Source organism: Actinophytocola oryzae, assembly GCF_004364325.1.
GTDB lineage: Bacteria > Actinomycetota > Actinomycetes > Mycobacteriales > Pseudonocardiaceae > Actinophytocola > Actinophytocola oryzae.
In genome coordinates, this window is record NZ_SOCP01000006.1 from 55143 (window position 1) to 170485 (window position 115343).

The following is a 115343-nucleotide window of genomic DNA, read 5'->3' on the forward strand; positions in this document are numbered from 1 at the left end:
TCGCGGAGCCCATCGCCTGCGACTCGGTCGCGAGCTTCTCCATCGCGGTCTTGATGGCCGGGATGTCGGTGCCCTTCAGCGACTCCTGCGCGTCCTTGATCGCGAGGTTGACCTTCTCCTTGATGTCGGCCGGGATCTTGTCGTCGTTCTCCTTGACGAACTTCTCCGTCTGGTAGACGAGCGTCTCGGCCTGGTTGCGGACCTCGGCCTCCTCGCGGCGCTGCTTGTCCTCCTCGGCGTGCGCCTCGGCGTCCTTGACCATGCGGTCGATGTCCTCCTTCGGCAGCGCGGAGCCGCCGGTGATGGTCATCGACTGTTCCTTGCCGGTGCCGAGGTCCTTCGCGCTGACGTGCACGATGCCGTTCGCGTCGATGTCGAAGGTGACCTCGATCTGCGGCACGCCACGCGGTGCCGGCGGGATGCCGGTGAGGTCGAAGGTGCCCAGCTTCTTGTTGTGCACCGCGATCTCGCGCTCACCCTGGAAGACCTGGATGCCGACCGTGGTCTGGCCGTCGTCCGCGGTGGAGAAGATCTCCGACCGCTTGGTCGGGATGGTCGTGTTGCGCTCGATGAGCTTGGTGAACACGCCGCCCTTGGTCTCGATACCCAGCGACAGCGGGGTGACGTCCAGCAGCAGGACGTCCTTGACCTCGCCCTTGAGCACACCGGCCTGCAGCGCCGCGCCGATGGCGACGACCTCGTCCGGGTTCACGCCCTTGTTCGGCTCCTGGCCGCCCGTCAGCTCCTTGACCAGGTCGGTCACGGCAGGCATGCGGGTCGAGCCACCCACGAGCACCACGTGGTCGATGTCGCCGACCTTGATGCTGGCGTCCTTGATCACGTTGTTGAACGGCGCGCGGGTGCGGTCGAGCAGGTCGCTGGTGATCCGCTGGAACTCGGCACGGGACAGCGTCTCGTCGAGGAACAGCGGGTTCTTGTCCGAGTCGACCGTGATGTAGGGCAGGTTGATGTTCGCGCTGTTCGAGCTGGACAGCTCGATCTTCGCCTTCTCCGCTGCCTCACGGATGCGCTGGAGCGCCATCTTGTCCTTGGTGAGGTCGATACCCGAGGACTGCTTGAACTTGTCGACCAGCCAGTCGACGATCCGCTGGTCCCAGTCGTCGCCACCGAGGTGGTTGTCACCGGAGGTCGCACGGACCTCGACCACGCCCTCGCCGATCTCCAGCAGCGACACGTCGAACGTGCCACCACCGAGGTCGAACACGAGGATGGTCTGCTCCTTCTCGCCCTTGTCCAGGCCGTAGGCGAGCGCCGCCGCGGTCGGCTCGTTCACGATCCGCAGCACGTTCAGGCCCGCGATCTGCCCGGCTTCCTTGGTGGCCTGCCGCTGTGCGTCCTCGAAGTACGCCGGGACGGTGATGACCGCGTCCGTGATGGGCTCGCCCAGGTAGGCCTCGGCGTCCCGCTTCAGCTTCATCAGCACACGGGCGCTGATCTCCTGCGGGCTGTACTTCTTGCCGTCGATCTCCGTGGTCCAGTCGGTGCCCATGTGCCGCTTGACCGAACGGACCGTACGGTCCACGTTCGTGACGGCCTGGTTCTTCGCCGGCTGGCCCGTCAGCACCTCGCCGTTCTTGGCGAAGGCGACGATGGACGGGGTCGTCCGCGAACCCTCGGAGTTGGCGATCACCGTCGGCTCACCGCCCTCGAGGACAGCGACGACGGAGTTGGTCGTCCCCAGGTCGATTCCGACCGCTCGCGCCATTTGGTTTCCTCCTGCTTTCTGCTCCTGTGTGAGTTGAGTGGCTCCCACTCAAGTCTGCCTCCGGGGTGGATCACCCGTCAAACCAGACTTGAGCCCCTGACACTCAACCTTCCTGATCCTCCCAACGAGCGGGGGGCACCACGTGTTCCCTAGACCGGCTTCAAACTGACAGTGCCGCTGTCGGCGCTGAGGCTGATCTTGGGCCCGACATCGCCGTCGCCCAGGTCGTTGGTGATGTTTTCGCCTTCGTCGGTCTGGATGTCGACCTGGTACTCGGCGTCCGGCACGGTCACGTCGATGTTGCCGCTCTCCGTGTTCGCGGTCACGTCGGCGGCGTCCGTGAGCCCGATCTCAACGTTGCCGGACTCTGCCTTCGCGACGACCGCGCCCCCGATCCCGGACAGCGTGACGTTGCCGGACTGGGCGGAGGCGTTCACCTCACCGGCCACGTCCCGGATCGTCACGTCCCCCGACTCGGCCTCGACGTTGGCACTGGCGACACCCGTCAACTCGATGTTCCCGGAGTCGAGGTGCCCGCTGACCTTGGCGCCCTTGGGCACGGTCACGTCGTAGCTCACGGAGCAGCCGGGATCGGCGCACGCCTCGAGCACAAGCGCGTCGCCGTCCAACCGGTAGGTCTTGCCCGGCATGTCGTTCCGGTAGCCGACGGTGCGCCGGACCTCGAACGAGTCGCCCACCCTGATCTTGACGTCACCGGAGTCGTTGGCGAACCGCACCTCGCTCACGGCCCTGCCGAACGACTCCTGGTCGGTGAACTGGTTGCGCGCTCCCCAGTCGCACGCAGTCAACAACAGACCCCCGGACAGGATCGTGATCCCGGCCACCACGTGCTTGATCCCCATTGCTCCGCCTCCGCTCAGCTTTCCTGTGCGGTACCGAAGCTATGAGGACCGGACCTGCCGAGACATCCGGGACGCCCCCGAGTCGACCCTGGGGCCACCCCCACCCCCACGTCCCACTGAATGGGAAAGTATTCCCAACATTCAGGAGCGGGGGGCTACGGTGCAGGTATGCGTCGCTGGTTCATCCTCGCCACCGGGCTGACCGCGCAGGCCACCACGTCGAGCTTCCTCTACGGACTCCCGTTCCTGATCCCCGCACTCCAGACGGACCACGGCCTGACCCTCACCAAGGCGAGCCTGCTGATCTCGGCGCCGCTGCTCGGCCTCCTCGGCGCGCTCATCGCGTGGGGCGCGGCGGCGGACCGCTTCGGCGAGCGGAACGTGATGGCGATCGGCCTGGCGCTGACCGGCGTGCTGGTGCTGGTGAGCCTCGCCCTACCGGGATTCGTGCTGTTCGGCGTCGGGCTGCTGCTGGCAGGCGCCTGCTCGGCGTCGGTGAACGCGGCGAGTGGCCGGGTGGTGCTGGGTTGGTTCAGCGCCCGCGAACGCGGCCTCGCGATGGGCATCCGGCAGACCGCCCAGCCCCTGGGTGTCGGCATCGCCGCGGCGACACTGCCGCCCATCGCCGCCCACTTCGGCTTCGCGACGGCGGTGGCGCTGCCTGCCGTGCTGTGCCTGCTGTCCGCGGTGCTGGTGTGGTTCGTGGTGGTGGACCCGCCACGGCCGGAACGAACGGTGTCGGCGGCGGCGTCCCCGTACACCGGCCCGGTGGGCTGGACGCTGGTCCGCCTGCACACGGCGAGCGCGATGCTGGTCGTGCCCCAGTTCGTGTCGGCGACGTTCGCGGTGACGTACCTGGTGTCGTCGCGGGGCTGGACCCCGGTGGCGGCAGGTCAGCTGGTGGCCGTGGTCCAGCTGGCGGGTGCGGCGGGCCGCATCCTGGCGGGCGTGTGGTCGGACCGGGTGGCGAGCCGCATGCGCCCGATGCGGCTCATCGCGGTGTTCGCCCTGGTCACGATGGTCCTGTGGGCCGTTGGCGACGCGCTGGACTCGTGGCTCGCGGTGGCAGCGCTGGTGGCGACCCTGGTCGTCTCGGTGACCGACAACGGCCTGGCCTTCACCGCGACGGCCGAGCTGGCGGGGCCGTTCTGGGCAGGCCGGGCACTCGGCGTGCAGAACACGGGCCAGAACGTGACCGCCATGGTCGCCGCGCCACTGTTCAGCACGCTGATCATGGCGTTCGGCTACCCGGTGGCGCTGCTGGTGGCGGCCGTGTTCCCCGCGGCGGGCACGGTCCTCACCCCGGTGGCGGGCGAGTCAGCGGCGCGTGTCGACGCGGTGGAAGTTGAGGTACGCCCGTGACGGGGTGGGGCCGCGCTGGCCCTGGTACCTCGAACCGGCCTCACGCGATCCGTAGGGATGCTCGGCCGCGCTGGTGAGCCGGAAGAGGCACAGCTGGCCGATCTTCATGCCGGGCCAGAGCGTGATCGGCAGGTTCGCGACGTTGGACAGCTCCAGGGTGATGTGGCCCTGGAAGCCGGGGTCGATGAAACCGGCGGTCGAGTGGGTGAGCAGGCCCAGGCGTCCGAGCGAGGACTTCCCCTCCAGGCGGCCGGCGAGGTCGTCGGGGAGTTCGACGCCTTCGAAGGTGGACCCGAGGACGAACTCGCCCGGGTGCAGGACGAAGGGCTCGTCGTCGGCGGTCTCGACCAGGGTCGTCAGGTCGTCCTGCTGCTGGCGGGGGTCGATGTGCGTGTACTTGGTGTTGTTGAACACCCGGAAGAACCGGTCCAGTCGGATGTCGATACTGGACGGCTGGATCATCACCTCGTCAAGGGGATCGACCTTGAGCCGGCCGGAGGCCAGCTCTTTGCGCAGATCGCCATCGCTCAACAACACCCGCCCACCCTAGCGAGAGCGCGCCATGTAAGCTCGGTCCCACTCTGCGGATGTAGTTCAATGGTAGAACATCAGCTTCCCAAGCTGAGAACGCGGGTTCGATTCCCGTCATCCGCTCCACGCACAAACCCCCAGGTCACAGCTTGTCGACTGTGGACCTGGGGGTTCGTCGTTTCTAGATCAAATACCCCTGTCGTGCTGTCTACGTGCTGTTGGCCGGTCGGCCCGAGCGCTCTAGGCGGACCAGAGCCATCGTCGTCTGACGTGGGCTTCTGTGGCTCGACACACCCCCGGTGCTGATCGATCCGCACGGACAGCCGGTCAGCGATGGCCTGATCCGCCTCGTTGCTGGCATGTTGGTAGATGAGCGCGGCCCGCATGTCGTCGTGCCCCATCCGCGTCATCGGGTCCCACGTCGACGTGCCCGCCTGCGCCCACGTGTAGCCCCCGTGACGCAGGTCATGGAAGTGCAGCCCCTTGAGCCCCATCTTCGTGACCGTGGCCGTCCACTTCACCCACTGGTTGAAGTTCGGCCGCCGGAGTGCCCCGCCGTTCTCCCCTGAGTGTAGGTCTCCTGGTGCCAAAGGATTCGTCGAGTCGACCGATGAGTGCGTATCTCTCGCGCGTCCAATAAAGATTCATCTGTCGCCGCACGGTAACAAAGTCGCTAATTATACTTCGACATCATAGCCGTCTGCTAATCCCGCTTTAGATCGATGGGCTCTTGGAAGTCCCATCCCACATTGAGCGGCTTACCGGGGCGAACTCTAGCTGCGGCCGCACTAGCTCCCTCTTGAATATAAGGAAAAACGGCCGGCAGTACGTTATCTTCAACAAATTCATCCACTTCATCTTCAGTTGCATCCACGCCGACAGAATCTCTCGAAAACCTGGCCACATGCGTCTGAAGTACACTCAATTTGTTGTCGTATATCTGTGTGATTATTCGGAAAAGAATGTCGTCATCTTCGGTACGAACCTGGAAATCCATTCGGAAAGGCTCGCCTGTTTCGTGTTCCACAGGTTCGACCGTGGCTTGATAATAGGTACACCGAACGTATTTCGGACTGACCGCCGCTCTAGGCACCTGCAATCACCGGTTCTTGGAGGATCTGCACACTCGCGGCAACATGAACTTTGACCGTGTTCCATCCGGTCGCCAAGGAGGTGCCCACAGCCGCCCTATGATGCGATACCGCCGTTTTGGACATCCTGTGAATTCGGCGAGGCAGCTTGATTGCTGCTTCTAGGTCGGCATCCTCCACGACATGCTCCACGTTTGCTCCCACCGCTAGCGCATAGCGTCGCAGTGTCGAGAGCCGCGGGTCGCCTGACATCGACTCGATGTCGGACACTACGCTCTGTGATCGACCCATTAGCTTGCCGAGATCTGCCTGACTTAGCCCCTTACGCTTACGGACCTCAATCAGCTGACGTATCCAGCCGTAATCAGCTGCGGTCAGAGCGCGCGCAAGGAGCTGCTTGGGGTCTGGATCGGTGATCCCCATGGCAGCATCGAACTCGTCCATCGCCGCTCGTCCCTTCGATATCGGCTATTACCGATACTAGCCAGGGTTGGTCTCAGCCCACCAGTTGTACCGGGTCACAGCTTCGTCTATGTCGTCGTTCTGCAGGTCAAGAGTAGTTTTTTCGCTGAACGGCAAGCCGAGCATGATCCGCTTGAGCCTCAGCCGGAGAGGCTCGCAGTAATACATGCGCCACTGCTTGCACTCGATCCTCCAGCGGAGCTCGTGGATCCCACTGGCTCTGGCCATGTCGGTCTTGACGTCGTCCGGTGGAGTCAACACCCCTAGTTCCGCAGCCTCAGCTTCGCGCGGACGGCCTCGATGAAGTCGGCTTTCGCCAGAGGCCCCTCTTCGACCTCGATCCGCGCAGCGGCCTGGTGGACCTCGCTCAGCGGGAGGTTGACGCCGTCCCGCCGGTAGAACTGCCAAGTTCCACCGCTGTCGAACGCGAACGACAAGCGCCACTCCACTACCTGACCTCCTAGACCGCTACAGAGCGTATCCAGCTCGGCTTCGCCACTGTTGCGACCCCCGGCGCCTGCGATGAGCCTTTGACCTGGAGGTACTCATCCTCGGGTGTGAAGAAGGAGATCATGGTGGAACCGTGGATGAGGGGTAGGTATAACCGAAAGTGTTGCCTTGGGTCTCATGTCGTGCGCCCCACAGGGGGTGCCTTGTTACGCGTCCCTGTCGGGGTTCAGGCGATGGTTGACGGCTTGGCTTCACCTAATACTCGACGTTGGAGCCGGACGACTTAGAGGCCTGGGCTCGTCTGTGGGTGACTTCTTGGGCGGTGGTTCGGGGACGGTCACCAGCAGTCTGTGTTGTGGACGTGGCTCAGCCGATGCCGCCCGGATGCGTGCTCACCTGGCGGACAAGCCCGTCTGCCGCCCATGTTGTGTCGCCCGCACGCAGCACGTGGACACTTCGCCGCCGACGCCGACACCATGGCTCGGGTTGAGTGGATCTTCACCCGTTTTTCCCCTTCGCTCCTCCATTCGGCCCCTGTCCGCGCGTGATCTTTTTGGTTGCATGGGGCGTACACGACTGGGGAGGGTTTGTGGGATCAGTACGTTCCAATGGCTTTCGTCCTGTTGGGGTGGATGGCGGTTACGCCGCGTTCCCGAGCGTCTGCCGGTCCGCCGGTGGGCAGCTGCGGCTCGTGTGGCGACAGGGCTCGGACCACGTCAACGCCCGGGACGGGCGCATCCACACCACCACGTCCACCGACAACGGGCGCACGTGGAGCACGGCAACCGTCGCGGTCACCGACGTCGCCGGAGTGGACCTTCGGGACCCCTGCATCTCGACCGCGGGCGGTACCACCTGGCTGACCTACTTCAAGGGCACGTCGTCCCTCGCCGCCGCTGGTTGTTTCCTGCGCATCTCCACCAACGACGGGGCCACCTGGGGCAGCGAGATCCGGATCGACAGCCTCCCCTACGCCGCCATCAGCGCACCTGTCGTCCAGGTCGGCGCGAACCTCCTCGCCACCTTCTACGGCAAGGCCTCCGGCGACACCTTCGACTCCAGCTGGCTCGCCACCTCCACCAACGGCGGCACCACCTGGACCACCACCCGCGTCGCCAACGGACAGGCCGACGGGCGGCACTACCAGGAGCCGTGGCTCGTCGCCCGCGGTACCGAGGTCTGGATGTTCTTCCGCTACGGCACCCAGTCCGCCATCGGGTCGTCGGTATCCACCAACAGCGGTACCAGCTGGTCCGCGCCTGCCCAGCTCTTCGACGACGCCTCCGGCCGACCGGCCGCGGCCTGGCTGAGCACCGGCACCATGGCCGTCGTCGCGCGGCGGATCTCCGACAAGCAGGCCATCGTGCGTAGTCGCAACTCCGCCACGGCCCAGACCGCCTGGCTGCCGCCCCGGCCGACGATGGTCCAGCCGTCCTCCGGCCCCATCGGCATGATGTACGCGCATCCGCTGGAGGTTCCCGGCGGCGTCATCTGTCCGCTCGGCATCGAGACGAGCACCAGCGTGTCCCGCATCCACGTCGGGTGGCTGGCCGACGACGGTGGCGTCTCGCCGCTCGGCGACCTCATCCCCGACGACCGGACCGCCGCCGCGACCAACGTCGACCAGCTGTTGTTCGCCGAGGGGTTCTCCCAGGCCAACGGGCCACTGCGGGCGCCGTGGGTGGTCGGTGCCGGCGGCATCCAGGCCAGCAACGGGTACGCCGTCTCGACCGCCGTCGACAACGTGCCCGATCTTGCCTGGGTCGACCTCGCCAACTCCGACACCGAGATCGAGGCCGACTTCTGGTACACCGGGCAGGCCGGGTTCGGCATCATCGCCCGAGTCGCCGGCGCGAACACCTACCTGCTCCTCACGCTGGAGACCGGCGGCACGGCCCTGCGCCTCTACCAGGTCGTCTCGGGGTCGACGTCTCTGCTGACGGCGGCCACCAACACCACGGCGCGCGCCTCGGCCTGGGCGCGGCTGCGGATGTTCGTGCGGGGCAACACCATCCAGTGTTATCTGAACGGGTGGCCCCTGCTCGGCTGGGAACTGAGTGCGGCCGACGCGATCCCGTTCGCCGGGCAGACCAGGCACGGCATCAAGCTGAACCCGGCAAGCCCCGGCGTGCACCAGTGCCGTCGGTTCGTCGCGTGGAGCTAGGGCTCCATCCGTTCTCGTATCGCGGGTAGCGCGTACTCCCGGACCATCATCAGTACCTCACGCGCCAGCGCCTGGAAAGGGCGCCCCACCTCGAGCTCCCACCACAGCTCACCGATGGGGAAGCCGCCGACCTCGACCACGTCGCCGATCGGGGCCTGCCAGCCCATCCACTGCGCCTTGGCGGCCTCGCTAGCCGGGTAGTAGGGCCGCACCCGCAGCTGCTCCGCCCACTCGTCGCGGGACATGACACCGATGTGCAGCGTGAACCGGACGGCACGCGCCGTGAACGACCGCGACTGCTCCACCGCGATCTCACCCCAGTGCCGTGGCCCCTCGATCCGGAACCGGCGGCCGACGCCGAAGAAGCCGAGCGCACGAAGGCCCGGGGCCAGGTTGGTGTCGACCATGAACCTGAACCAGTCTTGGGAATTGCGCTCGATCTCTGATTCCACAGTGCCACCTACAGTAGCGCTGTAACCCCGTGGAGTGCTAAGGGTTCGCCATCCAGAGTGGATGTTCCTCTACCGCGTCACGCGGTGGTGATGACGTCGTCCCTGTCCAGAGCAGTGCCAGCACTGGAGGACGGGATGCCACCCAGCACGAAGTCACACACGACGAACGGCGCCGCCGTCGGTGTCGCTCTCATCGACGGTGTCCCGCTCGTCCGTGAAGGTCTCTCCGCGCTCGTGCACCGCTCGCCGGGGCTGCGCTGGGTGGGCGCGGCGGAGAACCCGTCCGTCGGGATACGGCTGTGCGAACGCATGCGGCCCGACGTGGTCGTCATCGACGCCGTACTCGACCCCCGCGGGCAGCTCGGCAGGCACCTGGCCGGCGAGTTCCGCGTCATCCTCATGGTCGACGAGGCGCACCTGACGCCCCAGTACGTCGCCAACGCGGTCAGCGGCGGCATACACGGGCTCATCCGCCGCAACGCCCAGCCCGCACAGCTCATGCAGGCGATCCACACGGTGCACACCGAGGGCCGCTACCTGGACCCCGTGCTGACGGAGAGCCTCACCGCGCCCCTGACCAGGCCACGCCGGTCGAACGGCACCCACCAGCCGCTGTCGCAGCGTGAGCACGAGGTACTGCGGCTGATCGCCGACGGCCTGGAGAACCAGGCCATCGCGAACCTCCTGTTCGTGTCCGTCGAGACGGTCCGCACGCACGTGAAGAGCATCCTGCGCAAGCTCGCGTCCCGGGACCGCACGCACGCGGTCGCCGTCGCGTTCCGGTCCGGTGTCCTGACCGTCGACGAGGGTGCCGTACCGAGGTGAACGCTGGACGTGAGGCGATCCACACGTGCTCTGACCTGCGCGGAGACACCTTCTCGACCGTCGTCCTTGCCCGGCTCTACTCGCAAGTAATATCCTTATGTTACCGATGGGTAGCATTTGCGCGGAAAGCCGCGATACCAGGGGAGCCAGGAGATGGGCCACTACAAGAGCAACGTCCGCGACCTCGAGTTCAACCTGTTCGAGGTGTTCAACGTCCAGGAGCGGCTCGGTAAGGGCGTTCTCGCCGAGTCGGACGAGGACACCGCCCGCGGCGTGCTCGCCGAGCTGAACCGGCTCGCGACCGGTCCACTGGCGGACTCCTTCGTGGACGCGGACCGCAACCCGCCGACCTACGACCCGAAGACGTTCTCCGCGACGCTGCCCGAGTCGTTCAAGAAGGCCTACCACCTGATGTGGGACGGCGACTGGTGGCGGATCGGCCTGCGGGACGACCTCGGCGGTCTCGGCCTGCCGCCGACCGTCCAGTGGTCGGCCGCGGAGCTGATGCTCGGCGCCAACCCGCCGCTGTTCATGTACATGTCCGGCCCGAACATGTCCCAGGTCCTCTTCCGCAACGGCAACGACGAGCAGAAGCACTGGGCCCAGCTCATGATCGACCGCGGCTGGGGCGCCACGATGGTGCTGACCGAACCCGACGCCGGCTCCGACGTCGGCGCGGGCCGCACGAAGGCCGTCCAGCAGGAGGACGGCTCCTGGCACCTCGACGGCGTGAAGCGGTTCATCACCTCGGGTGAGCACGACCTGACCGAGAACATCATCCACCTGGTGCTGGCGCGTCCCGAGGGCGGCGGCCCCGGCACCAAGGGGCTGTCGATGTTCGTCGTCCCGAAGTTCCACTTCGACGGCGAGACCGGCGAACTCGGCGAGCGCAACGGCGCCTTCGTGACCAACATCGAGCACAAGATGGGCATCAAGGCGTCCACGACGTGCGAGCTGTCGCTCGGCCAGCACGGCACGCCCGCCAAGGGCTGGCTGGTCGGCGACGTGCACGACGGCATCGCGCAGATGTTCCAGGTCATCGAGTACGCCAGGATGATGGTCGGCACGAAGGCCATCGCGACGCTCTCGACGGGCTACCTCAACGCCCTGGAGTACGCGAAGGAGCGCGTCCAGGGCGCCGACCTGACGCAGATGCTGGACAAGACGGCCCCGCGCGTGACGATCACCTCGCACCCGGACGTGCGCCGCAGCCTGATGATGCAGAAGGCGTACGCCGAGGGCCTGCGCGCCGTGTACCTGTACACAGCGACGTTCCAGGACCAGATCTGGACCGGCGAGGGTGACGCGGAGTCGCTGAAGCTGGCGGAGCGGGTGAACGACCTGCTCCTGCCGATCGTCAAGGGCGTCGGCTCGGAGCGGGCCTACGAGCAGCTGGCCCAGTCGCTGCAGACCCTGGGTGGCTCCGGCTTCCTTCAGGACTACCCGATCGAGCAGTACATCCGCGACTCGAAGATCGACTCGCTGTACGAGGGCACGACGGCCATCCAGTCGATGGACTTCTTCTTCCGCAAGATCGTCCGCGACAAGGGCCGGGCTCTCACCCACGTGGCGGGCGAGATCACGAAGTTCATCGACGCGGAGGGCGGCAACGGACGCCTGAAGGAGGCCCGTCTGCTGCTGAAGCAGGCCCTGGAGGACGTGCAGGGCATGCTCGGCGCGCTGATCGGCTACCTGACTGCGTCGCAGAACGACCCGTCGAGTGTCTACAAGGTGGGTCAGCACACCGTCCGCCTGCTGATGTCGGTCGGCGACCTGATGATCGGCTGGCTGCTCCAGCGCCAGGCGGAGATCGCGATCGCCCGGCTCGACGAGGGTGTGACCGGCAGGGACAAGGCGTTCTACGAGGGCAAGATCGCCGTGGCGACTTTCTTCGCCCGCAACGTGCTGCCGGAGCTGTCGGCGGGCCGCAAGATCGTCGAGGCAGCGGACAACGCCCTCATGGACCTGGATGAATCGGCCTTCTGAGTGAAAATCGCCCATATGGCCGCGGCTCTCGGGCCGCGGCCATCAACGGGTAAAAATCCGATCACTCTCAAGGTGTAGCAAGCCTCGAGGGGTGGTACTGCTGGACCACCAAGCTGTTTCGTCTGAGGAGCGGTTATGTGGTCAGCCAGTGCAATCATCGGCCTGCTTATCGCGGGCATCGTCCTAGGAATTCTGGGGCGTCTCTTCGCCCCAGGTGAACAGAAGATCCCGTTCTGGTTGACCATCGTCGCCGGCATCGTCGGCGCCCTGGTCGGCAACCTGATCGCAGGCTGGGTGGGAGTCAAGGACACCCCCGGCATCGACTGGTGGCGACACATCTTCCAGATCATCGCCGCCATCATCGCCGTGACGATCGCCGCGGCTCTCTACCGGCCGAGCCGGGCGCGCGTGTAAGCCCCAACGCACAGGAAGACCGCCACACCCTCGGGGTGTGGCGGTCTTCCTGTGCGTTCGACAGGCGATCCGTCAGCCACCGGGTGGCGGCGTCCCGCACACGATCTTCGGCTGCGGGTTGTACTTCACCGTCCGGGTCTTGCGGGAGACCTCTCGGCCACTCCCGACCTCCCGGATGATCCGGGTGTCGCTGGTGGTGAACCCCGGTGCGCCGTTGCCCGCGTGACAGTTCTCGGCGGGCCCCTGCTTGGTCTGCGGCTCGGTCTGGTTCGTCCGTCCGCCGGGAACCGACTCGACCTCGAAGTGCTTCGTCCCCCACAGCTTCACCGTGATCGAGGAGGACGTCCAGATGGTCTGGATCGCCACCCCGGTGTCGGAGTCGTTGGTGAACTTCAGGTCGATGACGCTGCTGCCGTCGGGGTTCTGGAACACGGTCGCCTCACGTGCGGCCGGGTACCGGCTGATGTAGTAGCTGTGCTCCTTGTGCCCGGCGTCCTTCATGGCCGAGAAGTACGCCGCGTTGTACAGGGTCGTGGCGAACTGCGAGATCCCGCCGCCGACCTCACGCCCGGGTGCGCCGTCCTTGATGGCACCGGCCTCGACGTAGCCCTGGGCGCGGGTCCGCGGCCCGGTGTAGCCGTTGAGGCTGAAGGTCTCGCCCGGCGCCACGATCGCCCCGTTCACCTTGGCCGCGACCGTCTTGATGTTCACCCCGGAGTCCTGGGCGAAGCCACCGGTCGAGAACTCGCCGATGACCTCCTTGATCCCCAGCTTGTTCGCCGCGTCGGTGGTCACCTTGGCGGGCTTGGGCGCGTACTCGGCCTTGACCTCCCGCCCCTCCGGCTTCCTGAGCGTGTCCATCAGCGGGGTCAGCGTCTTGGCCCAGTCGACACCCTTGCCGTCGACGGACGGTTCGACCTTGGGCGCGCCACCCGAGAAGACGATCTGCGCGTCCTTGCCCTCGACCTCGGTCGACGACAGCTGCGGGCCCAGCGCCCCCACCAGCTTGTTCTGGTCCAGCGTCGCGGACAGACCACCACCGTCGGCCGGCTGGAACACCAGCGCGCCGGCGATCGCCTCGGGCTCGAGCGTGGCGTCCTTGCCCTCGCCGTGGATGACGACCGGCCCGGCCACCGCGGGCTTGGCGATGTCGTCGACGGCCTTGCGCACCCCGTCGGCGGTCGTCCTGACCTTCGTGACCGCCACCGGCAGCTTGATGCGCTGCCCGGACGCCCACCCGTCGACCACCGCCTTCTCCGCGCCCGGCACGTCGAGCTTCTGGCCGGGCTTCGGGTCCACGGCGACGGGGTTGACACCCTCGAACCGGATCCCACCCTCGGCGGGCTCCCGGTCGGTCTTCGCCCGGAGCCCCTCGATCGCGGTGTCCAGCTTCTTGTCGTCCTTCGTGCTGACCACGCCGACCTCGCGCGAGCTGAACAGCGAGGTCAACCGGGTGATCGGGTTGAGCGGCTGGTCGCCAGCCTGCGCGACCGTGGCCGCCCAGTCGATCGCGAGCCCGGCGTCGGCAGGCCTGACCTCGACGTCGACGTCGCCGGCCACGAGCTTGACGGGCTGCCCGAGCCGAGGCTCCAGCTCGTCGCGGAGGATGCGCTCCGCGTCCCCGTGCGACTCGCCGCCGACCTCGACACCGGCCACGGTGACACCACGCGGCACCTCGCCGCTGCTCAGGAAGACGTCAACGCCGTAGATGACGGCGAGCACGCCGATGACCCCGGCCGCGACCAGGCCGATCCTGCGCAAACGCTTGCTCTTGTCCTTGGCGGTCGACTCGTCGCCCACCGGCTCCGCGGGGATCCGGACGGTCGGTTCGTCCCCGGGGGTGCGCGTGATCGGGGTGAGCACGTCCGTCTGCTCGGCGTGCGACTCCGGCCATCTGTGCTCCACGACTCGCCTTCCCCTAGAGGTATAACCCTGTGCCGTGCTCGATCCGCTCGCTGGCGATGGCGTGCAGGTCGCGCTCGCGTATCACCAGGTAAGTTCGTCCCTGGACCTCGACTTCCAGCTGGTCCTCGGGGTTGAACAGCACCCGGTCGGCGACCTTGACGTTGCGCACGTTGGTGCCGACCCCGAGGACGTCCCCCCACGCGAGGCGCCTGGCCATCTGCGCGGTAGCCGGGATGACGATGCCACCGGTGCTTCGCCGTTCCCCTTCCTCGGGAGAGAGCTGCACGAGCACTCTGTCGTGCAGCATCTGGATCTCGAGTTTGAGTTCTGGCACCGAGGAATGGTAACCGTCGGCTTTGTGCCGTCCGCGTGCCGCCTCCGCCATGACGGGAAGCATTCGGCGGCGTGTTCGGTGCGGCCACTCACACGGGTGAATTCCAGCGTTTTCGCTACGTGGACGAACGACGCAACATGCGGGTGATGCCCGCGGCGACGGTGGTCGCCAGGATCCAGCCCGCCGCCACCAGCCCGGCCGTGATCCACTGGGACGCTCCCTCGAAGTGCCACCTGTTCTTGTGGCCGAAGTCGACGATGGGCACCAGTTGGTCGAGGGTGTAGAGCAGCGGGTTCCACACGAGGTGGTCGTCGGCGTTGGCCTCGACCGGTCTCGGCTGCAGCGAGAACCAGACCGAGCCGCCGACGAGCAGCGCGACGAGCCACAGCAGGGCACGCATCGGCCGGTAGCCGTAGCCGACCATCGAACGCTGCAGCCAGCTCCACAGCCGCACGGGGAAACCCAGGATCCGGTACCCGTCGGCGAGGGCCGAGTACCGCCACCGCTGCTTGTCGATGAGCACCGTGGCGGCGTGCTCCTCGTTGCCGCTGTTGCGCAGCATGGCGGCGAGCTGGTCGTACGGGCCCGGCCGGTAGATGTCGCCCATGGCGTTGCGCAGCAGCTTGAGCCGGTGGGCGACCTGCTCGTCGTCGTCCAGCTCGATGGGCTCGGCGAGCGCGTCGTAGCGGAAGTCGTGGAGCGAGATGTGTCCGGTGGCGTCCCAGAACTTGTCGTTGTCGGCCAGGGTCGCGCAGCGGGCGTGTCGGAGGTTGACCTGCCCGCGCGGCGGGGACGCCACGTCGACCCGCAGCTCCTGGGTGATCAGCCCGTACGCGTTGATCGCGGTCTCACTGAGCCGCGACCCCAGCTCGGCGCCCTGGAAGTTGGTCTGGCGGCCGATCTCGGCGCGCCGGATCCGGATCTCGCCCTGCGCGGAGAACGCCTGCCGCTCACCCCGCGCGCACACGAGGTCCCGGCCGATCTGGGCGACCCGCAGGTCCACCGACGGCTTCCGCGACTGGTCGCGCCGGTACCGGCCGGGGTTGACCAGGCGGCTGAACCGCAGGTCGAAGTTGGCGCCGATGCTCGCCTCGGGCAGCAGGATCGAGCCGAACACGACCACGCCGCGGGCGTCGAGGTTGCCGCCGGTGGTGAACCGCCTGCCCTCGACCACGTCCCCGTTGCGGTTGCTGAGGACCGAGCCGTCGAGCACGACGCTGCCGTGGGCACTGACGTCGACGAGCCGCACCTGCCCGGCGATCCGGGTGTCACGGGCGTCGATGCCGCCGCCGACCTCGGTGCCGTCCAGGTGCAGCGCGCGGTGTTCGTACGGGCCGGGCAGTGTGGCGCCGGTCCGCTCCTCGAACGGCTCCGTCCCGTCCGACAGGTCGATGGTCGCGCCGGACAGGCGAAGCGACCCGCCGATGTGGGCGTTGACGATCCGCAGCGTCCCCGTGCTGACCAGGTCCTTGTCCAGGTCGACGTTGCCGGACACCTGCATCCGGTCGGCGATCAACGTCGCGCGGGGGTCGAAGAACCGCTGGTTACCGCCGTCGTTGTAGTCCTCCGCCGCGGGCCGCAGCAGCGCGCCACGCAGTGAGAAGTCGCTGTCGATCTTCGCGCTCGGCAGGTAGAGCCGCCCGGTGGACTGGAACCGGCGCTCGCTGGTGGGGATGCACTGGAGGTTGCCGCCCACGTGCAGGCCGTTCCCGTCCAGGGCGTACCCCTCGGGGCTGTCCAGCAGCGCGCCGGCCAGGTTGATGTTGCCGCCGGTACGCAGGCCGGGGATGCGCATCTGACCGCGCACCTCGAGGTTGGCGGCGAGCAGGGCGCCCGCGAGCTGCAACCGGTCGGCGTGCAGCGCGTAGCCGCCGACATTGGTCAACCGGGCACGGGTGAGGTCCAGCGACCCGCTGACCTCGGCGTCGGTGAGGTCGACCTTGCCCTCCACCCTGGTGCCGCCGACGAGCCGCAGGTCGTTGTCGCTGTAGAGGTTCCGACCCTCGATGCCGGGCAGCCAGCACGTGTCGAACTCACAGCCGGCGATCTTGGCCTGCCGCAGGTCCGGCGGCTCCTCGAACCGGCAGCGCACGAACTCCAGGAGGTGCAGGAACTCGACGGCACGCAGGTCGAGCACCCCGACGATGTACCTGTCCGAGAACCGGAGCACCGGGGGCGTGGTCGGCCGCCGCCGACCCCATCCGCCGGGCAGCCCCAGCCCCGCGGACCCCGGTTCGAAGGCGAAGACCTGACGTACGACCTCGTCCGCACGCACCCGCGCCCAGTCGGGTGGCTGCGGATCGAAGGGATCCAGCCTGCGCCCAAGCGGTTCTTCCGTCATCAGGAGCCCCCCGCACAAGACAAAGGAAACGCCGGACAGTGCGACGCCTGCCGCTCGTCCCCGGTTCCCATGGCACAACAACACCATGATCAGCGTCGCACCCCGGTGAGGGGACCGTTCCCACCAGCGCCGGGTTCGTGGTCAGAGGCTGCCGAAGTAGCGGACCGCCGCCTTGTAGCCCCCGCCCTTGCTCAGGGCCACCATCAGCGCCATGCGGGCCTTCTGGGCGCTCAGGCCTGCCGCGCTGATGGCGCCCATGCGTTCGACCAGGCCGATCTCGGTGGTGTGCGCGCGTGAGGCGACGACCACCGGGATGTCCATGCTCGTCAGCTCCGTGATCGTGCCGAACAGCTCGACCGGCACGTTGCCCCCGCCGGTGCCTTCCAGCACCACACCGAGGGCGCCGAGGTCGGTCACCGTGGTGAGCAGGGAGGGAGGCATGTCCGGGTAGGTCTTCAGCAGCGCGATGTCCGTCTCGGGCTCGCCGTCCGGATGGGGCGGGCGGGGCGGGGGCGCCGACGTGAGCCGGACCTTGCCGTCCACCATGCGGCCCAGCAGGGGGTGCGGGGTCGACGAGAAGCCGCCGTTGCGCAGGGCCGCCCAGCGGGACGCGTGCAGCTCGTCGCCCAGGCACACCACCGCGCCGGCGCCGCGCAGAGCAGGGTCGGCCGCCGCGGTGAGGGACGCGGTGAGGTTCGCCGGACCGTCCGGAGCGGCGTCGCCAAGCGAGCGCAGGGCGCCGGTGAACACGATGCCGCCGCGTGCGGGGCCTGCCAGGAGGTCGGCCAGGAACGCCGTCTCCTCCAGCGTGTCGACGCCGTGGGTGACCACGACGCCGGTGAACTCGTCCTCGGCCAGTGCCTTGCGGACGCGGCGGGCGAGCGCGAGCTGGGTGGACACCGACGTGTCCCAGGACGGCTCGGCCAGCACGTCCTCCACCACCACCCGCTCCGGTGGCGGGTCGGCCAGCTCGAGCAGCTCGCGCCCGGTGGCGACGCTCGCCGCTCTCTGGGCGATGAGGTCGCCCGTCGCGATCAGCAGCAGGGTCACCACACGACTATCCACCCGTTCACCCGGCGCGTGCCACCGAACCGCGATCGCTACGAGAGAACCTTGCCGAGGAACGCCTTCGTCCGTTCGTGCTGCGGGTTCGGGATGACCTCGCGCGGGTCGCCCTGCTCGACGACCACACCGCCGTCCATGAACACCAGGGTGTCGCCGACCTCACGGGCGAAGCCCATCTCGTGGGTGACGACCACCATCGTCATGCCGTCCTCGGCGAGCCTGCGCATGACCGTCAGCACCTCGCCGACGAGCTCGGGGTCGAGGGCGGAGGTGGGCTCGTCGAACAGCATCAGCTTCGGGTCCATCGCGAGGGCCCTGGCGATCGCCACCCGCTGCTGCTGGCCACCGGACAGCTCACGGGGATAGGCCGTGGCCTTGTCCGCGAGGCCGACGCTGTCGAGCAACGTCAGCGCACGCTCGCGGGCCGCCGACCTGGCCACGCCCCTGACCTGGATCGGCGCCTCCATCACGTTCTCGCACACGGTCATGTGCGGGAACAGGTTGAAGCGCTGGAAGACCATCCCGATCTCGCGGCGCTTCGCGGCGACCTCGTTCTCGCGCAGCTCGTAGAGCTTGTCGCCCTTCTGGCGATACCCGACCAGCTCGCCGTCGACCCAGAGCTTGCCCGCGGTGAGCTTCTCGAGGTGGTTGATGCACCTCAGGAACGTCGACTTGCCGGAGCCGGACGGGCCGATCACGCACATGACCTCGCCCGGCATGACCTGGAGGTCGATGCCCTTGAGGACCTCGAGGCGTCCGAAGTACTTGTGGACGCCCTCGGACCTGACCATCGGCGTGATGCCACTCGGTTCAGTCATGCCAGCCCCGATTTCGGCCGGCCCAGCCCGAAGAACCCGGCCTTGCGGGCGGGGACGGACCCTCGGGAGAACCGGCGCTCGATGAAGTACTGGGCGATCGACAGCAGGGAGGTCAGGACCAGGTACCAGATGCTCGCCACGACGAGGAGCGGCACCTGCTGGAGGTTGCCGCCGTAGATGAGCTGCACCTGGGTGAACAGGTCGCCGACCGCGATCACACTCGCGAGCGAGGTGGTCTTGAGCATCGAGATGGTCTCGTTGCCGGTCGGCGGGATGATCACCCGCATGGCCTGTGGCAGCACGATCCGGCGCAGGATCTTGAGCCTGGTCATGCCGAGTGCCTCGGCCGCCTCGGTCTGTCCCTCGTCCACCGACAGGATCCCGGCGCGCACGATCTCCGACATGTACGCGGCCTCGTTCAGCCCGAACCCGAGCACCGCGCCCGCGAAGATCGGGATGAGCAGGTTCGAGTCGAAGTACACGAACTCCGGGCCGAACGGGATGCCCAGCGAGAGCGTCGGGTACAGGATCGCGATGAAGGACCAGAAGATGACCTGGACCAGCACGGGAGTGCCCCGGAAGAACCAGGCGTAGAGCCAGGCGATCGTGGAGACGATCGGGTTGGGCGACAACCGCATGATCGCGATCACGATGCCCAGCACCACGCCGATGACCATCGCGAGCAGCGTCAGCTCGATGGTCACCCACAGCCCCGACAACACCCGAGAGGAGAACAGGAACTGCCAGACGACGTCCCAGCGCCAGGCCGGGTTGGTCACCAGGCTGTTGACCAGCATCGCGGCGAGGACGAGCAGCACCGCGGCCATCACCCAACGGCCGGGGTGCCGCACCGGAACCGCCACGATCTGCTCGGGCGGTTTCCGGTCCTCCTGCTCGACGGTTTCGGGGGTGGACATGCTCAGTAGATGGCCCCGTTGACCTTCGCCTCGGTGATGGCGCCGTCGGCGACACCCCAGTTGTCGAGGATCTTCTTGTAGGTGCCGTCGTCGATCAGCTTCTGGACGGCGGCCTGCACCGCGTCCTTGAAGGTGCCGCCGGTCTTCGGGACCGCGATGCCGTACGGCGCGGTGTCGGTGTCGTCACCGGCCTTCTCGAAGGCGTTGCCGGTCTTCTTCACCGCGTAGTCGACTACCGGGCTGTCCGCCATGTACGCGTCGATCCGGTTCGCCTGCAGTGCCGCGTTGACGTCGGTCTGCTTCGGGAAGCCCTGCGCGACCGGTGCGTCCTTGCCGGCTTCCTTGCACGCCTTGACGACCGAGCCCTCGACGTCCTCCTGGTTGAGCTGGTCGAGCTGGGTGGTGCCGTTCTCGGCGCCCACCTTCTTGCCGCAGAGGTCCTCGATCGAGTTGATGTTCTTCGGGTTGCACTTGCGGACCATCGTCGAGGTGCCTGCCTCGAGGTAGGTCACGAAGTCGACCGTCTGCTCGCGCTCCTTGGTGTCGGTGAACGACGACATCCCGAGCTCGTAGCGGTTGGCCTGGATGCCGGCCAGGATGCCGTCGAACGAGGCGTTGACGAACTCGACCTCGGTGCCGAGCACCTTGCCGATCGCCTTGCCGAGGTCGACGTCCATGCCGACGATCTCGTCGGAGCCCTCGAGCGTGTACTCGTTGGGGGCGTAGGAGGCGTCCGTCGCGATGACGATCTTGCCGTCGGCCTTGATGGCGTCCGGCACCTGCGCGCCGAGCGCGCTGTCCGCCGCCGCGTCGACCGCCAGCGGCTTCGGGTCGGGGAGGTCGGACGGATCACCCGGCGTGCACTGGCTCCCGCCACCGGCGCTGTCGTCGCCGGACGGCTTCTCGGTCGTGGCTCCACAGCCTGCCGCGAGCAACGTCGCGGCGGCGCACAGCACAGTGAGCACGGACAAGCGGGTACGGGACACGTCGTCACTCCTCGAGCCTCAGTCGTGGTCTGAGTCCAGCGAATCCTGCCATTTGGGATGCGCTGAGCACAGGCTCCGCATGTTACGGACGTGTCACCATGCGCGGGGCCATCCAGTGATCAATGCCGCCACCAGGGCCGTCCACCCGGTCTGGTGTGTCGCGCCGAGGCCCTCACCTGTGTCTCCGTCGAAGAACTCACTGAACGTGACATGTTCGGACCACAGCGGAGAGTCACTGGACTCGATGCGCTTGCCGTTCGCGGGCCGCCTGCCGTCCCCGTTCGGCAGGAACAGGCCCGCGAGCCGCTCGGCCAGCTCGCCCGCGGCCTGGCCGAGGGGCATGACCCGGCCAGAGCCGGTCGGCAGCTCCACGGTGAACCGGCCGTGGTGGAAGGCGTCGATCTTGTGGAGCGCCTGCACGAGCAGCGCGTTGGTCGGGAACCAGACCGGGCCGCGCCAGTTGGAGTTGCCGCCGAACATCGGCGTGTGTGACTCGCCGGGTTCGTAGCGTAGCCAGTGCTGCTGCCCGGCGACCTCCACGACCAGGCCGTCGCGGTGTGCTGCCGACAGCGAGCGGATCCCGTGCGGCGAGAGGAACTCCGCCTCGTCGAGCATGCGGGCGAGCACGCGCCGCAGCTTGTCCTCGTCGAGCAGCGACAGCAGTGCGCCCCGGTCGCCTGCACCCCAGGTGATGAACTGGCCGAACTCGGGCTGGTGGTGCAGCAGGTAGTTGAGCCGCGCCGCGAAGTGCGGCAGCTCGACGAACACCCACGGCTCCAGCTCCGCGGACGCGAGCACCGGGATCAGGCCCACCATCGACCGCACGCGTACCGGCACGGACTCGACCGAGCCGTCGCCGTGCGTGCGTGAGACGAGGTCGTAGCAGAACCCGTCCTGCTCGTCCCAGATCCCGCGTGACGCGGACCCGAACCGCGCCGACACCTGCGCGATGGACAGGAAGTGCTCGACGAACTTCGTCGCGACGTCCTCGTAGGCCTCGTCGTGGCGTGCCAGCTCGAGTGCGATGCGCATGAGGTGCAGTGCGTAGGTCGCCATCCACGAGGTGGCGTCGGACTGCTCGAACCGCCAGTCCTCCGGCAGCCGCTCGGACCGGTTGACCGGGCCGATGTTGTCCATGCCGAGGAAGCCGCCCTCGAACAGGTAGTTGCCCTCGGGGTCCTTGCGGTTGACCCACCACGAGAAGTTGAGCAGCAGCTTGTGGAACACCCGCGCGAGGAACACCCGGTCGCCGGAGCCACGCCGGTGCCGCTCGGCGAAGTACACCTGCAGCGCGGCCCACGCGTGCACCGGCGGGTTGACGTCGCCGAACTCCCATTCGTACGCGGGCAGCTGTCCGTCCGGGTGCATCATCCACTCACGACACATGAGCAGCAGCTGGTCCTTGGCGAACGCGGGATCGACCATCGCGAACGGGATCATGTGGAAGGCGAGGTCCCACGCCGCGAACCAGGGGTACTCCCACTCGTCCGGCATGGACAGCACGTCGGCGACGTCGAGGTGTCGCCAGTGGACGTTGCGACCACCCGGCCTCGTCCGCTCGTTCGGCGCGGGCGGGTTGGCCGGGTCGCCCTCGAGCCAGTGCCGCAGGCGGAAGCGGTAGATCTGCTTGGTCCACATGAGACCGGCGAGCGCCCTGCGCACGACCGAGCGCTCCTGCTGGTCCTTGTTGGGGATCACGCTGGCGTAGAAGTCGTCGGCTTCCTTGCGGCGCTGGGCGACGGTGTTGCGGAAGGTGCGCCCGAACGCGCGTCCGTGCCCGTTCCCGGCGATGAGCCGCAGCTTGACCGTCACCTCCTCGCCGGGTGCGACGGACGGGAAGTGGTACCAGGCCGCGGCCTTCGTGCCGGGCTGCGAGGCGGCGCCCTTCCCGACGACCTGGCACGAGTCGTCGATCCCGCGCACGACGTGGTCGTCGATCCCGGCCTTGTTGTAGCGGCTGGGGTTTCTGCCGCGGCCGAACAGGGCCATCTCGTCGGTCTCGTTGTCGGTGACGAGCATCGTCGGGTTCCCACTGGCCTGAAGGGTGTAGCGCCCGATCCTGGAGTGCTCGGCGACGACGCGTGTCCAGCCCTGTGTCGTGGAGGCGATGAGCGCGGGGCGGCGGGCGTCCCTGCCCCACGACCAGGTGTTGCGGAACCACAGCTGTGGCAACAGATGCAGGGGTCTGGCCTCCGGGCCGCGGTTGGTGGCGGTGATCTCGACGCAGATGTCGTTCGCGGCCGCCTTGGCGTAGGTGACCTCGACGTCGAAGAAGCGGTCGTCCGCGAGCACCCCGGTGTCGGCGAGCTCCGGCTCCCGCTCGTCGCGGCGGCTCTCGGCGGCCTGTGCGCGCAGCTCCCGGTAGGGGAAGGCGGCCTGCGGGTAGCGGTAGAGGACCTTCATCCAGGAGTGCGTCGGCGTGCCGTCGAGCACCCACCAGTGTTCCTTGACGTCCTCGCCGTGGTTGCCCTCGCCGTTGGTGAGCCCGAAGTACCGCTCCTTCAGGATCTCGTCCTGCCCGTTCCACATCGCGACGGCGAAGTTCAGGAAGCCGTGCCGGTCGCAGATGCCGGCGATCCCGTCCTCACCCCAGCGGTAGGCGCGCGACCGCGCGTGCTCGAACGTGAAGTAGTCCCAGGCGTCTCCGTACGGAGAGTAGTCTTCGCGGACGGTGCCCCACTGCCGGGCGGCGAGGTAGGGACCCCAGAACCGCCACGGTGAGTTCATGGCGTCGGATTCGGCCAACCGATCGTGTTCAGCTGTGCGGCTGGAGCCCATGCCCCAATCATGCCGGTTGCCGGAAGCGGGCACCTCGGGTGCGGGTATGTCGTATTCTCGACTACCGAGCGCGTTCGTAAGATCACTGCCGGCAGGGGGAGCACCGGATGGGCGGCGAGCTGAACCAGGGGTCCGGCCCCCGGAGCCTGAGCGAGATCGCGGACAGCGGAGCGGGTGCGGGCGGCAGCTTCGTCTACGACGAGGCGACCCTGCGGGCGCTGGTCCAGAAGTGGGTCGAGCTGGCGGACCACTACAACGGCTCCCTGCGGCGGACCGGACTCGGCGCGGTGGCACCTCCCGGCAACGACTTCGCCAGCGAGGCGATGGCCGGCTCGGCGAACACGTCGGGCACGGCCTACCTCCGGTATCTGACCGAGAACTACTGGCTCTGTATCAAGCAGGCCCAGCTCCTGCAGGACACGTTGGACGACTACCTGGGCCAGGAACACCACAGCGTGATCGCGTTCACCAGGTCGGTGGACGAGCGACCAGACGAACCGGCCGCACAGCCGGGAATCTGAGCGCGCCGACCGCGCCCCAGGTCAGTGGCGACGACGAATACGAGGACTGATGAGAGCCGGGCGTGCCGTGGAGATCTCCGTGTCTCCACTGTTCAGTCTTCTGCAGAAGGAGAACCTCGGGGAGCCGCACACGATCTTCGCCGGTGGCGAGCGCTACTTCTCGCCCCGGTTCTCCCGGGTCGCGGCCGAGGTGTTCCGGCGGGAGCTGGCCGAGGCCGGGCTCGGGAACGAGGCGGACTACCTCGACTTCGTCGACATGGTGGGTGTCGTCCAGCGGGCCACCACCGAGTTCTACGGCTGGGTCACCGGGGTCGACGAGCACTACGGGATCCTCGTCGCCTCCCACGGACGGCATGCCGTCAGCCTCAGGCGGTCCGGTGACAGCGTCTCCTTCGAGCGGTGTGACGCCGAGCGGACCCTCGACACCCTCGTGGCGAACCTCCCCGACGTTCCCGCCGGTCAGGGGGACGCCATCTCGGTCAGCCACGCCGATTTCCATGCCGGGTCGCGGGCTCCGGGGAGTGTCATGCGGCGGTCGTCAGCCGCGCGGCCGGAGGCGGCTCGGCGCCTGGACGCCCTCCTCGACGTTCGGCGCCGTTTCGTCACCAAGATCTACGCCGCCAAGAAGGACGACCAGGGGGTGCGGACGCGGTCCAGCCGCTGGGTCACCGTCCTCGACCTCGTCGACGGGCGGTGGGTGCTGTCCGTCGGCCAGTCGCGGCAGGAGAGGTGGATCCGCGTCGCACCCGGCACCCCGCGACTGATCAGCGACAGGCTGTCGGAGCTAGCGCGCACGGTACGTTGACGCCACGAACACCATCGCGAGCGCCGCGTACAGCCACATCGCCGCGGGCAGCCCGGCCTTGCCGGCCAGCAGCCCCGTGATCAGCGGGGCCGTCACTCCCAGCTGGGCCACCGCCTCCGCCACCGCCGACGTCGTGCCGACCTGGCCGGGGCGAAGAGTCATGTACCTCGCCTGCAGGATGATCCACGCCAGGTTCACCGCGGCGCCCACCAGCGCCATCGCGACCGCAGCCGTCACCGCACCCGGGAACACCACCAGCAGGAACACGCCTGCCGCCAGCACCAGCGCGCACGTGCGCAGGCTCACCCGCCTGCCCCCGGTCCGGCTCGCCCACGCCGCCGCGGCCACACCGCCCGCCATACCCGCCCCGGTCGCCACCGTCACCACCACCGGGGACAGGTCGTGGCCCGTGGTCAGGAACGCCATCGCGAAGCCGATGAACGTGTCGTCGAACGCCACGATCACGGCGACCAGCAGGCCCGCCACGAGCACGCGCCGGTCCTTCGCCACCTCCAGCAACGCGTTCAGCGCGCTCTTCTCCTCGTCCGGCGGTGACGGGTGCGGGAGTGGGCGGGTCGCCAGCAACACGCCGTACGCGACCATCGCCACCCCCGCCGCCCAGAAGGCCGCCCGCCAGCCGAGGCCGGACCACAGCGCGGCGGCCAGCAGCAGCGGGCCGGCCAGGTCGCCGACCGCACCCAGCAGGTTCGCCCTGGCCAGCGCCGGTTCCGCGTTGTCGCCCGCGACCTCCACCAGCGAGACCTCGGCCGCCTGGACCAGCAGGTCGCCGAGCGTGCCCATGACGCACACCGCCACGAGCAGCGTCCAGAAGTCGCCTGCCATGGCGAAGAGGCACAGGCCCACGCCGTAGCCGGTGCCGCCCAGTGCGGCGAGCAGCCTGCGGTTCGCGCGGTCGACCAACACGCCGAACGGTGTGGTGAGCAGGCCGACAGCCGGGTACAGGAACAGCAGGAAACCGGCCTGGGCGTACGTCAGGTGGACGTCCGTACGGATGGACTCCACCGACGCGTACGGCAGGTACGCCACCGTCTCGTCGAAGAAGCGGACGAGCAGCAGCGACGCCACCAGGGTCGCCGGGACGTGTGGTGCTAGGTCAGATCAATGTCGGAACCATGCGCGCATGGTCGCGATAGTAGCCCGAAGTGGCACCGGTCACGACCGGTTTCCGAGCCCCGTCCCCGCCGGGGTTCAGGCCTGGTGGGCCTCCGCGTGGGCGTTCAGGATCAGGGCCACCGACTCCGTCACCCGCTTCGCCTGCGGGATGTGCAGCCACTCGTCCGGGACGTGGGGGTTGCTGTCCGAGGACAGTGCGCCCGTCACCACGAACTGGGCGTTCGGGTACGCCTCGCCGAGGGAGCCCATGAACGGGATCGAGCCGCCGAGCCCCAGCGGCACGCACTGGTTGCCGCCGAAGACCTCGGTGCTCACGACGTCCAGCGCCTTCTGCAGCCAGTCGGCCGTCGACGGGGCGTTCCAACCCGGGCCGGTCTCCTCGCGGGACAGGGTCACCTTCGCCCCGTAGGGCACGTCCGTGGTCAGTGCCCGCTTCACCGCGGCCAGCGCCGCGTGCGCGTCCACCAGCGGCGGCAGCCGGAAGCTCAGCGTCAGCGTGGTGAACGGGCGCAGGACGTTGCCCGCGTCCTCCGGGAGCGGCAGTCCGGCGGCGCCGATGACCGACAGCGTGGGCCGCCACGCGTTGTTGACCATCAGCTCGTAGTCGCTGTCCGCCGCCGCCGACATGCCCTCCACCAGCGGGAACGCGTTCGCCGCAGCGCCGGGGGCCACGTCGGCCAGCGCCTTCATCTCGCCTGCCCGGTCGGCGGGGAGGTCGCCGTGCAGTTCGGGAAGCAGGATCTCGCCGCTGCGGGAGTCCTCGATCCGGTCCAGCAGCTGTCGGAAGATCCGGAACGAGCTGGGCACCACGCCGCTCGCTGTGCCGGAGTGCTGGCCGGACTCGAGGACCGTGACCGTCGCCGTCACCGAGCAGAGGCCACGCAGGGACGTCGTCAGCCACAGGCGCTCGTAGTCCTGGCCACCTGCGTCAAGGCACACCACCAGCGAGATGTCACCCAGCCTCGCCCGGTACGCCTCCAGGTACGCGTCCAGGTCCGGGCTGCCCGACTCCTCCGAGGTCTCCAGCAGTACCAGGCACCGCGCGTGCCTGCCCCCGGTCGCGCGTACCGCCTCGATCGCCGACGTCGCCGCGTAGCCGGAGTAGCCGTCGTCGGCCGCGCCGCGCCCGTACAGCCGGTGGCCGCGGATCACCGGGATCCACGGGTCGAGGCCCTCCGACCAGCCGCCCACGGGAGGCTGTTTGTCCAGGTGGCCGTACAGCAGCACCGTGCCACCGTCCGACGGCATGTCCTCCGACGCCGGGACGTCCATCAGGACGACCGGGGTCAGCCCGGGCAGGCGCAGGATCTCGACCGTCGCGCCGGGGATCTCGCGGGCGGACAGCCACGCGCGCAGGTGCTCGGCCGCCCTGTCGAGATGGCCGGTGACCGGCCAGTTCGGGTCGAACAGCTTCGACACGGCCGGGATCCTCACCAGGTCGGACAGGCTCGGCAGGATGTCCGAGTCCCAGGTCCCGTTCACGGTTGTACGCAGCGCAGCGGTGTCCACCCCCGCGATATTGCCTTACCAGGCGGGTCGCAGCACGCAAGGCCGGTCTCCAGCCCGCGGCGGGGGGTCCTCGACCGAACGCGACTAGCATGAAGAGTGACGCAGATCACTCTACTGATGGTCTGTGTGGCCGAACGGCCCCGTGGCCGGTCTCGGGGGCGCCGCACCGGCCCGACGCGAGTCCGGCGGCCGGCGGCTCTGAGCTGCCGTGTTCACAGCGCGCCAGGAGGTGGTCACACTCGTCCCCGTGAACACCCTAATGTCGGTTGTCCAACGGTTTCCGCAGCTCAGCGGGGTACCAAACGGCGAATGCCGACGTTCGGACCTCACCGGGGCGGGCTCCCACATGCCAGGATGGACCTCGAAACCGTCAGCGCCAGCGGCGGAAAAGAACCACCCCACCCGGGCTGGTGACCGTCGCGGGCGCGGCCGCGCGCGGCCGCCACAAGCGAACGCCCGGCGTCGACATCAATAGGAGAGCGCATGTCGTCCCCAGAACAGTGGACGCACCCGGAACCCGGGGTCGCGCCGGCCGCCACCGCGGCCTCGCCGACCGCAGAGCAGGTGATCGCGGGCTTGCGAGCGACAAGTGAGGGTGGCCCGGAGCTGGTACAGCTCCTGACCCCCGAGGGTGAGCGGGTCAACGACGCGGAGTGGGATCCGTACGTGGCCGACGTCACCGACGAGGACCTGCGGAACCTCTACCGCGACATGGTCCTCACCCGCCGCGTCGACCGTGAGGCCAACGCACTGCAGCGCCAGGGCCAGCTCGGCATCTGGGTGCCGCTGCTCGGCCAGGAGGCCGCCCAGGTCGGCTCGGGCAGAGCGATGAAACCGCAGGACATGGCGTTCCCGAGCTACCGGGAGCATGGCGTCGCGTGGACCCGCGGCGTGCACCCGACCGAGCTGCTGGGGATCTTCCGCGGCACGGACCACGGCTCGTGGGATCCCATCGAGAAGCGCTTCCACCTGTACACGATCGTCATCGGCAACCAGGTGCTGAACGCGGCAGGCTACGCCATGGGCCAGCGCTTCGAGGGCAAGGTCGGCGACGACGACGGCGAGGCCACGATCGTCTACTTCGGCGACGGCGCCACCTCGCAGGGCGACGTGCACGAGGGCTTCGTGTGGGCGTCGGTGTACGACGCGCCGCTCGTGTTCTTCTGCCAGAACAACCAGTGGGCCATCTCCGAACCCACCGAGCGCCAGTCCCGGCTGCCGCTCTACCAACGCGCCCGCGGCTACGGCTTCCCCGGCATCCGCGTGGACGGCAACGACGTGCTCGCGACCCTCGCGGTCTCCCGCTGGGCACTCGACCAGTGCCGCCACGGCAACGGCCCGGTCCTGATCGAGGCGTTCACCTACCGCATGGACGCACACACCACCACGGACGACCCGACCCGCTACCGGCTCTCCGACGAGCTGGAGGCGTGGAAGCTCAAGGACCCGATCGAGCGGGTGCGCGTGCACCTGGTCCGCCACGAGCACGCCGACCACGCCTTCTTCGACGAGGTCCAGGCCGAGTCCGACGCCCTCGCGGCGGAGCTTCGGGAGTTCTGCGTCAACATGCCGACGCCGGGCCCCGATCGCATGTTCTCCCAGGTCTATGCGGAGGCGAGCCCCGTGCTGGACAAGCAGCGCGACAACTTCCTCGAGTACGCGTCCGGATTCGAGGGTGAGCACTGATGGCGGCACCAGTCATGGACAAGTCCGAGCAGAAGGCCAGTACGCAGACCATCACGCTTGGCAAGGCCCTCAACATGGGTCTTCGTGCGGCGATGGAGGCGGACCCCAAGGTCATCATCATGGGTGAGGACGTCGGCAAGCTCGGCGGCGTCTTCCGCATCACCGACGGGCTGCAGAAGGACTTCGGCGAGCAGCGCGTGCTGGACACGCCGCTGGCCGAGTCCGGCATCATCGGCACGGCCGTCGGCCTCGCGATCCGCGGTTTCCGGCCGGTCTGCGAGATCCAGTTCGACGGGTTCGTCTTCCCCGCGTTCGACCAGATCGTGTCGCAGGTGGCGAAGCTGCGGTACCGCAGCCAGGGCAAGATCAACCTGCCGCTCGTGATCCGCATCCCGTTCGGCGGCGGCATCGGTGCGGTCGAGCACCACTCGGAGTCGCCGGAGTCCTACTTCGCGCACACCGCGGGCCTCAAGGTCGTCTCGTGCTCGAACCCGGTCGACGCCTACTGGATGATCCAGCAGGCCATCCAGTGCGACGACCCGGTGGTGTTCTTCGAGCCGAAGCGGCGCTACTACGAGAAGGCGGAGCTGGACTTCGACGCGTCGCCCGCGCCGCTGTTCTCCTCGCGGGTGCTGCGCAGGGGCACGCACGCGACGGTCGTGGCCTACGGGCCGACGGTCAAGACCTGCCTGGAGTCCGCCGCTGCCGCGGCCGAGGAGGGCAAGGAGCTCGAGGTCATCGACCTGCGTGGGCTGTCCCCGATGGATCTCGGGCCGGTCTTCGAGTCGGTGCGGCGCACCGGGCACCTGGTCGTCGCCGCCGAGTCGCCGTCCGAGGCGTCGCTGTCCTCGGAGATCGCGGCGCGTGTCCAGGAGGAGTGCTTCTACTCGCTGGAGGCACCTGTCCTGCGGGTGACCGGGTTCGACACGCCCTACCCGCCGTCGAAGCTCGAGGAGGAGTTCCTCCCCGACCTCGACCGGGTGCTCCACGCCGTCGACCGCTCGCTTGGCTGGTGAGGCATGCCTGATCTCAAGGTGTTCCCGCTGCCCGACACGGCGGAAGGCCTGGTCGACGCCGAGATCCTCGCGTGGCACATCAAGCCGGGCGACGAGGTCGCGGTCAACCAGATCATCGTCGAGATCGAGACGGCGAAGGCGGCGGTCGAGCTGCCGTGCCCGTGGGCGGGCGTGGTGACCGAGCTGCACGCGCAGCCAGGTGAGACCGTCAACGTCGGCCAGCCGATCGTCACGATCGACATCGACCCTGGTGGCGCCGCGGCTCCTGTCGCGGCGGCCCCCGCCGAGACCAACGGGCAGGCCATGCTCGTCGGCTACGGCCCGAAGGCCACGACCACCAAGCGCCGGGCCCGCAAGGACGCAGCGGCGGCGGCCACGGTCGCGCCCGTGACCGCGCCGCCCGTCGAGCCGGAGCCGGTCACCGTGCCGGACACGCCGGCGGCCTTGCTCGAGCCCGCCGGACTGGTGCCGCTGGCGAAACCGCCGGTCCGCAAGCTGGCCAAGGACCTCGGCGTGGACCTGCGGTCGCTGGCCAGGCCCGGCGAGGTGGTCACGCGCGAGGACGTGCAACGGGCTGCGGAGGCCACGACGGCTCCTGTCGTGACCACGGGTGGGCGCGAGCGGCGGGTCCCGGTCAAGGGCGTGCGGAAGATGACCGCGCAGGCCATGGTCGAGAGCGCGTTCACCGCTCCGCACGTGACCGAGTTCCTGACCGTCGACGTCACGCCGATGATGGAGCTGCGGGCCAGGCTCAAGAGCCATCCCGCGTTCCGCGACGTCAAGATCACGCCGCTGACGTTCGCCGCGAAGGCCGTGTGCCTCGCGGTGCGGCGGACCCCGGACGTGAACGCGACGTGGGCGGGCGAGGAGATCGTCTACAAGGACTACGTGCACCTCGGCATCGCGGCCGCCACGCCGCGCGGCCTCGTGGTGCCGAAGGTCCGCGACGCCGACGGGATGTCGCTCCGCGAGCTGGCCCTGGCACTGGAACAGCTCACGGTCACCGCGCGGGACGGGAAGACCAGCCCGGCGGACATGCTGAACGGCACCATCACGATCACGAACGTCGGCGTCTTCGGCGTCGACACCGGCACGCCGATCATCAACCCCGGCGAGTCCGCGATCCTGGCGCTCGGCGCGATCAAGGACATGCCGTGGGTCGTCGACGGCGAGATCAGGGTGCGGAAGGTGTGCCAGCTGTCGCTGAGCTTCGACCACCGGGTCGTCGACGGGCAGCAGGGCTCGCAGTTCCTCGCGGACGTCGGTGCCGTCCTGGCCGACCCCGCCATGGCGATCACGTTCTGACCGCGTGCGTAGGTGGGTGGCGCCGCCACCCACCTACGGTCGCGGCAGGTCGAAGTAGTTGATGAGGCCTGCCGCGAACGCGATGTCGCCCCTGACCTTCACCCTGCCGCGCATGAAGAGCATGGCCACGTTGACGCCGCCGGTCACCACGCGCAGGAAGTCGGCGGGCGCGAGCGTCAGTGTCACTCGCGGGTCGGCGGTCGGCTCGGTGCCGGAGCGGCACGTGCCGTTCTCGATCACGGTCTCGAAGCGGTCGTAGTCCTCGACGGCGCCGGTGAAGCGCCAGTGCACGACCGCATCGACCTTCGCGGCGCGCTTCGGGTCGAGGTGCTCGGTCATGCGGCGGAAGATCTCACCGAGTACCACGTGCCGCAGGTGTGGGTGTGCCATCAGGCTGTCGAGCTGCGCGGTCGAGGCGCGGGAGACGAACCAGACGAACGTCTCGGTGCGCATGGCGGCCAGGTTGACACCGGTGCCTGCGCGGCCGAGCATGTCCATCACGTCGATGAGCTGCACGAACTGCGGCTCGTCGAGCAGCTCCGGGTCCACGGCTCTGGCGAACGCGTCGATGTCGACCGTACTGTTGACCACCGGGCCACTCGCCGTCGAGACTCCCGGTTTGCGCCTGATTCGCATACGACCCCTTACCTACTGACGGGTAACGCTACGTTCGAGTCGGTACGCTGGCAAGGATTGCCCGGACGTTGGAGGATCGGTGACCGTTGAAGACCGGCGGCGGGTCAAGCGGCTCCCGCGCGATGTTCGTGAGCGCCAGATCCTCGACGCCGCGGTGACGGTCTTCTCCGAACGCGGCTACCACGACGCGTCGATGGACGAGATCTCCGACGTGGCAGGCGTGTCCAAGCCGATGATCTACGCCTACCTCGGGTCCAAGGAGGACCTGTTCGCCGCGTGCATCCACCGCGAGGCAACACGTCTGCTGGAGGCCGTGGCCGCCGGGGTACGCACGGAGCTGCGCCCGGACATGCAGCTGTGGCACGGACTCGCGGCGTTCTTCGAGTACGTCGGCACGCACCGCGAGAGCTGGCAGGTCATCCACCGCCAGTCGATCTCGCAGGGCGGTCCGTACTCGGAGGAGCTGCTGACCATGCGCAGGCAGGCGATCAGCCTGGTGGACGCGCTGCTGGTGCGGGTGGCCACGTCCGAGGGCCTCGACGACAACGCCACGGAGTCGCTCGCCGCGGCACTGGTCGGTGCGGCGGAGTCCCTCGCGGACTGGTGGCTGGACAACCCGGACGTCCCGAGCCGTGTGGTGGCCTCGCGCCTGATGAACCTGGTGTGGATGGGTTTCGGCGGCCTGGTCGAGGGCGCGTCCTGGCACCCCAGCTAGGAGATCTCGCCGGTCAGGTGCGGCTTGCCGGACTTCGCGTCGAAGAGGTCGAAGCGTCGGCCGCCGTCCGTGTCCGCCGCGGCGAACCCAACCCTGGCCGGTAGCAGCACGGGCAGCTTGAACGCCACGTCGACGGTGTAGGCGTCGGGCAGCCGTCCCTCGAAGGCCGCGAGGCAGCGGGCCTTGGTCCACATGCCGTGCGCGATGGCCCTGGGGAACCCGAACATCCTGGCGGTCAGCCTGTAGAGGTGGATGGGGTTGCGGTCACCGGACACCTCGCCGTAGCGCCGCCCGGTGTCGTCGGGGACGCGCCAGACCGCCGTTGGCTCAGGTGGCCCGGCGTGCCCGGACTTCTCCCCGCCGCCGGACCCGCCGCCCCGCCGCAGGTAGGTGGACACGTCGGTCCACACGACCTCGCCGTCGACGTACGCCTCGCTGACCACGTCGAACTGACGGCCCCTCGGGTGGTCCCGCAGGTTCTCCAGGCGCACGCGCAGGTCGAGCTTCTCGTCGATGCGCAACGGCCGGACCGTCGTGATCCGGTTGGCCACGTGCACCGATCCCACCAACGGGAACGGGAAGTCCGAACCGGACATCAGCTTGATCTGCAACGGAAACGTGAGCACGTGCGGGTAGGTGGCCGGCAGCTCGTCGGTGAGCCGGAACCCGCAGACCCTGTCGTACGCGGCGAGATGCGTGGGATCGGTGGTGACGCCGGAGAGGGTGTAGACGGTGTCGGGCAGCTCACCGCCCTTGCGGCGAAACCCCGTGAGCACGGCCTTCGGGTAGAGCACCCGCAGGCTGGGCGGTGCGGACAGCTCGACCATCACGCCCCCAGCAGACTCTGGCCGCACACCCGCACGACGTTCCCGTTGACCGCACCGGACGCCGGACTGGCATACCAGGCAATGGTTTCCGCGACGTCGACCGGCAGCCCGCCCTGTGCGAGGCTGCTCATCCGCCGCCCGGCCTCCCGGACGAACAGTGGCACGGCGGCGGTCATCTTCGTCTCGATGAACCCCGGCGCGACCGCGTTGATCGTGGCGCCACGCGCGGCGAGCACGGGTGCGTAGGCGTCGACCATCCCGATCACACCGGCCTTGCTGGTGGCGTAGTTGGTCTGCCCGTTGTTCCCGGCGATGCCCGCGATGGAGGAGACGCCGACGATCCTTCCGTTGGCCCGCAGGACATCCGCGTCGAGCAGCGCGTCGTTGACGGCGAGCTGGCTCGACAGGTTGACCGCGATGACCGAGTCCCAGGCGCCGTCGGACATGTTGGCGAGCCGCTTGTCCCTGGTGATTCCGGCGTTGTGGACGACGATGTCGACGCCACCGTGTCGCTCGGTGAAATAACGCACCAGCTCGGCCGGCGCGTCCTGCGCGGTGATGTCGAGCTGGAGCGAGGATCCCCTGACCCTGTTGGCGACCTCGGAGAGTTCGGCGCCCTGCGCGGGGATGTCGAGTGCGACGACGTGCGCCCCGTCCCTGGCGAGTACCTCGGCGATCGAGGCACCGATGCCGCGGGAGGCGCCGGTGACGAGCGCGACCTTGCCCCGCAGTGGCTTGTCCCAGTCCTCCGGCTCGACGCTCTGGCCACCGAGCGTGCCGATGCGGATGACCTGGGCGTCGACGAAGGCCGACTTGGCGGACAACAGGAACCGCAACGTGGACTCGGCAGCGGCCTCGAACCCCGGCGCGACGTAGACGAGCTGGGCGGTCGCACCCCGGGTCAGCTCCTTGCCGACCGACCGGGTGAAACCTTCGAGTGCACGCTGGGCGATGGCGGCGCGGCTGTCGCCCTCCGGCGGCGTGCCGAGCACGACGACCCGTCCACAGGTGCCGATCCTGCGCATGACCGGGTGGAAGAAGTCGTACAGCTCCCGCAGTTTCGCGGGCTCGTCGATCCCGGTGGCGTCGAACACCAGCGCCCCGTAACGCTCTCCGTCGGCGACCTCGGCACCGAGGGCCTTCAGCACCGAGGCGACGGTGTCCCCGAGCCGGCCGTTCCCGCCGACGAGGGCAGGACCGTCGATCGCGGTCTGGTCGGGTGAGAACCGCCGCAGGGGCACGGGATTGGGCAGACCGAGCCTGCGCACGATCTGCCTGCCGACGCCGGACCGGGCAAACTGCTGGTAACGGTCGGTCATGCTCTCCGCTCCCATGTGTGTTCAGAGCCGCACTCGACCCGTAGCCTACTCGTGAGTAGGTTAGGATTGCCACTCGGGAGGAAGGTGATCGAGACATGGCTCGCAGGGTGGCGATCGTCGGCGGCAACCGCATCCCGTTCGCCAGGTCGAACAAGACCTACGCGACGGCGTCGAACCAGGACATGTTCACCGCGGCACTGGACGGCCTGGTGAGCCGTTTCGGCCTGCAGGACGAGCGGCTTGGCGAGGTGGCCGCCGGCGCGGTCCTGAAACACAGCAGGGACTTCAACCTGACGAGGGAAAGCGTGCTCGGCAGCAGGCTGTCCCCGGAGACTCCCGCGTACGACCTCCAGCAGGCGTGCGGCACGGGTCTGCAGGCCGTGATCCAGGTGGCGAACAAGATCGCGCTGGGGCAGATCGAGGCGGGTGTGGCGGGTGGCGTGGACACCACGAGCGACGCGCCGCTCGGCGTGAACGAGGACCTGCGTCAGATCTTCCTGGAGCTGAACAGGGCGAAGTCCCTCGGCGCACGCCTTCGGGCACTGGCCAGGATCCGCCCGACGCAGATAGTCCCGGACATCCCGAGGAACGCGGAGCCGCGCACGGGTTTGTCCATGGGCGAGCACGCCGCGATCACCGCCAGGGAGTGGGGCGTCACCCGCGAGGCGCAGGACGAGCTGGCCGCGGCCTCCCACCAGAAACTGGCCGCTGCCTACGAACGCGGCTTCTTCGGCGACCTGCTGACCCCGTACCTGGGCCTGACCCGGGACGCGAACCTGCGCGCGGACTCGACGGCGGACAAGCTGTCGAAGTTGAAGCCGGTGTTCGGCGGCAAGGACGGCACGATGACCGCGGGCAACTCCACCCCGCTGACGGACGGCGCCTCGACCGTGCTGCTGGCGTCGGAAGAGTGGGCCAGGGAACGAAGTCTGCCGGTGCTGGCGTACTTGACGCACACGGAGACGGCGGCGGTCGACTACGTCCACGGGCGGGAGGGCCTGCTCATGGCCCCGGCCTACGCGGTCCCGAGGATGTTGGCGCGGGCCGGCCTGTCCCTGCAGGACTTCGACTTCTACGAGATCCACGAGGCCTTCGCCTCTCAGGTGCTGGCAACCCTCGCGGCGTGGGAGGACTCGGACTTCGCCAAGTCCCGCCTCGGCCTGGACGAACCGTTGGGCGCCATAGACCGGAGCAAGCTCAACGTGAACGGGTCGTCGCTGGCGGCGGGCCACCCGTTCGCCGCAACGGGAGCAAGGATCGTGGCCACACTGGCCAAGCTGCTCCACGAGAAGGGCGAGGGCAGGGGCCTGATCTCAATCTGCGCCGCAGGCGGTCAGGGTGTGACCGCCGTCCTCGAAGCAGCCTGACCAGGCACAAACCCCAAACCCCAAACCCCCAAGCCACACCCCTGACGACAAACCCCCTGACGACAAACCCCTGACGACAAACCCCTGACGACAATCCCCCACGTCGAAACCGCAACAGACGGCAACGTGGGGGGCATGGGGGGCTCGGCCCCCCAACATGATGACGAAGGGGTGGCTGCGAAGGCGCGAAGCGCCGAGCAGCCATGTGGAAACCCCGTAGTGCTGCCAGGTCGGGGGTCCGCCAGCACTACGGGGTCAACCGGAACATCGGTGGGGGGTCCACCGGTGTTACACGGCGTAGAAAAAAGTTTTTGGGTTAGCGGATCGAGGCCTGACGCTGCGACATGATCAGCAGCTCCTCACGCATGGCCGGAGTCGCGGCGCTCGCGATCGCACGGTTCACCGCCCGGCGGTTGCGGGACTCGACGCGGCGGGCGCGGAGCTTGGCGGCGATGTTCATCAGTGTTCAACACTCCCTCTTGGCACTTCGCTGGATCTCCAGCTACTGACTATTATGCTCCTTCCAACGCGAGATGACACCCGTTTATTCGGTGAAGCGGGACACATGCCAGTGAATCATCGGCGAACAAGGCGCCACGCCGGACGTACTTGGAACTGCGGAACGGTCGATGCACGAGTATCCGGCTCTCTAGCAAGATCGCTAGAGAGCCGGATACAAGGTGAGCGAGGGGTGGCTAGTCGTCCATCGTCAGCAGGTAGCGGCCGAAGTGCGGGACCGTGAAGGCGATCCGACCGCGCTCCGCCGAGTAGATGAGGCCCTTCTTGATGAGGCTGTCCCGGGCCGGGGACAGGGACGACGGCTTGCGTCCCAGGTGCGACGCGATGTCCGCCGTGGCGGCACCTTCGTCGGACTTGCCCTTGGTCAGCTCGGCCATCGCACGCAGGTACTCACGCTCGGCCGGGGTGGCGCGTTCGTAGCGGGAGCCGAAGAAACCCACCGCCAGCTCGGCCTCCGCCTCCGGTGCGGCCACGCCGACGTCCTCCGCGGTGATCGGGTCGGACGGGGCCGCGTCCCAGGCCGCCTTGCCGTACGCCTGGATGAAGTACGGGTAGCCGCCCGCCGCGTCGAACAAGGCGTCCAGGGCCTCGTCGGTGATGTTCGCGTCCTCGCGGGAAACCGGGGCGACGACGGCCTGGTCGGCGTCCGCCCGGTCGAGACGGTCGATGCGCACGTACCGGAAAAGCCGTTCGGAGTAGGACTTCGAGGCCGACAACACCGCGGGCAGATGCGGCAGACCCGCCCCAACCACCACGAACGGCGCGCCCGACTGGGACAGCTCGTGGCATGCCGCGCACAGGGCGGAGATGTCGTCGGCCATGACGTCCTGCATCTCGTCGATCAGCAGTGCCACGCCGGTGCCGACGTCGCCCGCCAACTCCGCGACGTCGGTGAACAGCTCCACCAGGTCGATCTCGATGTCGCCAGAGTCGGCGCGCCCCTGCGTCGGTGGCACGTCGATACCCGGCTGCCAGCGGTCGCGTAACTTCGAGTCGCTCGGGCTCGCCCGCAGGGCGAAGGCCTTCAACACCCCGAGGACCTGCTCCACGCGGTCCGGCGCACGATGCCGCACGGCCAGGTCCCGCACCGCGCGGTGCAGTGCGGCGGAAAGCGGTCTGCGCAGCCCCGCGTCGGGGCGGGCCTCGATCTTGCCCGCACCCCAGCCGCGGCGAACGGCCATCGAGCGCAGCTCACCGAGCAGCACCGTCTTGCCGACACCACGCAGGCCCGTCAGCACGAGACTGCGTTCCGGACGGCCTCGGGCCACCCGTTCCAGCACGACGTCGAACGCCGCGATCTCCTTCTCCCGCCCGGCAAGCTCGGGCGGACGCTGTCCAGCGCCAGGGGCGAACGGGTTGCGAACCGGGTCCACGATCGCAAGGTATCCGGCTTTCTAGCAAGAACCCGATATTGACCCAGATTCGCCTACGGCGTGTCGGACGCCGGACAAGATCCGTTTGCTGGGTTGTGTCTTCTTGATCTAGCCACCACAGTTCGAAGCATGGGTGTTGTCTCCGTTGAGCCAACCGAACTGTTCGTCGGGTCGGTAGCGGCTCCGCTCCAGGTTGTCCGGGTCTCGTGGGACGCGACCACGACCACACGCGTGCACGTCGAGGGCCGGGGGTTATCGACACCGGTGCCCGCGGAGGGCGCCGGCTACGCCGAGATCGGGGTGGACACGCACGGCGCCGCACCCGGCACGACCCTCCCGGCCCGCGTGGTCATCGACGGTGCCGCGACCGACTTCGACCTGACCGTCGCCGAGCCCGGCTGGACGATGCACCTGGTCTCCCACTTCCACTACGACCCCGTCTGGTGGAACACCCAGGCCGCCTACACGGTCGCGTGGGACGAGCTGGACTTTCCCGACTCACACCGTGGCGCCCGCCAGCTCGCCGGGTTCGATCTGGTCCGCGCGCACCTCGACCTCGCGCTCGCCGAGCCCGACTACCGGTTCGTGCTCGCCGAGGTCGACTACCTCAAGCCCTACTGGGACACCTACCCGCAGGACCGCGCGGTGCTCCGGCGCCTCATGGACGAGGGCCGCGTCGAGGTCATGGGCGGTACGTACAACGAGCCGAACACGAACCTCACCGACCCGGAGACGACGATCCGGAACTTCGTACACGGCATGGGTTTCCAGCGTGACGTGTTCGGCGCGCGACCCGCGACCACCTGGCAGCTCGACGCTTTCGGCCACGACCCGGCCTTCCCCGGGCTCGCCGCCGACGCGGGTCTCACCTCCAGCTCGTGGGCGCGTGGGCCCTTCCACCAGTGGGGGCCGATGGAGAAGTCCCCTTCCGGCAAGGGTGATCCGACCCGCATGCAGTTCCCCAGCGAGTTCGAGTGGATCTCGCCGTCTGGCCGGGGGCTGTTCACCTCGTACATGACCGACCACTACGGCTCCGGCTGGGCCATGGACTCCGCGCCGACGCTCGACGCGGCAGGCGAGGCGGCCTACCAGATCTTCGTCGAGCTGAAGAAGGTCAGCATCGCCAGGCACGTCCTGCTGCCGGTCGGCGGGGACTACACGCCACCCAACAAGTGGATCACCGACCTGCACACGGACTGGGCGAACCGGTACGTGTGGCCGCGCTTCGTCTGCTCGCTGCCACGGGACTTCTTCGCGGGCGTGCGCGCCGAGCTCGCCGAACGCGGGCAGGAGCCGACGCCGCAGACCCGGGACATGAACCCGATCTACACCGGCAAGGACGTCTCCTACATCGACACCAAGCAGGCCCAGCGGGCAGCCGAGGCTGCGGCGCTGGAGGCGGAGCCGTTCGCCGCGTTCGCCACGATCCTCGCCGGTGCCGAGTACCCGGACGCCGCGCTCGCGAAGGCGTGGGTGCAGCTCGCGTACGGCGCGCACCACGACGCCATCACGGGTTCCGAGTCCGACCAGGTCTACCTCGACCTGATCACGAGCTGGCGGGACGCGCACGACCTCGCGGTCGGCATCCGCGAGAACTCGTTGGCAGTGCTGTCGAAGCTCGTCGCGCTGCCGGCGGGCGACGGGAAGCCGGTCGTCGTCTGGAACCCGCTCAACCACGAGCGCACCGACACGGTCGTCGTGCGGCTCGCGACGGCGGGCGTGACCGTCACCGACGACACCGGCGCCGAGCTGCCCGCACTCGTCGAGAACGGGACCGTGACGTTCCTCGCCGAGGCCGTGCCACCGTTGGGGTGGCGGGTGTTCCGGCTGGCCGGGTCCACTCGCGACGACCAGGGCTGGGTGGCGGTCGGCGGCGAGACCGCGGCGAGCGACCGGTTCCGGGTGACCGTCGACCCGGCACGCGGCGGCGGGGTGCGCAGCCTCGTCGAGCTGACGACCGAGCAGGAGCTGATCACGCCCGGCGCGGTCGGCAACGAGCTGGCGCTGTACGAGGAGTACGCCGACCACCCGACGTTCGGCGAGGGCCCGTGGCACCTGCTGCCGAAGGGGCCCGCGGTCACCTCGGGCGGCGCCGCGGCGACGGTGTCCGTCGAGAGGTCACCGGTCGGCGAGCGCGTCACGTCGGCGGGCCGGGTCGGATCGGTCCGCTACACGCAGACGATCACGCTGTGGCGGGGAGTGGACCGGGTCGACTGCACCACGACGGTCGACGAGTTCACCGGGTCCGACCAGCTGCTGCGAGTGCGGTGGCCGTGTGCGATACCCGGGGCGCTCCCGGTGAGCGAGGTCGGGAACGCCGTGGTGGGTAGGGGTTTCGGGCTCATCGACGTCGACTCGGCGCAGCACCCGTGGACACTCGACAACCCCGCGCACACGTGGTTCGGGCTGTCCGCCGCGGCGTCGCTGCGGCTGGCGGACGGCGCACTGCGGCCGATGGGCGTCGCGGAGATCATCGTGCCGAGCGAGGAGGAGGCCGCGCCGCTCGCCCGCGAGCTGGCGATCGCGTTGGCACGCAACGGGGTGACGTCGACCGTGAGCAGCGCGGCTGGCACGCGGTACGGCGACCTCGGCGTCGACTCGAACCTGCCGGACGTGCGCATCGCGCTGGGTGGCGCCGAGGTCAACTCGTTCACGGCCGAGGTGGTGGAGCGGTCCGGTGTCAGCGGCGAGGGCGTGTTCTGGGTGCCGCCGGAGAAGCCGCTCGACGAGGTGTGGCAGCCGAGCGCGGACCTGCGGGACGCGCGAGCACTCGGCGTGCTGGTCGTGCCGGTGTCGCACATCGGGTCGGTGGTGGCGGATCTGGCGGACCACGTGATCGAGGTCGACGGTGGGGTGCCGGGTCAGGACGCGTACGCGGAGCGGACGGTCGCGCTGCTCAACCGGGGCCTGCCGGGCTTCGCGGTCGACGCGGCAGGGACGCTGCACGCGTCGCTGATGCGGTCGTGCACCGGCTGGCCGTCGGGCGTGTGGATCGACGAGCCGAGGCGGACGGCGCCGGACGGGTCGAACTTCCAGCTGCAGCACTGGACCCACGAGTTCCGGTACGCGGTCGCGGCAGGTGACGGGGACTGGCGGGCGGCGGAGATAGCGGACAACAGCGCGGAGTTCAGCCGTCCGCTGCATGCCGTGGTGACGTCGGAAGGTGGTACGCGGGGACTTCCGGCGAGTGGGTCGCTGCTGCGGGCCGAGCCTGCCAACCGAGTGCGGCTCGCAGCGGTGAAGGCGGCGGGCAACCCGTTGCCCCGCGGTTCGGCGGCACCGGCCGACCCGCGTGAGAGCCTCGCCGTGCGCGTGGTCGCCTACACGGGTGCGCCCACGACGGCGGCGCTCTCCTCGGACGTGGTGACGCTGTCGGACGTGACCTCGGCGAACCTGCTGGAGGAACCGGGTTCCCCGCTCGATGGCCCGATCTCGGTGGCGGGCTGCGACGCGGTGACGGTACTCGCGCGACCGTCGGTCGACTGGTCCACTGTGGATGGTGTGGCGCTCGGGCCGGTCGAGGAGCCCGTGCAGCCGCTGTTCGCGAAGTACTGGCTGCACAACAGGGGCCCCGCGCCGTTGGGTGGCCTGCCGGTGGCGGTGCACGTGACGGGGACCGACCCGCTGACGGTGTCGGTGGCCTCGGACGCGACTGACGTCGATCTGCACGGTTTCGTCAGGGTGGCGGTGCCGGACGGGTGGACGGCCGCGCCTGCGGAGGTGCCGTTCGGGTTGCCCCCTGGCGGGCATCTGACCAGCGAGATCACGGTGACCCGGCCTTCGGGTGTCGCCGATGGCCGGTATCCGGTGCGGGTGTCGGCGGAGCTGGCCGGGGAGGTGCCTGCGAGCTGGCGGCAGGTCGTGGAGGACGTGGCGGTGCTGACGGTCGGGCACGTGCCGGAGCGGGAGCCGCTGATCCGCCTGTCCGGTGAACCGGAGCCGGTTCGGTTGGCGCGCGGGGGAAGTGGGCGGCTCGCGGTGCGGGTGGCGTCGTCGGCGGGGGCGCCGATCGCGTTGGAGGCGGCTGTGGTGAGCCCGTGGGGCACGTGGGATCTCGTGGGGCCCCGTCTGGTCGGGGGCTCGGTGCCAGCGTTCGGCGAGGTGGAGCTGGCCTTCGACGTGCGGGTGCCGGAGTGGGCGGCGCCCGGCCGGTGGTGGGCGCTGGTGCGGGTGGCGGGCGCGGGCCGGCTGCTGTACTCACCGGCGGTGTCACTGGAGGTCCTGCCGTGACGGCCGTGTCCCGGATCGCCGCGCCCCACGGCGTCCGCGAGCGAGCCGGTGGGGAACGACCACAGGAGGAGCTGCCATGACGGTGGTCGCCCGGGTGGCCGGGACGCCCATCGACGTTGCCGATGTGGATGGGCGTGAGGCCGCGCTGCGGGCGGGGCCGGTGGCGCCGACCCTGCCTCGGGAACGCACGGGTGAGGGGCGACAGCTGCGGCGGTGGCTCGTGCAGGTGCTCGTCGCGGAGCGGTTGGTTGCCATCGAGGCCGCGGCGCGCGGGCTTGGGCCGGGGCCCGAGTTGGCGTCGATCGCGCCGGATCGTGCGGCGATGCTCGGGTTGGGGAGTGTCGCGGCGGACCTGTTGGCTCGGGATCCTCTCGCTCGGGCGGTGTTCGTCGCGGTCACGGACGAGGTCGCGGTGAGCGACGCGGCCGTGGAGCGGTTCTACCTCGACAACCCGGAGCGGTTTCGGGTGCCGGAGGAGCGGGTGGTGTGGGACGGGACCACGCGGTGGGTGCTGCGGCGCGGTGAGCGGGTCGGCCCGGTCGAGGACGCCGTGTTCGCGGCCGCCGCCGGGGAGACCGTCGGGCCGGTGTGGGATCCGCTTGGGACGCACACGTTCGTGGTCGAGGACGTGCGGCCTGGTCGGGTTCGGTCGCTGGAGGAGGCTCGGGAGGAGATCGAGGCGTTCCTGCTGGCGCCTGCTCGGCGGCGGGCGTTCACGGCCTGGCTGGATCGTGGGATGGCGGCTCGGGTGGAGCTGGCGCCGGGGTACGAGCATCCCGGCGATCCGGGGCAGCCGGACAACACGCATCGCCATTGATCTTGTTTTGGGCGGCCGTCGGCCCCCCGATCACCAGTCTAGGACTTGGCACCGACAGTTTCTGGCCGCGAGAGTCGAGCTGTCCACAATGGGCTGGTCGGGAGCTTGCCCCATCTACCTCGGGAAGACTCATGTTGGCTGTGGACATCGGTGGGACCAAGATCGCCTGCGGGATCGTCGACTCGGACGGGCGGTTGCTTCGGCATGCCACTCGGCCCACCGGGTCCGAGCCCTTCGCCTCCCTTCGGGCGGTGGTGGCGGAACTGGAGGTCGGTGCCGTCGACGGGGTGGGGATCGGGTGTGCCGGGCCGATCGACACCGTCGCCGGGACCGTCTCGCCCATCAACATTCCTTCCTGGCGAGACTTTCCGCTCGTCGCTCGGGTACAGGAGCTTGTCGGCGCGCCCGTCTCGCTCGCCGGGGACGCCGTCTGTGTCGCGCTCGGCGAGCACTGGGTCGGTGCCGGCCAGGGCTCCCGGGCCATGCTCGGGATGGTCGTGTCCACCGGCATCGGCGGTGGGCTCGTTCTCGACGGGCGGCCCTTCGCCGGGCTCACCGGTAATGCCGGGCACGTCGGACACGTCGTGGTCGAGCCGGACGGGGACCCCTGCACCTGCGGCGGACACGGGTGTGCGGAGACCGTCGCCAGTGGACCGCACCTCGTGCGGTGGGCCCGGACTCGGGGCTGGGCCGGGGAGGACGCCAGGGCTCTCGCCGCCTCCGCGCTCGCCGGGGACGCCATTGCCGCCGAGGCGTTTCGGCGTTCGGGGCGTGCGGTCGGGCTCGCGATCGTGGCGACCGCCGCCGTCTGCGATCTCGACCTGGCGGTCGTCGGCGGCGGTGTGGCCCAGACCGGGGACCTGCTCTTCGACCCCGTGCGGGCCACGCTCGCCCGGCATGCCGGGCTCTCCTACCTCCGGCACCTGCGGGTCGAGCCGGCCAGGCTCGGGACCACCGCCGGGCTGTACGGTGCCGCCCGCCTGGCCTATTCTTTGATCTAGTCAATGAATTGTTTCACGGGAAACGAAGGTGTTCATGATCGCCGAGGTCCCAGCCGAGCGGATCGCCGCAGTTCGGGCGTTCAACCGTAGTTACACCTCCTTCCTCGACGCCCTCAACGAACATCATCTTCACACGCCTTATTCGTTGACTGAAGCAAGGGTCCTGTATGAGCTGAGCCAGCGGGACGAAACCGAGGTCGCGGCACTGCGGCAGGCGACGGGTCTCGACGCCGGTTACCTCAGCCGCCTGCTCACCCGCTTCGAGGGCAGCGGTCTCGTACACAGGGACCGGTCCGGCTCCGACGCGCGCCGCCAGGTCATCCGGCTGACCACCGAGGGGCGCGAGGCCTTCCGCGTGCTCGACACCAGGACCGTCGGGCACATCCACGCCCTGCTCGCGGACCTCGGTGACGACGAACAACTACGCCTGCTCGACGCCATGGACACCATCCGCAGGCGCATCGACCGGCCCACCGGGCGGCCGGACGTGACCCTTCGACACCCCGAACCCGGCGACTTCGGCTGGGTGATCGAGCGCAACGGCGCCCTCTACGCGGCCGAGCACGGCTTCGACTCCTCCTACGAGGCGCTCGTCGCCCACATCGTCGCCGACTACCTCGACGCCCACGACCCCGAGTGCGAACGCGCGTGGGTCGCGGAACTGCACGGCGAGCGGGTCGGCGCCGTCTTCTGCGTCCGCGAGGACGACACCACCGCCAGGCTCCGGCTCCTGCACGTGGAGCCGACCGCCAGAGGCGCCGGGGTCGGCACGGTCCTCGTCGATGAATGTGTCCAGTACGCACAGGCCGCCGGGTACCGCGCGATGGAGCTGTGGACCGTCTCCGTGCTGACCCCGGCCCGCCGCATCTACCAGCGCGCCGGGTTCGAGCTGGTAGAGGAGGACGCCGGCCCACGCTTCGGCCGCGAGCTGACCGGCCAGACCTGGCGGCTCGACCTCGGCAGAGGTCAGCGCGGCAGGCGGCCCATCAGGTAGAACTCGTCGTTCGGCCGCAGTGCGGTCAGGTGCGCGATCCGGTTCGACAACGCGAAGAGCGCGGTGATCGCGCCGACGTCCCAGATCTCGTCGTCGGTCAGGCCGGCGTCCCGGGCGTCCTGGAGGTCGGCCTCGCCGAACGTCGCTGGCTCGACGGCCAGCGCGAGCGCCAGGTCGACGATCGCGCGCTGCCGCTCGTCCAGCTCGACGGTCCACGGGTTGGTGGCCACCCGGTCCGCGATCTGCGCGTCCCTCGCCCGGACACGCAGGATGGCACCGTGCGCGACCACGCAGTACGTGCAGCTGTTCGCGCCGGAGGTCGCCACGACGACCAGCTCACGCTCCGCCTTCGTCAGCGCGCCGTCCCGTTCCATGACCGCGTCGTGGTAGTCGAGGAACGCACGCAGCTCGGCGGGCCGGTGGCCCAGTGCCCTGAACACGTTGGGCACGAAGCCCGACCTGTCGGCGATCTCGGTGACCCGGACGCGCAGGTCCTCCGGTAGCTCGGACGGTTCCCGCGTGGGAAACCTGCTGATCTTGTCGGCCATGTGGCCAACACTAGGCCGACCAGGTGTCCCGAACCTTTCGTGACGGTGCACCGGTTCACGCGCCCACGGTCGGTGTCACGGACCTCTGTGGACAAATGCGGATGGCTGGCGGGTGACATCGGCGTGTCGCGAGAGTGTCGTCGGCGTCAGGGCTGGTCACAGGCTGGGGAGCGAAAAAACGACCTGTGCACAGGTTTGTCCACAGGTTGTGGATAACCGAACGGGGACCACCTGACCAGGTGGTCCCCGTTCGGCTGAGAGGTCGCTGAGAGGTCTACTCAGCCGAAAGCCGTGTCTTCAACGCGTCCAGCTCGGCACGCAGCAGCGTCGGCAGTTTCGCGCCCATCTTGTCGAACCACTCGTCGATCAGCGGCAGCTCCGCGCGCCACTCGTCGGCGTCGAACTTCAGCGCGGCCTCGATCTCCTCCTTCGAGACGTCCAGACCGGAGAGGTCCAGGTCGTCTGCGGTGGGCACGTACCCGATCGGTGTCTCCACCGCGGCGGCCTTGCCCTCGAGGCGCTCGATCGCCCACTTCAGCACGCGTGAGTTCTCACCGAAGCCCGGCCACAGGAACTTCTTGTTCTCGTCCCGGCGGAACCAGTTCACGTAGAAGATCTTGGGCAGCTTGTCCGCGTCGGCCCGCTTGCCCGTGTCGATCCAGTGCTGGAAGTAGTCACCGGCGTGGTAGCCGATGAACGGCAGCATCGCCATCGGGTCGCGGCGCACGACGCCGACCTTGCCCTTCGCGGCGGCGGTGGTCTCCGACGACAGCGTGGCACCCATGAACGTGCCGTGCTGCCAGTCACGCGACTCCGTCACCAGCGGGATCGTGTCCGCGCGGCGCCCACCGAAGAAGATCGCCGAGATCGGCACGCCCTGCGGGTCGTCCCACTCCGGCGCGAGGATCGGGCACTGCGCCATCGGCGTGCAGTACCGCGAGTTCGGGTGCGAGGACGGCTCGTCGGAGTCCGGCGTCCAGTCCTGCTTCTTCCACGAGGTCAGGTGCGCGGGCGGCTCGCCCATGCCCTCCCACCAGATGTCGCCGTCGTCGGTCAGGGCGACGTTCGTGAAGATCGAGTTGCCCTTCTCGATGGTGCGCATGGCGTTCGGGTTGGTGTGGTAGTCGGTGCCCGGCGCGACGCCGAAGAAGCCCGCCTCCGGGTTCACCGCGTACAGGCGGCCGTCCTTGCCGAACCGCATCCACGCGATGTCGTCGCCGAGGGTCTCGACCTTCCAGCCCGGGATGGTCGGCTCGAGCATCGCCAGGTTGGTCTTGCCGCACGCGCTCGGGAACGCGGCAGCGATGTAGTAGACCTTCTTCTCCGGCGAGATGAGCTTGAGGATCAGCATGTGCTCGGCGAGCCAGCCCTCGTCGCGGCCCTGCACCGAGGCGATCCGCAGCGAGTAGCACTTCTTGCCCAGCAGCGCGTTGCCGCCGTAGCCCGAGCCGTAGCTCCAGATCTCGCGGGTCTCCGGGAACTGCGAGATGTACTTCTCCTCGTTGCACGGCCACGGCACGTCGTCCTCGCCCGGCTCCAGCGGCGCGCCGAGGCTGTGCAGTGCCGGCACGTAGTCACGCTCGGTGCCGTCGGGGGCGGTGAACGCCTCGAGGGCCTTGGTGCCCATGCGGGTCATGATCTTCATGGAGGCCACGACGTAGGCAGAGTCGGTGATCTGCAGGCCCAGCATCGGCTTCTCGGCGGTGAGCGGGCCCATGCAGAACGGGATCACGTACATCGTCCGGCCACGCATCGACCCTCGGTACAGGTCGAGCATGGTCGTCTTCATCTCCGCGGGGTCCATCCAGTTGTTGGTCGGCCCCGCGTCCTCCGGGTCGACCGAGCAGATGAAGGTGCGCTGCTCGACCCGCGCGACGTCGTCGGGATCGGAGGCGGCCCAGAACGAGTTGGGTTTCTGCTTCAGCCGGGTGAGCGTGCCCGCCTCGACGAGCTGGTCGGTCAGTCGCGTCCACTCCTCGTCGGACCCGTCGACCCACACCACCTCTTCCGGGGTGGTCAGCTCCGCGACCTCCCGCACCCAGGAAAGAAGCCGCTCGTGCGTCGTCGGTGCGTTGTCCACACCCGGGATTGCCACTGCCGTCATCTCGCTTCATCTCCTGTACTGGACGCCGCCGAATGACTTAAGGACGCCGTTGTCCGCTTAACGGACGTCGACGTCCTTCACGACCAAACGGCGAAGCACCCGTCCGGTACTCGGACGGGACCTCGCTGGGGATGCTTTGAGGTTAACCGCGTGGCCTCGGCGTAAACGGCATCCGAGGTGTCGCCTGGCCCACAAGACCGATTTAGGTATCGATTCAGCACTCTTACGTACGTATGGTCTAGCGCACACAAAAGATCCCGGCAGGCCAGCGGCCTGCCGGGATCGTTCAGTTTGGGTTAAGTGCGCGAGTGGTTCAGCGCTCGGCCCAGACGGCGTCCGAGGAGGACGACGAGGAGCCGTCGGCGTCGGGGGTGTAGTTGCCCTGCGAGTCGATGTGGCCCTCCTCGGTGGTGGTCCACTCGTCGTCGCCGGTGTGCGCGGCGACCGTCACGTCGCCGTCGGACTCGATGATCACGGCCTGGTCCGCCTCGCCGTCACCGTCGGTGTCGGTGAACGCGTAGGTGGTGCCCTCTTCGTCGGTCACGACCGCGGTGTCGTTGGTGCCGTCACCGTCGGTGTCGTACGTGGCCGGACCCGCGTCCACGTCCTCACCAGGCAGATCGACGTTGATGTCCTCGCCACCGCTGCCCGTGGGGGTGGTGTCGGTCGAGTCGTCGGTGTCGGTGCTGTCGGTGCCGGACCCATCGGCATCGTCAGCTCCGTCACCGGTCGGCGTCGGCAGGCTGTCCACGTCCTCGGCGGTCCACTCGCCGGTCGACTCGTCGTACTCGGCGCCGGCGACGACGTTGCCGTCCGAGTCGTACTCGACCGCGACGTCCGCGGTGCCGTCACCGTCCGTGTCCGCGAACGCGAGGTAGCCGTCCTCGGTCTCGACGACGGCCACGTCGTTCTGGCCGTCGCCGTCGAAGTCGGCGTTCTCCTCGGCGTGGTACTCCTCGCCGTCGATCTCGACCGTCAGGTCGTCATCGCCCGTGCTGGAGCCGGTCGAGTCGTCGCCGTAGTCGGTCGAGTCGTCAGTGGTGTCTGTGGTGTCGTCGGTCGAGGTGTCGTCCACGTACACGGGGAACCCCCTTATAAGCTCTTCTTCAGTGTGCGGCAGGTATGACTGACGGTGAGCCCCCGCGGTTCCCGCGCACCGGAGGAAGTTTCCGCTAGGCCCGGTCACGGACCGATCTGATGCTCGCCAGCAGCTTCTCGGCCCGGTCCCGCCCGGCGGTCACGTCGGTCAGGCGCTTGTTCACCGCGTTGAGACGCTTCGTACGTTCGGCGGTGTCCAGGCGCAGTGCCTTGTCTACCTCACGAAGCTCTTCTTCGATACCCGCAATTCTCTTGCCGAGCGCCTCGTCGAGCGACAGCGCGAGCTGCTGCTCGGCCGCGATGAGCTGCTCGGCGACCAGCTGGTCCACAGTGGAGCGGGCGTCCGCGATGGCCTCGCCGAGCCACTGCTTCATGTGTGTCTTGTCCGCGGAGTGCTTGCGGGTCTTGGACAGCCACCAGCCGGCACCCAGCGCGATGGCGATCGTCGGCACCAGCAGGATCGGCCCCGCGATCAGCCCGGCCAGCGGCGCCACGGCGAGCTTGCCCGCGCTGAACCCGCCGGTCACACCCATGAAGACGAGCAGCTGGTCCTCGGTGGTCGGCGGTCGCCGCTCGGCCTGGCGCACCACGATCGGTGAGCCCGCCTTCGCGAACTGTGCGCGGATCACCGTCAGCTCGTCCGGCGTGAACAGCTCGCCGAGGACGATCTCGGCCACCTGGTTCAGCCGCCACGCCACGGCCTGGCCGATCCGCCCGGACACCATCTGCAACGCGGCGTCCACCTGCGTCGGCATCCCACGCAGCTGGTCCTTGTCCGCGGCGTCGATGGCCTGGCGGAACCAGGACTGGACGTCACGCATCTGCCTGGCGATCTCGTGGTTGTTCTCCACGCGGGTGCGCTGGATCTCGGTGCGCATGCGCACCTGCCAGCCCTTGGTGGACGAACGGCGCTCGCCGGTCAGCTCCTCCTTGCGGGCGCGGAGCTTCTCCGCCTCGTCCTCGCCGGTGGACAGGGCCCGCTTCTCGGTCTCCAGCCGGATCTGCAGCTCGACCAGCGCGGTCGCCAGCGCCCGCATGGTGTTGGCCTCGCCGAGCATGGCCGCCCGGCCGCCGATCATGCCCGTCAGCGCGGTCCGCAGCTCGTCGACCCCGGACCGGTCACGCAGCATGGCCGCGGCCTCCGGGTTGGGTGCCTTCGCGGCCATCTCGTACATCCGGGCCGACACCGGGTGGAACGTCGCGCCGGCGAAGCGTGGCGCGTGCTCGGCGAGCAGCGCCTGGTCGGCCTCGAGCACCTGGCGCCAGCCTCGGTACTGGTCCACCTTGGACAGCGCGAACACCACGGTCTCGACGCTCTCGCCGACGGTGGCGAGGAAGTTCAGCTCACCGGCGGTGAAGGGCGCGGACGCGTCGACAACGAACAGCAGCGCGGTCGCGGCCTCGGCGGCCTCCTTGGCCAGCTCGCCGTGCATCGAGTCGAGCCCGCCGACACCGGGGGTGTCCACGAGAGACACCTTCTCCAGGAAGTCCGCCGGGCCGTCGATCTCCACGTACCGGGGTGGCAGCTGGCCGTTCGGCAGCTCGTGGGCCGCGGAGACCCAGTTGATCAGCTCCGCCAGGTCGACCGGGACCGGCGTGACCTGGCCGGGGTAGCAGGCGCGGGCGCTCCACTCCTCGGCGTGGCCGAAGATGAGGTAGGTCGCGGTGGCCACCTCGGCGTCGACGGGGGAAAGCCCCGGCTGGCCGATGAGCGCGTTCACGAGCGAGCTCTTGCCCCGGTTGGTCTCCCCGACGACGACGGCCGACGGCGTGGCCCTGCGCTTGGCACGCACCTCCTCGACCCAGCGGGCCGAGTCCGGGTTGACGTCCTTGAGCAGGGTCAGCAACTTCTCCCGGGTCGCCTTGACCTGCTGGGGCAACGACGGCTTCTGCTGAGCGGGGGCCGTCACGACTGCCCCTTGCTGTACACCGTCACGATCGGTGCCCTGAGAACCTCGCCCCGGTCGCTGAAGCCCACCACCTCGGTCTCGGCGACCACGCCGTCGAGCGACTCGTCGGTGGTGGCCACCGTGCCGCCCGCCTCGTGGTGGGCCGGGTCGAAGCGGGCGCCGTCCGGTCGGATGGCCGCCACGCCGACACCGGCGAGGCCCTCCTCGAGACGCTCGACCACGCCGGGGCTCTTGGCCCGGTCCAGCGCGTACAAACACAGCTGCACCAACGACTTCCGCTCGGCCAAGGCCTGGTCGAAGGCCACGGCCGCCGCGGTCGGCTGGGGCGCGTCCGGCTCGGCGAAGTCACCCCCGGAGACCAGCCCGTCCGCCGCGATGCCTGCCTGGGGGCCGACCTGGCGCGGCGGCTGCTGTTGCTGTTCCGCGGCCCTGACCGCGTCTGCGATCACCCGGGCCTTCACCTCGATGGTCGACTCGTCCGGCTCTTCCGAGTCCCGGCGCTTGAACCACGATGCCATGTCCCTCACCCCGCCTGTTCGCGAAGCTGTTGCCAGATAAGGAAGTACGCGCGGTGCACGACGTGTGCGACGCGGCTCTGCGCGGGGGTCGCGCCGAAGGACGCGAACGACCGCCACCACCCCGCCCGTTCGAGTGCGTAGGCGGACAGCTCCCTCGGCGGTCTGCCCTTCATGCCGAGCTGTTCACCGATGTCGGCACTGCTGCCCACCCGCAGCACCTCCTCCGCGAGGTCCTCCGGCATCGCGACGGCGCCGGACGTCACGAGCGTGAGCGCCTCCAGCAGCCGCAGCTGGTGTGCCTCCGGCTTGGCCAGCAGGACCTCGATCGCGTCGTGCACCCGCTGACGCTCACCGGGATCCCCCGACGCGTGGGCGAGCGCGGTGACCGAGGCGAGCGCGGCGGCCGCCTTGATGCCGTCCGCCCTGGCGCGGAACACCGCGTCGAGCCTGCCCCGGACACCCGCGAGCCCCGAGGCGTTGAGCAGGCTCCTGCGCAGGGCCCCCGCGGTCAGCTCCGGGTCGCGGCGCAGGGCGTCGACGGCCGTGCGGATGCCGTACAGGTCGAGCTTCTCCAGCAGGCGGTTCCTGGTGGCCTCGGTGACCTCGCAGTCCCAGGTCGTGAAGATGTCCGCGGACATCAACATGGTCTCCCAGGTGCCCTCGTCCAGCTTGGACAGTGAGCGGAGCGCGTCGGCGTCCGCCGAGGTGAAGTTGCCCGACTCGGCGGACTCGGCGAGCAGGCCGATGACCGGGATGACGTCCGCGACGCGGGGCTTGAGCGTGGCGGCCTGCTTCTCGGCGAGCATGCTGGCGGCCTTCCACACGTCGCCGCCGGAGCCCGCGACCGACTCCGGCGCGATGGTGTCCGCCTTGTTGAGCACGGCGATGGCGTTGACCGGGCCCGCCTCGCGGCTCGCGGTGGCGGCGGTGAACGCGGCGAGCGCCTGTTGGTCGTCGGCGCGGACACCCTGGGTCACGACGTAGAGGACGGCCTCCGCGCCCGCGACCGCGTTGCGGGACGTGTCGTCCAGCTCGTCGCCGCCCTCGTCCTCGTCGCCGTCCTCGCTCTCGGACCTGCGGTGCTTGGCCGCGCCGAGCAGCTTCTCGGTGCGCTTGACCGAGGCGTCGTCCAGCGAGCCGAGGCCGGGCGTGTCGATGACAGTGAGGTCGCGCAGGACGGCGTTGGTCAGGTACGCCTCGAGGTGGGAGACCTTGTCGAAGTCGACCTCGAGGTCGTTGGGGATCATGCCATCCGCGGAGAACGGGAGGACCTGCTTGCGGCCGTCCTCGAACACGATCTCGACGCGGTCGACCGTGCCGTACTGGAAGCGGGTGACGAGCCGGGTGCACTCACCGACGTCCGTCGGCGCGACCCTGCGCCCGATGAGCGCGTTGACCAGCGTGGACTTGCCCGACTTGATGCGCCCGGCGACCGCGACCTGCAGTGGCGCGGACAGCCTGCGCAGCACCTCGCGGAACCCGGCGGCCGTGCGCGCGGAGACCTGCGGTTGCAGCCGCGTGCACAGGTTGGCCACCGCGGCCGACAACGGACCGGCCGGATGCTGCTCGGTAGCCGTCGTCATGTCACCCCCGTCTCACATCTCCATGCACGGACGATCGTGCCATGGCGGCCCGACACCATGGGGCAGGTCCCGCAGACCGGGGTCAGCCGGTGGGACTACGGGTGATCAGACCCTGGCTTGACGACGTTGTGTCGCTTTGGTCCTTACTCTTGGTTCCGTGCGGCGGTTCAGCCTGTGGATGAAGGCGCACCCCATGGTGGGGGACACGCTGCTCGCTGCCCTCATCGCGTCGTTCGACGTACTGATCTTCGTCGCGAGGGTGGTGACCGATCCGAGCGTCGAGCCGAGGCCGGAGCCCTGGTACGTGACCCTGCCGCTGGTCGTCGGGGTGGTCACGCCGATCGTGTTCCGGCGCAGGTACCCGATCGTCTCGGCCTATCTGGTACTCGGCGTCGGCATCGTGCACTCGCTGCTGGAGATCGGCCTCGCGAGCGCGATCACGTCGTGCGTCGCGCTGTACACGCTGGTCGCCTACGTGAGCAGGCGCGCGGCCCTGCTGTACGTCGCGGTCAACGTGGTGATCACGCTCGTGCAGACACCGTGGCAGTACCCGCACGACTGGGTCGTCACGCTCATCTTCGTGATCCTCGCGACCGGCTTCTCCTGGGCGCTCGGCGAGTTCAACGGCGCGAGACGTGCCTACAACGCCGAGGTCGAGCGGCGCCTCCGGCTGCTGGAGACCGAGCGCGACCAGCAGGCGCGGATCGCCGTCGCCGAGGAGCGCGCCAGGATCGCCCGTGAGCTGCACGACGTCGTCGCCCACGCGGTCAGCGTCATGGTCGTCCAGGCCGACGGGGCGGCCTACGCCGTGCACAGCCAGCCGGAGCTGGCCGAGCGGGCCGTCAAGACCATCTCGAGCACGGGGCGTGAGGCACTGACCGAGCTGCGCAGGCTCCTCGGGGTCCTGCGCAGTGACCAGGCCTCCAGCGAGCGGACGCCGCAGCCGGGCACGCAGTCGCTGTCCGACCTGGCCGCGCGGGTGCGGACCGTGGGGCTGCCGGTCCAGCTCGACATCGTCGGCAACGTCGACGACCTGCCCGCGGGGGTGGGGCTCGGCATCTACCGGATCGTCCAGGAGGCGCTCACCAACTCGCTCAAGCACGCGGGTCACGGCAGCTCGGCGACCGTGCGGGTGGAGCGGACCGGCGACCGCGTCGACCTGTCCATCGTCGACAACGGCTACCGCGTCGCCGGGACGCTCGTCGGGGTGTCCGGCGGCAACGGGCTGATCGGCATGCGCGAGCGCGCACTCGTCTTCGGCGGGACGCTGGAGGCCGGGCCGCGTCCGAGCGGCGGCTGGCAGGTCCGGGCGAGTCTGCCGTTCGGGAACACGTGAGGCACTAGTTTGGGCTACGTGATCAGGGTGGTGGTGGTCGACGACCAGGAGCTCATGCGCGTCGGCTTCCGGATGGTGCTCGGCGCGCAGGAGGACATGGAGATCGTCGGCGAGGCGGGCAACGGCGAGGAGGCCGTCATCCTCGCGGAGGACCTCCGGCCAGATGTCGTGCTCATGGACGTGCGCATGCCGGTGCTCGACGGCGTCGAGGCCACCAAGCTGATCACCGAGCGTGGCCTCGCGAAGGTGCTGGTCATGACCACGTTCGACCTCGACGAGTACGCGCTGTCCGCGCTGCGCAACGGCGCCAGCGGGTTCCTGCTCAAGGACACGCCGTCGGTGCAGCTCGTCGCCGCGCTGCGTTCCGTGGCCAGCGGGGACGCCGTCGTCTCACCGAGCGTCACGCGGCGGCTGCTCGACCGGTTCCTCGGCTCGGCGGGCGGTGAGCTGCGCGACGCGTCGCTGCTGGAGGTGCTGACCGAGCGCGAGCGGGAGGTCCTCCTGCTGATGGCGCAGGGTCTGTCCAACACCGAGATCGCGCGCAAGCTCTTCCTCTCCGAGGCGACCGTCAAGACACACGTCGGCCGCATCCTCGCCAAGCTGGACCTGCGGGACCGCGTCCAGGCGGTCGTGCTCGCGTACGAGACGGGCCTGGTCCGGCCCGGAGAGGTCTGAGTCCGCTCTCAGCTCCATCTCAGGGTCCATAAGTCAGGGTTCCCTCAGGGTGGTTACGGATATCCCCAGCCTTTTGGCTGATGGACGCTACTCCCAGAAGTTGACCTGAGTTGGGGACCTCAGGTGGACGTGCGGAGGGCTCCGGTACCGCCACTATTCAACTTCGACGGGGACACGCAGACATCACAGGGAGAAGACATGATTGAGGCAGTCGGCCTCAGCAAGCGGTACGGAAAGACGTTAGCTGTCGATAATCTGACGTTCACCGTCCAACCGGGCAAGGTCACCGGATTCCTGGGCCCGAACGGGGCGGGCAAGTCCACCACGATGCGGATGATCCTCGGGCTGGACTCGCCGTCCGGCGGTCACGTCGACATCGACGGCCAGCGCTACCGGCAGCTGCACCAGCCGCTGCGCAAGGTCGGCGCGCTGCTCGACGCGAAGTGGGTGCACCCCAACCGCTCGGCGCGGGCACACCTGCGCTGGCTCGCCAAGTCCAACAAGCTGCCTGCCAAGCGGGTCGACGAGGTGCTCGACCTGGTCGGTCTCACCGACGTGGCGAACCGCCGCGCAGGCGGGTTCTCACTCGGCATGAGCCAGCGGCTCGGCATCGCCGCGGCACTGCTCGGCGACCCGGAGATCCTGCTGTTCGACGAGCCGGTGAACGGTCTCGACCCGGAGGGCATCCTCTGGATCCGCCGGTTCATGCACCGCCTGGCCGACGAGGGCCGCACGGTGTTCGTGTCGAGCCACCTGCTGTCGGAGATGGCGCTCACCGCCTCGGAGCTGGTCGTCATCGGCCGGGGCAGGCTCATCGCGCAGTGCAGCACCGAGGAGTTCGTCGCGCAGGCGACCGAGAGCACGGTCCGGGTGCGCAGCCCGCAGCTCGCGCTGCTGCGCTCGGCCATCGGCCAGCAGGGCGCCACCGTGCGGGACGAGGGCGACAGCCTGGTCGTGTCCGGTATGGACATCGCGGACATCGGCGAGCTCGCCGCGGCGAAGGGGGTGCCTCTGCACGAGCTGAGCCCGCAGCGCGGCTCGCTCGAGGAGGCGTTCATCCAGCTGACGGGCGACTCCGTGGAGTACCACGCCGCGTCCTCCGACAACGCCGTGCCCGCCGACCTCCTGACCGCCGGGAAGTGAAGAAATGACTCTGCTAGCCGTTGAACGGATCAAGCTCTTCACCACGCGTTCGCCGCTGTGGTGCACCATCGCGGCCATCGCCGTGGTCGTCGGCTTCGCCGCGCTCATCGCGGGCGTCGACACCGACAACGCGCCCACCATCGCGTCCACGCAGTTCGGCGCCAACTTCGGCCTGATGATCGTGATGGTGATGGCCGCGCTGGCGATCACCACCGAGTACCGGTTCGGCACGATCCGGGCCACGTTCCAGGCCATTCCCAACCGGACCGGCACACTGCTGGCCAAGACGCTGGTCGTCGCCGTCTTCGCGGGCCTGATCGGCGAGGTCGTCGCGTTCGGCTCGGTGGCCATCGCCAAGCTGATCAAGCCCTCGGCCGACCTGGCCATCAACAGCTCCTTCGAGTGGCGGGCCGTGGCGGGCGTCGGTGTGGTCTACGCGCTGGCCGCCGTGGTCGCGATCGCGGTGGGCACGCTGATCAGGCACTCCGCCGGTGCCGTGTCGCTGCTGCTGATCTACACCCTGCTCGTCGAGAGCCTGGTCGCGCTGATCCCGAACGTCGGTCTCGACATCCAGAAGTGGATGCCGTTCCAGATGGCCAACATGTTCCTCGCGGGGGACCCGGACGCCACGAACCTCACGGTCAACGGCGAGGGGCCGCCCGCGGCCACCGCGGGACTCGGCCCGTGGGGCGCGCTCGCCTACTTCGCCGGGTTCGCGGTGCTCATGCTGATCATCGCGGTCACCACCGCCAACAAGCGGGACGCGTAGCCCTCGGGGGAGCTGCTACCGCGTCCTCGGGGGAAGGGCCCGGGTCACCATTCGGGGGGTGGCTCGGGTCCTTTTGTCATGTGTCCAGGAATTCGGCGGATTGTTCCATTCGGGTGAACAATCCGCCCACACTTCGCAAACAGGTAACGAGATACGCGGTTTCCCCGATGTCGCACATGGGTCGGGGTAAGGTGTTGTACACCACACATCACGGTTAAGACCACGTAAAGCCGCCGTGATTCGTCCCACAGCGGGCGGACATACGGATCGAGTTGGGGTCAGATCGTATTAGGCAACAGCAGTCCCAAACCGCGCCCTAACTTCATACAGGGGTGTCCTTGGAGGTGGACTTGTGACGGTGGTTGACACCGGCCCAACTACTGATGCCGCTGACGCGGCTGAGGAGCGAAGGCGCTCGTCATACCAACCGTCCCAGGCACTGCGTGTCGAGCCGCTGATCGGGCTCGAGTGGTCACAAGCCATCGAGCAGTGGGGCGGCGAGAACGCCACCACTCCGGCGGAGACCAGGCGGTCCTGGGTGCACCGAGCCCCTGAACAGCAGGTCCTCACCCTCTACCGCGCCATCGTCGAGTCCGACCCCGGCGCACCCGCGCCCTGGTGGTTGCGTGCGCTCGCCGACGGCAAGCTGACCTCCCGCCTCGAGGGCTTCACCGTCGAGGACCGCGTCTCCAAGCTCCTGACCTCCCGTCCCGGCTGGGTGTACGTGCCGTGGACCAACGACGGCGACTCCGGTTTCTGGGAGTACGTGCCCTCCGAACGCAAGCTCGCCGAGCCAGGCGTACCGACCAGCCTCATGCTGACCGACCGCCACCCCGGCTGGATCGACGTGGTCCGTGTGCACGCGGGCGACACGACCCCCGACCCCGTGGCCGTGGCCGGCCTCCCGGACCTGCGTGCCAACCTGGCGAGAGTGGAATCGCTCGCCCCCTAGAGTTCTCCCCCGTGGAGGCACCTCGGCGGACTGTTGTCAGCTTCGTTAACCGCGGCGGTCGGATGACCGTCGGCCAGACGCGTGCGTGGGAGCGGCTCTGGCCCTCGCTCGGGCAGGATGTCCGGGAGCTGCCGGAGGGGCCGGTGGACCTCGGCGCGTGGTTCGGGCGGTCGGCACCCGTGACGCTGGAGATCGGTCCCGGCATGGGTGAGACCACCGCGCAGCTCGCCGAGGCCGAGCCGGACGTGAACTACCTGGCCGTCGACGTCTACCCGCCGGGGCTCGCGCAGCTCATGATGCGCGCGGAGGAGGCGGGGCTCACCAACCTGCGGCTCATGCGCGGGGACGCGGTCGTCCTGCTGGAGGAGCACCTGCCGGAGGCGTCGCTGGGTGCGGTCCGGATCTACTACCCGGACCCCTGGCCGAAGAAGAAGCACCACAAACGGCGCCTGGTGCAGCCCTCGCTGGTGTCGGTCGTGGCAGCCCGGCTCGTGCCAGGCGGGACACTGCACCTGGCGACGGACTGGGAGCACTACGCCGAGCACATGCTGGAGGTGTGTTCCGCCGAGCCGCTGTTGCGCAACCGCCATGACGGGTGGGCACCCCGGCCGCCGTGGCGGCCGCTGACCAAGTTCGAGAGCCGCGCCGAGGAGGAGGGCCGGGTCAGCCGGGATCTCATCTTCGAAAGGATCTGACCCCATCGAGTGATTGCAGCGGCGATATAGCCCCGTTCGGGAGCCACCGACAGTAGTTCTCGGCCGCCACGGGCCACACCCCCGGGTAATCCAGTGTTTCTCGACCGGGGCCGATACCCACAGTTGTGACCGCACTGCGCGACGAACCGCACAGCCCGGCACCGCGACCACGCCTACGCGACCAGTCGGTCCACGGTGAGGCGGAGGAGTTCATCCGCGCCTTCCACCACGCGAGGCCGAAGGCGGGGCACGTGGAGACCCGGCTCGCGAAGGTGCGCGACGAGCTCACGGCACTCGGCACGTACCGGCACACGCCCGCGGAACTGGCCTACGGTGCCCGCCTCGCGTTGCGGGACAGTGGCTGGTGCCCCGCCGACGTGCCGTGGCGCGGGTTGCTGGTGCGTGACCTCAGGCAGATCCGCAACAGCGTCGACGTCGCCGCGCAGTGCGTGCAGCACCTGCGGATGTCGACCAACGGGGGCGCCGTCCGGCCGATGGTGAGCGTGTTCGCGCCGGACACGCCGTGGCGGCCCGGTCCGCGCATCCGCAACGACCAGCTGGTGCGCTACGCCGGGTACACCGAACCGGCCCGCGTGCTCGGCGACCGGCGGTACGTGGACTTCACGACCGCGGTCTGCAGGCTGGGCTGGCGACCACCGGCCGGACGCACGGCGTTCGACAAGCTCCCCCTGGTCGTCCAGACACCGCACGAAGGCATCAGTCTCTTCCCGCTGCCGAAGGCAGTCGTCCGCGAGGTGGCGCTGGAGCACCCCGAGCTGCCGTGGCTCGCGACGCTCGGCCTGCGGTGGCACGCGGTGCCGGTGATCAGCAACCGGGGGCTGCGCATCGGCGGTGTCACCTACCCCGCGGCGCCGTACAACGGCGTGTACATCTGCCAGGCCATCGGCGAGGACGTGTTCGCGGAGGACTCCGCGTACGGGCTGGCCCGCGTGGTCGCCGACCGGCTCGGCCTGGACACGACGTCGGACCGCACGCTGTGGCGCGACCGCGTGGTGGTGGAGCTGAACCGGGCGGTGCTGCACTCCTACGACGCGGCCGACGTGACGATGAAGCACTCGGTGACCGGCTTCCTCCCTGCCGGCACCGGTGGTTCGCGGCCCTCGTTCACCTCCTGGGACGAACCGCCCCTGTAGTCCGTGGCGGACACCCCGCCCGCCTTTGGCAGGATCTCCGCATGCTGCGACTGCGTGCCCCGATCGTCCTGCCCTGCGATCCCGAGTGCGGGGTCCTGCGTGACGCGGTGGTGGACATCGACGCGGCCGGGCGGCTCGGCTACGTCGGGCCCGCGGACGGCGCGCCGGAGTCCGACGGCGAGGTCCGGCAGCTACCGGGGATCCTCCTGCCCGGCATGATCAACACGCATGCGCACAGCCCCATGACCGTGCTGCGCGGCATGGGTGGCGACCTGCCGCTCATCCGGTGGCTGCGGGAGATCATCTGGCCTGCCGAGGCGAAGCTGACGTCGCGGGACATCGAGACCGGCATGCTGCTCGGATCCGTCGAGATGCTGCGCAACGGGATCACGACCAGCGTCGAGCAGTACTTCCAGCCGGAGCACCTGATCCGCGCGGTGCTCGCGACCGGCGGCAGGGTGGTGCTCGGGCCGGCCATCGTCGACACGCCCGACCACGACTGGCGCGCCCAGCTCGACGAGATCAGCACCCGCATCGACGTCGACGGCCTGCGCCCGCACGACCGCGTCGAGCTGGCGTACGGCCCGCACTCCGCCTACACGCTCTCCCCCGAGGCGCTGACGACCGTCGCGGAGGCGGCCAGGTCGCGAGAGGCGTTGCTGCTGCTGCACGTGGCGGAGTCGGTCGGCGAGGACACCGTCCAGCGCGAGGAGTACGGCTCGGTGCCGAGACTCCTCGCCTCGATCGGACTGCTCGACGGGCGCATGCTGGCCGCGCACTCGGTCCACCTGTCCGATGAGGACATCGCGTTGTTCGCCGAGCACGACGTCGCGGTCGCGCACTGCCCTGGCTCGAACGCGAAGCTGGCGTCCGGCATCGCGCGCCTCACGGACCTGCGTGCGGCCGGTGTCCGTGTCGGCATCGGCACGGACGGCCCGGCCAGCAACGACGACCTGGACCTGTGGGAGGAGATGCGCCTGACCGCGCTGCTCGCCCGTCTGTCCACGATGGACTCCTCGGCGCTGAAGGCGGCCGACGTCCTGCTGCTGGCGACCCGCGGCGGCGCCGCCGCGATCGGCCGCGACGACCTCGGCGCGCTGGAAACCGGGCGGTGGGCGGACATCGTGCACGTCGACGTGTCGTCGGAGGCGTTCACCGGCGGCCTGGCCGTGTCCGACGAGCACCTGCTGGCCAACCTCGTGTGGGCGTCCGGCGCGCGGGACGTGCGGGACGTGTGGGTGGGTGGCGAGCAGGTGGTCGCCGACCGCGAGCCCGTGAAGGTGGACCGCGACGAGGTCCAGGCCGCCGCGGGCGCGGTGACGAGCCGGATCCGCGTCTAGCGGTCGGGTTGGCGGATCACGATCTCGTGGACGTGCGCGTCACGGGGTGTCTCGACCGCGGCCCTGACGATGTTCGCGACCGACTCGGGCCGCATGTACCGCTCCGGGGTGTAGTCGCCGCCCTCGAACTCACGGACCCCGCGCTGCATGTCGGTCGCCGTGCGGCCGGGGTGCACCGACGTCACGCGCAGCCCGTTCGGCTCCTCCTCGGCCCGCAGCACGTCCGAGAACGCGCGTAGCCCGAACTTGCTTGCCGCGTAGGCACCCCAGCGCGGGTTCGCCCTGATGCCGGAGCCGGAGTTGACCAGCACGACGTGCCCTCCGGCCGCGCGGAGAGCCGGGAGCAGCAGCCGGGTCAGCTCCGCGACGGCGACGACGTTCAGCTCGTACGAGTCGCGCCAGTCGGCCGGGGTGAGGTCGCCGAGCACGCCGAGGCGGGAGATGCCCGCCGAGTGGACGAGCACGTCGAGCCGGTCGACGTCCGCGACCGCCGCGGCCACGGCCGGGTAGTCCGTCAGCTCCACCGCCAGCGGGCGGGCCGAGGGCAGCGCGGCGGCCACCGACGAGAGCGCCTCCTCGTCGCGGCCGCCGAGCAGCAGGTCGTGGGTGGCACCCAGTGCCTCGGCGACGGCCTTGCCGATACCCCGGGACGCACCGGTGATCAGGGCCAAAGGTCGATCAGTCATGGCCCCAACGATACGAAGTGGCCCTTCTTCCACCGGGGTGACCAGGTATCCGCAGGCTCAGGTGATCGCGTTCTCCAGCACGTTGCCCGCCGAGTCCCTGGCGGTGTACCCGAGCCCGGCGTAGGTCTCGGGGAACTCGGCCAGGTAGTAGGCGGCACCCGGGGTCCTGGTCACCTGACGGACCTCGACCGGCCGCCCGTAGGCCTCACGCACCTCCAGGTCCGTGACCTGCGGCGCCGTGACGAACAGCATCAGTTTCGGCAGAGGCCCGCCGTAGAGCACATCGCCCAGGACGGGGCGGGTGAGCACGAGTGACCCTGGTGGCTGCGGAGTGGGCCAGGACGGCACGATGCCGCAGTACCCGGCCACGGGATTCTCGTCACTGGGCAACGCGTCGAGGCAGTAGTGCTCGCCGTCGGCCTGTGCCGTCACCGTCAGGACGGCCTTCTTCTCGACGCCGTGATCGGTGAACCGCCCCAGCTCGACCTCGCCCGTCGGCGGGCCGCTCTCCTGAACACGGGTGGTCGTCGGGCCGGGCGGGCTCGCGACCCGGCCACTCCGCCCGGTCAGTGCCAGCGGCACCGCGATGCCGACGACCACCACGGCGACCACGGCCGCGACCACGAGCAGCGGCCGGTGGCCCCCACGTTCGGTGAGCCGTCGATCGAGCATGGCGCGGGCGTGCCTGGTCGGCGGCAGCGTGTCGGCGCGGTCGTGGAGCGTCGTCCGCAGGCGGTCCTCGAGGTCGTTCATCGGGCGTCCTCCCCGGCCAGCGCGTCACGCATCGCGGCCATGGCGTGGTTGGTGGTGGCCTTCACGGTGCCGACCGCGATGCCGAGCGTGTCGGCGATCGCCTGCTGGTCGAGGTCGAGCCAGTAGCGGAGCACCAGCACCTGGCGCTGCCGCCTGGTCAGCGTCGCGAGCGCGTCCCACACCGCCTGGTTGGCCAGCGCCAGCGACTCGGCCGACGCGGCGTCCGTGCCACGCTCACGCGGTGCGCGGCGCACGATGCGCAGGTGCCGCAGCCGGGAGTGCGACAGGTTCACGACCGTCCTGCGCAGGTAGGCAGGCGCCTTGTCCGCACCGGCCAGCGCCGCCCACCGGTCGTGCAGGCGGACGAACGCCTCCTGCGCGATGTTCTCCGGGTCGTCCGCGCCGAGCAGGAAGGCCAGCCGCTTCATCGGCTCGAAACACCTGTCGAACAACGCGTCGAACCCCGCACGGTCGGTGCGGGGTCCTGGCTCGGTTGCCGTGTTCACACCCCCTTGACGCCTTCGGGGGCCGAAAGGGTTAGAAGCCGATTTCCTCCCGGATCAGCACCACGGTCCCACGGGTGGGGTCGTACTCACGCTCCATCACCAGCAGCTTGCCGATGAACGACTGGTGGCCGAACTGGAGCAGGCGGTCGTACTCCCTCGGGTAGGTGTAGGTGCGGACCCTGCGGAACGCGGTCTCGAGGTCCGGCACGACCTTCTGCCCGCCCACGACCCAGATCGCCTTCTCCGCACCTGCCGCGTACGGGGCGAACTGCGAACCGCTCGCCGAGGCGACGACCATGACCCCGTCCTCGGTCACGGCGTGCACACTGCCGACGACGACGTCCGGGGCGGCACCCATGGTGATCTGCGTGCGGATGTCCTTCGGGTCGACGTCCGCGAGCCTGGCGCGCACCGAGACGAAGTCCCCGCCGTCGTCGATGTCGGCGAGCAGCCCGGAATGGCGCAGCGTCTCGCTGTTGGCGGTGAAGATCGCCTTGTCGCGAGGGAGCAGGTCGCGGACGAGTGCGCGGGCGTCGGCGACCGTGTCGACGACGTGGCTGGTGTAGCCCCGCTCACGCAGGCCCTTCGCCGCGCGGCTGAGCGCCTCGTCGTCGGCGACGGCGGCGAACGACTCGTCGACCGGGAGCGCTTCGGTGGTCATGGTTCCCCTTCAGCAGTCAGTTCCGATTGGTAACTGACCCCATCGTGAGGAACTATGGTGACGTCCGAAAGATTGCACCTTTTCCTGCGTCAGTGAGGTGGGGGTAACCGTGCAGGTGGACGACGCGCGACAGGCGCGGATGTGTTACGCGCGACAGGTGCTCGACCGTATCGCCGACAAGTGGTCGCTCTCGGTCGTCCACCAGCTCAGCACGACCCCGGTGATGCGGTTCACCGAGCTGCAGCGCGGCATCGACGGCATCAGTCAGCGCATGCTCACCTCGACCGTGCGTGCGCTGGAGCGCGACGGCCTGGTCGAGCGCACGGTCCACCCGGTCGTGCCGCCGAGGGTCGACTACCGCCTGACACCGCTCGGCACGACGTTGATGAGCACGGTGTGCTCCCTCATGACGTGGGCCGTCGAGCACGCCGACGACATCGACCAGGCCCGCGCGGCCTACGACGAGAAGGCCGCGCGGGACCAGGTCGGCTAGCGCTCCACCTCGCCCGCGATGAACTTCTCCACCGCGTCGTAGGCCTCGGAGTCGGAGTACTGCTCGGGCGGCGACTTCATGAAGTACGAGGACGCCGACAGGATCGGGCCGCCGATGCCCCGGTCGAGCGCGATCTTGGCGGCCCGGACGGCGTCGATGATCACGCCGGCCGAGTTGGGCGAGTCCCAGACCTCGAGCTTGTACTCGAGGCTCAGCGGCACGTCGCCGAACGCCTTGCCCTCGAGCCGCACGTAGGCGAACTTGCGGTCGTCGAGCCAGGGCACGTGGTCGGACGGTCCGATGTGGACGTCCGCCTTGGCCATCTCGTGCGGGATCTGCGAGGTGACCGCCTGCGTCTTGGAGATCTTCTTGGACTGGAGGCGCTTGCGCTCCAGCATGTTCATGAAGTCCATGTTGCCGCCGAAGTTGAGCTGGTAGGTGCGCAGCAGCTCGACTCCCCGGTCCTCGAAGAGCTTGGCGAGCACGCGGTGCGTGATGGTGGCGCCGACCTGGGACTTGATGTCGTCGCCGACGATCGGCACGCCCGCCTCGGTGAACTTGGCGGCCCACACCGGGTCGGACGCGATGAACACCGGCAGCGCGTTGACGAACGCGACACCGGCGTCGATGGCGGCCTGCGCGTAGAAGCGGTCGGCGTCCTCCGAGCCGACCGGCAGGTACGACACCAGCACGTCGACCTCGGCCTCGCGCAGGGCGGCGACCATGTCGACGGGCTTCTCGTCCGACTCGGTGATGATCTCCCGGTAGTAGTCGCCGAGACCGTCGAAGGTGTGGCCGCGCTGGACCGTGACCCCCAGCGGTGGCACGTCGCAGATCTTGATCGTGTTGTTCTCGCTCGCGACGATCGCCTCGGACAGGTCGCGGCCGACCTTCTTGGCGTCGACGTCGAACGCGGCGACGAACTCCACGTCCCGGACGTGGTAGTCGCCGAACTGCACGTGCATCAGACCGGGTACGCGGGTCTCCGGGTCGGCGTCACGGTAGTAGTGCACGCCCTGCACCAGCGACGCGGCACAGTTGCCGACGCCGATGATGGCCACCCGGACACTGCGACGCTGTTCGCCCATGCCGGTACTCCCTCTTCCTGTCTGCCCCGGCCGGTCCCGGCCGTGGCGATGTCCGACGCAGATCCGCACTGACCTGCCGGCGTCTACTCGACGCCGTCCTGCCGTTCCTTCTGCTCCCGCTGTTCGGTCGCGATCAGCTCGTTGAGCCAGCGAACCTCCCGCTCGCTGTGCTCGAGGCCGAGCCGGTGCAGCTCGCGGGTGTAGCGGTCGATCTGCTCACCCGCCCGCGCCATGGAGGAGCGCAGTCCTTCCCGCCGCTCCTCCACCCGCCGCCGCCGTCCTTCGAGGATGCGCATCCTGACCTCGGCGGGCGTGCGGGAGAAGAACGCCATGTGAACGCCGAACCCCTCGTCGTCGTAGGCCTGGGGGCCCACGTCGGCGAGCATCTCGGCGAAACGCTCCTTGCCGTCGGCGGAGAGCTTGTACACGCGCTTGGCGCGTTTGCCCCACGTGCCGCGGGCGGTGGGTTCCTGCTGGTCGTCCTCGACGATCAGCCCTGCCTTCAGCAGGCGGCGCAGCGTCGGGTACAGCGATCCGTACGAGAACGCCCGCAGCGTGCCCAGCATGTCGAAAAGGCGTTTGCGCAGCTCGTAGCCGTGCATGGGGGCCTCGTGCAGCAGACCGAGAATGGCGAACTCGAGCATCGCTCACCCCTTTCCGCACACTCTGACCTACTCGGCCACTATATCGCGCCGATACATCAGGGTCGCATTTCAAGCGCGACACGGCACACGGACGTGGCAGTGATCACGATCGGCGAGTTGCCTGGTCGGACCAGCCGGCACGACGATCAGGCGCAGGTCAGCGCCGTGCCGGAGCCGGGGACATCACTTCTTCGACCCAGAGTGGCGACGAACCCGCGCGCCGGGCGCCAATCAGCAGGTGGCCGTGATAACGGCGCCGCGTAGGCTGTCACCCGTGCGTACACAGAGGCAGGTGGTCGACTACGCGTTGCAGCGCAAGGCGCTGCTCGCGGAGGTGCACTCCGGCCGTGTGGGCACCATGGACGTCTGCGACGCCAACCCGTACCTGCTCAGGGCCGCCAAGTTCCACGGTGTGCCCAGCGACGTGACCTGTCCCGTCTGCCGCAAGGAGCCACTGACGAGAGTGGCCTGGGTATACGGTGACGAGCTCAAGCACGCGTCGGGCTCGGCGCGGGCGCCGGAGGAGCTGGCACGGATGGCCACGCACGTCTCCGAGTTCACTGTCTACGTCGTCGAGGTTTGCCGCACCTGTGGATGGAACCACCTGGTGCAGTCATACGTCCTGGGGACGGGCGGACTAGACACCCACAAGCCACGGAGGAGGACAGCGGCGGAGTGATGTCCACCGTTTTGCCTGCTCCGGAGCTGATGACCACCACACGACGGACGCGGACGTGTCCGTTGCTCTGGGAGGCCTGTTCAACGTGAGCGACCATCGCAACCACCGGCATCGCGCGAGCGAACCGGCGTGGCCGACTGGTGAGGACCCGAAACCCGGCGCGCCCGCGCCGAACGAGGAGCGCACCGGTTTCTGGAGTCCTCTCTGGGAGGACGACGATGACGACGCGCAGGCGGCCCGGCCCGGCAACGGGCACGGTCCGCGCGCCAAGTCGAACGGACACGCCCGTGCCGAGTCGGGCGGGCACGCCCGCGCGGACTCGGGCGGCCACGCCCGTCAGGAGTCGAACGGACACTCGCGCGCCGAGTCGGGCGGGCACGCCCGGGCAGGCGGCGACCACCGCTGGCCGGACGCCGAGCCGCCCGCCGCGCCCCGGCGCGCCGAGCCACCTGTCCAGCCACGGCCGTCCCCACCCCGCCGTGGTGGCCCCACGCCCGTGTGGCCGAGTGGGGAGGAGGCGCCTGCCCGCCGCCCCGGCGGCCCGCCTGCCCCGCCGCCGCCCGGTCCGGGTGGCCGTCCGCCCGCAGGCCCCGCGACGCGGGTGGTCCGGCCGCGTCCTGCGGGCCCGCCACGCCCCGGCGCGCCAGGCAGACCGGGTGTCGACCCGGACGGCCCGACGGAGCTGATGAAGCCGCCGCAGCGCGGCGGGGGGCCCGAGCCGCAGCTGCTCACGCACCGCGAGCCCGACTACGACGAGGACGTCAACGACGATCCCGACCTCTACGACGAGGCCGACGACAGCGCCCCTCTGACCCCGGACGACCGCGCGTGGCGGCGCAAGAAGGTCTGGAAGCGGGTCCGGCGCGGGGGCTATGTGCTCACCGCGCTGATGATCATCGGTCCGATCGTGGCGTTCTTCGTCTCGTACCAGATGGTCGAGGTGCCGAACGCGCAGACCGTCTCCGCCTCGCAGCAGCAGGTCGTCACGCTGAAGTACGGCGACAACCAGATGCTGTCGCAGATCGTCCCGGCCGACGGCACCCGCACCTTCGTGAAGTACGACCAGATCCCCGAGACGGTCAAGCACGCCGTGTTCGCGGCCGAGGACGCCGACTTCATGACCAACCCGGGCTTCGACCTCGGTGGTGTGCTCCGCGCGGGCTGGAACCAGGTCGGTGGCGGCGCGGGTGGTGGCTCGACGATCACCCAGCAGTACATCAAGAAGGCCACCGGCGACGACGAGGCGTCGGGCCTCGGCGGTTACACGCGTAAGTTCACCGAGGTCGTCAAGGCCTACAAGATGAACAACACGTACTCCAAGCCGCAGATCCTCGAGGCGTACCTCAACACGATCTACTTCGGGCGCAGCGCGAACGGCATCGTGGCCGCGGCCAAGGCGTACTACGGCAAGGAGCTGAAGGACCTCACGCCGTCCGAGGCGGCCCTGCTCGGCGGCATGATCCAGAGCCCCGGCCGGTACAAGGACGAGGAGTACAAGCACCGGCGCTGGGACTTCGTCATGAACCAGATGGTTCAGAAGGGCTGGGTGTCGGCCGCCGAGCGCGCGTCCGCCCAGTACCCGGCGCAGATCCCGGTGGAGCAGGCGAGGCCGTCGGCGATCGAGGGCCCCGGTGCGCACATCCAGGCCTACGTGCTCGACGAGATCTTCGAGGAGACCGGCCTGGACGTCAGCGACCTGAAGCGCAAGGGCTACACGATCGTGACCACGATCGACAAGAAGGCCCAGGACGCGGCCCAGGCCGCCATCACGAAGGTCATGACGGGCCAGGACCCCAACATCCACCCTGGCATGGTCGTGGTCAACCCGACCAACGGCGAGATCATGGCTTACTACGGCGGCGAGAACGGCACCGGCACCGACTGGGCGATGGCCAAGCAGGAGCCCGGCTCGTCGTTCAAGCCGTTCGACCTGGTCGCCCTGCTCGAGCAGGGCAAGGGGCTCGGCGAGACGTACGACGGCACCTCGGGGCGCCAGTTCGTCCCCGGTGGCCCGAAGATCCGCAACTCGGGCGGCGACTCGTCGTGCGGCAAGGAGTGCACCGTCGCGCTGGCGATGAAGAAGTCCGTCAACACGGTGTTCTACGACATCGCGCTGAACACGGTCGGCGTGAAGGCGGTCGCCAACGCAGCGCACCAGGCGGGTGTGCAGTCCCAGCTCGGCGGCCCGGACGGCAACCAGCTGGACGCGAACATCTCCATCGGTGGCGGTAACACGCAGGTCACCACCGTCGACATGGCCTCGGCGTACGCCACCTTCGCCGCGAACGGGATCTACCGCAAGCCGCACATGGTGAAGCAGATCCTCACGCCGGAAGGCAAGGTCTTCTGGGAGGCGGACCGGTCGATGACCACCGGCCAGCCCGCCTTCGACAAGACCGACTCGGCCAACAACGCGAAGATCGCCCGCAACGTGACCGAGTCACTGCTCCCGATCCCGAAGTCCTCGAACATCCCGTGCGCCGACGGCAGGAAGTGTGCGGGCAAGACGGGCACGCACCAGTACGGCGAGACCGAGGACAACGCCAAGGCGTGGATGGTGGGCTACACCCCCTCCGTCTCCGCCGCGGTGTCGATGGGTGCCGAGGTCGACGGCAAGCAGATGCCGCTCAAGAACAACAAGGGCAAGATCGTCTACGGCTCCGGGCTGCCGGGTCAGATCTGGCAGGAGTTCATGAACTCCTTCCTGAAGGGCACGGAGAAGCAGAACTTTCCGACGTTCATCCCCATCGGCAAGAAGGTCGACGAGAACGACGGGGATGACGACAAGAAGAAGAACGACAAGGGGTCGTCGAGCACCCAGCAGACGCAGAACAGCCAGACCGACAACCCCGGGCCGGGTGGCGGCCACCACAACGACCCGTCCACCGACCAGTCCACGCCGGGCAACGGCGGTCCCAGCGGGCCGGGCAACGGCACCGACCCGCCCGAGACGGGTGATCCCGGTGACGGGATCGTGCTGCCGGGACTCGGCGGCGGAGGTAGAGGTCATCGCTGACCGGTTCGTATGACAGAGGCCCCCGAGCGGGGCCTCTGTCCGTTTCCGGGGTTCGCCACGTGAGGTGGGGCGCCGGAGGATGATCGGCGCCCCGTAGCATCGGCGCGTGACCGAGCCCGCTCCGGACGCCGAGTCGAACCCCGAGTCGGACACCGAGTCCCCGGCCGACACCCGTGCCGGGTCCGTCAGCGACACCGCGACGCTCGGGCCGGAAGAGCGGGTCATCCCGACGTGGACCGAGCCGCTGGCCCGCTCCGCCAGTGCGCCGGTCGGCGGCCCGCTCGGCGTGCACGCGGCGATCGGCAGGCACTGGTTCTGGACGCCGCTGCGAGTGGCGCTGATGATCGCGATCATCGGCCTGGCCGTCAGCTGGTTCGGCAAGGCGGCGTGCGTCCAGCAGTTCTACAACGAGGACGCCAAGCAGCTGGAGCTGGACTGGCGGTCGAACCGCCCGTTCACGGCCATGTGCTACTCGGACATCATCCCGCTGTACTCGGCCGAGCAGCTGGACAAGGGCGGGTTCCCGTACAAGACCAGCTGGTTCGACGACGAGGGCAAGCCGACGCAGCACGAGCGCTGGATGGAGTACCCGGTGCTGACCGGCCTCTTCCAGTGGGTGAACGCGAAGCTGACCGACGGCTGGCTGAGGATCGCCGCCGACGGCTGGTTGCCGACCGGGCTCGCCGTGACGGTGTTCTTCGACATCTCGGCGTTCTGGCTCGCACTGGCGTGGCTGGTGACGATCTGGGCGGTGACCAGGACCGCGCGGCGCCGTCCGTGGGACGCCGCGCTCATCGCCGCCTCCCCACTGGTCCTGGTGCACGCCTTCACCAACTTCGACACCCTCGCGACCGCGTGCGCGGCCACCGCGCTGCTGGCATGGGCCCGAAAACGTCCGGTGCTGGCCGGTGTCCTGCTCGGCATCGGCGGCGCGGCGAAGCTGTACCCGCTGTTCCTGCTGGGTGCGCTGCTCGTGCTGTGTCTTCGTGCCGGCCGCATGCGTGCGTTCTACTCGACGGCGGGTGCGGCGCTGCTGACCTGGGCCGTGGTGAACCTGCCCATCGCGCTGCTGTACCCACGCGGGTGGTGGGAGTTCTTCTACCGCAACAGCCTGCGCGGCGCGGATCCCGACTCCCTCTACAACGTGGTCAGCCAGTTCACGGGCTGGCAGGGCTTCGACGGTCCGCTGGCGTTCGACCAGACACCGACGTGGCTGAACGCGGTGAGCGCCGTGCTGTTCCTGGCGTGCTGCGCGGGCATCGCGTTCGTGGCACTGCACGCCCCCGTGCGACCCAGGGTCGCGCAGCTCGGCTTCCTGATCGTCGCGGCATTCCTCGTGACGAACAAGGTCTGGAGTCCGCAGTACTCGCTGTGGCTGGTGCCACTGGCGATCCTCGCGGTGCCGAGGTGGCGCATCCTGCTCGGCTGGATGGCGCTGGACGCGCTCGTGTGGGCGCCTCGGATGATGTTCTACCTCGGCGACGACAAGAAGGGCCTGCCGATCGACTGGTTCCTGTCGTTCGTCGTGCTCCGCGACCTCGCCGTGGTCGGCCTGTGCGCCCTGATCATCTACGAGATCTACCACCCGACGAGAGACCTGGTCCGCCTCGGCGGCGAGGACGACCCGGCAGGCGGCTTCCTGGACGGCGCGCCGGACCGCTACGTACTCAAGGTCAACCGGCGCCTGGTCGAGGAGCCCGTCGCCTGAGCTGTGGACAACTTCCCCGGAAGTTGTGGATACGTGGCGTGTTCTGTGGACAACCCGGTGTCAGCGGGACTTCACACCGTCAGGCGGTCCCGGAAGGTTTCCCTCGTCGTCAGGAACGCGAAGAACAGGCCGATGAGCAACGCGGCCCTGCCCCAGACCCCCACCATGACCGCCTGGGCCGACAGCCCGTCGAAGATCCCGCCGTGCTTGCCGTAGAAGATCTCGTAGTACCAGCGGAAGATGCCGATCCCCATCGCGAGGTCGGCCGCCAGGTACGCCACGATCCAACCCCACCGCACCCGCAGCAGGACGAACATCGGGATCAGCCACAGCGTGTACTGCGGTGAGTGGACCTTGTGCAGCAGCAGGAACCCGCACAGCATCGCCGCGGACACCGGCACCCAGGGATAGGTGCCCTCCTTCTGGTACCGCACCCAGCCGACCGCGCACGCGGCGACGAACGAGAGCAGCATCAGCAGCGGCGACAGCACGCCGATCAGCTCCTGTACCGGCACGTTGTCCGGGTCGGAGTCCGGCCGGAACCCCCAGAACCAGATCGAGTTCGTGGTGATGTCGGCCTTGCGCAGCAGCTGGAACGTGAACGAGGCGCGCCAGCCCTCGAAGCCGGCAACCATGAACGGCACGTTCACCGCGACGGCCGTGCCGAGCGCGACCCCGGCCACGCGCAGCGCGCCGCGCCAGTCGGGCCCTCGCCTGCCGCCGAACTCGGCGCCGTCCCTGCCTCCCGTCAGCACGTACAGCATCAACGGCAACGCGAAGATCGCCGGGTAGACCTTGAACGCGAAACCCAGCCCCAGCAGTACCGCCGCGACCGTCGCCCTGGTCAGCAGCGGTCTTTCGGCGCCGCGCGACCCCCAGCCGTGGTGCACGACGTAGAACGCCGCCGTCGCGCACAGCACCACCGGGAGCTCCCAGTTGTGGAACGCGTACAGGATCAACGGCGTGCCGATGGCCCACAGCAGCGCCCGCCAGCCGGACATGCGGCCGAGCAGCCACGCGGTGGCGAGGCCGAACGGGGCGAGCAGCAGCGCCGAGTACAACAGGAAGTCCGCGTCGGTGTGCGCGAACAGCGCCGACGCCCAGATGAACACGCCGGTCAGCACCGGGTACTCGACGACGCCGCCGACCGGCTGGCCGTCGTCGGTCAGTTTGCCGTGCACGTACGGGAACACGTGCCGGTCGATGTCCCTGCCGATCCAGAGGGTCTGGATGTCCGAGTAGCAGACGTCCCGGTAGCGGCGCTCGTCGAAGTCCGGCTGGCTGCGGCCCCACTTGTCGAACTGGGGGCCGGTGCACCGGTCCTTGTTGACGAACCCCAGGACGAGCGTGATCCCGCACAGCACGGTCAGCACGATCAGACCGAGCGAGGTGAGGCGGACGCCGACGCCCGGCCGGCCAGGCGTGCCGGTGTCGCCGTCCCCCTGGGCGCCCACCTCCTCGGGCACGTCCTCTCCTGACCTCGGTTGCGACTCGGGTGCCGCCGCCGCACCGGCAGGCACGATGCTCACCGTCCCGTTGCCTCACGCAGGAACGCGATGTCGTCGGCCTGCCCGTCCGCCGGCGTCTCCACCACGACGGGCGCCCCTGCCTCGGCCACCACCGCGGCGAGCTGCTCGGCGTCGATCATGCCAGTCGCGATGTTGTCGTGCCTGTCCCTCGACGACCCGAACTCGTCACGCGAGCTGTTCAGGTGCACGAGGTCGATGCGGCCGGTAATGCCCTTCACCCGTTCGACGATGCCCACCAGGTCCTCGCCCGCGGCGAACGCGTGGCAGGTGTCCAGGCAGAACCCCGCGTCGAACTCGCCGACCGCGTCCCACAGGCGGGCCAGCATGTCGAACCTGCGGGCCATGGCGTTGTCGCCGCCCGCGGTGTTCTCGATCAGGATCGGCAGCGGGAAGCCACCCGCCTCGGCCTGCCTCGAGAAGAACTTGCGCCAGTTCTCGAGGCCCGCCGCCGGGTCCTCGCCCTGGGTGACGTGGCCGCCGTGCACGATCAGGCCCTTCGCCCCCGACTTGGCCGCCGACTCCGCGTACTGGGTGACCGTCTTGCGGGACGGGATCCGGATACGGTTGTTCGTCGACGCGATGTTCACCGGGTACGGCGAGTGGACGAACACGTCGATGCCCGCCTCGCGCAGCGCGTCGGCCTGCGGGTGTGGCTGCTGGGCCTTCCAGCTCTGCGGGTCACCGAGGAAGAACTGCACGACGTCCGCGTTCCGCTCACGCGCGGCGCCGAGTGGGTCGTCGCTGTGGATGTGGGCGCCGATGCTCATGGCCCGCGAGCGTAGTCGGCCGGGCCGGGGTGAGGATGGAGTGTCCGGTGAACCTCCCTGGTTGCGCCGGATGGCCGAATCCGTACGCACTCGGCGACCAATCGCCCTGGTCACCGTCACCAACCCGGGTTAACGTCGTTGAATAGTGTGTTACCGCCGAGTAAGGGGGAGGCAGATGCGCCGGCGTGTGAAGAGCTTCGTCTCAGCGGTCGCCCTTGTCTTCGGCGTGTCCGCGATGACCCTCCTCGCAGGCGGCGGCTCCGCCAGCGCGGCCGAGCCGATCGTCGTCGGCGACTGCGCGGCCAGCGTCCAGGGCGTTCCCGGCCAGCCGGTGTCACTCGCGCCGGGCGCCGTGCTCGGCGTCGTGACCGACATCGTGCGTGCCGTTCCCATCCTGGGTCCTCCGATCGCTGGTGAGGCGAACAAGGCCATCGCCGCGCTGCCTCCCATCCCGATCGGCGCGGTCCCCATCGGCACCGGCTACATCACCGGCGGCACGATCGCGACCGCCGTCAACGCACAGCTCGCGAAGATCCCGGTGCTCGGCGGCGTGCTGAGCCTGATCGTCGGCACCGTGCAGACGACGTTGACGAACCTCTGCGGCGTGACCGTGACCGGCGTGAACGCGGCGGCCGCACCCGTGCAGGACGGCGCGGGCGCCGTGGCCGACTCCTCGGAGGAGGCCGTCGGACGCGTCCTGCCGGGGGTTCCTGGCGGCGGGGGCACGGGCGGCACACCCGGCACCAACCCGGGGACGAACCCGGGCACCGGGCCGAGCGGTGGCGGTGGCACGCCGGCACCCAACCAGCCGGTCACCGGCGGCCTCTCCGACCTCGGCCTGCAGCTCTACCAGCCGGGTCTGTGGGACTTCGGCCGCTCGCCGATGGCCGACTACTCGAACATCCCGTTCGCGCGGGCCGGCATGTGGGCGCCCTCACCCGGTGTCCGCTACGGCGGCGGCGTGCCCGGGTACTCGCCGGAGTTCGGCGTCGTCGGCGACACGCTTCCCGACGACGGCGTGTCCGTGGCGGGTGCCGCCGAGGCGTTGCGCCCGCCCGAGAACCAGCGCGTGGAGTTCCCCGTGCTGCTCGCCGTGCTGGCACTGTCCGGCGTGACCGCGTCGCTGGTCCGCACGTGGGTGCTGCGCAGGGCACCTCAGGTCACCATGTAGCCTGATCGGCGCAAGACCCCTCCTGCCACGGAGAGTCCGTGGCCGCAGAGTCCACAGGAGGTGAGTGGTCTTCATGCGTCATTACGAGGTAATGGTCATCCTCGACCCCACTCTCGACGAGCGCACCGTCCAGCCGACGCTGGACAGCTTCCTCAACGTGATCCGTACCTCCGGCGGCAACGTCGAGAAGGTAGAGGTCTGGGGCAAGCGTCGCCTCTCGTTCGAGATCAAGAAGCACACCGAGGGCATCTACGCCGTGCTCGATGTGAACTCCGAGCCAGACGCGGTCAAGGAGCTCGACCGCCAGCTGGGGCTCCAGGAGACCGTGCTGCGGACCAAGGTCCTGCGGCGCGACTCCGTTGGTGCCTGACACCTGGAGGTAACGACATGGCAGGCGACACGGTCATCACCGTCATCGGCAACCTGACCGCCGACCCCGAGCTGCGGTTCACGCAGTCCGGCGCCGCGGTGGCCAACTTCACGATCGCGTCCACGCCCCGCACCCTCGACCGGGCCTCCGGCGAGTGGAAGGACGGCGAGGCCCTCTTCCTGCGGTGCAACATCTGGCGGCAGGCGGCCGAGAACGTGGCGGAGTCCCTCACCAGGGGCGCGCGCGTGATCGTGTCCGGCCGGCTCAAGCAGCGGTCCTTCGAGACCCGTGAGGGCGAGAAGCGGACCGTCGTGGAGCTGGAGGTCGACGAGATCGGCCCCTCGCTGCGGTACGCCACCGCGAAGATCAACAAGGTGGCTCGCGGGAGCGGCGGCGGTGGAGGCGGTGGCTACGGCGGCGGTAACGGCGGCGGCGGCGCCCCGGCCGACGACCCGTGGGGCTCGGCCCCGCCTGCCGGCTCCGGCGGCGGGTTCTCCGACGAGCCACCCTTCTGATCAACGAAGCTTCGGGATATTTGAGGAGTAAGACCAGTGGCCAAGCCACCCATTCGCAAGCCCAAGAAGAAGGTTTGCGTGTTCTGCAAGGCGGAGAAGAAGGCGAAGTCGAAGTCCGACCTTCAGGACATCGACTACAAGGACACCACGCTGCTGCGGAAGTACATCTCCGACCGCGGCAAGATCCGTGCCCGCCGGGTCACCGGCAACTGCAGCCAGCACCAGCGTGACGTCGCCATCGCGGTGAAGAACGCGCGTGAGATGGCTCTGCTGCCCTACACCTCGACCGCGCGCTGATCTGAGGAGTCACGATGAAGCTCATCCTCACCGCTGATGTGACGGGCCTCGGTGGGCCCGGCGACATCGTCGAGGTCAAGGACGGCTACGGCCGCAACTACCTGCTGCCCAACAAGCTCGCGATCGCCGCTTCGAAGGGCGCCGAGAAGCAGGTGCAGACCATCCGTCGCGCACAGCAGGCCCGCGCCATCCGCGGCCTCGACCACGCGAACGAGGTCAAGGCGGCCATCGAGAAGGTGGCCCCGGTGAAGCTGAAGGCCAAGGCGGCGGCCGGTTCCGGCAAGCTGTTCGGCTCGGTCACCACGGCCGACGTCGTGTCGGCCGTCAAGGCGGCAGGCGGCCCGGTGCTGGACAAGCGGGCGATCGAGATGCCGGGTCACATCAAGACCGTCGGCAAGCACTCGGTCAACGTCCGGCTGCACCCGGACGTCACCGTCGCGGTCAAGCTCGAGGTCACGGCCAGCTGACCGTCTTCCCGCGATGATAGACGGAGAGTAACTGTTTTCGCGTCAGCCCCGTGTCGGGTCAACGAACCCGGCCGGGGCTGACCGGTCTTACCTGGCCCTGGTCGCGCGACACGCCGAAGACGTGTCACCTGCCGACACGCCGGTCGAATCCAGGTTCGTTCTTCCACAACCTGCACACAGCCCCTGATCTGGGGTTTCTTTGGCGACGGCGCGATCTGTCCCCAGGTTATCCACATGTGCGCCGACGGCCTGTGACTGGGTGCCGCAAGCTGTCCACAGATCTGTCCACCGGGGTGTTTGCGCGGACCCGTCCGGCGCTCTAGGTTCCGCTTGGTTCGCTCGCTCTGCGTGCACGCACCCGAGCGCTTGCTGTCGCCGCCACGGGTGCTTATCGTTGAGGTTCGAACATATGTTCGGGGAACAGAGGGGGCAGTTCGGTGGCTCTGACCGATGACCGTGCGTCCACAGCGGGTCCGGATGGCGGCAACGGATTCGACCGGCAGCCCCCACAGGACCTGACCGCGGAACAGAGCGTCCTCGGCGGCATGATGCTGTCGAAGGACGCGATCGCGGACGTGGTCGAGGTGCTGCGCCCCGGCGACTTCTACCGGCCGGCGCACCAGCTGGTCTACGACTGCGTCCTGGACCTGTACAGCCGAGGCGAACCGGCCGACGCGGTGACCGTGGCCGCGGAGCTGGACCGCAGGGGCGAGCTGCGCAGGGTGGGCGGCGCACCGTACCTGCACACCCTGATCGCGACGGTGCCGACGGCCGCGAACGCCAGCTTCTACGCGGAGATCGTCGCGGAGAAGGCAACGCTGCGCCGCCTGGTGGAGGCCGGTACGCGGATCGTGCAGATGGGTTACGCGGGCGCCGAGGGCGCGGACATCAACGAGATCGTCGACCGCGCCCAGTCGTCGATCTACGAAGTCACCGAACGCCGCATGAGCGAGGACTACGTGGCCCTGGAGGAGCTCCTCCAGCCCACGATGGACGAGATCGACGCGATCGCCTCCCGAGGCGGCACGTCACTGGGTGTCCCCACGGGCTTCGCCGACTTCGAGGCAGTCACCAACGGCCTGCACCCCGGCCAGATGATCATCATCGCGGCCCGGCCGGGCATTGGTAAGTCGACCCTGGGACTGGACTTCGCCAGGTCGTGCTCCATCGCGCACCGGATGACCAGTGTCATCTTCTCCCTGGAGATGAGCAGGACCGAGATCGTGATGCGCATGCTCTCGGCGGAGGCGAAGATCCGCCTGCAGGACATGCGCGGCGGCCGGATGACCGACGACGACTGGACCCGCCTCGCGCGCCGGATGAGCGAGGTCAGCGAGGCTCCCCTGTTCGTTGACGACTCCCCGAACATGACGATGATGGAGATCCGCGCGAAGGCGAGGCGGCTCAAGCAGCGCCACGACCTGAAGCTGATCGTGGTCGACTACATGCAGCTGATGACGTCCGGTAAGCGTGTGGAGTCCCGCCAGCAGGAAGTCTCGGAGTTCTCCCGGCAGCTCAAGCTGCTGGCGAAGGAGCTCGAAGTCCCGGTGATCGCGATCAGCCAGCTGAACCGTGGTCCGGAACAACGCACCGACAAGCGCCCGATGCTGGCCGACCTCCGCGAGTCCGGCTCCCTGGAGCAGGACGCCGACATGGTCATCCTCATCCACCGCCCGGACGCCTTCGAACGCGACGACCCCCGAGCGGGCGAGGCCGACCTGATCCTGGCCAAGCACCGTGCCGGCCCCACCGCCACGGTGACCGTCGCCCACCAGCTCCACTACAGCCGCTTCGCGGACCTGGCCCAGGCCTGACTTCTTCCCGCCGGGTCGCCTACCGTGGGGGCATGGCTGATCGGCGCGCCTCGGTCGGGCGTGTGCAGGCGTACCTCGGCAGATGTGGTGCCGCCGAGGTCATCGCCAACCGGGAGCGGTTCGGGGGTGTGACGCTCCAGGGGCTGCACGGGTTGGGGGTCGCCGCGCGGTTGGCGCGGATCGGGGAGCTGCGTGGCGTCGATCTCGACCCGGCGGCCTACCTCGCGCGGGGGCGGGTCAAGGCGCCGGTCGTCGAGGGGCAGCTCGGGTTCGACCTCGATCTCCCGGTCTTCGACTGGGTCACCGCGCAGGCCGAGCTGGGGTTGCCGGTGGTGCGCACCGCCGGTCCGCGCCTGCGGGTGGGGGATCTCGACGGGCTCAGGGCCGAGCTGCACCGGGACTACGCCGTGCCCGTGTCCGTGACGCTCGTGCTGGACGGCGGGTGGCTCGGGTCCCGGCACAGCGGGGTTCTCGCCGAGCAGTTGCGGGCGGCCGACCGGGACGTGTCCCTCGTGCTCGGCGCGCCCTTCGACCCCGTCGACTCCTCCTACAAGGTGCAGGGGTTGCAGCGGGTCCTTCGCTGGAGTGCCCGTACCGGGCGGCGGCTGGAGCTGCTCAGGACCGGACCGATCGGGATTCCCGCCGTCGCGGCCGGCGCCAAGGTCGCCGCCATCGGGTTGTCCAGCTCCACGCGGCATCTCGGCGGTCCCGTCGCCAGGCGGGCGGACGGCGCGAAGCCCAAGCGGAGCCCGCAGGTCTTCGTGCCCAAGCTGCTCCACTGGCAGCGCGGCGTGGATCTTCGCGGTACCGAGGTGACCCGCTGCGGTTGCCCCGCCTGCGCCAGGGCCGGCAACGGATTGCAGCGGTTCGGCGTCTCGTTCGACTCCTCGGTGCCCGCCGCGGTCAGGAACGCCGCCCAGGAGCACGACTCACACGCACTCGCCGACGTGGTGCGGTCCTTCACAGGGGCGACCGATCCCAGGGACCAGCTCTCCAGGATGCGGCGCGACGCGCAGGAGTTGGCCGACGCCATCGGTATGCCGGTGCCGAAGTGGCTCGCCAACTGGGAGTGAGTGCGGACAGGGAAAGGGCCCGGGGAGCGTGCTCCCCGGGCCCACACTGTCACTCGGTCAGCCGACCGGGTTGCTCGTGAAGAGGTTCGCCAGCGCGGCGCGGGTCGAGTCGAGTGTCGAGACCTCGCCTCGGGGGTTCGACCTGTGGCCGATGGGCAGGTTGGCAGCGACCGGGATCGCGTCGACCGCGGGGATGGCCGGCAGCAGTGTCGTGACCTCGGCGGGTAGCACGGGGAAGGCGTTCGTCACGTCGGTGGAGTTGCCGTACGAGGCGTGACTGGGCAGCGACCGCTCCTGGCGACCGAGACCCACGGTGCCCGAGCTGATGAGCGGCAGCGACGACACGAGCTGGCTCAGGTTCGGCGTGGGCAGCGGCAGATCGCGCTGCCCACCCAGACCACCCGAGTTGACCAACGGCAGCGACGACACCAGCTCACCCAGGTCCGGCGTGTGCACGGGCAGGTCACGCTGCCCACCCAGACCACCCGAGTTGACCAACGGCAGCGACGACACCAGCTCACCCAGGTCCGGCGTGTGCACGGGCAGGTCACGCTGCCCACCCAGACCACCCGAGTTGACCAACGGCAGCGACGACACCAGCTCACCCAGGTCCGGCGTGTGCACGGGCAGGTCACGCTGCCCGCCCACTCCACTCGAGTTGACCAGCGGCAGCGACGACACCACCTGTCCCACGTTCGGCGTGGTCACCGGCACACCCTGTGGCCCGGTCACCTGTGACACGACACCGAACACGTTGGCAGGCAGCCCTGCGCCTCCGAAGAGCGGGAGTGCGGCCGACGTCCGGCTGGGCTTGGGCGCCAGGACCTGCTTGTTCACGATGCCCGACACGTCCTGGACCGCGGTCTGGACGAGCGGACGCGCCACGCTGCCCGGGAAGCCCGAGAGCACACCGCCGAACCCACCGCGCGCGGGCATGTCGGACACGGAGCGCGCGCCCGGCGTGATCGTCGGGATCGTGGTCGGGGCGAGGATGCCGGTGTTCGGCAGGTTGATGTTCGACTCGCCCTCGACGGGCTGGGCGACGGTGTTCGTGAACGACTGCGTCATGGACTGCGCGAGCAGCGCGCCGGGCACGTCGAACAGCGCGCTGTCGGTGAGGGCGTGTGTCGACGGGAGCAGGGCGGTCAGCGAGTCGGCGCTGGTGCCGTTCGTGAGGGGCGCGGGCAACGTGGTGGCGACCGGCTGGGTGACCGGGCCGACCGGAACGTCGACCAGGGTGCCGGAGAACGCGCCCGAGTCGCCGAGGAGGTCATCTCCTCGGCCGACGACGCCGTCCGCGCGACCGCTCATGATGCCGCCCACCTTCGAGTCGAGTGCGTCGACCGCGGCCTGCTTGACGTCGGTGAGCCCGCCGACACCACTGTCGAAGAACTCGAACGGCTGCGCGACCGGGGTCTGCGAGACCTTGTGCGCGGTCTTCGTCAACATCGAGGTGGCGTTGCCGACGGTGGCGAGCGGGTCAGCGAACAGGGAGTCCAGGCCGATCGACGTGCCGTTCATGGTGGCGCCGGTCAGCAGACCGTCGCCGCGTGAGCCGAAGTCACCCGAGGTGGCGGCGCCGAACGCGTCGTTGGCCAGCCGGGTTGCGTCGGTGGGGTCGCCTGCGACGGTCAGCTGGTGGCCGTTGGCCGACAGGTAGTGGTTGTTGTCGTCGTCCCTGGCGGTGTTGCCGTCGACCGCGATGCCGTTGCCGGAGAAGTCGATCGGCGCTGCCTGGTCACGGGCGTCCGAGGTGGTCGGCGCGGTCAGGTCGGATGGGGTCAACATGGCGTCCTCGAGGACGGTCTGGCTGTCGGCCACCGTGCCGGCGGCGCTCTGGCCGAAGTGGACGGGGACGGGGACGGCTCCATCGAGCGTGGACGGCGGTGCGTCCGGGTTGACGTCCTCGTCGGCAGAGGCGATGCCGGTACCCAGCATCAACAAACCACCGGTAACTAGCGCGGTGCGGAGACCTCGCTTGGCCCAGGTTTGCATCGTCAGATGCTCCTTTCGGTAATCCCATTTGGGGGTTTGGCGGGTGGCCGGACGCGAGAAGGCGCGCGCGTCGGGGCATCGGCCACCCAGGTTTCGGTGGCGGGGGAGAGCCCGCGGGGGCGAAAGGCGCGACACCGCGAAGAAAGATCGACACGGTGCTTGGACCGCACGGCACTCGGTGAGTGCCGATGGCGGTCGCGCCGGTCAGTGATCAGTCAGGAACGACGCCCGGCTGGGCGTGGGGGCGGCCGGAGATGGCCGAGTCAGCCGTCGTGGCGGTGCCATCGGCGGCGAGGTCCACGTACCGGTCCTGGCGGGACACGGCCGTGAACAGGTGCGAGTCGCCGCCGTTGGCGGACGAGCTGAAGTTGCCCATGGTGGGCACACCGGCAGGGGCGAACGGCAGGGGAGCCGGCCAGTCCGGCATGCCGGGGGCGGTCGACTCGGCCGGTGCGGGGGACCCGCGCCTGCTCATGCCGTACGCGAGGGAGCGGTCCTTGGCCTTGTTCGGCACGAGTGAGTCGACCGCGACGCCGGGCGCGACCTGGGTCGCGCCCGGCGCGGGTGCCGGTGCCGTCGGGAGATCGGACCGGCCGAGGCCGTCGAGCGGGGTCATGTGCCGCTCGTCGTCGACGCACAGGGACGTCTCGCACGACGGCAGGTTCAGGAGACTCTGGCCGGCCTGCGTGTCGAGGCTTTCGGCCGCGCCCTCGACCGTGTCGCCGAGGCCGCCGAGCACGTTCGCCGGTGTGGACAGCGGGTCCTGCAGCTGCTCCACCACCGCCTCGGACGTGTTCCGCAGCGGCTCGGTGACCGGCGCGGTGAGCACTCCCACCACGCCCGGCACGTCGGTCGCGGGGACCTCGGTGTCGGCGGACGCGGTGGTCGAGGACAGGCACCAGGCGAGCGCGGTACCGGCGGCCATGCCGCCGAGCACCGTCAACGACCGGCAGACCAGGCGCCGCGCGAACGCGGCGGCGGTCTGCGGCACGTTGCTGCTCGCCTGAGTCACTGGACCTCGCTGGGTAGGGGGTGGGCCGTGATGAACACCGAGCGATCGAACGATCACACTCGGTCCGGTCCGGTCGTGCAGCGAGACACTTTCATCCCCGACCCCCGCGACGCACCCCGGAAGCGGACAGTCCGCCCGATCGAGTGACCAACACAGCGTGCAACCAGCGGTCACGAGGGGTAGTCACCACCGCATATGGGACAGATGGGCTCCCCAATTGTCCGAGTCGATGGATACCGTCTGTACGTGACCACGAAACCCGACGACAACGCCTCGCCGACCCCCGGAAGACGCCGCCGTCCCGCACCCGACGACGTGACCAACCTGGTGCCGACCGGCCTGCGGGTCAGTGCCGCGCTCGCGTGGCGGTTCATGGTGGTCATCGCCGCGCTGTACGTGGTGATGTGGCTCGCGGGCTACTTCTCGCACATCATGGTGCCGATCGCGATCGCGCTGCTGCTCGCCGCGCTGATGGCGCCCGGTGTCGAGCGGCTGGTGAAGTGGGGGGTGCCCCGGGGCATCTCGGCGCTGCTGGTGATGATCGCCGGCATCGCCGTGGTCGGCGGCCTGCTCACGTTCGTGATCATCCAGTTCATCGACGGTCTGCCCGACCTGCAGAAACAGGTGTCGGACTCCCTCGCCCAGATCCAGGACTGGCTCAACGACGGGCCGTTGCACATCGACGAGGGCCAGATCAAGGACTTCGTCAACAACATCATCGACACCATCCAGGAGAACCAGTCCGCGATCACCCAGGGCGCGATCACCACCGCGACCACGATCGGCGAGATCCTGACCGGCCTGCTGCTGACCGTGTTCGTGCTGATCTTCTTCCTGTACGACGGCGCGGGCATCTGGCGGTTCGTGACCCGCGGCGTGCCGGAGCGGGTGCGCGAGCGGGTGGACGTGGCCGGGCGGCGCGGGTTCGGCGCACTGGTGAGCTACGTGCGGGCGACCGCCGCGGTGGCGCTGGTCGACGCGGTCGGCATCGGCGTCGGGCTCGCGATCGTGGGGGTGCCGCTGGTGATCCCGCTCTCCGCGCTGGTGTTCCTCTCGGCGTTCGTGCCGATCATCGGTGCGGTGCTCGCGGGCACGGTCGCGGTGTTGATCACACTCGTGGCCAACGGGTTCATCCAGGCGCTGATCGTGCTGGCGATCGTGATCGCCGTGATGCAGCTCGAGGGCCACGTGCTGCAGCCGTGGCTGCTGGGTCGCGCCGTGCGGCTGCACCCGCTGGCCGTGGTCCTCGCCATCGCGGCCGGGTTGATCGCGGCGGGCATCGCGGGTGCGCTGCTCTCGGTGCCGCTGCTCGCGGTGCTGAACGCCGGGATCAAGTCGCTGGTGCACGACGACGACGTCGAGCCGGGACAGATCGACGTCATGCACCAGAGCGACAAGAGCATCGACGACGGCGAGCCGGACACGAAGGCGACCTGGGAAACACCGTGATCGTCAGGCCGGCGGAGGACCCGACGCTCCCGCTGTGGCGGGCGGCGGTGATCCTGCGGGTCCTGACCCTGCTGTTCGCGCTCGGCGTGATCTTCAACCACCGCGAGGAGTACGCCCGGCCGGGGCTCGGGTTCGCCATGGCCGGCGTGATGGTCGCCTGGACAGCCGCGATCACCTATCGGTACCTGCGCCCGACCGGGCGGAACCTGCTCGCGTTCTCGGTGGTCGACCTGGTGGTCTGCTGCGGTGTGATGACGTCGTCGTGGTGGGTCCTCACCTCGGCGCAGCTGCACGACCCGACGGTGCCGCTGGTCCCGACCGTGTGGGTCACCGGCGTGGTCGCGGCCGGCGCGATCCGGGGTGGCGCGGTCGGTGGCAGTGTCTTCGGCGGCGTGGTCGCCGCGTTCAACTACGGGGTGCGTGGCTACGTCGACACCGACCTGACCCGCGACCTGCTGCTGCTCGTCGGCATCGGGTTCGTGCTCGGCCTGGCCGCGACCTCGCTGCGCCGAGCCGCCGCGGCGCTCGCCGAGGCGCTGCGGGTCGAGGCGGCGACCGCCGAGCGCGAACGGTTGGCCAGGTCCATCCACGACAGCGTGCTCCAGGTGCTCGCCAGGGTCCGCAGGCGAGGTGCCGAGCTGGGCGGCGAGGCCGAGGAGCTGGCGAAGCTCGCCGGTGCGCAGGAGGTCGCGCTGCGGGCGCTGGTGTCGAGCGCGCCCGCGGCGAGCGAGGACGGCATGGCGGACCTCGCCGCACGGCTGAAGGTCCTGGAGACCGACCGGGTCTCGGTGTCCGCGCCCGCCACACCGGTACTCGTGCCCGCCGTGATGGCGACGGAGCTAACGGCGGCGGTGCGGGAGACGCTCACCAATGTGGAGAAGCACGCTGGGGACGGCGCGAAGGCGTGGGTGCTGCTGGAGGACCTGGGGCCGGAGATCGTGGTCAGCGTCCGCGACGACGGCGTCGGCATCCCGGCAGGCCGGGTCGCCGAGGCCGAGCGGGAGGGACGGATGGGTGTCGCGAAGTCGCTGACCGGCCGGATCGCGGACCTCGGCGGGACCGTCTCCCTGGAGACCGCCCCCGGTGAGGGGACCGAGTGGGAGCTACGGGTGAACCGATGATCTCCGTGATGGTCGTGGACGACCACCCCATCTGGCGGGACGGGGTGGCCAGGGACCTGTCCGAGCGCGGCTTCGACGTGCGGGCGACCGCGGCCGACGCACACGCCGCGATGCGGATCGCACGCACCGTGCGGCCGGACGTCGTGTTGATGGACCTCAACCTCGGCGGGGCCTCCGGCGTGACGGCGACCGGCAACATCACCACCGAGCTGCCCGAGACGCGGGTGCTCGTGCTGTCGGCGTCCGGCGAGCACGCCGACGTCCTCGAGGCGGTGAAGGCGGGCGCGTCCGGGTACCTGCTCAAGTCCTCGTCGGTCGAGGAGCTGGTGAACGCGGTGACCAGGACCGCGGCCGGCGACGCCGTGTTCACCCCGGGGCTCGCGGGCCTGGTGCTCGGTGAGTACCGGCGGATGGCCGCGGAGCCCGAGCCCAGGGACCTGCCGAGGCTCACCGACCGGGAGACCGACGTGCTCCGGCTCGTCGCGAAGGGCATGACCGCGCGGCAGATCGCGAAGAGGCTCGTGCTCTCGCACCGGACGGTCGAGAACCACGTGCAGTCGACGTTGCGCAAGCTGCAGCTGCACAACCGGGTCGAGCTGGCCCGATACGCCATCGAGCACGGCCTCGACGCCGAACCGGATAGCCAACCGCAATAAGCTGGCTGTCATGCATGACCCGCGTGTTCTCCTCGACCCGGCGACCGACGCGGTGCGCAAGCTGGCGCGCCGCGGCTTCAACCTCGACCTGCCCGCGCTGGACAAGCTGTTCTCCCAGCGCACGGCGTTGGTCGGGCAGGCCGACGAGTCCCGCGCGGAGTCCAACCGGCTGGCCAGGGAGGTCGGCGCGGCGGCCAAGCGCGGCGAGGACGTGACGGAGCCGCGCGAGCGGGCCAAGTCGGTCAAGGCGCGGGTCCAGGAGCTGGAGGAGCAGCACCGGCAGGTGTCGGCCGAGCTGGAGGAGTTCCTGCTCGGCGTCCCGAACCTGCCGAGCGACGAGCTGCCGGACGGCAACAGCGACGAGGACGCGGAGCTGGTCCGCACCTGGGGCGAGCCGCCCGCCTTCGACTTCGACCCCGCCGACCACGTGTCGATCGGCGAGCGGCTTGGCATCTTCGACTTCCAGCGCGCCACCAAGCTGTCCGGCCCCCGGTTCAGCGTGACGCGCGGCGCTGGTGCCCGGCTGGAGCGCGCGATCGCCGCGTTCCTGATCGAGCTGCACACCGAGCAGCACGGCTACACCGAGTTCAACGTGCCCGTGATCGTCAACCGGCAGACCATGACCGGCACCGGGCAGCTGCCGAAGTTCGAGAGCGACCTGTTCCGCACCGGTGTCGCCGAGCGGGAGCTGTTCCTGATCCCGACGGCCGAGGTGCCGCTGACCAACCTGCACGCGGGCGAGATCCTCGCCACCGAGGACCTCCCGTTCGCCTACACCGCCAACACGGCGTGCTTCCGCTCGGAGGCAGGCTCGTACGGCAAGGACACGAAGGGCCTGATCCGGCTGCACCAGTTCCAGAAGGTGGAGCTGGTCCGGTTCTGCACCCCGGAGCGGGCGGACGCCGAGTTCGAGCTGCTGCTGTCCCACGCTGAGAACGCCCTCAAGGAGCTGGGCCTGGCCTACCGGGTCGTGAAGCTCGCGGCGGGCGACATCGGCTTCTCGGCCGAGCGCACCTACGACATCGAGGTGTGGCTGCCCGGCCAGCAGCGCTACCGGGAGATCTCGAGCGTGTCCGACTTCGGCACGTTCCAGGCCCGCCGCGCCGGCATCCGTACCAAGGCCAAGGACGGCACCCGAGGGCTCGCCAACACCCTGAACGGCTCCGGGCTGCCGATCGGCAGGACGATGGTGGCGATCCTGGAGCAGAACCAGCAGGAGGACGGCTCGGTCGTGCTGCCGCCCGCGCTGGTTCCGTATGCCCGCTTCAAGCGCATCAACCCGGACGGCACACTGGGAGAGTGAGCATGCTTATGGCCGAACAACCGGCACCTGTTGACCCACGCGAGCTGCGTGTCTCCGACGCGGAACGGTCCCATGTGGTCAACCTGCTGCAGAAGGCGATCGGCCATGGGCTGCTGTCCCTGGACGAGTTCACCGAGCGCACGGACGTGGCGCTGGCCGCCAAGACCCGGGGCGAGCTGAACACCGTGCTCGTCGACCTGCCGGGGCTGACGCACAAGGACCCCACCGCGCCCGCCCACACGCCGCCGGTGGAGCTGCGCGCCAACATGTCGACGATCAACCGGCAGGGCAGTTGGCGGGTGCCCCGCGAGCTGATCATCCGCAACCGGCTCGGCTCGACCAAGCTGGACTTCTCCGAGGCCGAGATCAGCCACGCGGAGGTCCGGATCACGTTGGACGTGAGCGGGGGCTCGGTGAAGATGCTGTTACCGGCGGGGTCCTCTGTCGACACCAACGACGTACAGGTCGTGGCAGGCAGCGTGAAGGACCGCGTCGGCGGGACGAACGGGCGGCCGAGGTTCATCATCACGGGGAGGATCACGGCCGGGTCGCTCAAGATCCGACGGGCTGGTTACGTCCGGATCGGCAACCTCGTGATCCGCTCGCCGTGGAAGATGGGCATGGCATCGGACTAGGACCCAGCCCTCGGATCCTTGGTGTGAGGTCCGCGTCCGCCCAACAGGTACCTCAGGGGAACGTGGCGGCACTCAGCCACAATCCACCTCGATGCCCGCGGCTGCGTCGGGACGTGAACAACACACAGAATTCGGGGAGGCGGTCTGGTGAAGGCTCTGGTCAAGGCGGTTCAGGGTCCAGGGCTCGAGCTCACCGAGGTGCCTCGGCCGGCACCCGGACCGGGTGACGTGCTGGCGCGGGTGCTGCGTACCGGTATCTGCGGCACCGACCTGCACATCGACGCCTGGGACGAGTGGGCGGCGAACACGATCAAGGCGCCGCTGGTGGTCGGGCACGAGTTCGTCGGCGAGGTCGTCGAGGTCGGCGCCGCGGTCACGAAGGTGAAGCCGGGTGACCTCGTCAGCGGCGAGGGTCACCTGATCTGCGGGATGTGCCGCAACTGCCGGGCAGGCAGGCGCCACCTGTGTGCGAACACCATCGGGCTCGGCGTGCACACGGACGGCGCGTTCGCCGAGTACGCCGTGCTGCCCGAGCAGAACGCGTGGGTGCACAACTACCCGGTCGACCTGGACGTGGCCGCGATCTTCGACCCGTTCGGCAACGCGGTCCACACGGCGCTGCAGTTCCCCGTGCTCGGCGAGGACGTGCTGATCACCGGCGCCGGCCCGATCGGGCTGATGGCCGCGGCGGTCGCCAGGCACGCCGGGGCACGCCATGTGGTGATCACCGACGTGAGCGAGGCGCGGCTGGAGCTGGCCCACAAGATGGGCGTGAACCTCGCGCTGGACGTCTCCGGCACGAGGATCTCGGACGTCTACGGCCAGCTGCGCATGACCGAGGGCTTCGACATCGGCATGGAGATGTCCGGGCAGCCGTCGGCCCTGCGCGACATGATCGCGAACATGACCCACGGCGGCCGGATCGCGATGCTGGGCCTGCCCGCGTCGGAGATCCCCATCGACTGGTCGAACGTCGTGCTCAAGATGCTGACGATCAAGGGCATCTACGGCCGTGAGATGTTCGAGACCTGGTACGCGATGTCGGTCCTGCTGCAGGCGGGGCTGGACATCTCGCCGGTGATCACCCACCGGTTCCACCACACCGACCACGCCGAGGCGTTCGCCATCGCACGCGAGGGCCGCTGCGGCAAGGTCATCTTGGACTGGACAGAGGGGATGGCCTGAATGTTCGGCGCGATGCGGGACAACCTGCGCATGGAGATCGAGGAGATCCGCGCGGCGGGCCTGTACAAGGCGGAGCGGGTCATCTCGACCCCGCAGAACGCCTCGGTCCGGGTCGGCGCCGGCGAGGACGTCCTGAACTTCTGCGCCAACAACTACCTCGGTCTCGCCGACCACCCCGTCCTGATCGCCGCGGCCAAGGAGGCGCTGGACGAGTGGGGCTTCGGCATGGCGTCGGTGCGGTTCATCTGCGGGACGCAGGAGCCGCACAAGGCCCTGGAGTCGAGGCTGTCGGAGTTCCTCGGCACCGAGGACACGATCCTGTACGGCTCGTGCTTCGACGCGAACGCGGGCCTGTTCGAGACCCTGCTCGGCCCGGACGACGCGGTGATCTCCGACGAGCTGAACCACGCGTCGGTGATCGACGGCATCCGGCTGTGCAAGGCCTCGCGGCTGCGCTACCGGAACCGCGACATGGCGGACCTGGAGCGGCAGCTGAAGGAGGCGGCGGGTGCCCGCTACCGCCTGATCGCGACCGACGGCGTGTTCTCCATGGACGGCTACCTGGCGCCGCTTGACGAGATCTGCGCGCTGGCCGACCGCCACGACGCACTGGTGATGGTCGACGACTCACACGCCGTGGGCTTCGTCGGCCCGACCGGCCGAGGCACGCCGGAGCTGTTCGGCGTGACCGACCGGGTGGACGTCGTGACCGGCACGCTCGGCAAGGCACTCGGCGGCGCGAGCGGCGGCTACACGTCCGGGCGCGCGGAGATCGTCGAGCTGCTTCGGCAGCGGTCGCGGCCGTACCTGTTCTCGAACTCGGTCGCGCCGTCGATCGTCGGCGCAGCGCTGGCCGGGCTGGAGCTGCTGTCGTCGTCGAGCGAGCTCCTGTCCCGCCTGCGGGCGAACACGGCGCTGTTCCGTTCGAGGATGACCGAGGCGGGCTTCGACCTGCTGCCAGGCGAGCACCCGATCATCCCGGTCATGATCGGCGACGCCGCGCAGGCGGGCAGGCTGGCGGACCTGCTGCTGGAGCGGGGCGTGTACGTGATCGGCTTCTCGTACCCGGTCGTGCCGCACGGCAAGGCCCGCATCCGGACCCAGATGTCGGCGGCGCACTCCACGGCGGACGTCGAGCGCGCGGTGGCGGCGTTCGTGGACGCCCGCGCCGCGATGTGAGCTTCGTCGCGTCATAACCGATGCGGTCCGGCGTTCCTGAGACATGTCAGCTGGGGGTCCGGAGTGGTTATCGGTCACGATGGTGGACGTCGTCCAGTGGGACGAGGCCGGCCCGCACCGCGCGAGGTGCCAGGTCGGTCTGGTGCGCATGCCGGACACGGGTGAGGTCCAGCTGGCCAGCCAGGTGGTGGGCAGTCAGCTCTACGTCTTCCCGCCCCACTCGGCCGCCAGGATGATCGGTGCCCTGCGTGAGGGTCTCGGTTCGCTGTGAGTGATCATCTGAATACGACATTGGGGATTTCGTGCGCAACTGCTAACGATTAGTTAGCAGTGCGCAACGAAGGTGCCACAATGTTCGCGCGCGCCGCTGGCGTCGGTCGCGTAGCCCCCCGAGCGATCGAAGCCAGCGGCGCGGTCCGTCCGTGCTGTCCTAGACGACCACGTTCACCAGGCGACCGGGCACCACGATCACCTTTCTCGGCTCGTTGCCGCCGGTCAGCGCCACCACCTTCTCGTCGGCCAGTGCGGCTGCCCTGACCTCCTCCTTGCTGGCGTCCGTCGCGACGGTGATCCGGGCGCGGACCTTGCCGTTGACCTGGATCGGGTACTCGAACGTGTCCTCGACCAGGTACTTCTCGTCCGCCACCGGGAACGGGCCGTGGGCCAGGGACTCCTCGTGGCCCAGGCGCGACCACAGCTCCTCGGCGACGTGCGGGCACAGCGGCCCCACCATCAGGACCATGGCCTCCACCACCGACCGGGGCGCGGGCTTCGCGCCGTACGCCTTCGTCACGTGGTTGTTCAGCTCGATCAGCTTCGCGCCCGCCGTGTTGAAGCGCATGTTCGCGTAGTCGGCGTGCACGCCGGCGATCGCCTTGTTCAGTGCGCGCAGGGTCGTCTCGTCCGGGTCCTCGTCGCTGACCAGGACCGCGCCGGAGGCCTCGTCCACCACGTTGCGCCACAGGCGCTGCAGGAACCGCTGCGCGCCGACGACGTCCTTGGTCGCCCACGGGCGGGACACGTCCATCGGGCCCATGGACATCTCGTAGAACCGGAACGTGTCGGCGCCGTACTGCTCGCACATCTCGTCCGGCGTGACGACGTTCTTCAGGCTCTTGCCCATCTTCCCGTACTCCTGGCGGACCTCCTGGTCCTCCCAGAAGAACCTGCCCTCCCGCTCGACGACCTCCTCGGCCGGGACGTACACCCCGCGCGGGTCGACGTAGGCGTAGGCCTGGATGTAGCCCTGGTTGAACAGCCGCCGGTAGGGCTCCTTCGCCGAGACGTGGCCCAGGTCGAACAGCACCTTCTGCCAGAACCGCGAGTACAGCAGGTGCAGCACCGCGTGCTCGATGCCGCCGATGTACAGGTCCACCCCGCCCGGGTCCTGCGCGCCGTGGATCTCCGGGCGCGGGCCCAGCCAGTAGCGTTCGTTCTCGGGCTCGCAGATGCGCTCGGCGTTGGTCGGGTCCACGTACCGCAGCTGGTACCAGCTCGAACCCGCCCACTGCGGCATCACGTTCGCGTCGCGGCGGTAGCGCTTGACACCGTCACCCAGGTCCAGGTCGACGTCGATCCACTCGGTGGCACGCAGCAGCGGCGGCGACGGCTCCGAGTCGGCGTCCTCCGGGTCGAACGTCCTCGGTGAGTAGTCGTCGACCTCGGGCAGCTCGACCGGCAGCAGGTGCTCCGGGATCGCGTGCGGCAGACCATCCTCGTCGAACACGATCGGAAACGGTTCACCCCAGTAGCGCTGCCGTGCGAACAGCCAGTCACGCAGCTTGTACTGCAGCCTGCCCTCGCCGTGGCCGTTCTGCTCCAGCCAGGTGATGATCGTCTTCTTGGCCTCGGCGACGTCCATGCCGTCCAGGAACGCAGAGTTCATGGCCGGTCCGTCGCCGGTGAACGCCTCGCCGTCGAACCCCTCGGTCGGCCGGACCGTGCGGATGATGTCCAGGCCGAACACCTTCGCGAAGTCCCAGTCGCGCTGGTCCTGGCCGGGCACCGCCATGATCGCGCCGGTGCCGTACCCCATCAGGACGTAGTCGGCGATGAACACCGGGATCTTCGCGCCGTTGGCGGGGTTCGTCGCGTGCACGCCGACGAAGACACCCGTCTTCACCTTGTTCTCCTGGCGGTCCAGCTCGGACTTGCGCGACGCGGCCAGCCGGTAGGCGGCGACGGCGTCCTTCGGCGTCGCGTGCCCGCCGGTCCAGGAGTCGTCGACGCCCGCGGGCCACGCGTCGGGCACCAGCCGGTCGACCAGGTGGTGTTCCGGCGCCAGCACCATGTACGTCGCGCCGAACACGGTGTCCGGACGAGTCGTGAACACCTCGATGGCGTCGTCGGCGACCGGGAACCGGATGTGCGCGCCGGAGGAGCGGCCGATCCAGTTGCGCTGCATGGTCTTGACCTGGTCGGACCACTCCAGCAGGTCCAGGTCGTCGACCAGGCGGTCGGCGTAGGCGGTGATCCGCATCATCCACTGGCGCAGGTTCTTGCGGAACACGGGGAAGTTCCCGCGCTCGCTGCGCCCGTCGGCGGTGACCTCCTCGTTGGCCACGACCGTGCCCAGGCCGGGACACCAGTTGACCGGCGCCTCGGACAGGTACACCAGGCGGTACGAGTCGATGATCCTGCGCTGCTCGACATGGCTCAGGTCCGCCCACGCCCTGCCGTCGGCCGTGGCGCGCTCGCCGCTCGCGAACTGCGCCTCCAGCTCGCTGATCGGCCGGGCCCTGTCCTGCGCCTCGTCGTACCAGGAGTTGAAGATCTGCAGGAAGATCCACTGGGTCCAGCGGTAGTAGGTCAGGTCGGTCGTGCTGATCCGGCGCCGCTCGTCATGCCCCAGCCCCAGCCTGCGGATCTGCGTCAGGTACCTGGAGATGTTCTCCTCGGTGGTCTTGCGCGGGTGCTGGCCAGTGCGCACCGCGTACTGCTCGGCGGGCAGGCCGAACGCGTCGAAGCCCATGGTGTGCAGCACGTTGCGCCCGGTCATCCGGTGGTACCTGGCGAAGACGTCCGTGCCGATGAAGCCCAGCGGGTGCCCGACGTGCAGCCCAGCGCCGGACGGGTACGGGAACATGTCCTGGACGAACAGCTTGTCGTCGGGCACGTCTCCCTTCAGCGGCCCGGCCGGGTTCGGCGCCTCGAACGTCCCGCGCTCGTGCCACCGTTCCTGCCAGCGCGCCTCGATGGTGTTGGCCAGCGCGGCCGTGTAGCGATGTGTCGGCACTGCGTCCGTGGCCTCGTCACTCATCGCTGGTCCCTCCCTGGTTGCTCTGCTCCGAACACAAAAAACCCCTCTGCCCGATGGCACGAGGGGTTGCCGCACTGACCTCCTGGTCGGTGGGTCAGCGCGGCCGGCTAAGGAGCAGGCGTCCGGCGCTCATATCACCAGTCTATCGCGTACGCCAATGCCGTTTTCACCCCGCCGGACGCGCCAGGTGGCGGTCGACGAGCGGCTGCTCGCGTTCCTGGCCGAGGTCGACCCCAACGGGTGACCTACCATCGGTCCGTGTCTGTCATCGCGCTCGTGGTGCTCGTCGTCGGACTGTTCGTCGCCGCGGTCGGCGTGCTCGGCTTCCTCGAGCGGTTGCCGCGCAACCGGTTCGGTGGGGTGCGGACGCCCGCGACCCTCCGCGACGACGAGACGTTCCGGGTCGGGAACAAGGTCGCGGGCCTGCCCATCGCCGTCGGTGGCGTGGTCGGGATCCTCGGTGGCGTGGCCGGGCTCGCGATGACGGGTGTCGCCGCGGTCGTCGTCGTCGTGATCGCCCTCGTCGGGACCGTCGGCATCGCCGCCGCAGGCGGGGTGCTGGGGCACCGGGCCGCCGAGGCGGTGCCCGAGCCGGCGCCGGAGCTGCCTGCCGGGTGTGCGGGCTGTCAGTGCGGCGGGTGCGGCATCACCAGGTCAGTTGGTGCGAACGTCGCCGGGGTGGGTGGCGAGTAGCGCCAGCGGCATTCCCTGGCGCCTCAGCACCCGACCCCACAGGTCGCGGTCGGCGGGCGCGAGGACGTCGCTCGGCAGTGCCGGGACCACGATCCAGTCGCCGCGCTCTATCTCCCCGGCCACCTGGCCGACGTCCCAGCCCGCGTAGCCCGCGAACACACGCAGGCCGCGGAACTTGGGCACCAGCGCCTCGGGGTCCGCGTCGAGGTCCACCAGCGCCACCGGTCCCCGGACGCCGATCAGGCCCTTGACGCCCGCGGCCTCCTCGCCGGTGCGCATGGCGGCCAGGCACAGCGCCGTCTTCTGGTCGACCGGTCCGCCCACGAACACCGAGCCGGGATTGGACACGTGCGGACCCCAGTTGGGCAGCACGTCGTCCACCGGCACCTCGCTCGGGCGGTTGAGCACAACACCAAGTGTCCCCTCGCCGCGGTGGTCGATGACGAACACGACCGTGCGGCGGAAGTTGGCGTCGGTGAGGCTGGGCGCCGCCACGAGCAGCGTGCCCGGCTCGACAGCCGCGTCGGGAGCGTCGGATCGCACGGTCACATGATCCCATCCGTCGATGCTGAATCCAGCAGCACTTGGCCACTTGGGGAACAATCCTCCACGCCCCCTCGTTGCAGGGGGTGGCCGGACACCATTGTGTCCCCCGGGCTCAACCAGAATCGCCTTCGTGGAATACCGCTCGGCTGGAGCCACGTCGTGCCAACCGCCGTGAGGCGACCTGGTGGACGGCCTCACTCGGGGCGAGCTGCGTTCGCGTTCCGCGAACCAGCTCGCTCCGAGGTTCTCCTGGGGGTGCAACCCCCGGACCCCGCCCGGCGGGCTTCGCCCCCGGACCCCCGACCCGCATCGGTCCAGGTAACTGGTCACCCGCCGTTTCGGGATCTTTACCTCGTTCGCCGTAGGCTGATCCTTCGTGAGCGAGACGGCGGAGCGACCTCCGCAGGCGGCACAGGACTCCCATCACAGCCGGATCGGGGCCAGGAAGCTCCTTGCCTTCGAGGGGTTCCGCCGTTTGCTGTTCAGCCGGTTCTCCTCACAGTGGGGTGACGGACTCTTCCAGACCGGCCTCGCCGGGGCCGTCGTCTTCAACCCGGAACGCGCCGTGTCGCCGCCGGAGATCGCCGCCGGGTTCGTCGTGCTCCTCCTGCCCTACTCGATCATCGGGCCCTTCGCGGGCGCCCTGCTCGACCGCTGGGACCGGCGCCGGGTGCTCGTCGCGGCCAACATCCTGCGCGGGATCCTGATCCTGATCTCGGCCGCCGCCGTGGCCACCGGGGTGGGCGGGTTCCCGATCCTGCTCCTCGCCCTCGTCGTCATCGGGATCAGCCGGTTCGTCGGCGCCGGGCTCTCCGCCTCGCTGCCACACGTCGTGCCCGTGCCCAACCTCGTGGAGGCCAACGCGCTGTCGGTCACGCTCGGCGCGGTCATCTCCGTGATCGGCGGCGGCTGCGCGGTCGGGCTCCGCGCGGTGTTCGGCGACGACAACGTCGGCTCCGGGCTCACCACCGCCGTCGCCGTCATCGGGTCGGGGCTCGCGGCCTGGCTCGCCGGGCGCTTCGCACGCGGCGCGCTCGGACCGGACAAGGTGGTCGAACCGGCCACCGCGCTCGCCGCCGTGGCCAACGGGCTCTTCGACGGCGGGCGCGTCGCCGCCCGCACCCCGAGCGTCGCCGCCGGGTTCTGCGCACTCCTCGCCCACCGGGCCTCGTTCGGCATCTCACTGCTGCTGACCGTCATCCTGATGCGCTACAGCTTCGAGGACTGGGGGCCCGTCAAGGCCGGCCTGCCCGGCCTCGGCGTCGTGCTCGGCGCGGGCGGGCTCGGCATCTTCGTCGCGGGCCTCACCACCGCACGGCTCGTGACCGGTCTCGGCCGCAAGCGGACCGTCTTCTTCGCGCTCGGCGCCGCCGCGCTCAGCCAGTTCGGGCTCGGCCTGCCGATGACGCTGCCGACCACGCTGCTCGCCGCGTTCCTCATCGCCTACACCGGCCAGGTCGTGAAACTCTGCGTCGACGCGGCCGTGCAGCGCGACATCGGCGACGAGACCCGAGGCCGGGTGTTCGCCCTCTACGACATGCTGTTCAACATCACGCAAGCGCTTGCGGTGGCCATCGCGGCGACCGTGATCCCGGCCAACGGCGAGTCGGTCGGCCTGATCATCGCGGCGACCCTCATCTACCTGGCCGGGATCACCGGCTTGGAGGTGGTCAGTCGCCGGTCGGCGTGATGCCCTCGTTCTCGGCCCACTTGCGCAGCTCGGCGATCGCGTCGTCGTGCTCCAGCGGGCCACGGTCCAGCCGCAGCTCCTTCAGGTAACGCCACGCCCTGCCGACCAGCGGGCCGGGCGGCAGCCCGAGCAGACGCATGATCTCGTTGCCGTCCAGGTCGGGCCGCACCCGCGCCAGGTCCTCCTCGGCGGCGATCCGCGAGATCCGCGTCTCGAGGTCGTCGTACGTCCGCTGGAGAGCCGCCGCCTTGCGCCGGTTGCGGGTCGTGCAGTCGGCACGCACCAACTTGTGCAGCCTCGGGAGCAGGGGACCGGCGTCCGTCACGTACCGCCGCACCGCCGAGTCCGTCCACTCGCCCTTGCCGTAGCCGTGGAAGCGCAGGTGGAGGTACACGAGCTGGGCGACCTCCTCGATGACGTCCTTCGAGTACCGCAACGCGCGCAAACGTTTGCGGACCATCTTGGCGCCCACGACCTCGTGGTGGTGGAAGCTCACCCCGCCACCCTCGACGAACCGGCGCGTCGCCGGCTTGCCGATGTCGTGCAGCAACGCCGCGAGCCGCAGCACGAGGTCCGGCTCGGTGTCCGGCTCCTCCAGGTCGACCGCCTGGTCCAGCACCACCAGCGAGTGCTGGTAGACGTCCTTGTGCTGGTGGTGCTCGTCGATCTCCAGCCGCATGGCGGGCACCTCGGGCAACACGATCTCCGCGAGCCCCGTGTCGACCATCAGCTCCAGACCCCGCCTGGGGAACCTCCCGCACAGCAGCTTGGACAGCTCGACCTGGACCCGCTCCGCGGTGATCCGCTCCAGCTGACCCGCCATGTCCCCGATCGCGTCGAGCACGCGTGGCGCGACGTCGAACCCGAGCTGGCTCACGAACCGGACCGCGCGCATCATCCGCAGCGGGTCGTCGTTGAACGACTCCTGCGGCGTCGCCGGCGTGTCCAGGATCCGCTTCCGCAGCGCCGCCCTGCCGTCGTGCGGGTCGACCAGCTTCCTCGTCGCCAGGTCGATGGCCATGGCATTGACGGTGAAGTCCCGCCGGACCAGGTCCTCCTCGATGGAGGATCCGAACCGGACCTCGGGGTTGCGGCTCATGCGGTCGTAGGCGTCAGTCCGGAACGTGGTGATCTCCACGGTCGCACCGCGTTTCGAGGCACCCATGGTGCCGAACGCGATGCCCGTGTCCCAGATGGCGTCCGCCCATCCGGTCAGGAGCTCCCGCACCCGCTCGGGCCGCGCGTCGGTCGCGAAGTCGAAGTCGTTGCCCAGTCTGCCCAGCAGGGCGTCCCGGACCGTGCCGCCGACGAGGTACAGCTGGTGGCCCGCCTGGGCGAAGCGGGAGCCGAGCTCTTCGGCCACGGGGAAGCGCACCTGCTCCTCCGTTTCGCGGTTGCGGGCGTCGATGGTCTGGAGTTCGGACACGATGAACCAGCGTAACTGCCCTGATCGGGCAACCCGGACGCCATACCGGCATTACGATCGCGAACATGCCCCAGTCGTCCGGGAGGTCGCGTGGCGCCCGAGCCGGACGCCGCGGCAGGCGGCGCGGGCGGAAGATGGCCGCGGTCGACGAGACCTCCGCCGGTGGCGTGGTGATCAACGTCGCCCAGGACAAGGTCGTGCTGATCGGCAGGCTGGACCGACGCGGACGGCTCCTGTGGTCACTGCCGAAAGGGCACATCGAGGCGGGTGAGACCCCCGAGATGACCGCCGTTCGGGAGGTCGGGGAAGAGACCGGCATCGTCGGCGAGATAATTCGACCGCTCGGCACCATCGACTACTGGTTCGTCGCGGAGCGCCGCAGGATCCACAAGACCGTGCACCACTTCCTGATGGTGGAGCGCGGCGGCGACCTCTCGGACGAGGACGTCGAGGTGACCGAGGTCGGCTGGGTGGCACTCGACGAGCTGGAGGACCGGCTCGCCTACGCCGACGAGCGTCGCCTGGTCCGCAAGGCGCTCGAGCTGCTCGAGGTGACCACGAACAAGCAGGACCTGCCGGTAGAGGCTGACGGAGGCTGACCGACGATGACCTGGGGCTGGCGGCTGGGTGGGACCCTTGTGGTGTCCGGACTGCTCGCACTGTCCGCGCCCGTGGCGACCGCCGCGCAGCCCATCGGGCAGCCCGTGCCGCCGGTCGGCGACACGCAGTCGTCGATGTCCCTCCAGGTCACGAGCCTGACGCCGAGGATCGTCACCGCGGGCACGGGGACCGTCACGGTCGAGGGCAAGGTCACCAACACCGGTGACCGGCGGATCGACCAGATCCGCGTGCGCCTCCAGCGCGGCGACGCCATGGACTCGGACAAGGCGCTGCGGGACATCCAGGGCCAGAACACCGACGTCGCCATCGGCGGCTTCCAGAACATCGGCAAGACGCTGGAGCCGGGGGACAGCACGGAGGTGTCGGTCAGCATCGCCGTCACCGGCGACCGGGGCACCCTGCGGATCACCGAGCCGGGCGTCTACCCGCTGCTCGTCAACGTGAACGGCCGGCCGGACTTCAGCTCGCAGGCCCGCCTCGCCGCCGTGTCCGTCCCGCTGCCGGTGATGTCCGTGCCGGGTGGCTCGGCGGCGAGCCCCAAGCCAGGTCCGCCGGAGGTCTCGCTCCTGTGGCCGCTGCTCGACGAGCGACCCCGCCAGCTGCCCTCCTCGGACGGCACGACCACGCTGCTCGCCGACGACGACCTCGCCGACTCCCTCGCCGTCGGTGGCAGGCTGTTCAACCTGGTCAACGCCGTGCGGACGGCGACGGCGACCGACACCGAGCTGCTGCGGTCGATCTGCTTCGTGATCGACCCGGACCTGCTGGCGACCGTGGTCGGGATGACCAGGCCCTACCAGGTCCAGGTGGCGAACGGCCCGGCCACCGCGGGCAGGGGGGAGCAGGCGGCGACCGACTGGCTGGAGCGGGTCCGCGAGCTGGCCAGGGGCCACTGCGTGGTCGCCGTCCCGTACGCGGACGCCGACCTGGTCGCGCTCTCCCGCGCGGGTGCGGTCGACCTGGCCCAGCTCGCGCTCGCCGGCGCGTCGATCGTGAACGAGCAGCTCGGCGTCCAGCCGATGAAGAACGTCTACTGGCCCGCGGGCGGTTCCTTCGACCAGCGCACGCTCCTCGACCTCGCCAACGTCGGCTCGGCGACCGTGCTGGCCGACCCGGCCCACCTCCAGCGGGTCGAGGGCCGCGCGCCGTACACGGTCAACGGCTCCCCGACCGCAAACCCGATCCGCGCCCTGCCGGTCGACTCGCTCATCTCGGACGCGCTCGCGACCGGCACACCCGCGCCGGACACGGACGCCACTGGCGGCTCGGTGCAGAACGGGCTCGCCGCGCTCGCCTACCGCGCCGCGTTCGACCGCCGCGACGGCGGCCAGGTGCTGATCGCGCCGCCGAGGCGCTGGCTCGCCTCCAGCACCGAGCTCGACCAGTTCCTCGCGCTGACCAGGCAGCTGATCGACGACGGCTTCGTCACCGCGCTGCCGCTCGAGCAGCTCGTCGCCGCGCCGGACGGCGGCACCGTCGAGACCCTCGCGTTCACCCCGCAGGACAGTGCGCAGGAGATCCCGACGCAGGTCACCGCCGAGGTGATGCGGATCAACGCGACCAAGCGGGACCTGCTCGACGCGATGGCCGACGACAACACCAACAGCGTCGATCCCGCCGACCTGCTCACGCCCATCCAGTACGGCCTGCTGCGCGCGGTGTCGACGGCCTGGCGCGGCCACGTCCAGGAGGCGACCGAGACGGTCGGCTTCATGGAGGGCCGGCTCGACGGGCTGCGCGACGTGGTCGTGGTGAACGACCCGGCCCGGCCGCTGTCGCTCGCCTCCGGCGACAGCCCCATCCCGATCCGCGTCTACAACGGGCTGCCGGTCACGATCGTGGTCCGCGTCAACATGAGCCCCGTGCTGGGGCTGCGCACGGAGGCGATCCAGGACATCCGGATCCCACCGCTGTCCTCGACGCAGCGCTACATTCCGGCCGAGGTCAGCAGGTCGGGCCGCTTCAGCGTGGACATCCGGCTGACCACGCCGGGGGGCACCCCGCTCGGCAAGACGGTCCGGCTGGAGCTCAACTCGACCTCGTACGGCATCATCAGCGTTGCCGTGACCGGTACCGCCGGCGCGGTGCTCGTGCTGCTCGTCGGCTTCCGGATCTTCCGGCGGGTCAGGGCGGCGCGGGCGGGCGAGGCGGCGGGAACGGGGTCGGGTGAGGAGATCGTTGAGCCGTAGCGGTACTACCCAGCATCTGCCTGGGCCACGACAATCACGGACCGTGGACGGCCCATCGCAGCAGAAGCCGCCGTCGCTCGCCAAGGCGAGCGGCTCGATGGCGATCGCGACGCTCGTCAGCCGGATCACGGGCTTCCTGTGGAAGATCCAGCTGGCCTGGGTGGCGGGCCTGACGGTCGTCAACGACTCGTTCACGGTGGCCAACACGCTGCCGAACATCGTCTACGAGCTGCTGCTCGGCGGCGTGCTCGCAAGCGTTGTCGTGCCGCTGCTGGTCCGCGCGCAGGACGACCCGGACGGCGGCAGGGAGTACACGAACCGGCTGCTGACCGTGGGCATGACCATGCTGGCGGCAGGCACGGTCGTGGCGGTCGCGCTGGCGCCGCTGTTCACCCGGCTGTACATGGACGACTCGACCGGCCAGGCCAACTCCGAGCTGGCCACCGCGTTCGCCTACCTGCTCCTGCCGGAGATCGTGTTCTACGGCCTGTTCGCGTTGCTGTCCGCGGTCCTGCAGGCCAAGCACGTGTTCGGCCCGACGGCGTGGGCGCCGGTGATCAACAACGTGGTGATCATGCTCACGATCGGCGCCTACGCGGTCGTGCCCGGCGAGATCTCGCTCAACCCGGTCCGCATGGGCGACACCAAGCTGCTGGTCCTCGGCATCGGCGTCACGCTCGGGATTGCCGTGCAGGCGCTCGTGCTCCTGCCCGCGCTCCGGCGCACCGGGTTCCGGTTCCGCTGGACCTGGGGGCTCGACTCCCGGCTCAGGGAGTTCGGCGGGCTCGCGCTGTGGATCCTCGGCTACGTCGGGATCAGCCAGATCGGCATGGTGATCACGACCAGGGTGCTGACCGCGGGGGCGTCCGGCGGCGCCTCGATCTACTCGAACGCGTGGCTGCTGTTCCAGCTGCCGTACGGAGTCATCGGCGTGTCGCTGCTGACCGCGATCATGCCGAGGCTCTCGCGGGCCGCGGCGGACGGCGACACCGGCAAGCTGATCGACGACCTGTCGCTCGGCAGCAGGCTGTCCACGGTCATGCTCGTGCCGATCAGCGCCATCCTGACGATCGCGGGGTCGGCCACCGGCGTCGCGTTGTTCAGCCACGGCAACGCGGGGGTGGCCGACGCGGAGCGGCTCGGCACGGCACTCGCGTTCTCGGCGTTCGGGATCCTGCCGTACGCACTGGTCATGCTGCAGCTGCGGGTGTTCTACGCGATGAAGGACGCGCGGACGCCGACGCTGATCATGGTCGTGATGACGGCGGTCAAGATCCCGCTGATGTACCTCGCCGCCGCGCGCCTGAACCCGGAGGACGTGGTGATCGGCGTGATGCTGGTCAACGCGCTCTCGTTCGTGGTCGGCGCGGTGCTCGGGCAGATGTGGCTGTGGGTCCGGCTCGGCAGGCTGCAGAGCATGCGGGTGGTCAAGGTGATCTTCCAGACGGTCGTGGCGGGCGCGCTCGGCGTCGCCGCCGCGGTCGGCGCCACCTACCTGCTGCACGCCGTCGTGTCGGACGGCGTCGGGCCGAAGATCACCGCCTGGCTCGACCTGATCACGCAGGGTCTCGTGACGACGGTGGTCGCGTTCGGCCTGCTCGCGGTGTTCCGCGTGCCCGAGCTGCAGCCCGCCGTCGCGCGAATCACGCGCCTGGTCCGTCGTGGGTAGCAGGCAACGACAGGACTAACCGGCCCGAGTCACGTAGGCTCACTGACACCGGCAAGTATCGAAGTGACCGCCTGGGGGGCTGTGGGCGCTGGGGCGGGGAGAGAGCAGTGGTCACCAGACGAACCGAGTCAATGACCGGCGAGCTGAGCCCCGGTGGCGAGTCCGGCGGGGATGGTTTTCTGCTGCCCGGCGCCGTGATCGGCGACGGCCGGTACCGCCTGCTCGCCCAGTTCGGCCACGACCTCAGGGCTGACGCACACCTGTGGCGCGCCCGCGACGGGCAGCTGCGCCGTGACGTCGCGCTCACCGTGCTCCTCGGCGAGGCGGACAACGGCCCCAAGGCCCAGGCGGCCAGGCGCACGCTCGAACGCGCGGCCCACGCGGCCGGGTTCGCCCATCCAGCGATGGCGCGGGTCCTCGACGTGCTGAGCCTCGGCAACGGCGTGGCACCCGGCGAGGGCCTGCTCGGCATCATCGTCGCGGACTGGTCCGTCGGCACCGACCTGGTCGACATCATCGCCGAGCACCCGCTGCCCCCCGCCAACGCGGCCAGGCTGCTCGAACCACTCGCGTCCGCCGTCGAGCGCGCCCACCACGCCGGCCTCGTGCTCGGCGTCGACCACCCGCAGCGCATCCGGGTCACCCCGGACGGCCTGCTCCGCCTCGCGTTCCCCGGCCCGCTGCCGGGGGCCGTGCCGCGTGACGACGTCAAGGGCCTCGGCGCGATCCTGTACCTGCTGCTGACCGGCCGCTGGCCGCTGCCGGGCGGTCCCGAGAGCATCCCCACCGCGCCGGTCACGCCGGACGGCACGATCGTGCCGCCGAACGTGCTGTCCGGCTACATCCCGGACAGCCTGTCCACGGTCGCGATCCGCAGCCTCGAGGACACCCAGATCGGCGGCATCCACACCAGCGCCACGCTGCTCGCGGTGCTCGAGCAGGCGGTGGAGTCCGCCGAGCAGACCGAGTTCCTCGGCCCGGTCTCGCGGCCGGTCGACGAGGACACCGAGGCGGTGTGGACGACACGCCCGCCGGTCCGGGACCACAACCGCAGGCGCAAGCTGGCCATCGGCGTCACCGCCCTGGCCATCGCCGTGGTCGGCATCCTGGCCTGGCTCGGCACGATGCTCATCGACTTCTTCGGCGACGACGGCGGCAGTGCGGCCGACACCGTGGTCGTCGAGCAGCCGACGGGGTCCAACGGTGAGACCCCGCCGCCGTCACCCAAGCCTGCGGGCCCGATCAAGCCGGCCTCGATCGAGGTCTTCAACGTCGGTGGCACCCCGGACAACCCCCGCCGTGCGGGCATGGCCACGGACGACGACCCGGGCACGGAGTGGAAGACCGACACCTACAAGCAGCAGTTCCCCACGCTGAAGCCGGGGGTGGGCCTGATCGCGTCGTACACGGAGGCCGTCCGGTTCGCGTCCGTGGTGATCGACTCGCCGAGCCCGAACACCGTCGTGCAGATCCGCAGCGCGTCGTCGCCGAAGCCGGAGCTGGACGACACGAAGGTGATCGGGGAGGCCACGCTGCAGGGCGGCAGGACCGAGATCAAGCTGGCCAACGCGGAGCCGACCCAGTACCTGCTGGTCTGGATCACCAAGCTGGGTGACGGCAACGTGACCGCCATCGGCGACCTCCAGTTCATCCGCGCGGAGTGACCGTGCCGGGAGTGTCGGCGGCCACACCGCGAATGGGTGAAAGCGCGACCGATATCCTCATCCCGTGACCACCGCTGCCAGCTCGGACGCCGACCTCATCGCGGCACACGCCGCGGGGGACCCGCGTGCCTTCGGGGAGTTGGTCCGCCGGCACCGGGATCGGATGTGGGCGGTCGCCCTGCGCACGCTCCGAGATCCGGAGGAGGCCTCCGACGCGTTACAGGAGGCCTTCATCTCCGCGTTCCGAGCGGCGAGCTCGTTCCGGGCCGAGTCGCAGGTGACGACCTGGCTGCACCGGATCGTGGTGAACGCGTGCCTCGACCGGGTGCGCCGCAGGCAGGCCAGGCCGACCGTGCCGCTACCGGAGACCGGACCGGGTGAGCCTGCCGCCCCGCGTGACTCGATGTCGGAGCGGGAGACCAGGCTCGTCGTGCAGAAGGCGCTCCACCAGCTCTCCGAGGACCAACGGGTGCCGATCGTGCTGGTCGACGTCGAGGGTTACTCGGTGGCCGAGACCGCCAAGATGCTCGGTATCGCGGAAGGCACCGTGAAGAGCAGGTGCGCACGTGGTCGGGCGAAGCTGGCCAAAGTTCTCGGCCATCTTCGGAACCCCGATGCAGATGCGAACGTCCCAGATGGCGCAGTTGACAGGCGGGATGTGCCGGTACGGCGCCACGGGGAGGGACGATGACGGACAGCACCAGAGGGCCGGGGGCAGCACCCCGGCAGCCGTGGTCTGTCGACGTGCTCGCCGACCTGCACGCGGGGGCTCTGGACGCCAGGCAGTCCGCGGCCCTGTGGGCGCAGGTCAACCACGACCCCGACGCGCAGGCCGTGCTCGCCGCGCTGGACGGCGTCAAACGCGACCTCGACCTGCTTGGTGACGCGCCCGTCGAGCCCATGCCTGCGCACTTCGCGGCCCAGCTCGACGCCGCGATCGCCGCGGAGGCGGCCAAGACCCGACCGACGTCGGCGCCACCCGGCGCGGCGCCCGTGGTCGACATGGCCGACGCCCGACGCAGGCGCAACCGCAGGATGGGATGGGCCGCGGGGGTGCTGACCATCGCGGCGGCCGCCGTCGCGGTCACGTTCGTCGCCCTGCCGGGGGACCAGACCAGCGGCACGCCGCAGGCCGGCAACGCGAACACCCAGGTCCAGCCGAACGACGAGCCGCCGGTGAACGGCGAACCCTCGATCTCGGACCTGCAGGGGCACGAGGACTACGGCCCGCTCGACACCGAGGACGGGCTCAAGTCCTGCCTCTCCGACCACGGCATCGAGAAGCCGCAGGTCATGGGCGCGCGTGAGGTGGCGCTGGACGGCACCGACGGTGTCGCCGCCCTGCTCGCGGGCGGCCAGGACGGCCACCGGTTCCGGCTCGTGATCGTCGACCCGGACTGCACGAAGATCGTGTCGGACACCTCGCTCGGCTGAGCGGACAGGTACCTGACCGCGTGCGGGACTCGCCTCCCGCACGCGGTCTTTTAGTGTGTCGGTGGCGTGTGACCGGTCACTCCGCCCGGGTGGAACAACCGGCACCTACGATCGTGTTACAGGAATGCGCACTGGCGAGCGCTCTGCTTCGGAGGTCAGATGTCCGGGAACGTCAAGGACGTGATCATCGTCGGGTCCGGCCCGGCGGGTTACACAGCTGCCGTGTACGCGGCTCGTGCCCAGCTGGCACCGCTGGTGTTCGAAGGGACGCAGTTCGGTGGCGCGCTGATGACGACCACCGAGGTGGAGAACTACCCGGGCTTCCGCGACGGCATCATGGGGCCCGACCTCATGGAGCAGATGCGGGCGCAGGCCGAGCGGTTCGGCGCCGACCTCCGCGCGGAGGACGTCGAGTCGGTCGAGCTCGACGGCCCGGTCAAGTACGTCACCTCGAACGGCACGCGGTACGCGGCGAAGTCGGTCATCCTCGCGATGGGTGCCGCGGCCCGCTACCTGCACGTGCCGGGTGAGCAGGAGCTGCTCGGGCACGGCGTGTCCGCGTGTGCCACCTGTGACGGGTTCTTCTTCCGCGACCAGAACATCGCCGTGGTGGGTGGCGGCGACTCCGCGATGGAGGAGGCCACCTTCCTGACGAAGTTCGCCAGGTCGGTGACGATCGTCCACCGACGCCAGGAGTTCAGGGCGTCGCGGATCATGCTGGAGCGCGCGAAGGCGAACGAGAAGATCCGCTGGCAGCTCGACTCCGAGGTCCTGGAGGTCCTCGGGGAGGGCAACGTCTCCGGCATGCGGCTGCGGAGCACGGTGACCGGCGAGGAGTCCACGCTGGACGTGACCGGCGTGTTCATGGCCATCGGGCACGACCCGCGCAGTGAGCTCGTCAAGGGTCAGGTCGAGCTGGACGACGACGGGTACGTCCGGGTGAAGCCGCAGTCCACGTACACGAACCTCGACGGCGTGTTCGCCGCGGGGGACCTGGTCGACCGGACCTACCGGCAGGCCATCACGGCCGCCGGGTCGGGCTGTTCGGCCGCGATCGACGCCGAGCGCTGGCTCGCGGAGCACGGTGAGGCCAAGGCCCAGGTGGCACCGGAACTGGTCGGCGGCGGGTACGCCCCGACTGACAACTGAAGGAGAGAACATGGCCGGAAACACCGTGGAAGTGACGGACGCGTCGTTCAACGAGGCTGTCCTCAACAGCGACAAGCCGGTGCTGGTGGACTTCTGGGCGACCTGGTGCGGGCCGTGCCGGATGGTCGCGCCGGTGCTCGAGGAGCTGGCGGCAGAACACAAGGACAAGATCACGGTCGCGAAGCTGGACGTGGACGCGAACCCCACGACCGCGCGTGACTACCAGGTCCTGTCCATCCCCACGCTGATGGTCTTCAAGGGCGGCGAGAAGGTCAAGGAGATCGTCGGGGCACGCCCGAAGGCGGCGCTGGTCAACGACCTGGCCGACTTTCTGTCCTGACACGAAACCGTTATGCGGCGCACACCGTCTGGTGGGTGTGCGCCGCTTGGCGTATAGAGAGTTACTACACCGGCGCTGGCGTGACCCTGCGCGCCGACTGGAGGACGGCAGGGCACAATAGTGGACTAGCAGCCCTGCTGCGACAGGTATGGCAAATTTGCGCCGACTCGGGTCGGTGCCCGACCCGAGCGAGGGGTGCATGCGGGTACTCCGCCGCGGTGACACCGGACCGGCTGTAGCCGAGATCCGTGCGATACTCGCAGGGCTTGGCCTGCTTCAGGTTGACCCGTCCGCCCCAGCGGCGACGGCGGTGTACGACGCGATCGTCGAGCACGCCGTGAGCACCTTCCAGCAGCAGCGCGGGCTGATCACCGACGGTTTCGTCGGCCCCGCCACCTATCGCGCGTTGAAGGACGCCACCTACCAGCTGGGCGCCCGGCCGTTGGCGTACCTGGTGTCGTCGCCGATCAGCGGGGACGACGTGCTGACTCTGCAGGACCGCCTGCTGGAGCTCGGTTACGACGCGGGCCGCCCCAACGGCGTGTTCGGCGCGCAGACCGAGGCCGCACTGCGGACGTTCCAGCGGGACTACGGCATGACCGTGGACGGCATCTGCGGTGCCGAGACCGTGCGGGCACTGCGCCAGCTGTCGCCGAGGGCCCGAGGCGGCTCGCCCGTGCTGCTGCGTGAGCAGGAGCGGGTCCGCAAGGCCGGGCCCCGGTTGCGGGGCAAGCGGATCATCATCGACCCCGGCCACGGCGGCGAGGACACAGGTGTGTCGGTGGCCGGCGTCAACGAGGCCGACCTGGTGTGGGACCTGGCCCGCCGGCTGGAAGGCCGGATGGTCGCGACCGGCATGCAGGCGTTGCTGTCCCGCGGCCCGAACCAGTGCCCGTCCGAGGCCGACCGTGCCCACTTCGCCAACGACGTCGGCGGCGACCTGTTCCTGTCGCTGCACTCCGACGCGAACCGTTCGCAGCTGGCCCAGGGCGTGGCGAGCTTCCACTTCGGCACGATCACCGGCAACACGTCGACCATCGGGGAGACGCTGGCCGGGTTCATCCAGCGTGAGCTGGTGGTGCGGACCGGCATGCGGGACTGCCGCGCGCACCGCAAGACGTGGGACACCCTGCGCCTGACCAAGTGCCCGGCCGTCCGGGTGGAGATCGGGTACCTGACCAACCAGGACGACCGCCGTCGCCTGTCCGACCCGGCGTTCCGCGACGTGGTGGCCGAGGGCATCGTCGTGGCCGTCAAGCGGCTGTACCTGCTCGGCCAGAACGACCAGCCGACCGGCACCTTCACCTTCGAGGACGTGCTGCGCCACGAGCTGGCCAAGGCCGAGTAAAGATCAATGTTTCACATGAAACAGCCCCCGTGGACCAGGTCCTCGGGGGCTGTTTCGGTCTAGGTGTTCATCCGCTGGAGAGCGGGACTCGCCGTCGACACCGAAACGGTGCCCAGGAGCCTCTCCAGGGCGGCCTCGACGTCTTCCTTCCATCCCAGCGCCGAGCGGAGCTCCAGGCGCAGACGGGGCCAGCGAGGGTGCGGCCTGACGGTCTTGAAGCCGACGCTCAGCAGGAAGTCCGACGGGACGACGCAGGAGACCTCCTCGTCCGGCTTCGCGTCACCGAACGACTCGATGGCCTTCACGCCGCGTCGGGTGAGATCCTTGGCCACCGCCTGGACCAGCATCCGGCCCAGTCCGCCCTGACGGAACTCGGGCAGGACGTAGAAGCCGGTCAGTAGAACGGCGTCCGGGCTGGGGGGCGAAGTGGGGAACGCCGAGGCGCGGGGGACGGCCGTCGGTGGGGCGTACAGCACGAACCCGACCGGTAGCTTGTCGCTGTAGACGATGCGTCCGCAGGAGCCCCACTCGAGCATGACACTGGAGACCCAGGCCTCCTTCTCCAGCTCCGCGGTGCCGAACTCTTCCGCCTGCTCCTTCAGGTGCGGCGCGAGCTCCCAGTACACACACGACCGGCTGTGCTTGGGGAGATCCTCGAGGTTGTCCAGCGTGACGCCAACGACGCGTCGCGACACCTGACCTCCCACCCTGGGCTCCGCGTGAGCCCCTCCCACGTGTGCATCGCCAGGATAAGCCCGGTATCGCCAGGCCGGAACCAGCAAGGGTGAATATCGACCCGGTTACACTCATTCGACTGAGCCAACCGCCACGGAGCGCGCATGTCCCTCGAACCAGCAGGAAGCCGCAGCCTGGACCCCCACCTGCGCCGGTACGCAGCTCGAGCGGCCGGGATGACCGCCTCCGAGGTACGAGCTCTCTTCGCCGTCGCCAGCCGACCCGAGGTGGTCTCCCTGGCAGGCGGCATGCCGAACCTCACGGCGTTGCCGCTGGACACGCTGTCCGCGCAGGTCGCGGACCTGATCACCAAGGACGGACTGGTCGCACTGCAGTACGGCTCCGCCCACGGGCTGCCGGAGCTGCGGGACCAGATCTGCGAGGTGATGGCGCTGGAGCAGATTCGCGCCCACCCGGACGACGTGGTGGTCACCGTCGGCTCGCAGATGGGCCTCGACATGGTGACGCGGATCTTCTGTGATCCTGGTGACGTCGTCATCGCGGAGGGGCCGTCCTACGTCGGTGCGCTCGGCACGTTCGGCGCCTACCAGGCCGATGTCGTGCACGTCGCGATGGACGAGGACGGCCTGGTGCCCGAGGCGTTGCGCGAGGCGCTGGCCACGGCCGAGTCGGCGGGGCGGCGGGTCAAGTTCCTGTACACGATCCCGAACTTCCACAACCCGGCCGGTGTGACGCTGGCCGTGTCCAGGCGCGCGGAGATCCTGGAGATCTGCCGGTCGCACCAGGTGCTGGTGGTCGAGGACAACCCGTACGGCCTGCTCGGCTTCGACGGGCAGACCTATCCGGCGCTGCGGTCGATGGACCCGGACAACGTGGTGTACCTGGGCTCGTTCTCGAAGACGTTCGCCGCGGGCCTTCGGGTCGGCTGGGTGCTGGCACCGCACGCGGTGCGGGAGAAGCTGATGCTGGCCGCGGAGTCGGCCACGCTGTGCCCGCCGACGCTGAACCAGATGATCGTGTCGCGCTACCTCGCGACGCACGACTGGAAGGGCCAGATCAAGTCGTTCCAGTCGGCGTACCGCGACAGACGCGACGCGCTGGTGTCCGGGCTGGAGCAGCACATGCCGGCAGGCTGCTCGTGGACCGTGCCGAAGGGCGGGTTCTTCGTCTGGATGACCGTGCCGGAGGGCGTGGACACGAAGGCGATGCTGCCGAGGGCGGTCACCGCGCGAGTGGCGTACGTGTCCGGCACCGGCTTCTACGCCGACGGCTTCGGCAGCAGGCAGATGCGCCTGTCCTTCTGCTACCCGACGCCGGAGCGCATCTCGGAAGGCGTCCGTCGGCTTGCCGCGGTACTCGCCGCCGAGCTCGACCTCGCGAACACGTTCGGGCCCATCAGCGGGCGGCGTGCGGGTACGGGACCACAGGTTCCCGGCCCGGACATCGCCTAGCGCCAAGAGTCAGTCGTCTGTCCACTGTGCACGGTCGCGGTGGCTGCTGTCCTTCTGTCGAGGAGTGTCCGGTGTCCGATCTCTCCGTGGTGGTGCTCTCCGGTGGTCTCTCGCACGAGCGGGAGGTCTCGCTGCGGTCGGGTCGCAGGCTCTCCGCCGCGTTGCGCTCGGTGGGCCTGACGCTCGACGAGTGGGACGTCGACTCGGCGCTGCTCGACCGGCTGCGCACGCACCGGCCGGACGCGGTCGTGGTGGCACTGCACGGTGTCGAGGGTGAGGGCGGCTCGGTCCAGACGGTGCTGGAGATGTTGGACGTGCCGTACGTGGGCTCCGACTCCCACGCGTGCCGCCGGGCGTGGGACAAGCCGACCGCCAAGACGGAGCTGGCGCGTGCCGGGCTCGCGACGCCGGACTGGGTGGTGCTGCCGCACAGCACGTTCCGGGAGCTGGGTGCCAAGCTCGTGCTCGACGCGATGGTCGAGCGGCTCGGGCTGCCGATGATGCTGAAGCCGGACCAGGGTGGGTCGGCGCTGGGTGCTCAGGTCGTGTGGGACGCGGCGGACCTGCCCGCCGCGATGGTCGGCTGCCTGGCGTACGGGGAGACCGTCCTGGCCGAGCGATACGTCGCCGGGGTCGAGGTGGCGGTCGCGGTCGTCGAGGGCGCCGACGGTCCCGTCGCACTGCCCGCGGTGGAGATCTCCCCGGAGTCCGGGATCTACGACTACACCGCCCGCTACACCGCGGGGCTCACGAACTTCCACCGGCCGGCACGGCTCGACCCGGCCGCAGCGACCGCGGTGGCGGACCTGGCCGTCGAGGCGCATCGGTTGCTCGGGCTGCGGGACGTGTCCCGAACCGACGCGATCGTCGCGCCGGACGGGACCGTCTACTTCCTCGAGGTGAACTCGTCGCCGGGACTGACCGAGACCTCGCTCCTGCCGATGGCGGCAGAGGTCGCGGGGCGCTCTCTTGGCGACATTTACACCGGTCTGATCGAGCGAGCGGTCACTCGCTCTCGGTGATCAGATGCTCTACTCAGAGCCATCGTCACCGTGACATAAAGGGCTAGGGTGATCCCTCATCGGTCTCACGAGTCCGATTTGCCCCATTTTTACCCATCAATTCGACAATACGTTCGAGATCGTCCACTGAGCCGAACTCGACCACGATCTTGCCTTTTCGCTTGCCCAACTCGACCTTCACACGGGTGTCGAAGGCATGTGAGAGGCGGTCGGCGACGTCCTGGAGGCCCGGCGCCTGGATCGGCCTGCGCTGCGGAGCGGTCTTCTGCTTGGCAGGAGCCTGTCCCTTGAGGAGCACGACCGCCTCTTCGGTGGCTCGCACCGACAGTCCTTCGGCAACGATGCGGGCGGCCAGCTCCTCCTGCTGCCCGGCATCCTCGAGACTGAGCAACGCGCGAGCGTGCCCGGACGACAGGACGCCGGCCGCGACGCGACGCTGTACCGCGATGGGGAGCTTGAGCAGTCGGATCGTGTTCGTGATGACCGGCCGGCTGCGTCCGATGCGGGACGCGAGCTCGTCGTGGGTGACCGCGAACTCCTCGAGCAGCTGCTGGTAGGCCGCCGCCTCCTCCAACGGGTTCAGCTGCACGCGGTGGATGTTCTCCAGCAGTGCGTCCCGCAGCATGGCCTCGTCGGCCGTCTGCCGGACGATCGCGGGGATCCTGCCCAGCTCGGCGCGTTGGGCGGCGCGGAGCCGCCGTTCGCCCATGACAAGCTCGTAGGAGTTCGGCCCCATCTCGCGGACCACGATGGGCTGCATGAGCCCGAACTCGCGGATGGAGTGTTCCAGCTCGGCGAGCGCGTCCTCGTCGAAGACCTGACGGGGCTGCTTCGGGTTGGTCCTGATGTCGTCGATCGGGATTTCTTTGTAGACGGCCCCGTCGACCGTGCCACTGGGTTCGGCCGGTGCGGCCGGACCCGCGGGCCTGGGCCGAGAGGCGGCAGTCGGCAGTTTCAACGGGCCACTGCCGACCCCCTCCGCCGGCCCCTGCGGGATCAGTGCCGCGAGCCCTCGCCCGAGACCACCCTTGCGCTCACTCATGTTGTTGCTCTACTCCCCGCTGAACCCGCGCTCAGCCATTTCCCGTGCCGCGTCCAGGTAACTCATCGACCCCCGGGAACCCGGGTCGTACGCGAGCACCGTCTGCCCGTAACCGGGCGCCTCGGACACCTTCACACTCCTGGGGATCACAGTACGCAGGACCGTGTCACCGAAGTGCTTGCGGACCTCCGCTGTAACCTGATCGGCGAGCTTGGTACGCCCGTCGTACATCGTCAGGAGGATCGTCGACACGAGCAGGTTCGGGTTGAGGTGGTTCTGCACCAGTTCGATGTTCCTGAGCAACTGGGAGAGACCTTCCAGTGCGTAGTACTCGCACTGGATCGGGATCAGTACCTCCTCCGCGGCGACCATCGCGTTGACGGTCAGCAGGCCGAGTGAGGGCGGGCAGTCGATGAAGACGTAGTCCGGGTTCAGCTCGTCCAGCGCACCCGTGGGCAGCGCCTCCTTGAGCCGGGACTCGCGACCCTGCATCGACACCAGCTCGATCTCCGCACCGGCGAGGTCGATCGTCGCAGGCACGCAGTAGAGATTGGGGGACTGGTCGCTGACCGCCGCCGCATCGCTCAGCGACACCTCACCGATCAACACCTCGTAGATGGACGGCACGCCCACGCGGTGGTCGACGCCGAGCGCGGTGCTGGCGTTGCCCTGGGGGTCCAGGTCGACGACGAGCACCTTCAACCCGTGCATGGCGAGTGCCGCGGCGAGGTTCACCGCGCTGGTCGTCTTGCCGACGCCGCCCTTCTGGTTCGCGACCGTCATCACCCGACGCTTGGGCGGCCTGGGCAGACTGTCCTTGGGATGCAGCATGCGCGTCGCACGCTCGGCCTCCTCCGCGATCGGCGTCCAGCCGGACACCGCCACGGCGGCTTCCACGTTGTCGTGCATGGCGTCGCTCGGGGACTCAACGTCATGGCGTCCGGTCATCGGTGGCTGCACCTCGCCTCAGAATCGTGCTGTTTCACGTGAAACAATCCTCGCTCCATCATGACGCGCAGAGCTTACGGTCGCTGCGCATGCTTACCCGCGCGTCGCGGATTTCGTCCTCGGTCATGCCGCTCCGGCCTCTTCGGCTCGAGACGTGTCACCACGACGATGGTCGTCGGAACCGCGAGCAGGTCGGCACCGCGCTGTTCGACCACCGGTTGCGAACCACCCGCACGGGCAACCGCTGAGCCGTCGCGCTCGACTTCCTCGTCGGCGCTCTCACCCTTGAGCGCGACCAACCGGCCACCCTCCCGGAGCAGAGGAGCACTCCACGCCCAGAGCCGAGCAAGCGGGGCGACCGCCCGTGCGATGACTACATCGGCGCCCGCGAGCTGTCGCTTGATGGCCGGCTCTTCCGCGCGGCCCCGAACCACACTTGCGGACAGCGAGAGAGTATCGACGACTTCGGTCAGCCACGCCACCCGGCGAGCCATTGGCTCCAGAAGTGTGACCTCCAGATCAGGTCGGGCGATGATGAGAGGTACTCCGGGTAACCCCGCACCCGATCCGAGGTCCACCACTCGGGCGCCCTCGGGTAGGGCCGACGCGATCACGGCCGAGTTGAGGATGTGCCGATCCCAGAGGCGATCGACCTCGCGCGGTCCGATCAAACCCCGTTCAACGCCGACGGCGGCGAGCAGTTCAGTGAACCGCACCGCCGCCGTCAGGTTGTCACCAAAAACAGTTGTCGCGATCTGTGGGGGATGTTTCACGTGAAACGTGGACCCCTCACGACTTGGGGAAGACCACGACACGACGCCGCGGGTCCTCGCCCTCGCTCTCGCTGTGGACGCCCTCGACAGCGGCCACCGCGTCGTGGACGACCTTGCGCTCGAACGGGGTCATCGGCTGGAGGCGGATCTTCTCGCCGTCCGCCAGCACCCGCTCCGCGGTCGCACGACCGAGGTCGGCCAGCTCCTCGCGACGGTCCGCACGCCACCCGGCGATGTCGAGCATGAGCCGGCTACGCGTGCCGGTCTCCTGCTGTACCGCGAGCCGGGTCAGCTCCTGCAGCGCCTCGAGCACGTTGCCGCGAGGACCGACGAGCTTCTCCAGGTCCTCACCGCCGTCGATGCTCACCACGGCACGACCCGCCTCGACGTCGAGGTCGATGTCCCCGTCGTAGTCCACGAGGTCGAGGAGCCGCTCCAGGTAGTCCCCAGCGACATCCCCCTCACGGACGAGGAGGTCCTCGCCCGACGAGGCGTGCTCCGCCTCGCCGTTCTGACTGCCCCCATCAGTGAGCTGTTCCTCGGCGTCGGTCCCGACTCCGTCGGGACCCGACTCCTGCACCGTCTCCGGCACGACTTCTCCTCTCCAGGTCCGGATCAGCCGCGTCAGCGATTCTTCCGGCCTGAGTTCTTCTTGCGGGAACGGTCTGAGCTCAGACCGGAAACAGTGGAGTCGCCCGTGGCACCGTTGTCGGTGCCCGACGACTTCGCCGCGCCGTTCGCCTTCGGACGAGCGGTGCCCGCGGCCTTCGCGTTGGGTGCGGGCTTCGCACCGGGCTGCGTCTTCCTGGCGGTGCCGGCGGCCTTGGCGTTCGGAGCGGGCTTCACGCCCGGCTGCGGCTTGGTGCCCGGGGCGGGAGCGACCGGCTTCTTGCGGGCCTGCTCCGGCTTGGCACCCGGCTTCGGCGCGAGGTTGCTGCGCTTCTCGAGCGCCTCGTTCTTCTTGGCCTCTTCCTCGCTGTCGATCCGCTTGTAGACCAGACGCTGCTGCATCAGGGTCCAGAAGTTGTTCGCCAGCCAGTAGAAGAGGAGGCCGATCGGGAAGAAGAAGCCGAACAGCAGCACACCCAGCGGGAAGATGTACATCGTCAGCTTGTTCATGATCGCGGTCTGCCCGGTCGCCGACTCGGGGTTCTGCCGCGTGACCGAGTGACGCGCGGTCAGGTGGGTCAGGATGCTGGCGAGGATCATCAGCGGGATCGACACGAGGATGACCGAGGTGCGGTCGGCGTGGAGCTGGTCGAGTGCCGCCTGCGGCTGGGTGATGAAGTTCGACAGCCGAGCACCGAAGAGGTTCGCGTCGACGTAGGACTGCACGCCCTGCGCGTCGAAGCCGTAGTTCTCGGTGTGGCCCGGCACGAACGAGCGCAGCACGTGGAACAGACCGATGAAGACCGGGATCTGCAGCAGCATCGGCAGGCAGCCGCCCACCGGGTTGAACCCGTGCTCCTTCTGGAGCTTCTGCATCTCCTGCGCCTGGCGCTGCCGGTCGTTCGCGTACTTCTTCTGGATCTTCTTCATCTC

The 115343-nt window shown here is 69.3% G+C and carries 104 protein-coding genes and 1 tRNA gene (2 of these 105 cut by a window edge); 57 read left to right on the forward strand and 48 right to left on the reverse strand.

Annotated features, from left to right (window positions below; genetic code table 11):
- Together dnaK and CLV71_RS18060 are read right to left on the reverse strand one after the other, a co-directional pair.
- Positions 1-1726: the 5' portion of a molecular chaperone DnaK gene (dnaK, locus tag CLV71_RS18055; protein WP_133903971.1), read on the reverse strand. The gene continues 131 nt to the left of window position 1, outside the view; 1726 of the gene's 1857 nt are visible here — the first part of the coding sequence; the start codon lies at positions 1724-1726; the stop codon falls past the left edge of the window.
- Between the two features lie 149 nt (positions 1727-1875).
- Entirely contained in the window at positions 1876-2589 is a 714-nt protein-coding gene (locus CLV71_RS18060) for a DUF4097 family beta strand repeat-containing protein (protein WP_133903972.1), read from the reverse strand.
- A gap of 168 nt (positions 2590-2757) precedes the next feature.
- On the opposite strand from CLV71_RS18060, the gene CLV71_RS18065 reads away from it, so the two are divergent.
- On the forward strand, positions 2758-3951 hold the full coding sequence (locus tag CLV71_RS18065; protein WP_243866547.1) for an MFS transporter: 1194 nt from the start codon (positions 2758-2760) through the stop codon (positions 3949-3951).
- Here the strand turns inward: CLV71_RS18065 and dcd are convergent.
- Positions 3907-4488 carry a dCTP deaminase gene (gene dcd, locus CLV71_RS18070; RefSeq protein ID WP_133903974.1) on the reverse strand — a complete coding sequence of 194 codons (582 nt, stop codon included), beginning with the start codon at positions 4486-4488 and terminating at the stop codon, positions 3907-3909. The genes CLV71_RS18065 and dcd overlap by 45 nt on opposite strands.
- Positions 4489-4534: 46 nt before the next feature.
- Between dcd and CLV71_RS18075 the strand changes: the two genes are divergently transcribed.
- Positions 4535-4608: transfer RNA gene (locus CLV71_RS18075), tRNA-Gly, on the forward strand.
- A gap of 577 nt (positions 4609-5185) precedes the next feature.
- Here the strand turns inward: CLV71_RS18075 and CLV71_RS18085 are convergent.
- The 4 genes from CLV71_RS18085 to CLV71_RS47715 form a co-directional block, all read right to left on the reverse strand.
- Positions 5186-5479 (reverse strand): hypothetical protein, encoded by a 294-nt coding sequence (locus tag CLV71_RS18085; RefSeq protein ID WP_133903975.1) that lies wholly within the window; start codon positions 5477-5479, stop codon positions 5186-5188.
- An 88-nt stretch (positions 5480-5567) separates the two neighbouring features.
- Positions 5568-6017, reverse strand: coding sequence for a helix-turn-helix transcriptional regulator (locus tag CLV71_RS18090; RefSeq protein WP_133903976.1), 450 nt, complete (start codon positions 6015-6017; stop codon positions 5568-5570).
- Between the two features lie 36 nt (positions 6018-6053).
- Positions 6054-6296: a hypothetical protein gene (locus CLV71_RS18095; protein WP_133903977.1), complete on the reverse strand. Its 243-nt coding sequence runs from the start codon at positions 6294-6296 to the stop codon at positions 6054-6056.
- 2 nt (positions 6297-6298) lie between these two features.
- Positions 6299-6472, reverse strand: coding sequence for a hypothetical protein (locus tag CLV71_RS47715; RefSeq protein ID WP_166664149.1), 174 nt, complete (start codon positions 6470-6472; stop codon positions 6299-6301).
- Positions 6473-7113: 641 nt separating this feature from the next.
- On the opposite strand from CLV71_RS47715, the gene CLV71_RS18100 reads away from it, so the two are divergent.
- Positions 7114-8649: an exo-alpha-sialidase gene (locus tag CLV71_RS18100; protein WP_166664150.1), complete on the forward strand. Its 1536-nt coding sequence runs from the start codon at positions 7114-7116 to the stop codon at positions 8647-8649.
- On the opposite strand, the gene CLV71_RS18105 is transcribed toward CLV71_RS18100, so the two are convergent.
- Positions 8646-9056 carry a DUF4304 domain-containing protein gene (locus CLV71_RS18105; RefSeq protein WP_133903979.1) on the reverse strand — a complete coding sequence of 137 codons (411 nt, stop codon included), beginning with the start codon at positions 9054-9056 and terminating at the stop codon, positions 8646-8648. The genes CLV71_RS18100 and CLV71_RS18105 overlap by 4 nt on opposite strands.
- Before the next feature lie 180 nt (positions 9057-9236).
- Between CLV71_RS18105 and CLV71_RS18110 the strand changes: the two genes are divergently transcribed.
- From CLV71_RS18110 to CLV71_RS18120, 3 genes are all read left to right on the forward strand, one after another.
- Positions 9237-9926 carry a LuxR C-terminal-related transcriptional regulator gene (locus tag CLV71_RS18110; RefSeq protein ID WP_133903980.1) on the forward strand — a complete coding sequence of 230 codons (690 nt, stop codon included), beginning with the start codon at positions 9237-9239 and terminating at the stop codon, positions 9924-9926.
- 153 nt (positions 9927-10079) lie between these two features.
- Positions 10080-11912 carry an acyl-CoA dehydrogenase gene (locus CLV71_RS18115; RefSeq protein ID WP_133903981.1) on the forward strand — a complete coding sequence of 611 codons (1833 nt, stop codon included), beginning with the start codon at positions 10080-10082 and terminating at the stop codon, positions 11910-11912.
- A 135-nt stretch (positions 11913-12047) separates the two neighbouring features.
- Entirely contained in the window at positions 12048-12326 is a 279-nt protein-coding gene (locus CLV71_RS18120; protein WP_133903982.1) for a GlsB/YeaQ/YmgE family stress response membrane protein, read from the forward strand.
- Between the two features lie 72 nt (positions 12327-12398).
- Here the strand turns inward: CLV71_RS18120 and CLV71_RS18125 are convergent, their stop codons facing one another.
- From CLV71_RS18125 to CLV71_RS18160, 8 genes are all read right to left on the reverse strand, one after another.
- Positions 12399-14231 carry a VanW family protein gene (locus tag CLV71_RS18125; RefSeq protein ID WP_133903983.1) on the reverse strand — a complete coding sequence of 611 codons (1833 nt, stop codon included), beginning with the start codon at positions 14229-14231 and terminating at the stop codon, positions 12399-12401.
- A gap of 13 nt (positions 14232-14244) precedes the next feature.
- Positions 14245-14538, reverse strand: a complete 294-nt coding sequence (locus tag CLV71_RS18130) for a GroES family chaperonin (protein ID WP_243866591.1) — start codon at positions 14536-14538, stop codon at positions 14245-14247.
- Positions 14539-14680: 142 nt separating this feature from the next.
- The gene (locus CLV71_RS18135) at positions 14681-16906 is read right to left on the reverse strand and encodes a hypothetical protein (protein WP_133903985.1); all 2226 of its coding nucleotides are present in this window, start codon (positions 16904-16906) and stop codon (positions 14681-14683) included.
- 141 nt (positions 16907-17047) lie between these two features.
- Positions 17048-17956, reverse strand: a complete 909-nt coding sequence (locus CLV71_RS18140; protein ID WP_243866548.1) for an asparaginase domain-containing protein — start codon at positions 17954-17956, stop codon at positions 17048-17050.
- A gap of 50 nt (positions 17957-18006) precedes the next feature.
- On the reverse strand, positions 18007-18771 hold the full coding sequence (locus tag CLV71_RS18145; protein WP_133904321.1) for an amino acid ABC transporter ATP-binding protein: 765 nt from the start codon (positions 18769-18771) through the stop codon (positions 18007-18009).
- 14 nt (positions 18772-18785) lie between these two features.
- Entirely contained in the window at positions 18786-19706 is a 921-nt protein-coding gene (locus CLV71_RS18150) for an amino acid ABC transporter permease (RefSeq protein WP_133903986.1), read from the reverse strand.
- A 2-nt stretch (positions 19707-19708) separates the two neighbouring features.
- Positions 19709-20692, reverse strand: a complete 984-nt coding sequence (locus CLV71_RS18155; protein ID WP_133903987.1) for an ABC transporter substrate-binding protein — start codon at positions 20690-20692, stop codon at positions 19709-19711.
- Between the two features lie 93 nt (positions 20693-20785).
- The gene (locus tag CLV71_RS18160) at positions 20786-23419 is read right to left on the reverse strand and encodes an MGH1-like glycoside hydrolase domain-containing protein (RefSeq protein ID WP_243866549.1); all 2634 of its coding nucleotides are present in this window, start codon (positions 23417-23419) and stop codon (positions 20786-20788) included.
- 158 nt (positions 23420-23577) lie between these two features.
- Between CLV71_RS18160 and CLV71_RS18165 the strand changes: the two genes are divergently transcribed.
- Entirely contained in the window at positions 23578-23991 is a 414-nt protein-coding gene (locus CLV71_RS18165; protein ID WP_133903989.1) for a hypothetical protein, read from the forward strand.
- 79 nt (positions 23992-24070) lie between these two features.
- Positions 24071-24796, forward strand: a complete 726-nt coding sequence (locus CLV71_RS18170) for an ESX secretion-associated protein EspG (protein ID WP_208297611.1) — start codon at positions 24071-24073, stop codon at positions 24794-24796.
- Here CLV71_RS18170 and CLV71_RS18175 read toward each other — a convergent pair.
- Positions 24776-25882 (reverse strand): MFS transporter, encoded by a 1107-nt coding sequence (locus tag CLV71_RS18175; RefSeq protein WP_166664151.1) that lies wholly within the window; start codon positions 25880-25882, stop codon positions 24776-24778. The genes CLV71_RS18170 and CLV71_RS18175 overlap by 21 nt on opposite strands.
- A 123-nt stretch (positions 25883-26005) precedes the next feature.
- Positions 26006-27448, reverse strand: coding sequence for a M20/M25/M40 family metallo-hydrolase (locus CLV71_RS18180; RefSeq protein ID WP_133903992.1), 1443 nt, complete (start codon positions 27446-27448; stop codon positions 26006-26008).
- A 474-nt stretch (positions 27449-27922) separates the two neighbouring features.
- Between CLV71_RS18180 and pdhA the strand changes: the two genes are divergently transcribed.
- Genes pdhA through CLV71_RS18195 form a run of 3 tightly spaced genes read left to right on the forward strand, consistent with a single transcriptional unit; the run spans position 27923 to position 31446 of the window.
- Complete coding sequence (pdhA, locus tag CLV71_RS18185) at positions 27923-29125, forward strand: pyruvate dehydrogenase (acetyl-transferring) E1 component subunit alpha (protein ID WP_133903993.1); 1203 nt, start codon at positions 27923-27925, stop codon at positions 29123-29125.
- The gene (locus CLV71_RS18190; protein ID WP_133903994.1) at positions 29125-30141 is read left to right on the forward strand and encodes an alpha-ketoacid dehydrogenase subunit beta; all 1017 of its coding nucleotides are present in this window, start codon (positions 29125-29127) and stop codon (positions 30139-30141) included. The genes pdhA and CLV71_RS18190 overlap by 1 nt, the downstream gene beginning before the upstream one ends.
- A gap of 3 nt (positions 30142-30144) precedes the next feature.
- A complete protein-coding gene (locus CLV71_RS18195; RefSeq protein WP_133903995.1) occupies positions 30145-31446 on the forward strand; it encodes a dihydrolipoamide acetyltransferase family protein in 1302 nt (433 codons plus the stop codon).
- 33 nt (positions 31447-31479) lie between these two features.
- Here CLV71_RS18195 and CLV71_RS18200 read toward each other — a convergent pair whose 3' ends face one another.
- A complete protein-coding gene (locus tag CLV71_RS18200) occupies positions 31480-32037 on the reverse strand; it encodes an SCP2 sterol-binding domain-containing protein (RefSeq protein WP_243866550.1) in 558 nt (185 codons plus the stop codon).
- 124 nt (positions 32038-32161) lie between these two features.
- Here CLV71_RS18200 and CLV71_RS18205 point away from each other — a divergent pair, with 124 nt between their 5' ends.
- The gene (locus CLV71_RS18205) at positions 32162-32797 is read left to right on the forward strand and encodes a TetR/AcrR family transcriptional regulator (RefSeq protein ID WP_133903997.1); all 636 of its coding nucleotides are present in this window, start codon (positions 32162-32164) and stop codon (positions 32795-32797) included.
- On the opposite strand, the gene CLV71_RS18210 is transcribed toward CLV71_RS18205, so the two are convergent.
- Both CLV71_RS18210 and CLV71_RS18215 read right to left on the reverse strand, forming a co-directional pair.
- Positions 32794-33624 carry a MaoC family dehydratase gene (locus CLV71_RS18210; RefSeq protein ID WP_133904322.1) on the reverse strand — a complete coding sequence of 277 codons (831 nt, stop codon included), beginning with the start codon at positions 33622-33624 and terminating at the stop codon, positions 32794-32796. The two genes, CLV71_RS18205 and CLV71_RS18210, sit on opposite strands and share 4 nt — an antisense overlap.
- Positions 33624-34943, reverse strand: coding sequence for a 3-oxoacyl-ACP reductase (locus CLV71_RS18215; RefSeq protein WP_133903998.1), 1320 nt, complete (start codon positions 34941-34943; stop codon positions 33624-33626). Before CLV71_RS18215 ends, CLV71_RS18210 begins: the two co-directional genes overlap by 1 nt.
- 95 nt (positions 34944-35038) lie before the next feature.
- Between CLV71_RS18215 and CLV71_RS18220 the strand changes: the two genes are divergently transcribed.
- Positions 35039-36310, forward strand: a complete 1272-nt coding sequence (locus CLV71_RS18220) for an acetyl-CoA C-acetyltransferase (RefSeq protein WP_133903999.1) — start codon at positions 35039-35041, stop codon at positions 36308-36310.
- A gap of 316 nt (positions 36311-36626) precedes the next feature.
- Here CLV71_RS18220 and CLV71_RS47720 read toward each other — a convergent pair whose 3' ends face one another.
- Positions 36627-36770: a hypothetical protein gene (locus tag CLV71_RS47720; protein ID WP_166664152.1), complete on the reverse strand. Its 144-nt coding sequence runs from the start codon at positions 36768-36770 to the stop codon at positions 36627-36629.
- 235 nt (positions 36771-37005) lie between these two features.
- Positions 37006-38202: an AAA family ATPase gene (locus CLV71_RS18225; protein WP_133904000.1), complete on the reverse strand. Its 1197-nt coding sequence runs from the start codon at positions 38200-38202 to the stop codon at positions 37006-37008.
- Positions 38203-38331: 129 nt separating this feature from the next.
- Here CLV71_RS18225 and CLV71_RS18230 point away from each other — a divergent pair, with 129 nt between their 5' ends.
- The 4 genes from CLV71_RS18230 to CLV71_RS18245 all read left to right on the forward strand — a co-directional run bounded on the left by CLV71_RS18230 (position 38332) and on the right by CLV71_RS18245 (position 45244).
- The gene (locus CLV71_RS18230; protein WP_133904001.1) at positions 38332-42432 is read left to right on the forward strand and encodes a glycoside hydrolase family 38 N-terminal domain-containing protein; all 4101 of its coding nucleotides are present in this window, start codon (positions 38332-38334) and stop codon (positions 42430-42432) included.
- Positions 42433-42508: 76 nt separating this feature from the next.
- Positions 42509-43249, forward strand: a complete 741-nt coding sequence (locus CLV71_RS48450; protein ID WP_208297612.1) for a peptidylprolyl isomerase — start codon at positions 42509-42511, stop codon at positions 43247-43249.
- A gap of 131 nt (positions 43250-43380) precedes the next feature.
- Positions 43381-44250, forward strand: a complete 870-nt coding sequence (locus tag CLV71_RS18240) for an ROK family protein (RefSeq protein ID WP_133904002.1) — start codon at positions 43381-43383, stop codon at positions 44248-44250.
- Positions 44251-44284: 34 nt separating this feature from the next.
- Positions 44285-45244: a bifunctional helix-turn-helix transcriptional regulator/GNAT family N-acetyltransferase gene (locus CLV71_RS18245; RefSeq protein WP_133904003.1), complete on the forward strand. Its 960-nt coding sequence runs from the start codon at positions 44285-44287 to the stop codon at positions 45242-45244.
- Here CLV71_RS18245 and CLV71_RS18250 read toward each other — a convergent pair.
- From CLV71_RS18250 to CLV71_RS18275, 6 genes are all read right to left on the reverse strand, one after another.
- Positions 45217-45792: a peroxidase-related enzyme gene (locus CLV71_RS18250; protein ID WP_133904004.1), complete on the reverse strand. Its 576-nt coding sequence runs from the start codon at positions 45790-45792 to the stop codon at positions 45217-45219. The genes CLV71_RS18245 and CLV71_RS18250 overlap by 28 nt on opposite strands.
- A 274-nt stretch (positions 45793-46066) precedes the next feature.
- Complete coding sequence (locus tag CLV71_RS18255) at positions 46067-47896, reverse strand: phosphoenolpyruvate carboxykinase (GTP) (protein ID WP_133904005.1); 1830 nt, start codon at positions 47894-47896, stop codon at positions 46067-46069.
- A gap of 313 nt (positions 47897-48209) precedes the next feature.
- A complete protein-coding gene (locus CLV71_RS18260; protein ID WP_133904006.1) occupies positions 48210-48977 on the reverse strand; it encodes a DUF6802 family protein in 768 nt (255 codons plus the stop codon).
- A gap of 91 nt (positions 48978-49068) precedes the next feature.
- The gene (locus CLV71_RS18265; protein ID WP_133904007.1) at positions 49069-50904 is read right to left on the reverse strand and encodes a dynamin family protein; all 1836 of its coding nucleotides are present in this window, start codon (positions 50902-50904) and stop codon (positions 49069-49071) included.
- A complete protein-coding gene (grpE, locus tag CLV71_RS18270) occupies positions 50901-51422 on the reverse strand; it encodes a nucleotide exchange factor GrpE (RefSeq protein WP_133904008.1) in 522 nt (173 codons plus the stop codon). Before grpE ends, CLV71_RS18265 begins: the two co-directional genes overlap by 4 nt.
- Positions 51423-51427: 5 nt before the next feature.
- Complete coding sequence (locus CLV71_RS18275; RefSeq protein ID WP_133904009.1) at positions 51428-53005, reverse strand: dynamin family protein; 1578 nt, start codon at positions 53003-53005, stop codon at positions 51428-51430.
- A 178-nt stretch (positions 53006-53183) separates the two neighbouring features.
- Here CLV71_RS18275 and CLV71_RS18280 point away from each other — a divergent pair, with 178 nt between their 5' ends.
- The 8 genes from CLV71_RS18280 to CLV71_RS18315 all read left to right on the forward strand — a co-directional run bounded on the left by CLV71_RS18280 (position 53184) and on the right by CLV71_RS18315 (position 61069).
- The gene (locus CLV71_RS18280) at positions 53184-54341 is read left to right on the forward strand and encodes a sensor histidine kinase (RefSeq protein WP_424923894.1); all 1158 of its coding nucleotides are present in this window, start codon (positions 53184-53186) and stop codon (positions 54339-54341) included.
- Between the two features lie 18 nt (positions 54342-54359).
- Positions 54360-55016 carry a response regulator gene (locus CLV71_RS18285; RefSeq protein WP_133904010.1) on the forward strand — a complete coding sequence of 219 codons (657 nt, stop codon included), beginning with the start codon at positions 54360-54362 and terminating at the stop codon, positions 55014-55016.
- 198 nt (positions 55017-55214) lie between these two features.
- The gene (locus tag CLV71_RS18290; protein WP_133904011.1) at positions 55215-56159 is read left to right on the forward strand and encodes an ABC transporter ATP-binding protein; all 945 of its coding nucleotides are present in this window, start codon (positions 55215-55217) and stop codon (positions 56157-56159) included.
- 4 nt (positions 56160-56163) lie between these two features.
- Positions 56164-56928, forward strand: a complete 765-nt coding sequence (locus tag CLV71_RS18295) for an ABC transporter permease (RefSeq protein WP_133904012.1) — start codon at positions 56164-56166, stop codon at positions 56926-56928.
- 352 nt (positions 56929-57280) lie between these two features.
- Entirely contained in the window at positions 57281-57880 is a 600-nt protein-coding gene (locus CLV71_RS18300; RefSeq protein ID WP_243866551.1) for a hypothetical protein, read from the forward strand.
- A gap of 62 nt (positions 57881-57942) precedes the next feature.
- Positions 57943-58575, forward strand: coding sequence for a tRNA (guanosine(46)-N7)-methyltransferase TrmB (trmB, locus tag CLV71_RS18305; RefSeq protein ID WP_243866552.1), 633 nt, complete (start codon positions 57943-57945; stop codon positions 58573-58575).
- Between the two features lie 125 nt (positions 58576-58700).
- Entirely contained in the window at positions 58701-59729 is a 1029-nt protein-coding gene (locus CLV71_RS18310; RefSeq protein ID WP_133904014.1) for a nitric oxide synthase oxygenase, read from the forward strand.
- Between the two features lie 41 nt (positions 59730-59770).
- Entirely contained in the window at positions 59771-61069 is a 1299-nt protein-coding gene (locus CLV71_RS18315; protein ID WP_133904015.1) for an amidohydrolase family protein, read from the forward strand.
- On the opposite strand, the gene CLV71_RS18320 is transcribed toward CLV71_RS18315, so the two are convergent.
- Genes CLV71_RS18320 through CLV71_RS18335 form a run of 4 tightly spaced genes read right to left on the reverse strand, consistent with a single transcriptional unit; the run spans position 61066 to position 63675 of the window.
- Entirely contained in the window at positions 61066-61755 is a 690-nt protein-coding gene (locus CLV71_RS18320) for an SDR family oxidoreductase (protein ID WP_133904016.1), read from the reverse strand. The genes CLV71_RS18315 and CLV71_RS18320 overlap by 4 nt on opposite strands.
- Before the next feature lie 57 nt (positions 61756-61812).
- Entirely contained in the window at positions 61813-62508 is a 696-nt protein-coding gene (locus CLV71_RS18325; protein ID WP_133904017.1) for a hypothetical protein, read from the reverse strand.
- Positions 62505-63014, reverse strand: a complete 510-nt coding sequence (locus CLV71_RS18330) for a sigma-70 family RNA polymerase sigma factor (protein WP_243866553.1) — start codon at positions 63012-63014, stop codon at positions 62505-62507. The genes CLV71_RS18325 and CLV71_RS18330 overlap by 4 nt, the downstream gene beginning before the upstream one ends.
- 31 nt (positions 63015-63045) lie before the next feature.
- On the reverse strand, positions 63046-63675 hold the full coding sequence (locus CLV71_RS18335) for an LUD domain-containing protein (RefSeq protein ID WP_133904018.1): 630 nt from the start codon (positions 63673-63675) through the stop codon (positions 63046-63048).
- A 109-nt stretch (positions 63676-63784) separates the two neighbouring features.
- Between CLV71_RS18335 and CLV71_RS18340 the strand changes: the two genes are divergently transcribed.
- The gene (locus tag CLV71_RS18340) at positions 63785-64168 is read left to right on the forward strand and encodes a winged helix-turn-helix transcriptional regulator (protein ID WP_341771605.1); all 384 of its coding nucleotides are present in this window, start codon (positions 63785-63787) and stop codon (positions 64166-64168) included.
- On the opposite strand, the gene CLV71_RS18345 is transcribed toward CLV71_RS18340, so the two are convergent.
- Positions 64165-65256, reverse strand: coding sequence for an inositol-3-phosphate synthase (locus CLV71_RS18345; RefSeq protein ID WP_133904019.1), 1092 nt, complete (start codon positions 65254-65256; stop codon positions 64165-64167). The genes CLV71_RS18340 and CLV71_RS18345 overlap by 4 nt on opposite strands.
- Before the next feature lie 83 nt (positions 65257-65339).
- Positions 65340-65900: a PadR family transcriptional regulator gene (locus CLV71_RS18350; RefSeq protein WP_133904020.1), complete on the reverse strand. Its 561-nt coding sequence runs from the start codon at positions 65898-65900 to the stop codon at positions 65340-65342.
- Between the two features lie 274 nt (positions 65901-66174).
- Between CLV71_RS18350 and CLV71_RS18355 the strand changes: the two genes are divergently transcribed.
- The 3 genes from CLV71_RS18355 (at position 66175) to CLV71_RS18365 (ending at position 71303) form a co-directional block, all read left to right on the forward strand.
- A complete protein-coding gene (locus CLV71_RS18355) occupies positions 66175-66579 on the forward strand; it encodes a DUF5318 domain-containing protein (RefSeq protein ID WP_133904021.1) in 405 nt (134 codons plus the stop codon).
- An 85-nt stretch (positions 66580-66664) separates the two neighbouring features.
- Positions 66665-69595: a transglycosylase domain-containing protein gene (locus CLV71_RS18360; RefSeq protein WP_133904022.1), complete on the forward strand. Its 2931-nt coding sequence runs from the start codon at positions 66665-66667 to the stop codon at positions 69593-69595.
- A gap of 106 nt (positions 69596-69701) precedes the next feature.
- Positions 69702-71303 (forward strand): glycosyltransferase family 87 protein, encoded by a 1602-nt coding sequence (locus CLV71_RS18365; RefSeq protein ID WP_133904023.1) that lies wholly within the window; start codon positions 69702-69704, stop codon positions 71301-71303.
- Positions 71304-71374: 71 nt separating this feature from the next.
- Here CLV71_RS18365 and CLV71_RS18370 read toward each other — a convergent pair whose 3' ends face one another.
- Together CLV71_RS18370 and CLV71_RS18375 are read right to left on the reverse strand one after the other, a co-directional pair.
- On the reverse strand, positions 71375-72769 hold the full coding sequence (locus CLV71_RS18370; RefSeq protein WP_341771606.1) for a glycosyltransferase family 87 protein: 1395 nt from the start codon (positions 72767-72769) through the stop codon (positions 71375-71377).
- 59 nt (positions 72770-72828) lie between these two features.
- A complete protein-coding gene (locus tag CLV71_RS18375) occupies positions 72829-73599 on the reverse strand; it encodes a deoxyribonuclease IV (RefSeq protein WP_133904024.1) in 771 nt (256 codons plus the stop codon).
- Positions 73600-73774: 175 nt separating this feature from the next.
- Here CLV71_RS18375 and CLV71_RS18380 point away from each other — a divergent pair, with 175 nt between their 5' ends.
- The 7 genes from CLV71_RS18380 (at position 73775) to CLV71_RS18410 (ending at position 79306) form a co-directional block, all read left to right on the forward strand.
- Positions 73775-74770, forward strand: coding sequence for a hypothetical protein (locus CLV71_RS18380; protein ID WP_133904025.1), 996 nt, complete (start codon positions 73775-73777; stop codon positions 74768-74770).
- A gap of 73 nt (positions 74771-74843) precedes the next feature.
- Positions 74844-75140 (forward strand): 30S ribosomal protein S6, encoded by a 297-nt coding sequence (rpsF, locus tag CLV71_RS18385; RefSeq protein ID WP_133904026.1) that lies wholly within the window; start codon positions 74844-74846, stop codon positions 75138-75140.
- 17 nt (positions 75141-75157) lie between these two features.
- Complete coding sequence (locus tag CLV71_RS18390) at positions 75158-75655, forward strand: single-stranded DNA-binding protein (protein ID WP_133904027.1); 498 nt, start codon at positions 75158-75160, stop codon at positions 75653-75655.
- 36 nt (positions 75656-75691) lie between these two features.
- Positions 75692-75952 (forward strand): 30S ribosomal protein S18, encoded by a 261-nt coding sequence (rpsR, locus tag CLV71_RS18395; protein ID WP_133904028.1) that lies wholly within the window; start codon positions 75692-75694, stop codon positions 75950-75952.
- Between the two features lie 14 nt (positions 75953-75966).
- Positions 75967-76419 carry a 50S ribosomal protein L9 gene (gene rplI, locus CLV71_RS18400; RefSeq protein WP_133904029.1) on the forward strand — a complete coding sequence of 151 codons (453 nt, stop codon included), beginning with the start codon at positions 75967-75969 and terminating at the stop codon, positions 76417-76419.
- Between the two features lie 437 nt (positions 76420-76856).
- Positions 76857-78233, forward strand: a complete 1377-nt coding sequence (gene dnaB, locus CLV71_RS18405; RefSeq protein ID WP_133904030.1) for a replicative DNA helicase — start codon at positions 76857-76859, stop codon at positions 78231-78233.
- Between the two features lie 32 nt (positions 78234-78265).
- A complete protein-coding gene (locus CLV71_RS18410; protein WP_133904031.1) occupies positions 78266-79306 on the forward strand; it encodes a hypothetical protein in 1041 nt (346 codons plus the stop codon).
- 57 nt (positions 79307-79363) lie between these two features.
- Here the strand turns inward: CLV71_RS18410 and CLV71_RS18415 are convergent, their stop codons facing one another.
- Together CLV71_RS18415 and CLV71_RS18420 are read right to left on the reverse strand one after the other, a co-directional pair.
- Positions 79364-81244, reverse strand: a complete 1881-nt coding sequence (locus CLV71_RS18415; RefSeq protein WP_166664142.1) for a hypothetical protein — start codon at positions 81242-81244, stop codon at positions 79364-79366.
- Positions 81245-81512: 268 nt separating this feature from the next.
- Positions 81513-82313, reverse strand: a complete 801-nt coding sequence (locus CLV71_RS18420) for a hypothetical protein (protein WP_133904033.1) — start codon at positions 82311-82313, stop codon at positions 81513-81515.
- Positions 82314-82628: 315 nt separating this feature from the next.
- On the opposite strand from CLV71_RS18420, the gene CLV71_RS18425 reads away from it, so the two are divergent.
- The 8 genes from CLV71_RS18425 (at position 82629) to CLV71_RS18460 (ending at position 90112) form a co-directional block, all read left to right on the forward strand.
- The gene (locus CLV71_RS18425; protein WP_243866594.1) at positions 82629-83762 is read left to right on the forward strand and encodes an AI-2E family transporter; all 1134 of its coding nucleotides are present in this window, start codon (positions 82629-82631) and stop codon (positions 83760-83762) included.
- Positions 83759-84883: a MacS family sensor histidine kinase gene (gene macS, locus CLV71_RS18430; protein ID WP_133904035.1), complete on the forward strand. Its 1125-nt coding sequence runs from the start codon at positions 83759-83761 to the stop codon at positions 84881-84883. Before CLV71_RS18425 ends, macS begins: the two co-directional genes overlap by 4 nt.
- Complete coding sequence (locus CLV71_RS18435; RefSeq protein WP_133904036.1) at positions 84880-85539, forward strand: response regulator; 660 nt, start codon at positions 84880-84882, stop codon at positions 85537-85539. Before macS ends, CLV71_RS18435 begins: the two co-directional genes overlap by 4 nt.
- A gap of 10 nt (positions 85540-85549) precedes the next feature.
- Positions 85550-86842: a serine--tRNA ligase gene (serS, locus tag CLV71_RS18440; protein ID WP_133904037.1), complete on the forward strand. Its 1293-nt coding sequence runs from the start codon at positions 85550-85552 to the stop codon at positions 86840-86842.
- Positions 86843-86844: 2 nt separating this feature from the next.
- On the forward strand, positions 86845-87477 hold the full coding sequence (locus CLV71_RS18445) for a DUF1707 SHOCT-like domain-containing protein (RefSeq protein WP_133904328.1): 633 nt from the start codon (positions 86845-86847) through the stop codon (positions 87475-87477).
- 147 nt (positions 87478-87624) lie between these two features.
- Positions 87625-88662, forward strand: coding sequence for an L-threonine 3-dehydrogenase (gene tdh, locus CLV71_RS18450; protein ID WP_133904038.1), 1038 nt, complete (start codon positions 87625-87627; stop codon positions 88660-88662).
- Positions 88663-89841, forward strand: a complete 1179-nt coding sequence (locus tag CLV71_RS18455) for a glycine C-acetyltransferase (protein ID WP_133904039.1) — start codon at positions 88663-88665, stop codon at positions 89839-89841.
- A 79-nt stretch (positions 89842-89920) separates the two neighbouring features.
- Complete coding sequence (locus CLV71_RS18460; protein WP_133904040.1) at positions 89921-90112, forward strand: hypothetical protein; 192 nt, start codon at positions 89921-89923, stop codon at positions 90110-90112.
- Positions 90113-90271: 159 nt separating this feature from the next.
- Here the strand turns inward: CLV71_RS18460 and leuS are convergent, their stop codons facing one another.
- The gene (gene leuS, locus CLV71_RS18465; RefSeq protein ID WP_133904041.1) at positions 90272-93100 is read right to left on the reverse strand and encodes a leucine--tRNA ligase; all 2829 of its coding nucleotides are present in this window, start codon (positions 93098-93100) and stop codon (positions 90272-90274) included.
- Positions 93101-93358: 258 nt separating this feature from the next.
- Between leuS and CLV71_RS18470 the strand changes: the two genes are divergently transcribed.
- Positions 93359-93793 carry an SdpI family protein gene (locus CLV71_RS18470; protein WP_133904042.1) on the forward strand — a complete coding sequence of 145 codons (435 nt, stop codon included), beginning with the start codon at positions 93359-93361 and terminating at the stop codon, positions 93791-93793.
- Here the strand turns inward: CLV71_RS18470 and CLV71_RS18475 are convergent.
- Positions 93755-94336 carry a YqgE/AlgH family protein gene (locus CLV71_RS18475; RefSeq protein WP_133904043.1) on the reverse strand — a complete coding sequence of 194 codons (582 nt, stop codon included), beginning with the start codon at positions 94334-94336 and terminating at the stop codon, positions 93755-93757. The two genes, CLV71_RS18470 and CLV71_RS18475, sit on opposite strands and share 39 nt — an antisense overlap.
- Before the next feature lie 379 nt (positions 94337-94715).
- On the opposite strand from CLV71_RS18475, the gene CLV71_RS18480 reads away from it, so the two are divergent.
- Positions 94716-96029, forward strand: a complete 1314-nt coding sequence (locus CLV71_RS18480; RefSeq protein WP_243866554.1) for an MFS transporter — start codon at positions 94716-94718, stop codon at positions 96027-96029.
- Here the strand turns inward: CLV71_RS18480 and CLV71_RS18485 are convergent.
- Positions 96010-97455, reverse strand: coding sequence for a CCA tRNA nucleotidyltransferase (locus CLV71_RS18485; protein ID WP_243866555.1), 1446 nt, complete (start codon positions 97453-97455; stop codon positions 96010-96012). The two genes, CLV71_RS18480 and CLV71_RS18485, sit on opposite strands and share 20 nt — an antisense overlap.
- 65 nt (positions 97456-97520) lie before the next feature.
- Between CLV71_RS18485 and CLV71_RS18490 the strand changes: the two genes are divergently transcribed.
- The 9 genes from CLV71_RS18490 (at position 97521) to CLV71_RS18530 (ending at position 107869) form a co-directional block, all read left to right on the forward strand.
- The gene (locus CLV71_RS18490; protein ID WP_133904044.1) at positions 97521-98054 is read left to right on the forward strand and encodes an NUDIX hydrolase; all 534 of its coding nucleotides are present in this window, start codon (positions 97521-97523) and stop codon (positions 98052-98054) included.
- Between the two features lie 6 nt (positions 98055-98060).
- Positions 98061-100265 carry a DUF6049 family protein gene (locus tag CLV71_RS18495; RefSeq protein ID WP_133904045.1) on the forward strand — a complete coding sequence of 735 codons (2205 nt, stop codon included), beginning with the start codon at positions 98061-98063 and terminating at the stop codon, positions 100263-100265.
- Positions 100266-100308: 43 nt separating this feature from the next.
- Entirely contained in the window at positions 100309-101934 is a 1626-nt protein-coding gene (gene murJ, locus CLV71_RS18500; protein WP_279588741.1) for a murein biosynthesis integral membrane protein MurJ, read from the forward strand.
- Positions 101935-102065: 131 nt separating this feature from the next.
- Positions 102066-103598: a protein kinase family protein gene (locus CLV71_RS18505; RefSeq protein WP_133904332.1), complete on the forward strand. Its 1533-nt coding sequence runs from the start codon at positions 102066-102068 to the stop codon at positions 103596-103598.
- Between the two features lie 64 nt (positions 103599-103662).
- Positions 103663-104289, forward strand: a complete 627-nt coding sequence (sigM, locus tag CLV71_RS18510; RefSeq protein ID WP_133904046.1) for an RNA polymerase sigma factor SigM — start codon at positions 103663-103665, stop codon at positions 104287-104289.
- A complete protein-coding gene (locus CLV71_RS18515) occupies positions 104286-105032 on the forward strand; it encodes a hypothetical protein (protein WP_133904047.1) in 747 nt (248 codons plus the stop codon). The genes sigM and CLV71_RS18515 overlap by 4 nt, the downstream gene beginning before the upstream one ends.
- A gap of 159 nt (positions 105033-105191) precedes the next feature.
- Positions 105192-106181: a thioredoxin-disulfide reductase gene (gene trxB, locus CLV71_RS18520; protein WP_133904048.1), complete on the forward strand. Its 990-nt coding sequence runs from the start codon at positions 105192-105194 to the stop codon at positions 106179-106181.
- Positions 106182-106191: 10 nt separating this feature from the next.
- Positions 106192-106521, forward strand: a complete 330-nt coding sequence (trxA, locus tag CLV71_RS18525; protein ID WP_133904049.1) for a thioredoxin — start codon at positions 106192-106194, stop codon at positions 106519-106521.
- Between the two features lie 199 nt (positions 106522-106720).
- On the forward strand, positions 106721-107869 hold the full coding sequence (locus CLV71_RS18530; protein WP_133904050.1) for an N-acetylmuramoyl-L-alanine amidase: 1149 nt from the start codon (positions 106721-106723) through the stop codon (positions 107867-107869).
- A 59-nt stretch (positions 107870-107928) separates the two neighbouring features.
- On the opposite strand, the gene CLV71_RS18535 is transcribed toward CLV71_RS18530, so the two are convergent.
- Positions 107929-108564 (reverse strand): GNAT family N-acetyltransferase, encoded by a 636-nt coding sequence (locus CLV71_RS18535; RefSeq protein ID WP_133904051.1) that lies wholly within the window; start codon positions 108562-108564, stop codon positions 107929-107931.
- Positions 108565-108708: 144 nt separating this feature from the next.
- Between CLV71_RS18535 and CLV71_RS18540 the strand changes: the two genes are divergently transcribed.
- Positions 108709-110016: an aminotransferase-like domain-containing protein gene (locus CLV71_RS18540; RefSeq protein WP_133904052.1), complete on the forward strand. Its 1308-nt coding sequence runs from the start codon at positions 108709-108711 to the stop codon at positions 110014-110016.
- A 71-nt stretch (positions 110017-110087) separates the two neighbouring features.
- Complete coding sequence (locus tag CLV71_RS18545; protein ID WP_133904053.1) at positions 110088-111038, forward strand: D-alanine--D-alanine ligase family protein; 951 nt, start codon at positions 110088-110090, stop codon at positions 111036-111038.
- A gap of 43 nt (positions 111039-111081) precedes the next feature.
- Here CLV71_RS18545 and CLV71_RS18550 read toward each other — a convergent pair whose 3' ends face one another.
- The 5 genes from CLV71_RS18550 to yidC all read right to left on the reverse strand — a co-directional run.
- Entirely contained in the window at positions 111082-112080 is a 999-nt protein-coding gene (locus CLV71_RS18550) for a ParB/RepB/Spo0J family partition protein (protein ID WP_133904054.1), read from the reverse strand.
- 9 nt (positions 112081-112089) lie between these two features.
- Positions 112090-112989: a ParA family protein gene (locus tag CLV71_RS18555; protein ID WP_133904333.1), complete on the reverse strand. Its 900-nt coding sequence runs from the start codon at positions 112987-112989 to the stop codon at positions 112090-112092.
- A 113-nt stretch (positions 112990-113102) separates the two neighbouring features.
- Positions 113103-113801: a 16S rRNA (guanine(527)-N(7))-methyltransferase RsmG gene (gene rsmG / locus CLV71_RS18560; protein ID WP_133904055.1), complete on the reverse strand. Its 699-nt coding sequence runs from the start codon at positions 113799-113801 to the stop codon at positions 113103-113105.
- Positions 113802-113817: 16 nt separating this feature from the next.
- On the reverse strand, positions 113818-114393 hold the full coding sequence (locus CLV71_RS18565) for a Jag family protein (RefSeq protein WP_243866556.1): 576 nt from the start codon (positions 114391-114393) through the stop codon (positions 113818-113820).
- Between the two features lie 32 nt (positions 114394-114425).
- Positions 114426-115343, reverse strand: the 3' portion of a protein-coding gene (yidC, locus tag CLV71_RS18570; protein WP_133904056.1) for a membrane protein insertase YidC. The gene runs 198 nt beyond the window's last position; the window shows 918 of its 1116 coding nt (coding positions 199-1116); its start codon lies beyond the right edge, outside the window; it ends in the stop codon at positions 114426-114428.

What these genes read in the sequence shown, in the direction of transcription:
- CLV71_RS18060 (WP_133903972.1), bottom strand. Translation starts at nt 2,589, where the DNA reads ATGGGGATCAAGCACGTGGTGGCCGGGATCACGATCCTGTCCGGGGGT.
- CLV71_RS18065 (WP_243866547.1), top strand. Translation starts at nt 2,758, where the DNA reads ATGCGTCGCTGGTTCATCCTCGCCACCGGGCTGACCGCGCAGGCCACC.
- CLV71_RS18085 (WP_133903975.1), bottom strand. Translation starts at nt 5,479, where the DNA reads ATGGATTTCCAGGTTCGTACCGAAGATGACGACATTCTTTTCCGAATA.
- CLV71_RS18090 (WP_133903976.1), bottom strand. Translation starts at nt 6,017, where the DNA reads ATGGACGAGTTCGATGCTGCCATGGGGATCACCGATCCAGACCCCAAG.
- CLV71_RS18105 (WP_133903979.1), bottom strand. Translation starts at nt 9,056, where the DNA reads ATGGTCGACACCAACCTGGCCCCGGGCCTTCGTGCGCTCGGCTTCTTC.
- CLV71_RS18110 (WP_133903980.1), top strand. Translation starts at nt 9,237, where the DNA reads ATGCCACCCAGCACGAAGTCACACACGACGAACGGCGCCGCCGTCGGT.
- CLV71_RS18115 (WP_133903981.1), top strand. Translation starts at nt 10,080, where the DNA reads ATGGGCCACTACAAGAGCAACGTCCGCGACCTCGAGTTCAACCTGTTC.
- CLV71_RS18120 (WP_133903982.1), top strand. Translation starts at nt 12,048, where the DNA reads ATGTGGTCAGCCAGTGCAATCATCGGCCTGCTTATCGCGGGCATCGTC.
- CLV71_RS18130 (WP_243866591.1), bottom strand. Translation starts at nt 14,538, where the DNA reads ATGCTGCACGACAGAGTGCTCGTGCAGCTCTCTCCCGAGGAAGGGGAA.
- CLV71_RS18135 (WP_133903985.1), bottom strand. Translation starts at nt 16,906, where the DNA reads ATGACGGAAGAACCGCTTGGGCGCAGGCTGGATCCCTTCGATCCGCAG.
- CLV71_RS18150 (WP_133903986.1), bottom strand. Translation starts at nt 19,706, where the DNA reads ATGTCCACCCCCGAAACCGTCGAGCAGGAGGACCGGAAACCGCCCGAG.
- CLV71_RS18160 (WP_243866549.1), bottom strand. Translation starts at nt 23,419, where the DNA reads ATGAACTCACCGTGGCGGTTCTGGGGTCCCTACCTCGCCGCCCGGCAG.
- CLV71_RS18165 (WP_133903989.1), top strand. Translation starts at nt 23,578, where the DNA reads ATGGGCGGCGAGCTGAACCAGGGGTCCGGCCCCCGGAGCCTGAGCGAG.
- pdhA (WP_133903993.1), top strand. Translation starts at nt 27,923, where the DNA reads ATGTCGTCCCCAGAACAGTGGACGCACCCGGAACCCGGGGTCGCGCCG.
- CLV71_RS18190 (WP_133903994.1), top strand. Translation starts at nt 29,125, where the DNA reads ATGGCGGCACCAGTCATGGACAAGTCCGAGCAGAAGGCCAGTACGCAG.
- CLV71_RS18195 (WP_133903995.1), top strand. Translation starts at nt 30,145, where the DNA reads ATGCCTGATCTCAAGGTGTTCCCGCTGCCCGACACGGCGGAAGGCCTG.
- CLV71_RS18210 (WP_133904322.1), bottom strand. Translation starts at nt 33,624, where the DNA reads ATGGTCGAGCTGTCCGCACCGCCCAGCCTGCGGGTGCTCTACCCGAAG.
- CLV71_RS18215 (WP_133903998.1), bottom strand. Translation starts at nt 34,943, where the DNA reads ATGACCGACCGTTACCAGCAGTTTGCCCGGTCCGGCGTCGGCAGGCAG.
- CLV71_RS18220 (WP_133903999.1), top strand. Translation starts at nt 35,039, where the DNA reads ATGGCTCGCAGGGTGGCGATCGTCGGCGGCAACCGCATCCCGTTCGCC.
- CLV71_RS47720 (WP_166664152.1), bottom strand. Translation starts at nt 36,770, where the DNA reads ATGAACATCGCCGCCAAGCTCCGCGCCCGCCGCGTCGAGTCCCGCAAC.
- CLV71_RS18230 (WP_133904001.1), top strand. Translation starts at nt 38,332, where the DNA reads ATGGGTGTTGTCTCCGTTGAGCCAACCGAACTGTTCGTCGGGTCGGTA.
- CLV71_RS48450 (WP_208297612.1), top strand. Translation starts at nt 42,509, where the DNA reads ATGACGGTGGTCGCCCGGGTGGCCGGGACGCCCATCGACGTTGCCGAT.
- CLV71_RS18240 (WP_133904002.1), top strand. Translation starts at nt 43,381, where the DNA reads ATGTTGGCTGTGGACATCGGTGGGACCAAGATCGCCTGCGGGATCGTC.
- CLV71_RS18245 (WP_133904003.1), top strand. Translation starts at nt 44,285, where the DNA reads ATGATCGCCGAGGTCCCAGCCGAGCGGATCGCCGCAGTTCGGGCGTTC.
- CLV71_RS18250 (WP_133904004.1), bottom strand. Translation starts at nt 45,792, where the DNA reads ATGGCCGACAAGATCAGCAGGTTTCCCACGCGGGAACCGTCCGAGCTA.
- CLV71_RS18255 (WP_133904005.1), bottom strand. Translation starts at nt 47,896, where the DNA reads ATGACGGCAGTGGCAATCCCGGGTGTGGACAACGCACCGACGACGCAC.
- grpE (WP_133904008.1), bottom strand. Translation starts at nt 51,422, where the DNA reads ATGGCATCGTGGTTCAAGCGCCGGGACTCGGAAGAGCCGGACGAGTCG.
- CLV71_RS18275 (WP_133904009.1), bottom strand. Translation starts at nt 53,005, where the DNA reads ATGACGACGGCTACCGAGCAGCATCCGGCCGGTCCGTTGTCGGCCGCG.
- CLV71_RS18280 (WP_424923894.1), top strand. Translation starts at nt 53,184, where the DNA reads ATGAAGGCGCACCCCATGGTGGGGGACACGCTGCTCGCTGCCCTCATC.
- CLV71_RS18290 (WP_133904011.1), top strand. Translation starts at nt 55,215, where the DNA reads ATGATTGAGGCAGTCGGCCTCAGCAAGCGGTACGGAAAGACGTTAGCT.
- CLV71_RS18295 (WP_133904012.1), top strand. Translation starts at nt 56,164, where the DNA reads ATGACTCTGCTAGCCGTTGAACGGATCAAGCTCTTCACCACGCGTTCG.
- trmB (WP_243866552.1), top strand. Translation starts at nt 57,943, where the DNA reads ATGACCGTCGGCCAGACGCGTGCGTGGGAGCGGCTCTGGCCCTCGCTC.
- CLV71_RS18315 (WP_133904015.1), top strand. Translation starts at nt 59,771, where the DNA reads ATGCTGCGACTGCGTGCCCCGATCGTCCTGCCCTGCGATCCCGAGTGC.
- CLV71_RS18320 (WP_133904016.1), bottom strand. Translation starts at nt 61,755, where the DNA reads ATGACTGATCGACCTTTGGCCCTGATCACCGGTGCGTCCCGGGGTATC.
- CLV71_RS18325 (WP_133904017.1), bottom strand. Translation starts at nt 62,508, where the DNA reads ATGAACGACCTCGAGGACCGCCTGCGGACGACGCTCCACGACCGCGCC.
- CLV71_RS18335 (WP_133904018.1), bottom strand. Translation starts at nt 63,675, where the DNA reads ATGACCACCGAAGCGCTCCCGGTCGACGAGTCGTTCGCCGCCGTCGCC.
- CLV71_RS18345 (WP_133904019.1), bottom strand. Translation starts at nt 65,256, where the DNA reads ATGGGCGAACAGCGTCGCAGTGTCCGGGTGGCCATCATCGGCGTCGGC.
- CLV71_RS18350 (WP_133904020.1), bottom strand. Translation starts at nt 65,900, where the DNA reads ATGCTCGAGTTCGCCATTCTCGGTCTGCTGCACGAGGCCCCCATGCAC.
- CLV71_RS18375 (WP_133904024.1), bottom strand. Translation starts at nt 73,599, where the DNA reads ATGAGCATCGGCGCCCACATCCACAGCGACGACCCACTCGGCGCCGCG.
- CLV71_RS18380 (WP_133904025.1), top strand. Translation starts at nt 73,775, where the DNA reads ATGCGCCGGCGTGTGAAGAGCTTCGTCTCAGCGGTCGCCCTTGTCTTC.
- rpsF (WP_133904026.1), top strand. Translation starts at nt 74,844, where the DNA reads ATGCGTCATTACGAGGTAATGGTCATCCTCGACCCCACTCTCGACGAG.
- CLV71_RS18390 (WP_133904027.1), top strand. Translation starts at nt 75,158, where the DNA reads ATGGCAGGCGACACGGTCATCACCGTCATCGGCAACCTGACCGCCGAC.
- rplI (WP_133904029.1), top strand. Translation starts at nt 75,967, where the DNA reads ATGAAGCTCATCCTCACCGCTGATGTGACGGGCCTCGGTGGGCCCGGC.
- CLV71_RS18410 (WP_133904031.1), top strand. Translation starts at nt 78,266, where the DNA reads ATGGCTGATCGGCGCGCCTCGGTCGGGCGTGTGCAGGCGTACCTCGGC.
- CLV71_RS18415 (WP_166664142.1), bottom strand. Translation starts at nt 81,244, where the DNA reads ATGCTGGGTACCGGCATCGCCTCTGCCGACGAGGACGTCAACCCGGAC.
- CLV71_RS18435 (WP_133904036.1), top strand. Translation starts at nt 84,880, where the DNA reads ATGATCTCCGTGATGGTCGTGGACGACCACCCCATCTGGCGGGACGGG.
- serS (WP_133904037.1), top strand. Translation starts at nt 85,550, where the DNA reads ATGCATGACCCGCGTGTTCTCCTCGACCCGGCGACCGACGCGGTGCGC.
- CLV71_RS18445 (WP_133904328.1), top strand. Translation starts at nt 86,845, where the DNA reads ATGCTTATGGCCGAACAACCGGCACCTGTTGACCCACGCGAGCTGCGT.
- CLV71_RS18455 (WP_133904039.1), top strand. Translation starts at nt 88,663, where the DNA reads ATGTTCGGCGCGATGCGGGACAACCTGCGCATGGAGATCGAGGAGATC.
- CLV71_RS18460 (WP_133904040.1), top strand. Translation starts at nt 89,921, where the DNA reads ATGGTGGACGTCGTCCAGTGGGACGAGGCCGGCCCGCACCGCGCGAGG.
- leuS (WP_133904041.1), bottom strand. Translation starts at nt 93,100, where the DNA reads ATGAGTGACGAGGCCACGGACGCAGTGCCGACACATCGCTACACGGCC.
- CLV71_RS18490 (WP_133904044.1), top strand. Translation starts at nt 97,521, where the DNA reads ATGCCCCAGTCGTCCGGGAGGTCGCGTGGCGCCCGAGCCGGACGCCGC.
- CLV71_RS18495 (WP_133904045.1), top strand. Translation starts at nt 98,061, where the DNA reads ATGACCTGGGGCTGGCGGCTGGGTGGGACCCTTGTGGTGTCCGGACTG.
- CLV71_RS18505 (WP_133904332.1), top strand. Translation starts at nt 102,066, where the DNA reads ATGACCGGCGAGCTGAGCCCCGGTGGCGAGTCCGGCGGGGATGGTTTT.
- CLV71_RS18515 (WP_133904047.1), top strand. Translation starts at nt 104,286, where the DNA reads ATGACGGACAGCACCAGAGGGCCGGGGGCAGCACCCCGGCAGCCGTGG.
- trxB (WP_133904048.1), top strand. Translation starts at nt 105,192, where the DNA reads ATGTCCGGGAACGTCAAGGACGTGATCATCGTCGGGTCCGGCCCGGCG.
- trxA (WP_133904049.1), top strand. Translation starts at nt 106,192, where the DNA reads ATGGCCGGAAACACCGTGGAAGTGACGGACGCGTCGTTCAACGAGGCT.
- CLV71_RS18530 (WP_133904050.1), top strand. Translation starts at nt 106,721, where the DNA reads ATGCGGGTACTCCGCCGCGGTGACACCGGACCGGCTGTAGCCGAGATC.
- CLV71_RS18540 (WP_133904052.1), top strand. Translation starts at nt 108,709, where the DNA reads ATGTCCCTCGAACCAGCAGGAAGCCGCAGCCTGGACCCCCACCTGCGC.
- CLV71_RS18550 (WP_133904054.1), bottom strand. Translation starts at nt 112,080, where the DNA reads ATGAGTGAGCGCAAGGGTGGTCTCGGGCGAGGGCTCGCGGCACTGATC.
- CLV71_RS18555 (WP_133904333.1), bottom strand. Translation starts at nt 112,989, where the DNA reads ATGCACGACAACGTGGAAGCCGCCGTGGCGGTGTCCGGCTGGACGCCG.